At 61.0% G+C, this 109,131-nt stretch carries 85 protein-coding genes; 38 read left to right on the forward strand and 47 right to left on the reverse strand.

Features of this window, described 5'->3' with window-relative positions:
* Positions 1–634: IS5 family transposase (locus E0486_RS09340; RefSeq protein ID WP_131851900.1), on the reverse strand; the 634-nt coding region annotated here is incomplete at its 3' end.
* A 344-nt stretch (positions 635–978) separates the two neighbouring features.
* On the opposite strand from E0486_RS09340, the gene gcvT reads away from it, so the two are divergent.
* Together gcvT and E0486_RS09350 are read left to right on the forward strand one after the other, a co-directional pair.
* A complete protein-coding gene (gene gcvT, locus E0486_RS09345) occupies positions 979–2,082 on the forward strand; it encodes a glycine cleavage system aminomethyltransferase GcvT (protein ID WP_131851901.1) in 1,104 nt (367 codons plus the stop codon).
* Between the two features lie 94 nt (positions 2,083–2,176).
* Positions 2,177–2,932: a 2-phosphosulfolactate phosphatase gene (locus E0486_RS09350; RefSeq protein WP_131851902.1), complete on the forward strand. Its 756-nt coding sequence runs from the start codon at positions 2,177–2,179 to the stop codon at positions 2,930–2,932.
* A 174-nt stretch (positions 2,933–3,106) separates the two neighbouring features.
* Here the strand turns inward: E0486_RS09350 and E0486_RS09355 are convergent, their stop codons facing one another.
* From E0486_RS09355 to E0486_RS09370, 4 genes are all read right to left on the reverse strand, one after another.
* Positions 3,107–3,646 (reverse strand): hypothetical protein, encoded by a 540-nt coding sequence (locus tag E0486_RS09355; RefSeq protein ID WP_131851903.1) that lies wholly within the window; start codon positions 3,644–3,646, stop codon positions 3,107–3,109.
* A 3-nt stretch (positions 3,647–3,649) separates the two neighbouring features.
* Positions 3,650–3,925 (reverse strand): hypothetical protein, encoded by a 276-nt coding sequence (locus E0486_RS09360; protein ID WP_131851904.1) that lies wholly within the window; start codon positions 3,923–3,925, stop codon positions 3,650–3,652.
* 130 nt (positions 3,926–4,055) lie between these two features.
* On the reverse strand, positions 4,056–4,616 hold the full coding sequence (locus E0486_RS09365; RefSeq protein ID WP_243697411.1) for an RNA polymerase sigma factor: 561 nt from the start codon (positions 4,614–4,616) through the stop codon (positions 4,056–4,058).
* A 162-nt stretch (positions 4,617–4,778) separates the two neighbouring features.
* Positions 4,779–5,576, reverse strand: coding sequence for a hypothetical protein (locus E0486_RS09370; RefSeq protein ID WP_131851906.1), 798 nt, complete (start codon positions 5,574–5,576; stop codon positions 4,779–4,781).
* Between the two features lie 167 nt (positions 5,577–5,743).
* On the opposite strand from E0486_RS09370, the gene E0486_RS09375 reads away from it, so the two are divergent.
* On the forward strand, positions 5,744–7,339 hold the full coding sequence (locus E0486_RS09375; RefSeq protein ID WP_131851907.1) for an ABC-F family ATP-binding cassette domain-containing protein: 1,596 nt from the start codon (positions 5,744–5,746) through the stop codon (positions 7,337–7,339).
* Positions 7,340–7,602: 263 nt separating this feature from the next.
* Entirely contained in the window at positions 7,603–11,355 is a 3,753-nt protein-coding gene (locus tag E0486_RS09380) for a DEAD/DEAH box helicase (RefSeq protein WP_131851908.1), read from the forward strand.
* A gap of 185 nt (positions 11,356–11,540) precedes the next feature.
* On the opposite strand, the gene tnpA is transcribed toward E0486_RS09380, so the two are convergent.
* The 9 genes from tnpA to E0486_RS09425 form a co-directional block, all read right to left on the reverse strand.
* The gene (gene tnpA / locus E0486_RS09385) at positions 11,541–12,002 is read right to left on the reverse strand and encodes an IS200/IS605 family transposase (protein WP_131851909.1); all 462 of its coding nucleotides are present in this window, start codon (positions 12,000–12,002) and stop codon (positions 11,541–11,543) included.
* 361 nt (positions 12,003–12,363) lie between these two features.
* Positions 12,364–13,260 carry a hypothetical protein gene (locus tag E0486_RS09390; protein WP_131851910.1) on the reverse strand — a complete coding sequence of 299 codons (897 nt, stop codon included), beginning with the start codon at positions 13,258–13,260 and terminating at the stop codon, positions 12,364–12,366.
* 102 nt (positions 13,261–13,362) lie between these two features.
* The gene (locus E0486_RS09395; RefSeq protein WP_131851911.1) at positions 13,363–13,983 is read right to left on the reverse strand and encodes a PRC-barrel domain-containing protein; all 621 of its coding nucleotides are present in this window, start codon (positions 13,981–13,983) and stop codon (positions 13,363–13,365) included.
* 71 nt (positions 13,984–14,054) lie between these two features.
* Positions 14,055–14,246, reverse strand: a complete 192-nt coding sequence (locus tag E0486_RS09400) for a hypothetical protein (RefSeq protein WP_131851912.1) — start codon at positions 14,244–14,246, stop codon at positions 14,055–14,057.
* Between the two features lie 54 nt (positions 14,247–14,300).
* Positions 14,301–15,551, reverse strand: a complete 1,251-nt coding sequence (locus E0486_RS09405; RefSeq protein ID WP_131851913.1) for a S41 family peptidase — start codon at positions 15,549–15,551, stop codon at positions 14,301–14,303.
* Between the two features lie 79 nt (positions 15,552–15,630).
* The gene (locus tag E0486_RS09410; RefSeq protein WP_131851914.1) at positions 15,631–16,398 is read right to left on the reverse strand and encodes a hypothetical protein; all 768 of its coding nucleotides are present in this window, start codon (positions 16,396–16,398) and stop codon (positions 15,631–15,633) included.
* A 163-nt stretch (positions 16,399–16,561) separates the two neighbouring features.
* On the reverse strand, positions 16,562–19,126 hold the full coding sequence (locus E0486_RS09415; protein WP_131851915.1) for a M43 family zinc metalloprotease: 2,565 nt from the start codon (positions 19,124–19,126) through the stop codon (positions 16,562–16,564).
* 161 nt (positions 19,127–19,287) lie between these two features.
* Entirely contained in the window at positions 19,288–20,211 is a 924-nt protein-coding gene (locus E0486_RS09420; protein WP_131851916.1) for a DUF3078 domain-containing protein, read from the reverse strand.
* Between the two features lie 75 nt (positions 20,212–20,286).
* The gene (locus tag E0486_RS09425) at positions 20,287–20,796 is read right to left on the reverse strand and encodes an ankyrin repeat domain-containing protein (protein ID WP_131851917.1); all 510 of its coding nucleotides are present in this window, start codon (positions 20,794–20,796) and stop codon (positions 20,287–20,289) included.
* A 312-nt stretch (positions 20,797–21,108) separates the two neighbouring features.
* On the opposite strand from E0486_RS09425, the gene E0486_RS09430 reads away from it, so the two are divergent.
* Entirely contained in the window at positions 21,109–24,006 is a 2,898-nt protein-coding gene (locus tag E0486_RS09430) for an outer membrane beta-barrel family protein (protein WP_131851918.1), read from the forward strand.
* Positions 24,007–24,142: 136 nt separating this feature from the next.
* Here the strand turns inward: E0486_RS09430 and E0486_RS18830 are convergent, their stop codons facing one another.
* Complete coding sequence (locus tag E0486_RS18830; protein ID WP_165917265.1) at positions 24,143–24,301, reverse strand: hypothetical protein; 159 nt, start codon at positions 24,299–24,301, stop codon at positions 24,143–24,145.
* Between the two features lie 111 nt (positions 24,302–24,412).
* Here E0486_RS18830 and E0486_RS09435 point away from each other — a divergent pair, with 111 nt between their 5' ends.
* A complete protein-coding gene (locus E0486_RS09435; RefSeq protein ID WP_131851919.1) occupies positions 24,413–24,988 on the forward strand; it encodes a hypothetical protein in 576 nt (191 codons plus the stop codon).
* A gap of 103 nt (positions 24,989–25,091) precedes the next feature.
* Here E0486_RS09435 and E0486_RS09440 read toward each other — a convergent pair whose 3' ends face one another.
* The gene (locus E0486_RS09440; protein WP_131851920.1) at positions 25,092–25,913 is read right to left on the reverse strand and encodes a GLPGLI family protein; all 822 of its coding nucleotides are present in this window, start codon (positions 25,911–25,913) and stop codon (positions 25,092–25,094) included.
* Between the two features lie 170 nt (positions 25,914–26,083).
* Between E0486_RS09440 and E0486_RS09445 the strand changes: the two genes are divergently transcribed.
* From E0486_RS09445 to nagA, 4 genes are all read left to right on the forward strand, one after another.
* Complete coding sequence (locus E0486_RS09445) at positions 26,084–27,556, forward strand: sensor histidine kinase (protein WP_131851921.1); 1,473 nt, start codon at positions 26,084–26,086, stop codon at positions 27,554–27,556.
* Positions 27,553–28,233 (forward strand): response regulator transcription factor, encoded by a 681-nt coding sequence (locus E0486_RS09450; protein WP_131851922.1) that lies wholly within the window; start codon positions 27,553–27,555, stop codon positions 28,231–28,233. Before E0486_RS09445 ends, E0486_RS09450 begins: the two co-directional genes overlap by 4 nt.
* A gap of 539 nt (positions 28,234–28,772) precedes the next feature.
* Positions 28,773–30,443, forward strand: coding sequence for a hypothetical protein (locus E0486_RS09455; RefSeq protein WP_131851923.1), 1,671 nt, complete (start codon positions 28,773–28,775; stop codon positions 30,441–30,443).
* A 63-nt stretch (positions 30,444–30,506) separates the two neighbouring features.
* The gene (gene nagA, locus E0486_RS09460; RefSeq protein WP_131851924.1) at positions 30,507–31,643 is read left to right on the forward strand and encodes an N-acetylglucosamine-6-phosphate deacetylase; all 1,137 of its coding nucleotides are present in this window, start codon (positions 30,507–30,509) and stop codon (positions 31,641–31,643) included.
* Here the strand turns inward: nagA and E0486_RS09465 are convergent.
* The 3 genes from E0486_RS09465 to E0486_RS09475 form a co-directional block, all read right to left on the reverse strand.
* Complete coding sequence (locus E0486_RS09465; RefSeq protein WP_207906231.1) at positions 31,588–31,923, reverse strand: hypothetical protein; 336 nt, start codon at positions 31,921–31,923, stop codon at positions 31,588–31,590. The genes nagA and E0486_RS09465 overlap by 56 nt on opposite strands.
* A gap of 424 nt (positions 31,924–32,347) precedes the next feature.
* Complete coding sequence (locus E0486_RS19070) at positions 32,348–32,641, reverse strand: hypothetical protein (RefSeq protein ID WP_207906232.1); 294 nt, start codon at positions 32,639–32,641, stop codon at positions 32,348–32,350.
* Positions 32,642–32,821: 180 nt separating this feature from the next.
* The gene (locus E0486_RS09475; RefSeq protein WP_131851925.1) at positions 32,822–33,340 is read right to left on the reverse strand and encodes a class IV adenylate cyclase; all 519 of its coding nucleotides are present in this window, start codon (positions 33,338–33,340) and stop codon (positions 32,822–32,824) included.
* A gap of 63 nt (positions 33,341–33,403) precedes the next feature.
* Between E0486_RS09475 and E0486_RS09480 the strand changes: the two genes are divergently transcribed.
* Positions 33,404–34,276, forward strand: a complete 873-nt coding sequence (locus E0486_RS09480) for an OmpA/MotB family protein (RefSeq protein ID WP_131851926.1) — start codon at positions 33,404–33,406, stop codon at positions 34,274–34,276.
* Between the two features lie 135 nt (positions 34,277–34,411).
* On the opposite strand, the gene E0486_RS09485 is transcribed toward E0486_RS09480, so the two are convergent.
* The 6 genes from E0486_RS09485 to E0486_RS09510 form a co-directional block, all read right to left on the reverse strand.
* Positions 34,412–35,161 (reverse strand): murein L,D-transpeptidase catalytic domain family protein, encoded by a 750-nt coding sequence (locus E0486_RS09485; RefSeq protein ID WP_207906233.1) that lies wholly within the window; start codon positions 35,159–35,161, stop codon positions 34,412–34,414.
* Positions 35,162–35,337: 176 nt separating this feature from the next.
* Positions 35,338–36,384: an AI-2E family transporter gene (locus tag E0486_RS09490; protein WP_131851927.1), complete on the reverse strand. Its 1,047-nt coding sequence runs from the start codon at positions 36,382–36,384 to the stop codon at positions 35,338–35,340.
* A 175-nt stretch (positions 36,385–36,559) separates the two neighbouring features.
* Positions 36,560–37,984 carry an MATE family efflux transporter gene (locus E0486_RS09495; RefSeq protein WP_207906234.1) on the reverse strand — a complete coding sequence of 475 codons (1,425 nt, stop codon included), beginning with the start codon at positions 37,982–37,984 and terminating at the stop codon, positions 36,560–36,562.
* A gap of 293 nt (positions 37,985–38,277) precedes the next feature.
* Positions 38,278–38,949 carry a uracil-DNA glycosylase family protein gene (locus E0486_RS09500; RefSeq protein WP_131851928.1) on the reverse strand — a complete coding sequence of 224 codons (672 nt, stop codon included), beginning with the start codon at positions 38,947–38,949 and terminating at the stop codon, positions 38,278–38,280.
* A 200-nt stretch (positions 38,950–39,149) separates the two neighbouring features.
* Positions 39,150–40,532 carry an APC family permease gene (locus E0486_RS09505; RefSeq protein ID WP_131851929.1) on the reverse strand — a complete coding sequence of 461 codons (1,383 nt, stop codon included), beginning with the start codon at positions 40,530–40,532 and terminating at the stop codon, positions 39,150–39,152.
* A 272-nt stretch (positions 40,533–40,804) separates the two neighbouring features.
* On the reverse strand, positions 40,805–41,644 hold the full coding sequence (locus tag E0486_RS09510; protein WP_131851930.1) for a DNA/RNA non-specific endonuclease: 840 nt from the start codon (positions 41,642–41,644) through the stop codon (positions 40,805–40,807).
* Between the two features lie 169 nt (positions 41,645–41,813).
* Between E0486_RS09510 and E0486_RS09515 the strand changes: the two genes are divergently transcribed.
* Both E0486_RS09515 and E0486_RS09520 read left to right on the forward strand, forming a co-directional pair.
* Positions 41,814–42,602, forward strand: a complete 789-nt coding sequence (locus E0486_RS09515) for a hypothetical protein (protein WP_131851931.1) — start codon at positions 41,814–41,816, stop codon at positions 42,600–42,602.
* Between the two features lie 99 nt (positions 42,603–42,701).
* On the forward strand, positions 42,702–42,959 hold the full coding sequence (locus tag E0486_RS09520) for a hypothetical protein (protein WP_131851932.1): 258 nt from the start codon (positions 42,702–42,704) through the stop codon (positions 42,957–42,959).
* A gap of 369 nt (positions 42,960–43,328) precedes the next feature.
* Here the strand turns inward: E0486_RS09520 and E0486_RS09525 are convergent, their stop codons facing one another.
* The 4 genes from E0486_RS09525 to E0486_RS09540 all read right to left on the reverse strand — a co-directional run bounded on the left by E0486_RS09525 (position 43,329) and on the right by E0486_RS09540 (position 47,413).
* A complete protein-coding gene (locus E0486_RS09525; protein WP_131851933.1) occupies positions 43,329–44,420 on the reverse strand; it encodes a hypothetical protein in 1,092 nt (363 codons plus the stop codon).
* 100 nt (positions 44,421–44,520) lie between these two features.
* The gene (locus E0486_RS09530) at positions 44,521–45,006 is read right to left on the reverse strand and encodes a hypothetical protein (RefSeq protein WP_131851934.1); all 486 of its coding nucleotides are present in this window, start codon (positions 45,004–45,006) and stop codon (positions 44,521–44,523) included.
* Positions 45,007–45,367: 361 nt separating this feature from the next.
* A complete protein-coding gene (locus E0486_RS09535) occupies positions 45,368–45,868 on the reverse strand; it encodes a hypothetical protein (RefSeq protein WP_131851935.1) in 501 nt (166 codons plus the stop codon).
* A 216-nt stretch (positions 45,869–46,084) separates the two neighbouring features.
* On the reverse strand, positions 46,085–47,413 hold the full coding sequence (locus tag E0486_RS09540; protein WP_131851936.1) for a DEAD/DEAH box helicase: 1,329 nt from the start codon (positions 47,411–47,413) through the stop codon (positions 46,085–46,087).
* Positions 47,414–47,953: 540 nt separating this feature from the next.
* Here E0486_RS09540 and E0486_RS09545 point away from each other — a divergent pair.
* The 3 genes from E0486_RS09545 (at position 47,954) to E0486_RS09555 (ending at position 51,407) form a co-directional block, all read left to right on the forward strand.
* Complete coding sequence (locus E0486_RS09545; protein WP_165917266.1) at positions 47,954–48,421, forward strand: response regulator; 468 nt, start codon at positions 47,954–47,956, stop codon at positions 48,419–48,421.
* A 190-nt stretch (positions 48,422–48,611) separates the two neighbouring features.
* On the forward strand, positions 48,612–49,901 hold the full coding sequence (locus tag E0486_RS09550; protein WP_131851938.1) for a DNA recombination protein RmuC: 1,290 nt from the start codon (positions 48,612–48,614) through the stop codon (positions 49,899–49,901).
* A gap of 87 nt (positions 49,902–49,988) precedes the next feature.
* The gene (locus E0486_RS09555; RefSeq protein WP_131851939.1) at positions 49,989–51,407 is read left to right on the forward strand and encodes a rhomboid family intramembrane serine protease; all 1,419 of its coding nucleotides are present in this window, start codon (positions 49,989–49,991) and stop codon (positions 51,405–51,407) included.
* Between the two features lie 130 nt (positions 51,408–51,537).
* Here E0486_RS09555 and E0486_RS09560 read toward each other — a convergent pair whose 3' ends face one another.
* Together E0486_RS09560 and E0486_RS09565 are read right to left on the reverse strand one after the other, a co-directional pair.
* A complete protein-coding gene (locus tag E0486_RS09560; RefSeq protein ID WP_131851940.1) occupies positions 51,538–52,728 on the reverse strand; it encodes a L,D-transpeptidase family protein in 1,191 nt (396 codons plus the stop codon).
* A gap of 688 nt (positions 52,729–53,416) precedes the next feature.
* Positions 53,417–53,920 (reverse strand): hypothetical protein, encoded by a 504-nt coding sequence (locus tag E0486_RS09565; protein ID WP_131851941.1) that lies wholly within the window; start codon positions 53,918–53,920, stop codon positions 53,417–53,419.
* Positions 53,921–54,192: 272 nt separating this feature from the next.
* Between E0486_RS09565 and E0486_RS19405 the strand changes: the two genes are divergently transcribed.
* Positions 54,193–54,603, forward strand: a complete 411-nt coding sequence (locus E0486_RS19405; protein WP_243697412.1) for a YqaE/Pmp3 family membrane protein — start codon at positions 54,193–54,195, stop codon at positions 54,601–54,603.
* 158 nt (positions 54,604–54,761) lie between these two features.
* On the opposite strand, the gene E0486_RS09575 is transcribed toward E0486_RS19405, so the two are convergent.
* Positions 54,762–55,700, reverse strand: coding sequence for an energy transducer TonB (locus E0486_RS09575; RefSeq protein WP_131851942.1), 939 nt, complete (start codon positions 55,698–55,700; stop codon positions 54,762–54,764).
* A 110-nt stretch (positions 55,701–55,810) separates the two neighbouring features.
* Between E0486_RS09575 and pepE the strand changes: the two genes are divergently transcribed.
* A complete protein-coding gene (gene pepE, locus E0486_RS09580; RefSeq protein ID WP_131851943.1) occupies positions 55,811–56,545 on the forward strand; it encodes a dipeptidase PepE in 735 nt (244 codons plus the stop codon).
* Here the strand turns inward: pepE and E0486_RS09585 are convergent.
* Positions 56,542–56,745 (reverse strand): hypothetical protein, encoded by a 204-nt coding sequence (locus E0486_RS09585; RefSeq protein WP_131851944.1) that lies wholly within the window; start codon positions 56,743–56,745, stop codon positions 56,542–56,544. The two genes, pepE and E0486_RS09585, sit on opposite strands and share 4 nt — an antisense overlap.
* A 353-nt stretch (positions 56,746–57,098) precedes the next feature.
* On the opposite strand from E0486_RS09585, the gene E0486_RS09590 reads away from it, so the two are divergent.
* From E0486_RS09590 to E0486_RS09600, 3 genes are read left to right on the forward strand one after another with little or no spacing between them, the layout of a single operon-like run.
* Positions 57,099–59,849, forward strand: a complete 2,751-nt coding sequence (locus E0486_RS09590; protein WP_165917267.1) for a T9SS type B sorting domain-containing protein — start codon at positions 57,099–57,101, stop codon at positions 59,847–59,849.
* Positions 59,850–59,853: 4 nt separating this feature from the next.
* A complete protein-coding gene (locus E0486_RS09595; protein ID WP_131851946.1) occupies positions 59,854–60,843 on the forward strand; it encodes a PorP/SprF family type IX secretion system membrane protein in 990 nt (329 codons plus the stop codon).
* Between the two features lie 41 nt (positions 60,844–60,884).
* Entirely contained in the window at positions 60,885–62,594 is a 1,710-nt protein-coding gene (locus tag E0486_RS09600; RefSeq protein WP_131851947.1) for an OmpA family protein, read from the forward strand.
* A 124-nt stretch (positions 62,595–62,718) separates the two neighbouring features.
* Here the strand turns inward: E0486_RS09600 and E0486_RS18835 are convergent, their stop codons facing one another.
* Positions 62,719–62,889: a hypothetical protein gene (locus tag E0486_RS18835; protein WP_165917268.1), complete on the reverse strand. Its 171-nt coding sequence runs from the start codon at positions 62,887–62,889 to the stop codon at positions 62,719–62,721.
* A gap of 280 nt (positions 62,890–63,169) precedes the next feature.
* On the opposite strand from E0486_RS18835, the gene E0486_RS09605 reads away from it, so the two are divergent.
* The 4 genes from E0486_RS09605 (at position 63,170) to E0486_RS09620 (ending at position 70,397) form a co-directional block, all read left to right on the forward strand.
* Entirely contained in the window at positions 63,170–64,117 is a 948-nt protein-coding gene (locus tag E0486_RS09605) for a hypothetical protein (protein ID WP_131851948.1), read from the forward strand.
* Positions 64,118–64,228: 111 nt separating this feature from the next.
* Positions 64,229–66,388, forward strand: a complete 2,160-nt coding sequence (locus E0486_RS09610; protein WP_131851949.1) for a S9 family peptidase — start codon at positions 64,229–64,231, stop codon at positions 66,386–66,388.
* 91 nt (positions 66,389–66,479) lie between these two features.
* Positions 66,480–69,875, forward strand: a complete 3,396-nt coding sequence (locus tag E0486_RS09615) for an ATP-binding protein (RefSeq protein ID WP_131851950.1) — start codon at positions 66,480–66,482, stop codon at positions 69,873–69,875.
* A 261-nt stretch (positions 69,876–70,136) separates the two neighbouring features.
* Positions 70,137–70,397 carry a short-chain dehydrogenase gene (locus E0486_RS09620; protein ID WP_131851951.1) on the forward strand — a complete coding sequence of 87 codons (261 nt, stop codon included), beginning with the start codon at positions 70,137–70,139 and terminating at the stop codon, positions 70,395–70,397.
* Positions 70,398–70,544: 147 nt separating this feature from the next.
* Here the strand turns inward: E0486_RS09620 and E0486_RS09625 are convergent, their stop codons facing one another.
* Together E0486_RS09625 and E0486_RS09630 are read right to left on the reverse strand one after the other, a co-directional pair.
* Positions 70,545–72,323: a UvrD-helicase domain-containing protein gene (locus tag E0486_RS09625; RefSeq protein ID WP_131851952.1), complete on the reverse strand. Its 1,779-nt coding sequence runs from the start codon at positions 72,321–72,323 to the stop codon at positions 70,545–70,547.
* The gene (locus E0486_RS09630; RefSeq protein WP_131851953.1) at positions 72,323–72,685 is read right to left on the reverse strand and encodes a hypothetical protein; all 363 of its coding nucleotides are present in this window, start codon (positions 72,683–72,685) and stop codon (positions 72,323–72,325) included. The genes E0486_RS09625 and E0486_RS09630 overlap by 1 nt, the downstream gene beginning before the upstream one ends.
* Positions 72,686–72,974: 289 nt before the next feature.
* Here E0486_RS09630 and E0486_RS09635 point away from each other — a divergent pair, with 289 nt between their 5' ends.
* Entirely contained in the window at positions 72,975–75,392 is a 2,418-nt protein-coding gene (locus E0486_RS09635) for an outer membrane beta-barrel protein (protein ID WP_165917269.1), read from the forward strand.
* A 62-nt stretch (positions 75,393–75,454) separates the two neighbouring features.
* Positions 75,455–75,886: a hypothetical protein gene (locus E0486_RS09640; RefSeq protein ID WP_131851955.1), complete on the forward strand. Its 432-nt coding sequence runs from the start codon at positions 75,455–75,457 to the stop codon at positions 75,884–75,886.
* Positions 75,887–75,975: 89 nt separating this feature from the next.
* Here the strand turns inward: E0486_RS09640 and E0486_RS09645 are convergent, their stop codons facing one another.
* The 7 genes from E0486_RS09645 to E0486_RS09675 form a co-directional block, all read right to left on the reverse strand.
* Positions 75,976–77,445 carry a PAS domain-containing protein gene (locus tag E0486_RS09645; RefSeq protein ID WP_131851956.1) on the reverse strand — a complete coding sequence of 490 codons (1,470 nt, stop codon included), beginning with the start codon at positions 77,443–77,445 and terminating at the stop codon, positions 75,976–75,978.
* 4 nt (positions 77,446–77,449) lie between these two features.
* On the reverse strand, positions 77,450–77,887 hold the full coding sequence (locus tag E0486_RS09650; RefSeq protein WP_131851957.1) for a response regulator: 438 nt from the start codon (positions 77,885–77,887) through the stop codon (positions 77,450–77,452).
* On the reverse strand, positions 77,884–81,009 hold the full coding sequence (locus E0486_RS09655) for a PAS domain S-box protein (RefSeq protein WP_131851958.1): 3,126 nt from the start codon (positions 81,007–81,009) through the stop codon (positions 77,884–77,886). The genes E0486_RS09650 and E0486_RS09655 overlap by 4 nt, the downstream gene beginning before the upstream one ends.
* 275 nt (positions 81,010–81,284) lie before the next feature.
* Positions 81,285–82,661, reverse strand: a complete 1,377-nt coding sequence (locus tag E0486_RS09660; RefSeq protein WP_131851959.1) for a DUF7477 domain-containing protein — start codon at positions 82,659–82,661, stop codon at positions 81,285–81,287.
* A 79-nt stretch (positions 82,662–82,740) separates the two neighbouring features.
* A complete protein-coding gene (locus E0486_RS09665; RefSeq protein WP_131851960.1) occupies positions 82,741–85,401 on the reverse strand; it encodes a sensor histidine kinase in 2,661 nt (886 codons plus the stop codon).
* A gap of 256 nt (positions 85,402–85,657) precedes the next feature.
* Positions 85,658–90,229 carry a CHAT domain-containing protein gene (locus E0486_RS09670; protein WP_131851961.1) on the reverse strand — a complete coding sequence of 1,524 codons (4,572 nt, stop codon included), beginning with the start codon at positions 90,227–90,229 and terminating at the stop codon, positions 85,658–85,660.
* 77 nt (positions 90,230–90,306) lie between these two features.
* Positions 90,307–92,133: a sensor histidine kinase gene (locus E0486_RS09675; RefSeq protein WP_131851962.1), complete on the reverse strand. Its 1,827-nt coding sequence runs from the start codon at positions 92,131–92,133 to the stop codon at positions 90,307–90,309.
* A gap of 236 nt (positions 92,134–92,369) precedes the next feature.
* Between E0486_RS09675 and E0486_RS09680 the strand changes: the two genes are divergently transcribed.
* The 6 genes from E0486_RS09680 to E0486_RS09705 are packed head-to-tail and all read left to right on the forward strand — an operon-like array spanning position 92,370 to position 97,104.
* Positions 92,370–93,236, forward strand: a complete 867-nt coding sequence (locus tag E0486_RS09680; protein WP_131851963.1) for an STAS domain-containing protein — start codon at positions 92,370–92,372, stop codon at positions 93,234–93,236.
* Positions 93,237–93,240: 4 nt separating this feature from the next.
* On the forward strand, positions 93,241–93,642 hold the full coding sequence (locus tag E0486_RS09685; RefSeq protein ID WP_131851964.1) for an STAS domain-containing protein: 402 nt from the start codon (positions 93,241–93,243) through the stop codon (positions 93,640–93,642).
* Between the two features lie 7 nt (positions 93,643–93,649).
* Positions 93,650–94,036, forward strand: coding sequence for an anti-sigma regulatory factor (locus E0486_RS09690; protein WP_243697413.1), 387 nt, complete (start codon positions 93,650–93,652; stop codon positions 94,034–94,036).
* The gene (locus E0486_RS09695) at positions 94,029–95,042 is read left to right on the forward strand and encodes a SpoIIE family protein phosphatase (RefSeq protein WP_131851966.1); all 1,014 of its coding nucleotides are present in this window, start codon (positions 94,029–94,031) and stop codon (positions 95,040–95,042) included. Before E0486_RS09690 ends, E0486_RS09695 begins: the two co-directional genes overlap by 8 nt.
* Before the next feature lie 2 nt (positions 95,043–95,044).
* Entirely contained in the window at positions 95,045–96,682 is a 1,638-nt protein-coding gene (locus E0486_RS09700; protein WP_131851967.1) for a sensor histidine kinase, read from the forward strand.
* 11 nt (positions 96,683–96,693) lie between these two features.
* Positions 96,694–97,104: a response regulator gene (locus tag E0486_RS09705; protein WP_131851968.1), complete on the forward strand. Its 411-nt coding sequence runs from the start codon at positions 96,694–96,696 to the stop codon at positions 97,102–97,104.
* 956 nt (positions 97,105–98,060) lie between these two features.
* Here the strand turns inward: E0486_RS09705 and E0486_RS18840 are convergent.
* Both E0486_RS18840 and E0486_RS09715 read right to left on the reverse strand, forming a co-directional pair.
* Positions 98,061–98,225, reverse strand: a complete 165-nt coding sequence (locus E0486_RS18840; RefSeq protein ID WP_165917271.1) for a DUF1737 domain-containing protein — start codon at positions 98,223–98,225, stop codon at positions 98,061–98,063.
* Between the two features lie 791 nt (positions 98,226–99,016).
* A complete protein-coding gene (locus E0486_RS09715) occupies positions 99,017–99,775 on the reverse strand; it encodes a hypothetical protein (protein ID WP_131851970.1) in 759 nt (252 codons plus the stop codon).
* 284 nt (positions 99,776–100,059) lie between these two features.
* Here E0486_RS09715 and E0486_RS09720 point away from each other — a divergent pair, with 284 nt between their 5' ends.
* Genes E0486_RS09720 through E0486_RS09735 form a run of 4 tightly spaced genes read left to right on the forward strand, consistent with a single transcriptional unit; the run spans position 100,060 to position 104,836 of the window.
* Entirely contained in the window at positions 100,060–100,452 is a 393-nt protein-coding gene (locus E0486_RS09720; protein WP_131851971.1) for a (deoxy)nucleoside triphosphate pyrophosphohydrolase, read from the forward strand.
* Positions 100,449–103,319, forward strand: coding sequence for a DEAD/DEAH box helicase (locus tag E0486_RS09725; protein WP_207906235.1), 2,871 nt, complete (start codon positions 100,449–100,451; stop codon positions 103,317–103,319). Before E0486_RS09720 ends, E0486_RS09725 begins: the two co-directional genes overlap by 4 nt.
* 13 nt (positions 103,320–103,332) lie before the next feature.
* Entirely contained in the window at positions 103,333–104,463 is a 1,131-nt protein-coding gene (locus E0486_RS09730) for an HNH endonuclease domain-containing protein (RefSeq protein ID WP_131851972.1), read from the forward strand.
* The gene (locus E0486_RS09735; RefSeq protein ID WP_131851973.1) at positions 104,438–104,836 is read left to right on the forward strand and encodes an HIT family protein; all 399 of its coding nucleotides are present in this window, start codon (positions 104,438–104,440) and stop codon (positions 104,834–104,836) included. Before E0486_RS09730 ends, E0486_RS09735 begins: the two co-directional genes overlap by 26 nt.
* Positions 104,837–104,843: 7 nt before the next feature.
* Here the strand turns inward: E0486_RS09735 and E0486_RS09740 are convergent, their stop codons facing one another.
* Both E0486_RS09740 and E0486_RS09745 read right to left on the reverse strand, forming a co-directional pair.
* Positions 104,844–104,999 carry a phage holin family protein gene (locus tag E0486_RS09740; RefSeq protein ID WP_131851974.1) on the reverse strand — a complete coding sequence of 52 codons (156 nt, stop codon included), beginning with the start codon at positions 104,997–104,999 and terminating at the stop codon, positions 104,844–104,846.
* 52 nt (positions 105,000–105,051) lie between these two features.
* Complete coding sequence (locus tag E0486_RS09745) at positions 105,052–105,330, reverse strand: GNAT family N-acetyltransferase (protein WP_131851975.1); 279 nt, start codon at positions 105,328–105,330, stop codon at positions 105,052–105,054.
* Between the two features lie 252 nt (positions 105,331–105,582).
* On the opposite strand from E0486_RS09745, the gene E0486_RS09750 reads away from it, so the two are divergent.
* Positions 105,583–107,748 carry a sensor histidine kinase gene (locus tag E0486_RS09750; protein WP_131851976.1) on the forward strand — a complete coding sequence of 722 codons (2,166 nt, stop codon included), beginning with the start codon at positions 105,583–105,585 and terminating at the stop codon, positions 107,746–107,748.
* Positions 107,749–109,131 lie beyond the last annotated feature (1,383 nt).

Raw genomic sequence — 109,131 nt, forward strand, 5'->3', positions numbered from 1 at the left:
TTCTTTCCACCACCCATCTGACAGGAAGGGGGGAGAAGCGGTTGGAGTGTCTGCGCTGAATGAGCACCCACCGGATCCTGCCTCCTGCGGTAAAAGCCGGTGGTCCGTCGTAGCCGCCGTCGGCGACAATAGTGCGCACCGAAGGGCGGTCCTCCACATCATCGCGCAGCACGCGCGCCCCGGTCTTGTCATGAACAAAAGCGGAAGTAACGCCGGCGGCAATGACGGTGCCCTGGGTGTCCACAGCCAGGTGGCGCTTTCTTCCCTTTACCTTTTTGCCCGCATCATAACCCACCTCGTCGCCTGTGCCGGCCACGGTTTTTACCGACTGGGCATCAATGAGCAGCATCGAAGGCTCGCCGCTTCTGCCTTGCCGGCGCCGCAGCTGAATGCCCACCAGGTATAGCGCCCGGTCCAGCAGTCCGTAGCGGGCCCACTTGTTCAGGTAGTACCATACCAGGCGGTAATCGCCGTACTGCGGCGGAAGCGAGCGCCACTTGCAGCCGTTGCTCAAAAGATAAATGATGCCGCTGAAGATCAGTTGAAGGGAATGCTTGCGCCGCCGCACCTTCGGCTCAAATATTGTAGCTACTTTATTCCAAAGGGCGTCAGGCACCTGATACAGAGTTTGCATTGTAACCAATGTTTGTTCACCTCTCTATCAGCAAGCAAGACGCCCTTTTTCCTTTTGGCTCAGCTCAAACCAGACATACTGAAAACCAACTAACTAATTTTAGACAGCCTCTAAGAGACGCACCCTTTACGCCTGACTTACCATAAAAAAACGTCCCGCCTTGGCGGGACGTTTCCTATCATTTAGCGAATACCTTATTCGCTCCTTTTCTTCGCGGTTCAAAACGCTTCTTCAACTTCTCTCGCCTTATTAAACCCGCCCTGCGCAGGCGCCCCGACAAACCGGAAACAGGCAAACCGGAAACCGTAAACGCCCTCTTATCTTTGCCCCCTTAAAACGCTTGCATGAAGAATACGCCTTTTACCGCGAAGCACCAGGAACGCGGCGCCAAGATGGCCGAGTTTGCCGGGTACAATATGCCGATCTCCTACACGGGGATCAATGACGAGCACGCCACGGTGCGCCGCAACGCCGGTGTGTTCGACGTGAGCCACATGGGCGAGTTCATGCTCAAGGGCCCCGGCGCCCTCGACCTCATCCAGCGCGTGACCTCCAACGACGCATCCAAGCTCACCGCCGGCAAAGCGCAGTACAGCTGCCTGCCCAACGACCAGGGCGGCATCATAGACGACCTGCTGGTGTATTGCATCGAAGAGAACAACGTATATATGCTGGTGGTGAATGCCTCCAACATCGAGAAAGACTGGAACTGGATCTCGAAGCACAATGCTCCGGCAGGCGCGGAAGGACAAGCAGTAGAGATGCACAACATCTCGGAGCAGACCGGCCTGCTGGCCGTGCAGGGCCCCAACGCCACCAAGATCCTGCAGCCGCTGACCGACATGGACATCCTCAACCTCAAATACTACACCTTTGTGAAAGGCCGCTTTGCCGGCGTGGACAACGTGCTGGTGAGCGCTACGGGCTATACCGGCGCCGGCGGCGTGGAGATCTATTTCGAAGACAAGGACGGCGCCGGTGAAAAGATCTGGAACGCCATCTTCGAAGCCGGCGAGCCCCAGGGGCTGAAGCCCATCGGCCTCGGCGCCCGCGATACGCTCCGCCTCGAGATGGGCTTCGCCCTTTACGGCAACGACATCGACGACAGCACCTCACCGCTCGAAGCCGGCCTCGGCTGGATCACCAAATTCACGAAGGACTTCACCGCGAAAGAGATCCTCCAGAAACAAAAAGAAGCCGGCATCACCCGCAAGCTCGTGGGCTTCGAGATGGTCGACAAGGGCATCCCGCGCCACGGCTACACCATCGTAACCGAAGGCGGTGAAGCCATCGGCTACGTGACCTCCGGAACGCAAAGCCCTTCCCTCGGCAAGGCCATCGGCATGGGCTATGTGCGCAAGGAACTCGCCGACATCGACAGCAACATCTATATCAAAGTGCGGGATAAGCAACTCCAGGCCAAAGTGGTGAAGATCCCCTTCGAGTGAGAGAAAGAACGCCTGGTTCGACAAGCTCACCATGACAATTGTCAGCCTGAGCGCAGCCGAAGGCCTTCTCAACTACGCCAGACAATTTCAAAGAATGACTAATTCAAAACCGACGCTCTATACTTGTTTGTCCCCCGCACTCCTGCATTTATATGATGTACGGGATTGTGTTGTTGTAGTGATCGACGTGCTGCGCGCCACGAGCACGATGGCGACGGTGCTGTACAACGGCGCCAAGGAGATCATTCCCGTCGACAGCGTGGAGCGCTGCATCCAGCTGGGTCGTGAGCTTGCCTGCATCACCGCCGGTGAGCGCGACGGGCAGGTGGCGCCGGGCCTGCAATACGGCAACTCCTCTTTCGAGTACCCGCGCGAGTTCATCGCCGGCAAAACGCTCGTGCTCACCACCACCAACGGCACCAAGCTGCTCCACATGGCACTGGCCAAAGGCGCTACGGAGATCATCACCGGGGCGTTTCTCAACCTGAGCGCCGTATGCGATCACCTCGTGTCGCTGAAGAAGAACGTGATCCTCGGCTGCGCCGCCTGGAAAGACAAGCCCAACATCGAAGACACCCTCTTCGCCGGTGCCGTCGTGAGCCGCATCAAGGAGCACTTCAGCGTCAACTGCGATGCGTCGCACATGGCCGAGTGCCTCTACGGCCTCGCCAAGGACGACATGTACGAATTCATGAAGCGCAACGACGCCTCGCACTACCACCGCCTCACCAATTTCGGCCTGGAGAAAGACATCCGTCATTGCCTCACCGCCGACCAGGCCAATGTGCTGCCGGAATACGTGGATGGCAAGCTCGTCGCCGGCCCCCTGTCCCCCAAAGGGGGCACTTAGGTGGAAGTTCCAAACGACCATTGATCATTCCTCTGTTTGAAACGGTTTAATGGTTGATGATAAAAAGCCCCGGCGGTTCCGCCGGGGCTTTTGCTTTTTGTAATTTATCGATCTTAGGAGCGATTGAATCTTTAAATCTACTTCGTGCTAAGTGCCCCCCTTTAGGGGACAGGGCTAGGGCCCCGGCGGCGGCCCGTCTTCGGGTGGCCCGTCGTGGGGCGGCTCATCTTCTTTCCGGAAGGGGTCGGGGCTTGGGCGAGGGCCGGGGCGGCCCGCTGCATTCACGATGCGGCGCAGCAGCCGGTCGAATGCTTCCTGCTGCTGTGGGTTGCAAAGCGCACGTACCTGGGCAAAGTGCACGTAGGTCGCGCTGTCCATCTTCGTGTGCAGCGCTGCTATCGACCAGGCGATGCGGTTATCGGGTGCCGCGCCGGACTTTATTCCATCGAAATAGTGATCGCGGGCGTCGCGCATCTGTTTGCGGTAGCCTTGCATCCATTTGAAATGTTCGGCGCGCAACGTGTCGAAGGAGCGGCGCTGCGCGCTGTCGAAGCGGAGCTCGGTGGCCAGCGGGTTTTCGTCGCCGGGACGGGGGCCGGGCGCGGCTACGCGCCCTTCTTTTTTCTGCAGCCAGATGGTGGCCAGCAGCGCGATGTTAAGCAGCACCAGCAGGGTGATGCCGACAACGATCCAGTTGATGCGGCTTTTGTTCATGCTTCAATAGGTTTCCGAAAGGGTGAGTGAATATTCGGAGGCGATCGCCTGCGCGGTGCCTTCGTTGACGGGTGCTTCCTGCCGCCCGGCGCGGAGCGTAGCCACGTTGAGCAGCGCCACCAGCAGCAGCGCCAGGCCGAGGCGCCAGGCCAGCCGCCGCGGCAGCAGGCCATCCTGTAGCCGTGCCCGTACCTTGCTGTAGAAATACGGTCCTGCTTCCGCGCGTTGTGCATCGTCAAGGGAAGCCAGTATGTCGTCTATATCCTTCTCGTGTTTCATAAAAAAGCGTTTATCAATGGAGACGCACATGGTGCGTCTGTACAGGACTCCCTGTTTTTAACATCCCATCCTTCGGCTAGGCTCAGGATGACAAAGCTGCCTTGTCACGCTGAGCGCAGTCGAAGCGCCATCACCCCATCATTCCTGCCAGCTCTTTCCGCAGGTTTTGCTTAGCGCGGTGCAGCAGCGATTCCACCGACGACACCGTGGTGTCGAGCACGGCGGCGATCTCGTCCTGCCGCAGGCCTTCGAGCTTCTGGAGCACGAAGGCGGCGCCCTGCTTTTCGGGCAGCGCGCGGATGGCGCGGAACAGGAGGGCGCTCCGTTCTTTTTGCTCCGCAGCCACGCCGGGGTGGTGGAAGTCGGGCGCTTCGGGCTCCGTTTCGTGGCGGCTGAAGAGCGATACGAGGAAGCCGCCGCGCTTGTGCCGCTGCTGCTTGCGCCGGAAGTCGAGCGCCGCCGTTACGGCGATGCGGTAGATCCAGGTGCCGAGGCCCGCCTCCCGCTTGAACGAGCCGACGCTTTGCCACACCCGCACAAACACCTCCTGCGCCAGGTCCTCCGCATCTTCGGCACGCTGCACCAGGCCCAGCACCGTATTGTAGATGCGGTCCCCGTACTGGGCCACCAGCGCGCGGAAGGCAGGTTCCTCCAGGCGTTGCAGGCCCTCGATGAGGTCGGATTCGGTCAACAGGCAGCTCGTTTGGAGGTTAGACGATGAAAGAGGAAAAATCCTGCGGGCCCGACCCATCCCCTAACCCCTTCCCTAAGGGAAGGGGAATAAAGACACCTAATTTAAATCATTGGGATCTTTCTCCTCCTTCCCCTTGGGAAGGAGGCCGGGAGGATGGGTCTATTCCCCTTCCCTTTGGGAAGGGGCCGGGGGATGGGTCTGAAAGGCCCGCTCCAGCACCGAGATCCCCGCGTTCGTCAGCTGGTAGCGCTGCCAGCCGGCCCGGTGGACGAGACCGGCGCGGATGCCAGCCTGCAATACTTTGTACAGCCCGGTATAGGACAGCCGCGTCGTTTTTTGCAGTTCGGGGTACGCACGGCGTTCATTGCCCGGGCGGCAAAGTGCATTTAGCAGCAGGGGCAGGTTACGTTCCTGCGGCCAGCGCAGGTGGGGCACCGGGCCCGCCCGCAGATGTGCGGCGATGGCCCTCCAGGAAGGAAGGGCCACCGAAAGGCGCGTGAGGCGCTCATTGCGGACAGCTTCCGCCGTAGCTCTTTCGGCTTGTTGCCGGAAAGGTGCAGATAGGAACCCGGAGGCGGTAGTGTCTACGGGGAAGATTGACCCGGAAAGTCCGGGGAATCCATCCAAAATGCCCGGGTTTGTCCCGGTATGCTCCGCTTCCGGGTGAAACAACTGGTTTTTTGACCGGGCCGGCAGGCTGGCCGGGTTCAAAAACTGCTTTGTTGACCCGGCAGGTTCGATGGCCGTAGCAAAACACTCGTTCTTTGTCCCGGCATCGCCAACGGCTGGGTTAAACCCCGGGTTGTTTGTCCCGGCATCGCCGTTCGGGTGGTGCGTATTGCTGCTGCGCATCGCGCGCAGTTCTTCTTCCAGCCGCAGGTTTTTCTCCGCCAGGGCGGATACGACCGCCGTCAGGCGGCGGTTCTCGGCTTGCAGGTGCAGGAGCTCTTGATGCATGGGCGCCGGTTTTGGTTTCCTTAAAATACACAAACTACCGGAAAGTGACCGTACCTTCGCTTCCTCGCTCACCCCAAAAGCATCTATGTAATACCCGCTTTCTTTCCCGGAAACCCAATAGCAGCGCCGCAGGCGGCTGCATTTCTCTTTTCCCAAAGAAAGTACTGATGCTACAGCTCCAACAGCTTACCTACCGGCATGCCGACGGCACGCCGCTGTTCTCCGACCTTAATTTATCGCTCCAGGCCCCCGCGAAAGCCGCACTGGTGGGCCATAACGGCTGCGGCAAGTCGACCCTGCTCCGCCTCCTCGCCGGCGCCGAAGCACCCAGCGGCGGCAGCGCCCGCGTGGACGGATCGCACTGGTACGTGCCCCAGCACCTCGGCTCCTTCGATGGCCAGACCGTGGCGGAAGTGCTCGGCGCCGCCGAAAAGCTCGGGGCCCTGGCCGACGTGCTCGCCGGCCGCAACGTGGAAGAGGCCCTCGTTCGCCTCGACGACGACTGGACGGTAGCGGAGCGCTTCCGCGCCGCCCTCGACCATTGGGGGCTGCCCGGCCTCGCTCCCGGCACCCTCCTCGGCGCCCTCAGCGGCGGGCAAAAAACACGCGTTTTCCTCGCCGGGCTTGCGTTTGCCGACCCAAAAACAGTGTTGCTCGACGAACCAAGCAACCACCTCGACGCCGGTGGACGTGCCCTGCTGTACGATTGGGTGCGCTCCACCCGCTCGCTGCTGCTGGTCGTGAGCCACGACCGCGCCCTCCTCAACGAGTTGCCGCTCACCTACGAGCTCGGGCCGCAGGGCCTGACGGCCTACGGCGGCAACTACGACTTTTACGCGGCGCAAAAAGCCGGCGCCGACGCGGCGCTGGAAGAAGACCTGCTGCACGGCGAAAAGGAGCTGCGCAAGGCAAAAGCTGCGGCCCGCGCCATGGCCGAGCGGCAGGCAAAGCGCGATGCCCGCGCGGAAAAGAGCTCGGGCAAAGCGGGCCTGCCCAGCATCGTGATCAACAACCTCCGCAACGCCGCTCAGAACAGCACCGCCCGCGCACAGGGGGTGCACAGCGGCAAGGTGGATGCCATCCGCCGCGAGGTGGACGCCCTCCGCGCCGCCGTGCCCGACCGCGACCGGATGAAGCTGCGCTTTTCCGATTCGGCCCTGCACCGCGGCAAGACGCTCTTCGTGGCCGAAGACCTGCAATACCGTATCGACGGACGCCCGCTGTGGGCGCCCCTGACCTTCCGCATCGGCTCGGGCGAGCGCCTTGCGATCGAAGGACCCAACGGCTCGGGCAAGACCACGCTGCTGCGCCTGCTGTTGGGCGGACTGGAGCCTTCGGGCGGCCGCCTGCAGCGATCGGTGCAGCGGTCGGTGTACATCGACCAGCACTATTCGCTGCTGGATGAAACGTGTACGGTGCTGGAACAGGCGCAGCGGTTCAATCGCCACGCCCTGCCCGAGCACGAGCTGCGCACCCGGCTCGACTGGTTCCTGTTCGGTGCCGCCGACAGCGGCAAGCGCTGCGCAGCCCTCAGCGGCGGCGAGCGGATGCGGCTGGCCCTCTGCTGCCTCAACATCGCCGACGGCGCCCCCGACCTCATCGTGCTCGACGAGCCCACCAACAACCTCGACCTCCGCAACACCGAGATTCTCGCCGCCGCCGTGCGCGACTACGAAGGCACGCTGATCGTGGTGTCGCACGATGAGCGCTTCCGGGAAGAGGTAGGGGTAGCGGGGACGATCAACGTGAGGCGTGAGACGTGAGGCGTGAGGCGTGAGGTCCCGTTCGCCCGCGAACGAGGCCGCTCTCAAATAAAGGCCTCCGTCCGTCGTGCAAGCGGCGCTTTCGGTTCAACCTGCACCCGCTCACGGCTCACGCTTCACGCCTCACGATTTAACCCGAAAATATCCCTGAAGCTCAGGTAATCCCGTACTTTTTCCTTTACTTTTGCCAATTGCCCAATTTCGAATGCCGGACGTTTCGGCGATGCGAAAAGGGCCGTGCGAATGAACCCTAAATCAGAATTTTGGCATTACCGCATCTACTGAAATACATCTATACGCAGGGAAGTGAAGAGGTGATCCGTAGGGGGAAGAAAATCCATGCGATCGGCTATGTGGACCTGGCAGAACATGATGAACTCTTTGGCTCGGCCACGTTCCGGGTTAAAGACGACAGCTATTCCACCTACTACAAGGTCTTCGTGCAGCAGTACAAGGATCCGAAGGCACTTTCGGTGCGCTGCACCTGCCCCTACAACCTCGGCGATATCTGCCGCCACGAAGTGGCCGCCTTGCTGCGCCTGCAGGAACTGCTCGACAAGGGCCTCCTGCTCAACGGCGACCATGCCTACGACCAGGCGCATACCGTGGCCAAGATGAAGGCGATCGAGGTGAAAACCATCCGCCTGCTCTCTTCGCCCGAAGTGTTCCAGGAAGCCGAGGAATACCTCAAAACCCAAAAGCCCGTCATTGAAAGCGCCGTGGACGAAGTGGTGAAAGCCCAGGTGACCATCGGCGACGAGACCTTCCGCGTGGGCATCCGCCGCAACGAGGAGCGCACCTTCGACACGAGCTCCGATTACGTGGACACCGACCACCCGCTGTGCCTGCCTAAGGTCATCGTGTTTCTCCACCTCCACGCAAAGGGCGGCACCAACTATTTCGATTCCATCCGCAACTGGGATAAGGAAAAGAACAAGCTGCTGGAACTCTATGGCTATTCGCTCAAAGACGACCTTTCGGGCAAATTCGAATTTACCTACAAGGAAGGCAAGCCCTACCTCCGCGTGCTCGACCCGACCATCAAACGCGTGGCGCCACCCGAGCTGGGCGCACCGCGCCGACCCGAGCCGGTGGCTGTAGCGGAACCCGAGCCTGAACGCATTGCCCCCGAAAAGGCGGGCCCCGAAAAAGGCCTGGGCATCGTGTTCAACTCTAATAAAACGAGCTACCCCTGGTTCAGCATCGACCTCGTGGAGGGCGAGTTGGCCGACGGCGCCATCGGCGGCCGCGTGGAGAAGCTCGAGCTGGGCCGCTACATCGACCTCGAGCCCTACAACGAAGCCGACCGCACGCTCATCACCGTAGCCCGCAAGCTGCAGGAGGGCGAGCTCAATAAATACCTCAACCGCAACTCGCCGTTCTCCGGTTTTTGGGAGAACATCGTACACAGCGAGGGCGAGGAGCTGCCCGCGGAAACAAAGGCGCTCATCGATGAATACATGCTGCCGCGCCTCCGCAAGCTGGCGCAGGAGTTTGGCGGCGCCCCCGTATTTCTACTGCCCAAGGGCAAGACCTTCAAGACGGCCAACCTCGAAAAGGTGACCTTTCACGAAGTGCCGCTGGTGCCGCAGTTTGCCGTGGCGCCGCAGGGCAAAGGCTACGAGATCGACTGCTACGTAAAGCCCGAGTCGGTGGCCTTCGGCCTCGCCGACAACGAGGCGCCTACGCCGCTGTTCTTCAGCTACAACGGCGAGCTGTACTTCTGGCTCAACAACGAAGCCGCCGCCGTGGCCCAGCAATTCCTCCCCACCGGTGTCATGCAGGTGAAGAAGGACGCCTGGCCCGTAACGCTCGAAAAGATCGTGCTGCCGCTGGCGCGCGAATACAAGGTGGACTTCGACAACAGCCTCGTAGACCAAGTGAAGGACGGCGAGCCCGACGTGAAATTGTACCTGCAGGAAAAAGGCGACTACCTCGTGTTCAGCCCCGTATTCAACTACAAGGGTTTCGACACGCGCGGCAACGACCGCGACGAGCTCGTGGTGCCGTTTGGCGAGAAGGTAGTAGTGGTGCACCGCAACCGCCCCGCCGAAGGCCGCTTTATGGAAAAGGTGCGCGCGCTCCACTCCAACTTCATCGACTACGACGACGGCGCCGCCCTCGCCCTGCGCGGTACCGAAGTGCTCAAGAACAACTGGTTCTTCCTCTTCGTGGATGCGATGCAGGAAGCCAAGGTGCCCGTGTTCGGCTTCGAGCAGCTAAAGAACTTCCGCTTCAACACCGCCAAGCCGCAAACGCATATCTACATCTCCTCCAACACCGACTGGTTCGACGCCAAGGTGGACATTCTCTTCGGCGACCAGCGCGTGTCGGTAGCGGAAGTAAAGCGGGCGCTCGCCAACAAGCAGCAGTTTGTACAACTGAATGACGGCACGCTCGGCATCCTCCCGGAAGAATGGCTGAAGAAGTATTCGCTGCTGTTCCGCGTAGGCGAAGGCAAGACCAACAGCCTGAAGCTGTCGCGCTACCACCTGAGCGTGATCGACGAGCTCTATGAGAACCGCGATGAAGAAGAACTCGAGATCCAACTGGAAGAAAAGTACGAGCGCATCCGCGAGAACCACCACATCCGCGAGGTGGAGCCGCCGGCGCACCTGAAGCCGATCCTGCGTCCCTACCAGGCGGCGGGCTTCCAGTGGCTCAATTACCTCAACGAAGTGGGCTGGGGCGGCATCCTCGCCGACGACATGGGTCTGGGTAAGACCGTGCAGGCCCTTTCCTTCCTGCATCACTACCACGACCAGAACCCCGACATGCACGCGCTGGTGGTTTGTCCCACCACGCTCATTTATAACTGGGAGAACGAGATCAAGAAGTTCACCCCCGCGCTGACGTACCACATTCACCACGGCCCGCAGCGTCACCGCGACCCCGAGGTACTGAAGCAGTTCAACGTGATCATCACCACCTACGGCACGCTGCGCAGCGACATCAAGACCTTCACGTCCATCGGCTTCGACTACGCCGTGCTCGACGAATCGCAGGCCATCAAGAACCCGCAGAGCAAGGTGGCTAAAGCCGCGGCGCTGCTGCCGGCGAAGCACCGCATCTGCATGAGTGGTACGCCGCTGCAGAACAACACCTTTGATATCTATGCGCAGATGAACTTCCTCAACCCCGGCATGCTGGGCACGATGGAATTCTTCCGCCAGGAGTTTGCTATTCCCATCGACAAGTTCGGTGAGGCCGAGCAAAAGGAGCACCTCAAGAAGATCCTGTATCCCTTCATCCTGCGGCGCACGAAGGAGCAGGTGGCCAAGGACTTGCCGGAGAAGACCGAGCAGGTGCTGTTTTGCGAAATGGAGGACGAGCAGCGCAAGATCTACGATGCTTACCGCAACGACTTCCGTTCCCGCATCCTCGGCACCATCGAGGAGCAGGGCATTCAGAAGTCGCAGTTCACCATCCTGCAGGGCCTCATGAAGCTGCGGCAGATCTGCGATTCGCCGGCGATCCTCAACGAAGAGGAGAAGTTCGAGAACCATTCCATCAAGCTCGATGAGCTGGCCCGCGAGATCGATGAGAACATCGGCCACCACAAGGCACTCGTGTTCTCGCAGTTCCTGGGCATGCTGGCCCTCATCCGCGAAAAGCTCGACAAGCTGGGCATCCGCTACGAATACTTCGACGGCTCTACGTCGGCCACCGACCGCGAGAAGGCGATCCAAAGCTTCCAGAAAGACGACGAGGTGCGCGTGTTTCTCATCTCGCTGAAGGCGGGTGGCGTGGGCCTCAACCTCACCGCCGCCGACTACGTATACATCGTGGATCCGTGGTGGAACCCCGCCGTGGAGCAGCAGGCCATCGACCGGACGCACCGCATCGGGCAGACGAAGAACATTTTCGCCTACCGCATGATCTGTAAGGATACCATTGAAGACAAGATCATGGAGCTGCAGGAGCGCAAGCGCATTCTCGCAAAGGAACTCATTGCCGACGATGCGTCGTTTGTGAAGAGCCTGAGCCGGGAGGATGTGGAATACTTGTTCAGTTAAGGCTCCCGGAAAGCACGGAATACACGGAAAAAATACCAAAGGGCTCGCTATGCGAGCCCTTTGGTATTGGAGCTTAGTTCGAATGGATCACTCGTTGTGGAAAGTGCTTTTTGCACGGGCTCCTTTCCCCTGCCCGGGCGCGTAGCGCCCTTTCCTTTTATTGCCCGGGGCTTTAGCCCCGGGGCTCACAGGGGCTCGTGAAAGCCATATTGCGGATCGAAGTCGACGCCCTGTTCGCGCATCAGCCGCTGGTCCTCGTCGACGAATCGCTCCTGGCCATGATGCTCCGGCTGCCGGCGGATATAACGCGCCACCACCGGCACGCGGTCGGCGGAAATATGAAACCAGCGGTAGCCGCGCTGCCATTCGAAATGCGCGGGCAGCAACTTCTGCCCATTGATCCAATGCGCCGTTTCGCCCTTGATCACCTGCATGATCATGGCCGGCGCCATGTTCATCGATATGGCCATGAGGAGGTGCACGTGATCGGGCATGGCATAAATGGCCATCAGTTGATGGTCCATGCCATCGATCTTGCCGGCCATGTGGCTTTCCACATGCTCCCGGATGGAGGGGAGGAGTAAGGCCTGCCGGTATTTGGGGGCGAAGACGACGTGTACCGCCGATTGCTTCCAGGTGTTGGACATAGGTGTGTTTTGGATAAAGCTACCTGCGCCGGTGCCGGATTTCCATGGGGAAAGCAACAGGATTTACTGCTTTTTTCCCCAGCTGCAAGGCACATCGGGCTAAAGCCCGATGGATAAAGTGGCGGCGCTACGCGCCGCAACTTCCCCGCTTCATCAGTGCGCCTCGGGCTGAAGCCCGAGGCAATAAAAAGCCAGGGCGCTACGCGCCCGGGCTGGACAGCCAGCTTTCAAGTCGATAAAAATGCACTCATATCGGGGCCAGCTTTCAGCATCAATAAACGCCCCTCGCATTGGAGTCGCTTTACCGGGCTGTACGAAAAAGCCCCTCGCTTCGGAGGGGCTTCGCTAAAAGATTCAGGGTTCATTTGCGGAAGTATGCATACAGCGTCGTGCCGTTTTCACGGTAAATGCTGCCCAGGTAACCTTCCGTTCCCTGGCCGTAAAAATCGTAGGCTACCACGGCGGTCTGCTGCCCGTCCACGATGCCCAGCATGCCCAGCAGGGCCGGGTCGGGCGTGGTGTTGTTGAGCAGGAAGTTGGCGGTACGGGTGTAGGTGCGGCGGATCAGCACGGCATTGACAGCCGCAGCGGAGCCGGGGTATTGCAGGGAGCCGCTGCCCACCACCTTAACGCTGCCCGTGTAGGTATTCTTCATCGAAACCGGTGCGGGAAAAGGCAGGAAGGTGGGCGCCGTGACGGTGCCGCTTTCCTGGAGCGCCGAGGTAAAGGTGACCGAGTCGCCGTCGTAGGCCGGCAGCGGGGGCGTAAGCGGCAGCCGGTTGGGTGTATACACGTTGCTCTGCGCATTGAAGGCGATGGTGGCCGTAGCGGGGATGTTGAAGGTCACCGCGGGCAGGGAGCGGCCCAACTCCGTCCAACCGTTGGCCGATACTTCATAAAAAGTGCGGATGCTGATGGGCTGCGTATTGCCGCCCACGCCGAAGTCGACCACCTGCTCGCGCGCATAGGTAGCGCTGGGGAAGGTACTGTTGCCAGCGGCCACCAGGCGCATGGTGTCGTTGATGCCGCCGCTGAGACTGCTGAAGTTCCAGGTCTGCCCGGCGCCGGTTGCCGGTACGATAGCGGCTACATTGCTGGTATAGCGGGCATATACGAGCGAAGATCCGGTGGTGAACTGCTGCGACAGCGAAGCGGCAGTAACGTTGGGGCCGGTGCGGGCGGACGTTTCGTCGTTGTTGTTCTTGGAGCAGGAGGCCAGCAGCGCGAGCGCGGCGGCCAGGGTGAGGGTAATGCGCATCGTTTAAGGGTTTACGCTAGGAAGGTACGAAGGCCACCGCTGGCGGGCACAAAAAAGGTCCCGCCGGCGGCAGGACCCATTTGTATTTCTGGTCAAAGAAGGTCAGAGCAATCCTTTGCGACGGGCTTCTTCTTCGTCGCGGAGATTTTGCTCGTGGCGGCGGCGTATCGCCTCGGCATCATCGCTGCTGAGGTGACTCGCCGGGAGCTCTTCGGCCTCGCGGCGTGCCGGCTGCGGGGCAATGGGTTGTGCCGGCGCACGGTGCAGGCGGCGGTCGTCGAAGTGCTCGTGGTTGTAGAAGCTCTGATCGAGATCTTCGCCACCGACGTTGCTGCCCAGCGACGTGTGCTCGCGGCCGAACACCTGGCTGATGTCGATCTCCGACTTGGGGCCGAGGTGCGTGCGGTCATAGCGGGGCAGGGCCCGAAGCTGGTAAGGCGTTACACCGGTAAGAATTACGCTGTCGTCGGCGGGGTGCAGCTGGGCAAAGCCGATGGGCACCAAAACGGTACGCTTTTCGAGCTGCAGCACCTTGTTGTCGGTGAGGGCCACCACGGCGTAACGCACGCGCTGCGCTACGGTATCGATGATCAGCTCGGTGATTTTACCCAGGCGCTGTCCATCGCTGCTGATGACCTGCCAGCCGTGGATGTCGGGCTGGCCTTTTACCATTTCAAAACCGGAGCCCCGGAATTCCTGGAGGCGCTTTTTATCTGTAGCCATGATGCTGTGATTTGAAGTTTATTGTTTGTGGTCGGCGTGCGACGCTGCTCACGGCTCACGCGTCACGTTTCTCACGGGTTGCGGTTCGCGCCGTTGTCGGGCGCTTGCTGCGTCGTGGTTGTGTTGTTGGGCGCCGGCGTCGTGTCCGACGATACGTGCTGATTGCGCCATACGAGCCAACCGATGAGGGCGGCGACCAGCAGGAGCAGGATCACCCAGGGTAATACCGAGCGCTTCTTCCGTTGTACCAATAGTTCTGCCATAACAATGCGTTTATTCCCGGTATCCGTTATAAAATCTGTGCCAGAGAAAAGTGCTCAACGCGCACTGCGGGTCAGGAAACGAACCGCGGCGCTGAGGCCGCCGTCGAAGCCGGGGCGGCTGTCGGGCACGGGACGTATGTCGTGGAATAGCTCCCGTCGTGTGCCGTTGATGTGGTACAACCGCTCGGCGGAAACGCTGTAACCGATGCCGCTGTTGGGCAACCGGAAAGAATAGATGGCGCCGTTGAGTCCTGCCATCGCGTGGCCGAAAAGCACCGCCCGGTGCAGGCCGTGCAGCCCGATGGCGATGCCTTCGCCCATGCTGCCTGTCCACGCGCCTACCAGCAGCACCACGGGTTGGGTGTATGCTTTTCCGCGCGGCACCACAATTTCCACCCAGCTCCGCTTCACACCCCAGCGGCCGCTGTCGGCGGGGAGCTCGTGGCGCTGGTAGTAACCTTCGCGCTGCAGCAGGCGCCCCATGATGGCGCGGGCCACGGTGCTGGTGCTGCCGCTTGGCGTTTCGCGCAGGTCGATGATGAGGGCACGGGTGTTCATCAGCCCGTTCAGCACAGAGTCGAAGGCGGGGATGAGGGCTTCGTCGCCGAGGCTGTTGTGCAGCCCGATGTAACCTACATTTCCTTCCAGGATGCGGTGCTCCAAAAGTCCGTCATAGCCGAGCGTATCGATGTTGACGAGGCTGTCGGGCCGCAGGCCCCGGTGCAGCGCGTGTCCATCGCTCAGTGTCAGTGAGCGTGGGTCGCGGTGGATGCCTGCGGCCAGCAGCTGCAGCGCATAGAGCCGGGCGGCGCTGTCGGGGGCGCTGAGGCATTGGGGAAGCAACGGGCTTATTGCATCTCCCGGCGACCGGCCGTTCACGCCCATGAGTTCCATGCCCGCCCGGACGCCGGCCTTTTCGGCGCCGCTGCGCGGGCGCACTTCCGACACAAAGGCGCGGTCGCCGCTCAGGCGGAGGGCGATGTCGGCGCCAGTGGGCACGAGGCGGTACGAGGCAGCCGTGTTGGTGTTGAGACTCATGTGCTGGTCGGTAAGCTCGCGCAGCACGCTTTCCAGGAAGAGCGTGAAGGCATACCTGCTGCGTATTGTATCGAGCTGCGGGCGGTAGCGTTCGCGTACACAATTCCAGTCGGTCTTTTTTTCGGGCCAGTAGGCGTATTGTTCCTGCACGGTCGTCCACAACGCATCGAAGTCTTCGCGATACTGTGCCGGCGTGAGCGTTTGCTGGGCAACGGCGGCTGCGGCGAGCTGAAGGAAAGCGAGCAGGAGGACAAAGCGCTGTTTCATGATCTTTAAAGGTAGGAAGCAAAAAGCCCCCGCAAAAGCAGGGGCCGTCCTTCTGTCCTATGAGAAAAAAATGTCGTGCTTATTGGTATTCAAACGTAGTGGTTACCGAGCCCCTTGTAGCCGTTGTGGGATAGCCGGCGGCATTGAAGGTGTAGGTGGTCGTTTCGGTGCGGTCGAGCGCCGTGCCGGGGAAGTCGTAGGCGGTGCTGAGCAGCTCATGGCGGGTATAAAAGAGAAGCGAGAAGCCGGCCTGGTCGAGTATCCAGGGGGAGATGGAGGGGAACGCCGATTTGTGCGTGCCGTAAGTAAAGTTGGCCTTGTAGAAGCCCTGTCCGTCGCGCGCTTCAGCCAGCTCGCCGTCGGCATTGTAGGTGAGGTTGAAGTCGGCTTCATCGCCATCCTGGAGCATTTCGAGGTGGATGGCCGACACGCGGTTGTTCGTCACCGTGTAGGTCAGCACATCGTCTTCGAACAGCTGGTCGGGCTGACCGGCCGCACGCTGCCAGCTCTTGAAGGTGGCGGTGGCGGGCTTGCCGTTGGCATAGGTGTAAGTATACACGTTGAAGAAGTTCGGTTCGGTCTCCTCCACTTTAACGAGGTTGCCGGCCGCATCGTAAGTGAACGCGGTGGTCTCGCTGTTGTCGGCGTTCTTGAAATTCAGCAGGCGGTGCTGGTTGTCGTAGGTCAGGGTGAAGACTGTGGCCACGCCGTTCTGGGTTTCGGTAAACTTCTTGAGGTACTGCTGCGCCGGCGTACCACCACCGGTTGTTTCGTTGTCCTTGTCTTTCTTGCAAGCTGTGAGGCTGAGGGCTGCCAGCGCGGTGGCGGCAAAGAGGGTGCGTTTCATGGTTATTCCTGGTTTTGTTGCACAATATTCGACCGACCGGTGCGAGCGGTAACGACCATCTCTCACGAGTTGCGATAAGTGCCGGGTGAATTGCGCCGATCGATGGGCAAAAAGAAAGGGCCGCCCGAAAGGGCGGCCCTGGTATATGGTTGCTTTGAAAAAATCAGAGGCGAACGAACTTCAGCGTCGTGGTCTTGCCCTTGTTGGTGTCGCCCACCAGCTGGTAGGAACCTGTGGCTAGGCCGTTGCCGTCGAAGTTGATGGTGCTTTCGCCGGCAGGAGCCTGCTGGGTAAAGCGCTTCACGATGCGGCCGGCGGCGTCGATCACTTTCCACTCGATTTTGGTGGCTCGGGCAACGGTAACGCGGAGCTTGGCGGTGTTGCGGACGGCGTTCGGCATCAGCACGATGTTCTGAACGTCGGCGTTGACGCTGCTCACGGCCGTTCCGCCGCAGGCGCCGCCCGTGTTTACGATCAGCAGGGCGTCGTTGGAGCGCACCGTTTCGTCACAGGCGTTGCGCACCACCACGTAGTACGAGCCCGCGTCGGCGGCCGTTGCTGCGTTGATTGTGTAGGTGGCGCTCGTGGCGTTGGCGATGGCATTCGCGCCTTTGAACCACTGGTAAGTGAGGCTGGCGTTGCCGGCAGCGGTTACCGAGAAGGTCACCGGTGCGTTGGCGCAAACGGCCTGCGAGCTGGCGGGCTGTGCCGTGAAGGTGGTTACGCGGCAGGCGCTGCGGATGTTGATGTTGTCGAGGTACAGGTTGTTGGCGTAGTCGGTCTTATTCTGCAGCGCTACTTCCACGGTTCCGGTAGCAAAGGTGCCGGCTACCGCGAGGCGGGTGCGGCGCCACTGCGCCGCGGTGGGGATGAAGTACGTATCGTCGCCGGGAGCAGTGATCAGGGAAGCGCCGGCATACTGGGCGACGCGGGTGAAGCTCGTGCCGCAATTGTTGCTCACCAGCACGTTCAGGGTGTCGGAAAACTCATCACCGGAGGTGGCGTCCACATAGGTCTTGTACGCGGCGTCGTAAGAGATCACCAGCGAGTCGGCGCCGGGCACCAGCGTTGTGGGTACGAAGCGCAGTTCGTCGGTAGTGCCGCTGTTGGAGTTCTCGAAGTTGTTGATCATCACCGAAGCGTTGCTGCCGCCGGCACCAACGTTGGCCTTGCGCCAGGTGGTGTCGCCGTGCAGGTTCACGATGTTGAACTTGTCGGAGGGGAACGAAGCGCCCTGGAAGTCTTCCACGAGCGGTGCCGCTACCGTGCCGAGGTTCAGCGTGGTGCTCATGGCATCGTTGGCGGTGGCGCCGTCGGTGCTGCCGTTGGGGCTGGAGGTCGTCACCTTGATCACGTTGGTGCCATTAACGAGGGTAACGGTGGGGAGCGTGACCACGGTGCTGTTGCCGTAGGTCAGGTTGAGGCCGTTGACCGTCATCGACTGGGGCGTGCCGCTGTTCACCTGCACACTGACCGTAAGCGAGGTGATGGTGCTGTTGCCGCGGTTGCTGATTTCCACGCGGGGAGTCAGCGGGCCGGCGCAAACCGGAACGGAGAAGCCCGAAGCGCTGCAGGCGGTGTTGTCGAACAGGATGCCGTTGGGGTTGATGAAGCGGGCGGGGGCAATGTCGAGGGCAGGCGTACCAGCCGGGGCGAGGGCACCGTCGGAGGTGAGGTAGCCGGCACGGCGGTTTTCGAGCACCCACTCCATGCGGGCCACCTGGTTGGTGGTGAACATCGAGTAGCAGGCGTCGTTGGTGTAGTCCATGTAGTTCTGGTACATACGGCCAGGCGGGTTGGGCGCCTGGGCCAGCGTGCAGCCTTGCGACGACTGGTTGCCGGTGGGGCAGCCCGAGGTCTCATTCACCTGGCCGGGGGTGTCGTCGGCGGAAGCGCCGAAAAGGTTCGCCGGCAGCGTGCCGTTGCTGATCTGCCCGAAGTCGGCGCCGGCGGCGCAACCCGAGAAGATGTGGAACAGGCCGAAGTTGTGACCGATCTCGTGGGTGGCCGTACGGCCCTTGTTGAAGCTGCTGTTGGAGAAGCAGCCGTTCGAGAATACGGTGTAGTCGATGCACACGCCGTCGATGCCGACGGAGCTGAACTGCGTCTCGGTCTGGTTGCCGGGTCCGATCGTGGGGGCGATGCCCAGCAGGTCGGGGGAGGAGCCTACCCAGATGTTGTAGTACTTGGTCACATCCCAGGGGTCGAGGCCGCCGTAGCTGGCGTGCTTGATGGGCTGGAACGTCTGGGTGAGGATCTCGATGTTGCCGGCCTTGCGCTCAAGGCCGGTGGTGAAGCCGCCCGTGGGTGTGCGGCGGGCACGGGCAAAGCGGATCTGCGAGTGGCCACGCCTGGAATAGAAGTTCGAACCGTTCGCGCTATCGGGGTTCAGGCCCGAGAAGTCGAGGTTCAGCTGCGCCAGGAGGGCATCCACCTGCGCTTCGGTGATGATGTAGGGGTTGGACAGCACCACGTGCACCACTACAGGGATGGTTACCGGGCCGCTGAGGGTGGACGTGCGGGCTGTGCCGGCAGGGGCGGCCTCGAGCTGGTGGGCCTCATAGGCGGCGCGGAAGGCAGGGTCCTGAAGTTGCTTCTGCAACACAACCTCGGTACCGCAACGTATTACACTGGGGTTCTTGGTTTCTGTTGCACGCGTACGCTGTGCCTGCGCGCCGAGCGATCCCAGCAGAAGCAGGCCCAGAAAGAAGTGAGTAAACTTTTTCAAAGCAGAGAGTGTTTGGAACGTTAAAAAATATAGGCTTTAAAATTAATGAATACCGGGTAATCGGGTGGCAAAAGGGTGGTAAACGGCCCCCTTCTGCCGTTAAATAAGGTTAATGACGCCGATAAATAAGGTTAATGACCCCGACGAAGGGGCGCGTCCATTCAGAATTTTACCTGCAGGCCGATCCCCAGCAGCGACTTCAATTGCAGCGCCGGGCGGTTCTTTTCAGCACCGAACACGCGGGCGTCGTCGTCGTAAATAAGATCCAGGTTCCAGGTGGCCGCCAGCACCTTCCAGAGCTTTACCGAAAACTGGTTGGTGAAATACACATCCACGTTCTCCGGGTTGTGGCGGTAGTTGCTGTACAGGTCAAGGCGGCCCTTGTAATTGAGGTGCGTCGTCAGGTCTTTCCAGTAGTTGACGGTGGCGAAGGCGCCCACTTCCACGCTTCCATGCCGCCCCGGCGCCACGCCGTACAGGCCTTTGGCCGACAGCGTATCGTCTTTCACGATCACCCAGCGCACCGTGCTCGGCGACACGAAGATCGACAGGTGCTTTGTGGGTTTGTAGTCGAGGCCCACCGAGCTGAGCACGTAGGCCGGCGACAGGAACGTGGACGACAAGCTCCGCTCGTCGCCGCTGTAGCTGTAGCCCCGCAGTAATTGGGAACGGAAGTTGAACAGCATGGCCAGGTTGAGGTGCGGGTTCATTACGAAGCCGTATTTCGACAGGAAGTCGAGGCGGTCGTCGTTCTTGCGGCTGCCCAGCGAGGAGCTGCGTACGAAGCCGAAACTGAAGTCGAGGGTATTGTCCCAGGCGTGGCGCGGGCTCTTGTAAAAGGAAAACAGGTTGAGCGACGTGGTGATCGCGAGCGAAAAGTCGTCGCCGCCGGCCGCCCAGTTGTTGAGGGTGCCCTGGGTGAAATTGAGGTGGTAGAGGCCGCCGCGCTTCCAGGTACGCGTGCTGTCGGTGGTAAAGGGTGCTGATTTCTGAACTTCGTTCTGTAACTGCAGCACGATCTTGTCCTGCGCCCCGGCGGCGGTGGCGGCCAGCAGGGCTCCCAGGACCGGGAGGCGGTGTTTCATGGCTGCAAAAGTAAGCGCGGCGGTTTCCTTATTGTGCCCAAAGTGCCCTGGTTTTTCGGCCGGCATCTACTCTGGTCAGGGAGCCGGCTCTTCCTCTTTGGGCAGGTAGCGCACCAGCAGCTCCACCATCGGTTCGTTTTCCTGGATGATCGCGTGGTCGATGGGGTTCTTACCACGGGCGTCGGGCACCAGCACGGAGGCGCCGCGTTGCAGCAGGGCCTCGGCGAAGCCGATGTGGCCGAAGGTGGCGGCGAAGGTGAGGGCGGTGGCGCCGTTGCTGTTGCGCAGGTGTACGTTGGCGCCGGCACCGAGCAGGTCGTGAAAGAGGGCGGGGTAACCTTTAAAGCAAACGCCCATGAGGGCCGTGTTGCCCGCGGCATCGGTGGCGTCCACGTCGGCGCCGCGCTCCAGCAGGAGGGCCGTCACGTCGGGGGCATCGTTGTACACGGCGAGGATCAGCGGGGTAAAGCCGCGCCCGTCGGGGGCGTTGAGCAGCCCGGCGTCTTCGGCAAGCAGGAGCTCGGCGGCCCCGCGGTCGTTGCGGCGGCAGGCATCGAAAAAGGCGGCCTGGAGCGGTGGATTCATGGCGAAGGGTTTAGAGGTAAGGTACGGCAAATCCTGAGCCGCGGGGCGAGAAGTGACCGGTAGCCGGTTTCCGGTTTCCCGTTGCGGGCGCCAGCGACGGCCAGCGGCCGTCATCGCGGGTGAAACGAAGCAAACTCCTCCGTTACGCAGGACCATACGCACAGCAGCGCCCACCCCTGCAGGAGGCCTCCCGGCACCGCTTTCGTCGCTCCAATCCCGGCGTTCCTACCATTCATCCGCGCCTTAACCTTATTTAACACGTACCGATCAAACGTGCGAATAACTTCGTAGAACCAAAAACCGGACTGACGCATGAAGAAGTTCTTATCCATTCTGATGCTCCTCGTTTCTGTGGCCGCCTACGCCCAGAAGAACGGAACCGTAAAAGGTTTCCTGCTCGATGGCACCGCCGCCACCCGCACCGCACTTGATGAAGCCACCGTATCGGTGATGCAAGCCTCCGATTCCACGCTGGTGTCGTTCAACCTCACCTCCAACACGGGCTTTTTCGAGATCAAGAACCTGTCGTTCGGCAGCTACTACCTCCTCGTTTCGTACCAGGGTTTCTCCACCCTGAAGCAGTCTTTCACCCTTTCCGCCGCGCAGCCCCTGGCCGACCTCGGCGACGTAAAGATGACCACGCAGTACAAGACCCTCGACGAGGTGGTGGTAAAAGACGTAGCCCCGATCCGCATCAAGGGCGACACGGTGGAATACAACGCCGGCGCCTTCAAAACGAAGCCCAACGCCAACGTGGAAGACCTGCTCAAAAAGCTCCCCGGCGTGCAGGTGGAAAAAGACGGCACCGTGAAAGCGCAGGGCGAGAACGTGCAGAAAGTATACGTGGACGGCAAGGAGTTCTTCGGCACCGATCCGAAGCTGGCCACCAAGAACCTCGCTGCCGACATGGTAGAGAGCGTGCAGGTATACGACGACATGAGCGACCAGGCGAAGTTCAACAAGATCGACGACGGTAGCCGCGCCAAGGCCATCAACATCAAGCTGAAAAAAGACAAGAAACACGGCTTCTTTGGCAAGGCCACGGCCGGCTACGGCAGCAACGACCGCTACGACGCTTCGTTAAGCTTCAACCGCTTCAACGGGAACCGCCAGATCTCGGTGATCGGCGCCGCCAACAATGTCAACAAGCAGGGCTTTGCCTTCAATGATATCGTGAGCGCCATGGGCGGTTTCGGCGGCATGATGCGCGGCGGCGGCGACGGCGGTCTCCTGGGTAGTGGCGGCATGACCGTCAGCGGACGCGGCCTTCCCGGCATGGGCGGCGGCACGGCGGCCACAGGCATCGCCCGCTCGCTTTCGGGCGGCCTCAACTACCGCGACTCCTGGAGCCCCCGTATCGAAGCCAACGGCTCGCTGTTCTGGAGCAATACCCGCAACAACGGCTATACCCTCACGCACCGCGAAGACAAGCCCTTCCCCGGCATCGACTCCACCAACTTCACCGACACGCGCTCGCAGTCGCTGCGCCAGAACAGCAACCTGCGCTTCAACTTCCGCGTCGAGTGGCGCATCGATTCAATGAACAGCCTGCTTTACACACCGGGCTTTACGCTGCAGCATTCCACCACCGATGCCTCCGATACGTCGGTGCAAAACGCCATCGTGAACGGCGGCCCGCTGAAGCCGACACTGTCCGCGCAAAACGTCAACAGCAGCGAACGCGACGGGCAGAACATCAACCAGAACCTGTTGTGGCGCCACAAAACGCGCCGCGCCGGACGCACCCTCACCGTGGGCCTCAACAGCAGCATCAACAAAAGCGACGGCAACGGCTCCATCTACGCACCCACCACGTATTACCGCGACGGCCTCGCGCCCTTCGCCATCGTGCAGGACCAGCAATCGTCGCAGAAGACGCGCTCCTTCAACAACACGGCGAGCGCTTCGTACACCGAGCCCCTCAGCCGCAACAAGATCCTCGAGCTGAACTACGCCTATACGCGCAATTACTCCGAGTCGGACCGCCAGACCTGGCTGTTCAACCCCGGCACCGGCAAGCACGACATCGTGAGCGCGCCGCAAACGAATGCTTTCTCCAACACCTTCGTGGCTAACCGCGCCGGCGCCAACTTCCGCGTGCAGCAGCGCAAATACAACTTCCAGGTAGGTGTGGGCGTGCAGCTCAGCGAGCTGAGTACGCACAGCTACAAAGCGCAGGGAAATAAAGACACGACCTATCGCCAGTCGTACACCAACCTGTTTCCGACGGCCAACTTCCAGTACAATTTTTCGCGCAACAAAAACCTGCGCTTCAACTACCGCGGCCGCACCAACCAGCCGGGCATCTCGCAGCTGCAGGACGCGCCCGATTACAGCAACCCACTGCAGGTGACCACGGGCAACCCGTCGCTGGGCCAGGAGTTTGTGAATACGTTCAACTTGAACTACAACATGTTCCAGTTCACGTCCTTCAAATACTACTCGGTGAACCTGAGCGTCACGCAGACGAGCAACAAGATCGTGAACAGCATCGACAGCCTGAAGATCAACCCCGCCGACCTCGTGCCCCGTCAGCTGATCCGCCCGGTGAACATCAGCGGCGCCTACAACGCCATGCTGTTCTTCGTATACGGCGCGCCGCTGAAGAAGATCAAAGGCCTCAACCTGAACTTCAACACGATGGGAATGTACAACCGCGACGTAAGCCTGCTGTACAAGGTGCGCAACTTCAACCATACGCTGATGGCCAACCAGAGCCTGGGCTTCAACTACAACTACAAAGACAAGCTCGACTTCGGTCTCACCGGCGCGCTGGCCTACAACAAGGTGTCTTATGAAAGCAATCCCGCGCTGAACAACGACTACTTCACGCAAACATATTCCTTCGATTTCAGCTACACGTTCAAGAAGAACTTCATCGTGGCCACGGACTTTGATTACTATGTAAACAGCGGCCGTGCCGCAGGCTACAACCAGAGCATCCCGATGTGGAATGCATCGGTGGCCAAGCAGTTCCTCAAGAGCAAGCAGGCCGAGATCCGCTTCTCGGTCAACGACATCCTGAATCAGAACCAGAGCATCACGCGCAACACCGGCGCCAACTACGTGGAAGACGTGCAGACCAACGTGCTGCGCCGCTTCTTCATGCTGTCGCTCACCTACAACCTCAATAAGATGGCGGGCAAGAACATGTTCAGCATGCCCCGACCGATGCAGCGCAGCATGAACAACATGCGGATCGGGATGTAAAGTCGGAAGTCGGAAGTGGGAAGTCGGAAGTAACGCCGCCGAAGAACCGGCGTTACCGCTAAACCAATAGACCAATAAACAAAAGGGCCGCTCGGAAGAGCGGCCCTTAATTCTTTGGCAATCGTTATACGCTGGCTTACTTGCGGCGGCGGAGCGAGGGCGCTACCGTCGTTTGTCCGAAAAGCAACACGCCCATAATAGAGCGCAGCGTAAGAAATACGTTGAGGGAAGGTTTATAATGCGCTTCGTAAACCCTGATCTCCGTACGCACGTCGGCAATCTGCTTGTTTTTCATGTAGGACGATTTAAGGTGAAAACTGTAAGATTCGGAAGATACGGAAGTTTTGTGGATAAAAACGGAAAAAATGTGAATTTCGGCTGTACTTTGGTGGAAATATCCCTGCTTATGAAGTACCGTTCCCTGCGCACCCTGTTGGGTGCCAGCCTGTTCGCCCTGACCACCCATGCCCAGCCCAACATCCCCGGCAATTCTGTGTTCCGCGCCGATATCCAGAAGGTGGTAGCCGATTTCCCCCACGATTTTTCGGCCCTGCGCGGCCGCACCATCGACCGCAGCCCCCAGTCGGTTGAATATGCGTCGAGCGTGAAGCCCGAAGGCGCCACGGAGAGCAGCATCACCGAATACAGCAGCGGCGGAAAGGCCATCTTCAGCTGGCAGACCGTGCTGCTGCGCACCGAGGATTTCGACGCCGCGGCTAAAAAATACAAGTGGGCCTTCGGCCAGCTCAAAGGCATGAACGTTCGCTACGTGGTAGACCAATATACCCTCGAAGGCCGCTACGACGCCCCCGACGAGGGCCGCTCCTTCGCCACCAGCGACCTGTCGGTAGCCCGCCCGCCCGAAAAGCTCCAGAAGCTCCGCGTGCGCGTGCAGCTGCAGCTCGAAGACAATGAATGGAAGGTGAGCCTCTCGGTGTTCGAAAAAGAACGCGAGGACGACGAGATGGCCAGCTCCGATTGATCTCAGATTTCGGATTTCAAATTTTTGATTCGATGGCGTCATGAAAAAGCCGCTCCCACGGGAGCGGCTTTTTCATAAATCTGAAATCCGAGATCTGAAATCCTTACTGTTGGATGCGTATGTTGGCGCCCGGGGGCAAATTGGCGCGCATTTCTTCCATCAGCCGATCGGATTCCTTCCGGAACTCGGCGGGCGTCACGCGCTTGCCGCCCTTGGGCTCCTTGATCGTGCCGGCCACTTTCGGACTGATCTCCACGGCGCGGTATACCCGGCGGCCACTGTTTACGTCCACTTCGAGTACGAGGCCCGGGAGCTGTCCCTGGAAGTCTTCCGGACCGACACTTACAGGGATGTCGGTCGTGTACCAGGCCACGATCGACGAGGTGTCGGTAACGGGCGTGCGCTTCATCTGGCCGTTCTCCATGGAGATTGACATGCGCTGGCCGATACGCTGTGCGGTGGCCTTGCGCACCGTGTGCCCAAGCAGCACCTTCGTTTCGTCGCCGAGCTTCCAGGCCAGGCGGGCGATGGTATCCATGACGATGAATTCGTTGTCGAACAGCTCGCGCCGGTCGATGCGCTGGCCTTTGCTGAAATTGAAATAAGCTTCTTCGTTATTCGGGCCCTGGCGCACGAAGAAGTTGCCGTTGCCGGTGCTGACCGACTGGTCGCCGCCGTCGGCGGTTGGAGCGGAGCGCCACAGCGACTGGTCGCCGTTGAACAGCAGCTCGAACACGTCGGTGCGCTCTTTCGGGAAGCGGGCCGCTACCTCGTCGGGGAGATTGGCGGGGCGGCGCATCTGCGACACGCGCTCATACGTTACCGTGCCTTCGCGCCGGGCGGGCACTTCCGACTTTGCGCCCTGCTGCTGGGCCTGCGCCCAGCCGGCAAGAAGCAGGCACCAGGGTAAAAACAGTTTTTTCATACGTCCGGTTTTTGGTTTTTTTCAGAGGCGGCGCCTCGTTAGTAATACGAAAACTTTCGTCAAATATAAAACGACCCGTCTTCGCAATGCTGTTAACGAGCATTGGAACTACGTTAAATAAGGTTAAGTAAACAAAGCGCGGCACCACTCTGGAAGCTACATTTGTTACCATGCAGCGTCTTTTTCAAAATACGCGTTGGATGCCCCTGCTGATGCTCCTGGCGATCGCGGGAATCGCCGCCTTCCAGTATTACTGGCTGAGCGAGGCTTTTCAGCGCGAGAGCCGCTCGCTCACCCGCGGCAGCAACTTCATCTTCCGCGAAAGCGTGCGCCAGCTGCAGGCTTCCAAGATCCGCCTCGACCGCGTGGACCGCTCGGGGCCGGACAGTGCCGCAGGTCATGGCAACAAGGTGGTCGTACGCTCCTATGCCGGCCCCCACGGGTTAGCCCTCAGCACCGACTCCAATTTCGTGGGGATGGTGCAGATGCTCAACGAGCGCCTCGTGCACGAGCGCTTCGCCGACTCCTCGCGCATCGGCCGCGCCCTGGTGCTCCCCGACGAACGGCCCCGCTCCGACAGCCTCGATCAGGAGCGCCGCCGCCGCTTTCGTGAGCGCGACCGCCTGTTCCAGGTGATGTTCGATACCGAGGCGCCCGGCGACTCGATCCGCCTGCGCGAGGTGGACAGCCTCTTTGGCCGCCGCATGCGCCAGCAGAACCTATCGGTGCCCTTCACCGTTACCCGCATTCCGCCCAGCGCCCGCGACACGCTGCCCAACCGCGTTACGGTGGGCCTGCGCAACCCCGTGACCTACCAGCTCGAGCTCGGCCACACGCTGCCCTACCTGCTGCAAAAGATCTCCGGCGCCATCATCCTGTCGGTATTCCTCGTACTGTTCTGCGCCCTTTCCTTCTGGGTGCTGTACCGCAACCTGGCCCGCCAGCGCCGCCTCGCCGACATCAAGAATGAATTCATTTCCAACATTACCCACGAGCTTAAAACGCCCATCGCCACCGTCAGCGTGGCCATCGAGGCGCTGCGCAGCTTCAATGCCTCCATGGACCCGTCGAAGTCAAAAGAGTACCTCGATATTTCCGCCAACGAGCTGCAGCGCCTGTCGCTGCTGGTAGACAAAGTACTGAAGCTGTCGATGTTCGAGAAGCGCTCCATAGAGCTCAAGTATGAAGACCTCGACCTGCAGGCCCTCGTGCAGGAAGTGACCGACTCGATGCGGCTCCAGTTCGAGCGCCGTCATGCTACGGTGAACGTGGAAGCGGTGGGCGACACGCGTCTGCAGGGCGACCGCCTCAACCTCGTGAGCGTGCTGTTCAACCTGGTAGACAATGCCCTCAAATACAGCGATGGCACGCCCAATATCCTCATTGCACTACGCGAGGCCGGCAACAAGGTGCAGCTCAGCGTCACCGACAACGGCATCGGCGTGCCGGAGGAATACCGGGGACGCATTTTCGAAAAATTCTTCCGCGTGCCCACCGGCAACATTCACAATGCCAAAGGCTACGGCCTCGGCCTCAGCTACGTGTCGCACGTGGTAGACCGACACAAGGGTACGATTCGCGTGGAGCCCAACGGCCCCAGCGGCAGCCGCTTTATCATTACCCTCCCTAAAAACCCAGCATGAAGACACCGAAGATCCTCTACGTGGAAGACGAGATTTTCCTGGCCAAGATCGTAAGCGAAACCCTCCAGGGGCGCGGCTTTGAAGTAGTGCTGGAAAGCGATGGCGGGCAGGCGCTGCAGCGCTTCGACGAAACGCAGCCCGACGTGTGCCTGCTCGACGTGATGCTGCCCAACAAAGACGGCTTCGACATCGCCGATGGCATCCGCGACCGCAACACCGAAGTGCCCATCATCTTTCTCAGTGCCAAGAGCGAAGCCACCGACGTGGTCAATGGATTTAAGATCGGGGGCAACGACTACATCCGTAAGCCCTTTTCGATGGAAGAGCTCATCGTACGCATCGAAAACGTGCTGCGGCACCCGCTGGCCGCCGTTGAGCAGGACGACGTGAAGCTCGCTGCCTACGTGTTTAACGCCAAGCGACAAACGCTCGTCCATCCGCAGGAAACGCGCAAGCTGTCGTACCGCGAGAGTGAGCTGCTGCGCCTGCTGTACCAGAACCGCAACGACGTGGTGGAGCGCCGCGATATCCTCAACCTGCTCTGGGGCTCCGATTCCTTCTTCAACAGCCGCAACCTCGACGTGTACATCACCAAGCTGCGCAATTACCTCAAACTCGACCCGGGCATCGAGATCATCACGATCAAGGGAATCGGCTACCGGTTTGTGCTGGGATGACCTCACCCGACCTTTACCCCGGCCCCTCTCCGGGTGGAGCGGGGTGCCTCTGTGGAGGAGTTCCTATTGTTGGTCGATGTACGATAGGCGTACATCGTAATTACAAATCCCCGCTCTGCACCGGAGCGGGGTTACGGGTAAGGTACGGCACCGAAACAGCCTCTTACCCGGCGCTTCTGTCACCTTACCGACTGCTTTTGTTAGTTGACAGGTCGGAAAAATACTGTTACGGGCTGATTGGGACAATTGACATAGTGCAACAATGCTGTTACCGACTGATTCAGTCCCTTTACATGTCGGAAAAATCCCTTTACGGGCTGATTACGACATCTTACCTGCTGCTATGGCAGATTTACACGGCGCTTTTGTCAGTTTACAGCGTGTTTCTGCTTGTTACGCGTTTGTTTTCATCACGCCTCTTCCATTCGAAAACAGCCACGAAAAAAAGAACTATCCCGCGGGGCACCCCTCTCCACCCGGAGAGGGCCCGGGGGGAGGTCGGGATGGACCTGGGAACGATCTTTTTAGCGGTTGCCCTTATGCGCCTTTCCAAACGTAAACGCTGGCTCCTCGGCGGCCTCTCCGCATTTGCGCTCCTGCTACTGGCCTTTGCGGTTGCCGCCGAGCGCTACGTGGAGCCCATTCTCCGAAAACGCATCGGCGTCCTCATCGTCCAGGGATCCGACAGCCTCTACACCTGGCGGCTGGATAAGCTCGAAGCCTCCCTCTTCGGGGGGCACGTGGAGATCAACGGGCTGCACGTGGCGGTGGACAGCAACCGCTACCGGCAACTACTGGCCGAAAAGCGGCTGCCGCCGCTGACGCTGCAGGTAGACATGCCCCACGCGCACCTGCGCGGCGTAGACGTGTTCAACCTGCTGCTGGCGCGCAACGTGAGCATCGGCGAGCTGTTGACGCAGGACGCCCGCATCGAGGTATGGCGCAATGGGCGCGAGGAACGCAAAAACTGGGACCGGCCGCCGCTCTGGAAAATGATCCGCCCCAACATCAACACGATCGTGCTGAAAAAGCTGCAGCTCGACGGCGTGCGCTTCGCCTACCGCCATGCCGACGACACCGGCGACGTCCAACTGAAGTTCGACACCTGCACCGCCCTCATCCGCGACATCCGCATCGACAGCGCCGCCGCCGCTGACCCCGAGCGCATCGGCTTTTGCCGTTACGTGCGCCTCCACTTTTTCGACCTCAAATACCGCTCGGCCGACTCGGCCACCAAGCTCAAGGCCCGCACCATCGACTACAACTCCGAAGAACGCCTGCTGAGCATTACCGACTTCAAGCTGCAGCCCACCCGGAAAGACAAGGAAAGCTTTTACAGCGCTACCGACAAGCAGCAGCAGATGACCACCATCGAGTTCGCCCGCCTCGACCTGACGCAATTCCGCGTGGAGGAATTCGTGCGCAACAACGCCATCGTAGCCGACAGCCTGCTGATCGATACGCCGTCGATCCGTATTTATACAGATAAGACGCTGCCGCCCACCCTCGAGGGAAAAATGGGCCGCTACCCGCAACAGCTGCTGGTAAACGCCAGCACCGACGTGCGCATAAAAGGCATGGCGCTGCGCGGCGCTTCTGTATCCTATACCGAACGCTCGGAGAAGAGCGGTGAAGAAGGAACGCTTTCGCTCGGTCGCCTCAACATCGTGGCGGCCAACCTCACCAACATACCTGCCGACATCCTTCGCGACAGCACCTGCCGCGTGCGGGCTACGGGCAACATCCTCGGCGGCTCGCCCCTGGATGTGGGCTTTACCTTTTTCCTCGCCGCTCCCGAAGGACGCTTTGCCGTGGAAGGCAACATCCGCAACGTGCGGGCCTCGCAACTCAACGGGCTTGCCGAGCCGCTGGCCGGCATCCGCCTTCAGTCGCTCGACCTGCAGGAGCTGCGCTTCCGCCTCGAAGGCAACGAATACACCGCCCGCGGCGAAGTGGGCATGCGCTACCGCAACCTCTACCTCATCCTGCAAAAGGAAGACAAGGAGACAGGCCTGCTCAAAACAAAAAAGCTGCTGACGAAGCTGGTGAACAAGTACACGCTGCTGCACGACAACCCGGCCCCCGACGGGCACGAGGCGGTGGCCCGCAACGTAGAGCGCAGCCGCCTGATGACGCAAACCTTTTTCGGACTCGTGTGGCAGGCCATCTTCAGCGGCATGCAAACGATCATGACCAATACGGCGGATTAAAGAATCCATTAACCGGTTAATGGATCAACCGGTCAACTGATCTACCGCTTTTATCTTTAAGCGATGTATTACACGGCAGCACGGATATTCGATGGGTCGGACTGGCGCACGGGTGCGATCGAAACGCGGGAGGGAGCGGTGACGGGTTTGGTGCCGAAGGCGACTTTCGCGGAAGGACCCGGTCACCGGCATTTCGGGGAGTGTGTCCTCGTGCCCGCCTTTGTGGATGCGCAGGTATACGGCGCCGGTGGGCGCTTGTTTTCGGCGTACCCGGACAGCGAGTCGCTCCGCGTGCTGGCCGACCATTCCTGGCAGGGCGGCGCGGCGCTGGTGCAGCCCACCGTGGCCACCAACAGCCCGGAAGTGATGCGCGCCTGCATCGATGCCGTGCGCAATTATTGGAAGGAAGGCGGCGAGGGGATCGGCGGCCTGCACCTCGAAGGGCCCTGGATCAGCCCGGCGCGCCGCGGCGCACACCCGGTTGCCTTCATTCACCCGCCAACTGTCGAAGAGGCATCGGAGCTGCTGGCCTACGGTAAAGGAATCATCCGCACCATCACGCTGGCGCCCGAACAGTGCGGCGACGACGTGCTGCGCCTGCTGCTCGATGCGGGCATCGTCCTTTCCGCCGGCCACAGCGACGGCAGCTTCGCACAGTCGATGCGCGCGTTTGATTCCGGGTTCAGTACCGTAACACACCTCTATAATGCGATGAGCCCCCTGCACCACCGCGCGCCGGGGCTGCTGGGCGCGAGCTTGCTGCACCCTGGTGTTTGTGCCTCGATCATTCCCGACGGGCACCACGTGGATTTTGCCGCGCTGCAGATCGCGCAGCGGGCAATGGGCGGACGCCTGTTCGCCATCACGGATGCGGTGACGGAATCCGGTAGCGGCCTCTACCGGCACCGTTATGCAGCGGAGGGCTATTTTACCAGCGAAGGCACCCTGAGCGGATCGGCCATCACGATGAACGACGCGTTTCAGAACCTCTATCGAAAGGTGGGCATTGCGGCAACAGAGGTGGTACGTATGTGCAGCACGATCCCGGCCCGCGTCTTTGGCTGGAGCGCCTTCGGAACGATCGGGCCGGGAACGGCAGCGAATTTTCTGGTCTTTGATAAAGACTGGAAGCTTATCGAGCGGATCAGCGAACCGGGTAGTAGGACACCTGCGCTTTGCGGCGCCGCGCATACTGGATGAACCAGCTGATCGTAAACGTCGGGATGAAGTCGGTACCGGGCAGCAATTCTTCCAGGAAGGCGAAGGCGCCCCCCAGGATGCCGATCTTACCGCCGAACATCCGGTAATAGATGGAAGCCGAGATCGGCGCCCAGATGAGGTCTACCACCTCACCAAGAACAGGGATGCCAAAGGAGGCCATGCCCAGCAGGTCCATGACAATACAGGCGGCCAGTGAGGGCAAGGGCCGCTCTACTTGGGTAACCTGCGTTTTCCGGGGCTTGAAGAGCAAACGTTTCATGAGCAGGAAACTGCAGTTTTTTCCGCAGTCCACGCCTAACTGCAAAGCTGAATCCAGATGGCCTTGCGGCCCGATTCTTTAGCAAAGGCTTCACCAAACGGCGCCAAAAAGGCTCCCTATCGGCACCTCAGGCGGGAGTTACAAGCACGGGTGGGCGCTCATCCGGCCCGGGGTGTCAAAGCGGCGGACGGGCTCCGCTTTTTTGCAGGTCAGTTTGACAGCGCCGGGGTCAGCCGATGCGGTTTAAAAAGATTCTGGAGGGGACGGGAGGGTTTTCGCGATCCGCTTCGCAAAGACGGCCAACGTTGGCAGGTTGCTGTTACCAATCAACCAATCAACCAATAAACAAACGCCGGCAAAAGCCGGCGTTCAACAGGGTCGGGAAGAAAAAACGGGTACACAGGTGTGGGTGCGGTTTTAGCGATCAAAGGTCGTCTTCATCCTCGTCTTCGTCGTCGTTGGCATCCAGCAGGAGGTCGTCGTCGTCGAGGTCTTCATCGATGTCGTCGTCGATCTCCACGTCGGCCACTTCTTCGAGGTCGGCGTCGTCGAGCTCGTCTTCATCACCGAGGATGAGGTCATCGCTTTCGTCGTCGTCTTCGTCGAGATCGTCGTCATCGTCTGCCGGCGCCAAAGCCCGGGGAGCCGGGTGCGTATCGCCGGGATAAGTTTTGCCGTTGCGCAGCGGCCGGAAGTTGATGGGGGCAACTTGTTTCATATCGGGCTTTTTGAAGGGGGGTAAAAAACACATGCCATAAAAACGTCTTTTTCGAAGTCGTTCAGCAGCAAGGCGCCCGGTTTTTTAGGGCCTCCTAAGCCCGGCTATCGATGGGGAAAGAAGGGGGCAAAGGGGAGATCCCCGGCGCTTGCGCCGGGAGCCGGCGTTTCCGAACCTTCTTTACTTCTGCTTCTGCATCAAAAGGTCGCTGTACGACTCCGACATATAGTCGCTGTCCTGGATGCCGAAGAAAGCCGCGTATTCGCGGCATTGCTCCTGCAGCTTTTCGACGCCGATGGAGCCGTCGAGGTCGATGGCTTCCACTTCCACGAAGGTGCCGAGGCCGGCCACGCGGTCGAAGTGAAGCTTCACGTTGTCGACGAAGTAGATGCGGCGGCGCTTGTCAACCACCACCTTTACACCGAGGGCCGCCGTGAGCGCCGCTTTGAGGCGCGCGTCGGGCTCGTGGGTATACAGGATGACGTCACTCTGCTTGGCGCCGGCGGTATTGTGGCGCACGTAGTGGATGAGCGCGTTCTCGATGTTGCCCTCGCGCAGCTTCATCCGGCCATTGGGAACGTGGAAGTAAGTGTCGGTCTGGGCGTCTTCACCCACAAAGCGCGGGCTTCTGGACTGTAGTTTCGCTTCGAGTTCGTCGGGGTGGGCGCAGCGCGCTTTAAATTCAAAATTCAGGTGCATGAATAAAAGGAAAGCCCGGGAGCGGGGCATTGTTTTTTTGTAGGTCAGGAAAACACAAAGATCATGAATAGCAAGCTTACCGCGATCGGCATAGCGGCCCTGGTTACGCTGGGGTCCTGCGTGTCGTCGCGCAAGTACAAGGACGCCCTGGCGCGCGAGCAAAGCCTTACCGAGTCGAATGCGCGCCTGACGTCGAACGTCAACGACCTCACGGCCCAGGTAACGGGTCTTACGGGCCAGCTGGCAACGGCCAATACGCGCATCACCGAGATCCAGAACGAGAACAGCCGCCTCATCGGGCAGGCAGATGCCGCCGGGCAGAATGCCGCCGAGCAGGGCCGCCGTGCCAACATGACGCAGCAGCAGCTCGCCGAGGAGCGTGCCCGCTTGCAGCGCATGCAACAGCTGCTCGACCAGCAGCGCCAGGCCGTGGAAAGGCTGCGCCAGAAGATGAGTAATGCGCTCGTTAACTTCAAGCCCGAAGAGCTGACGGTATCGGTGCGCAACGGCAAGGTATACGTGAGCCTACAGGAAAGCCTGCTCTTTCCTTCCGGCTCGGCCGAGGTGAATCCCCGCGGTAAGGAAGCCCTCGGCAAGCTCGCCCAGGCGCTCAACGTGAACCCCGACATTGCCGTGCTTATCGAAGGACATACCGACTCCATTCCCATCCGCGGTCGCTACGAGGACAACTGGGCGCTCAGCACGGCCCGCGCCACGGCCATCGTGCGCGTACTCGCCGACACCTACAAGGTGCAGCCGACGCGCCTCACCGCTTCGGGCCGCAGCTATTACGAGCCGGTGGAAAGTAACAGCACGCCCGAGGGCCGCGCCCGCAACCGCCGCACGGAGATCATCCTCGCCCCACGCCTCGACGAGCTGATGAAGCTGCTCGAAGCGCCGGTGCCGGCGGGGACCACGGGTGCCGGAGGGCAGTGAAAAAAATAAGTTGTTGGAAAGAACAGGAGCCTCGCAATGACGGGCATCCGCCCGCCGGATCCTATCTAAAACAAAAGCCCCCGACACAAGTCGGGGGCTTTTCTATAAAGCTTTACTCATTACTGATTACTCCTCTTACCCGTTGATGATCTTGGAGCTCTCCAGGTACTTCTGGGTGGGATGGTACACGAAGAGAGCGGTGCCGTCTTTGATCAGGTTGATCACCTTGGAGGCTTGTGCCTGCGGAACGGCGGGGCAGCCCCAGCTGCGGCCCATGTAGGCGGCGTCGGCGCGGCCCGAGCCAATGTACTCGGCGCCATGCATCACTACGGCGCGGGCTTCGGCATTGCTGTTCCAGCCGTCTTCCAGGCCGCTGAGGCGCAGCGACAGGCCGTGCTTGCCGATGTAGGTGCCTTTCGTTACATAAAAGCCGAGGCTGCTCTGCAGCGATTCGTTGTTGTTGGAAAACTTCTCGGCGTAGTTAAGACCCGAATTGCGGCCGTGGGCTACGTAGGTGTTGAAAAGCACCTCGCCGGTGGCCATATCCAGGATATACATGCGCTTCTGGGAAGAAGGCTGCGAAAAGTCGACGATCGTCAGCACCTGCTCATTGAGCGTGCCGTTGTTCACCAGCTGCTGGAAGCCTTTGTACGCGTATTGGAACGCCGACTCCGACAGACCCATGGCTTCGAGACCAAACTGGCGGTAGAGGCGCGCGCTGGCGGCGAGGCCGGCATCCACTACAGCCGCGCTCGAATCGGCCGGGAGGGCAGTCGAAATGGCTGCCGCTACCGTAGCGCCGTTGCGGTTACCAGCTTTCAGGATCGGCAGGAGGCCCAGCGACACGGCGAGGCACAGGATGATGGGGAGGATGGTTTTTTTCATGGGTTTTCCAGGACGGGTTTTTCGTGGTTAGGAACGTTGGGACAGCAAATATAGTATGCCCGGGTGGCTTGCGGAAACAATCCGGGAGGATTAGCTGGGACTTAACATCCAAGTTAAAGTGCTGAAAAACAATCGTTCCTGTTCCAAAAATGGCATGCCCGGCCGTAGCAAATTTTTTATCGGATTGCCCGCATTTCGCGGCGCTTGAGCAGAAATTCGTTGCCGTAGATCCTCAACAATACAATGAACATACTGATGAGCAGGGGGCCAAATATGAGGCCAATAAACCCGAACAGGGACACCCCCACGATGACCCCGAAGATGGTGATCAACGGGTGGATATCGCCCAGCTTCTTGTTCAGGAACAGGCGCACCACGTTGTCCACCAGCCCGATGAACAGCAGGCCCCACACCGCCATGGCGATCCCCTTGCCGGTGTCGCCCTTGGCAAACAGCATCACCGCCAGCGGCACATAAACCACGGCCGAGCCCACTACGGGCAGCATCGCCGTGATGCAGGTGGCGGCAAACCAGAGCCAGGGCTCATCGATGCCGATGATGAGGTAGCCCACCAGGCCTACCAGGCCCTGGATAAAAGCAATGAGCGGGATCCCGATGGTATTGGCCACCACCATCGTGCGCAGCTCCTTGCCCAGCAGCTCCACGTTGCCGTCTTTGAGCGGGATGTATTCATAAAGCGATTCCTCCATCTGCCGCCCGTAGAGGAGCATATAATAGAGAATAAAGTAGAGGGTGGACGTAAGCGCCAGCGTGTCGGCGGTGATGCCGAGGAGCTTGGGGAGGAGGCGCGTCAGCCAGGGGCCGATCTGGTTGATGGCGTCGGATTTGACGAGGTCGTAGCCGATCTGCTTGCTGATCCGCGCCGCGGTGACCTTCAGGGTGGCCATGAGCTCGGAGCTGTGCGTAACTAGGTACGAAACCTTGGCGTAAAGAATGTTGCCGAGAATGCCGATAGGCACCAGGATCACGAAAAACGAAAGCAGCATCAGCACCCAGGCCGCCCGTGCGGGCTTCCAGCCCCGCTTTTCCACCAGGAAAAACATCCGGCCCCGCATCAGCACATAAAACGTAATAGCCCCCAGCAGGGCCGGGAAAAAGAACCAGAGCTCGCGCGCCAGCACGATCCCGAGAAACAGGATGAGCAGGATAAAGGCGATCTGCCGGATGAGATTGGTGTCGAGCGGTGCGTTTGGGGTGGTCATGGTCCCGGCACGTATAAAAATCTAATGCCGGGGTAGAGAACGAACGCAGGCGCCGCAAGCGGCACACGCAGATTGGTTACGATTTATTATGATTTGCTGACGCACACTATTTATATCTGCGCCAGTCTTAATCATCATAAAAATCCGCGTTCTTTTTCTCCCGTCGCTTGGGGGGCTAGACCACAACCTGCTTCCACTTCCCCTTCTTAAAAAAATAAAAGCTCGCCAGCGTGATCAGGGTTTCCGACACCGGTATCGCTACGAACACACCGGTGGGACCCAGGTCGAAGCCCTTAGCCAGCAGCCAGGCCAGCGGGATCTGGAAGAGCCAGAAGCCGAACACGTTGATCCAGGTGGGCGTGCGGGTGTCGCCGGCGCCGTTGAGCGCGTTGGTGAACACCATCCCGGCACCGTAGAAGAGGTAGGCCGCGCTCACGATCCGCAGGGCTCGCACACCCACTTCGATCACGGCAGGGTCCTGCGCGAAAAAGCCGATGAGCGGGCGGGCGGCCAGCTCGAAGAGCAGCGTCACGCCGAGCATGAACACGGCGTTGTATTGCACCGTCTTCCATACCGCCGCCTCGGCGCGGGCCGGGTTTTGGGCGCCCAGGTTCTGGCCCACGAGCGTCGCCGCAGCATTGGAGATGCCCCAGGCCGGCAGGATGAAAAACACCAGCAGCCGGATGGCCGTCATATACCCCGCCGAGGCGGTGCTGCCGCCGGTTTCGGCCACGAGGCGCGCCAGGAAGATCCAGCTGCAGGAGCCGATCAGGAACTGCAGCGCCGCCGGCCAGGCCACCGAAAGGAGGTTGCGGATCAGACTCCATTCGGCTACCACCGCCGCTTTGCTGAGGCGGATCACACCCTTGCCGCGAAAGAGGTGCGCCAGCTGGTACAACACCCCGATGGAGCGCCCGATGGTCGTCGCCAGCGCCGCCCCGAAGAGGCCCTGCGCCGGGATCGGTCCCCAGCCGAGGATGAGGATGGGGCAGAGAATGATGTTGCAGACGTTGGCCAGCGTGAGGCTTTTCATCGCCAGCGAGGCGTCGCCGGCGCCGCGGAAGATGCCGTTGATGAGAAACAGCAGGATGATGGCCGTGCTGCTCGCCATCATGGTGCGGGTGTAAGCCGTGCCCATAGCGATGGTTTCGGGCTCGGCCTTCAGCAGGTGCAGGATGTCGGGGGCGAAGATGATCCCGGTGATGCTCATCACCAGGCTCAGGAGGAGGCCTGCCAGGATGGCCTGCATGGCGGTGTTGGCGGCGGCCTTCGGGTTTTTTTCACCCACGCGGCGCGCCACCAGCGCGGTGGCCGCCATAGAGCCGCCCATGCCCAGCGAATACACCAGCGTGAGCACCGACTCGGTAAGACCCACGGTGCTCACGGCATGCTTGCCAAGCTTGCTGACAAAGAACAGGTCCACGAGGGCGAAGATGCTTTCCATGATCATCTCGATGATCATCGGGATGGCCAGCAGCACCACGGCGCGGCGCAGGCTGCCTTGCGTAAAATCCTGCTGCTCGCCTTTAAGCACGGCGCGGCGGATGATGGTAAATGTGGAGGCGCGGGAAGTATCGGGAGGAGCCATTTGCGTCGTCATGACAGCGAAGTTTTAAGGTAGGTAAATGCGGCAGCCGCGGCGGTGCCGGTGGGGGAGAACGATCGGTAGACGTAGGCGCGTTGCGCCATCCGGCGCCTAAGGCTTTGGCCGGCGGCGCCCTGCATTAAAACTTCATAGACGATGATTGTAACGGAACCAAAACTAGGCGTTCTGGCGGGAGCGGCAAAGCGCGGCCGCGGGATCGCTGCCCCCAAGGAGGAAAGCGGGCGTTGAAGCGGGAAGACCGCCAGCGCCTTTGCGTCTTTGCGTGAAACCCTCGCGTGCGAAGGCCCCTACCGCGCCAGCACCTCCAGGTACTGGTCAATAAACCGCGCCTTTTCCTTCCGCTTGTATTGCATGATAAAGCGCGGGTGCGGCACGGGCACCAGCTGTTCGAACCAGCCGAAGCGCGCATTGAGCTTTTGCAGGTATTTGAAATTCTTTTCCCCGCCAATGACGGCGCAGACGGTGCGGTCTACCGGGAGGCGCAGCTGTTCTTCGATGCTCCCGATGATAAAAGGCTCCACGGCGGCCAGCAGGTCTTTGTCGTCGTAGTAGTTGATGTTCTTGCCCCCCTGCACGAAGCCCAACGGGCATACCGACCCGATAAAGTGGCGGCCGTAAAAGGCTTCCGGTCCGCCATAGGCGGCGATCATTTCATAAATGAATTCCGCCGAAAGCTCCGACTGCATTTTGAAAGGATGGGCGATGCCGAGCGCGTCGGTGAGCTGCCGCGCGGCGGTGAAGTTGACGCCCGTCACGCCCGCGCCGAAGCGGCCGGGATTGATGCCCAGCAGCAGGCGCCGCTCGTGGCGGTCGTTGTAGTATTTGTCGAGAAAGGCCTTCACCACGTTGCGCACCTCGGGCCGCTCCTGCGGAAAGAGCCACGCCACCCCGTTCGGCAACGCCCGCGGCGGATCGAAGTGGGTGTAAAAATGATACAGGTGTTGGGCCCAGGTCTTCATCGCCGTAAAAGTACCATCGGGAGGAAGTTTGTAGTTTGGGGTTTGTAGTTTGTAGTTGGCTTCGAGCCGGCTCCCCAGATCTGGTATGTACCCAACCGGTGCAGCAAAAGGCGGTTTCCTGATTGGAAAAGTACCCAGCTGACGTTGCGTCGTTGCGCCGTAGTGTCGTTGCGCACAAGGCCGCTTGCGGCCGCCGATCGTTACTCGTCGGGTTCAGAATGCCCCAGGCTTTCCACCTGCTTCCGGAGCTGCTCCCGGGCTGCGTGCTTTTTTCCTATTGTATGCTTCACCACCTGGTACATTACCTCCGCCGATGCGAGGGCGATGAAGGCAAAGAGCAGCGGCTTCAGCGAGCCGCCCTCGTCGCGGAAGGCGGCCGTGAGCGCTACGGCATATACGGTAAAGGGCAGCAGCGCCATGGCGATCAGCCCCGCCCCCCGGAGCGGGATGCGGAAGGGGCGCGGCAGGTGAGGCATCTTTACCCGGAAGTAAATGAGCGTCACGTATTCGAGCAGCAGGGCCGCGCCATAGAGGGTGATGTCGATCACGATCAGCTCGCCGAAATCCCAGAAGATCATCCCGCTCACCACCAGCGAGCAGCACAGCACCGACAACCAGGGCGACTCCCAGCGCGGGTGCAGCTCGTGCAGCTTTGCGGGCAGCAGGCCATCGGCCGCCATGGCCTTCGGGATGCGCGACACCGACAGCAGCACCGCCGAATACAGGCCCATCGTGGAGGCGAGGCCGCCGGCGGCGATGAGGTTGCCGAGCCAACGCCCGCCCACCAGCTCGCCGAGTGCGGGAAAGCCCTTCGCCTCGAGTTCCGCGCCGTTCATGCCGGCGTTGAGCGCAATGAGCACCGCGATGGCGTAGATGGCCACCACGGCCACGAAGGCGATGGCGATGGACACGAGGTAGGCCTTCACGGGGCGCCGCACTTCGTCGGCATAGGTGGTCACATTGTCCCAGCCGATGAAGTTCCACATGATGGTATAGAGGCCGAGGCCCAGCGCGGTGAAAGGCGTATGTCGCAGCGTTGGCTCCGGCACGTGCAGGTGGCCGCCGCTGCGGTAGAGGGCGTAGCCGAACAGCACGAAGAAGGTGGCCAGCACGGCGCCGCTGAGAAAGATCGAGAAGCGCCCCACGGGCACGATGCCGCGGATGTTGATGGCTGCCGACAGCCAGATGATGGCGAGGCAGATGGGGATCTTGTAGTGGTCGATGTCGGGGAAAAACCAGCCGAGGTAAAACACGAACAGCACGGGGTAGATGGCGAGGTCGGCGAAGGTGTAGAGCCAGCTCCACCAGCCCTCGTAAAAGCCGAAGCGCAGGCCGAGGGCGCGCTTCACCCATTGGTAATAGCCGCCGTTCTCGGGAAAGAGGCTGTTCAGCTCCAGCACCGTCAGGATCGTCGGCACGTCCCAAAGGATCGGCGTGATAAGCAGCAGCAGGAGCGCCGCGCCCTCGCCCGCCTGCCCCAGCAGCGGCTCCAGGCCATAGGGCCCGCCCGATACCGTCAGGAAGATCACGGCGGCAAGCTGCAGGGGTTTGAGTTTGTGTCGGGTGGCAACGGTTTGGGACATGGCGGTCAAATGTAAAGATCCGGCACCTCCGCCTGGCTATGGCCTGCAGCGGCAATGGATCCCGTTCGCTTGCGAACGGGATGACGCTTGGGGTGTCTGAAGAAAAAGTGGGGCCCCGCGAGCGCATTGCCCTGAAGTGGGATGTGCTGCCTGCGGGGCCCTTTATTTTCCCTTCTCACTTGCTCGTCATTCCGTTCGCTTGCGAACGGGATCTCAAGCGCGTATGCGCATTGTGTATGCCCGAGACATGCGCGTTGCCTGCAGTGTGCTCCTCAGAAATCTTTCGGGTTCTTCCGCGTCCACCGCCACTCCTTCTCTCTGACCTTCCCTTCCACCCGTATTTCCGTTTCATCCGGCAGTTGCGGGAAAAGATCGAGGCCGGTGACACTTTCCACCGAGTCGATGGGGACGGCGAAGCTTTTGAGCGTAGCCGCGGAGGGTTCGTTGCGGAGCAGGAAGGCGATGCCTTCGGTGCCGTTGTGGCCGTAGCGGAGTACGGCTTTGTAGTAATACCGGGGCACGGCCACGTGGTGCGGACCGATCACGGGGAGGCCGGGCTCCAGCACCGGGCCGCTCACGATGTAGATGCTGTCGTAGGCGGTGGCCCAAAAGCGCACGAGCTCTTCGAGGCGGCGCCATACGCCGCGGTTAAAGGCCGGCACCTGCGGGCTCATGTTGCTGTAATAAAACGACTGGCTCATCGAGCGGCGGCTGTAGGAAAGGTCTTCGGCGGAGGCGAGGTGGCCACGGTCGTAGCCCGAGCCTTCGTAGTCGCTGTTGTCGGCGGTGCCGCCGGGCACGGCGGGGTCGGGGCGGAAGTTGTTGGTCCGTGGCTCATGGGCGGCCGCCACCTCCTGCGCCGTGAGCAGGTAGGCCACCCAGGCGGCCTGGCGGGCGTCGCTGCGGTAGCCGAGGGCGTAGCCCTCGTGCGGCACGGGCGTATCGCTGTTGCGCCGGGCCGGGATCTCCAGCCCCGTAACGGCCACCGGCGGCGGACCGCTGCGCTGCTGCCGCTGCCGGCACACAAAGAGCACGGCCACCAGCACGAGCACGAGCAGGATCATCAGCAGGAGCAAGCCGTTGACGGAGCGGGCGGGAGCGGGTCGGGACATGGCGAAAGGGGTTCTGCGTATAAAAGTAAGATTCTGCCCGTCTGCGTGCGGCGGTATCGGATTAAGCCGTAAATTACGAGTACCGCCCGGGGAGAAAACGATGGCGCAACAGGTTGGCGGCCCCTTTCGGCATAGTAGATTTTATCACACGCACTATAAAACGCACACTATGAACCGTACTTTTTACCTGCTCGGGGCTGCCCTGCTCAGCGGCGGCCTTTTTTCCTGCCAGCAACAGCAAACGCCCAAGGCCCTCGCCACCGAATTCGTGCAACAGCTCTACGCCCTCGACTTCGATGAGGCGGGCAAGCTGGCCACCGCCGACGCGCAGCCCCTGCTGCAGCAAAGCCGCCAGCAGCTCGAAAGCCGCGTGAAGATCGACGAGGAGCGCGCCCGCCGCAGCGGCACAACCGCCGAAACCTTGTTCGACACCCAGACCTTTATCGAGTCGGGCTCCGGCGACGACGTCGTGGTGCAGAACAACCAGCTCCGCATCAACCTCCACAAGCAGGACGGTGCCTGGAAGGTGGCTGCCGCCGCCGACCTCGTGGATGCGGTGGTCAACTATCCCGTTTATACCGAAGCGGTGCGCAGCGCCTGGACGAACCTGCAGGCGGAGTGCGACAAGCGCACGCGTCTGGTGCAGGATTACCTCACTCTGGTAGCCAACCGGGGCGATAACAATCCGGAGCTCGCCGGCCTCCAGGCCGCGGCGCGCGACTGTGCCGCCGCTAAAGCCGGTACCGCCGCCGAGCGTGCCGACTATATTGCCCGGCAGGACCGGCTCGAAGCCCTGCTCGACAAGGGCCTGTCGCCGGCCCTCAACGCCAGCGCCGATTTCACGCTCAATTACATCGTGCAGCTGAGCGACGTCAAGAAGTCGATCACCGGTCTTCGCCGCCAATATGCCACCGCCGCCGTGCGGGCGCATGGTAAGGACTTCCCCGTGCTCCCCTGAGCTTTCCGAAAAGATTAACGACTATGCCCCGCCCCATCTCCGGCGGGGCATAGTTTTTTCATACGTGGGCGGGGCCCCCACCAGGCCTCCAGTACACTCATGAGCCGAAACATCTACTTTTCACGGATCATCAAGGCAGGCGACCGCCAGCGCGAGTTCAACTTCCGCCGCCTGCCGGTAGGCGACGAACTACGCTACGAGGTTGACGTACCCGACGACCGCGGGCAACGCATCTGTTTTGTCATGCAGCGCGGCCCCGAAGGCCACTGGCATACCGACGCGCCCCAATTGCCCAACTGGGTCATCGACGCCGAAAGCAAGCTCGATGGGGCGATCCGGGAACACCTCGAACACTAGGCCGGCATTTATCTTCTGTCATTTTACCCACCGCTTCCTGGCATCTTCAACCCGATCGCGCAAACGCGCCCGGGGCTGAGGACCGCATCCGCATGCGGTTCGGCAACCGCCAAATGCCCCTCCTGAAGCACTGCTTCCGGTCGTCGCCCGAATTAGAGGCCGCGGCGCTGAAGTTGCTGCCCCGCTAACGGATTCCGTCGATCATCATCAACCTGCCTGTCCTCGGCCACAGGCGGCCTCCGTGCGCAAAGACGCGACGGCACGACGGCCCTACGTCAGGAAATGAAAAGGAGCCGAAACGTCCGCAAACGTATCGTTGCGCCGTCGTGCCGTGCTGCCGTCGCGAACAAGGGCGCCTGCGCCCCGCCGCTAAGGCGTATACCGGATGCGGATGACGGCATTGCGCTGCAGGTCGGTGCTGGCGGTGAGGCGGTAGCGCTCGTCGCCGGCTTCCACCACGATCGAGGCGGTGTTGGGCGGGATGGAGCCTACGTTGTGGGCGATGAGCGTGATGTCGTGCACGGGGTCGCCTTCATCGAGTTGCACGGTAAAGGAAAAGGATTGCACGGCCACGAGCTTGTGGTCGAACACAACCTCGTTGTTGTGCAGGATGCTCACCGTGTCGCCATCGGGAACGCCGTTGTCGAACACGCGGATGGTGATGCTGCGCACGGAAGTGCTGATTTCCTGCACTACGTTGTTGCTGCGGCCGGTCTTGAGGCGCAGCAGGCTATTGGCGGGAACCGGGCGTGCCGGTGCGGGCAGGGCGGGCGTCTTCGGCGGTGCTTTGCGGATCGTGACGAGCGAATCGCCGCGGCGCGGCGCCGGCGGTACGGTGCGCTTCGGTGCAGCTGGCCTGGGCGTGGCCGGCCGGGGCCGAACGGTAGTCACGGGAGGCGTCGTGCGCGGCCTGGCGGCGGGTGGCTTCGCCGCGACCGCCGGCGTTTTTGCAGGCGGCTGGGCGGTGGGTGGCGCGCTGCGCGGAACTACCGTTACCGGTGGGGGTGGAAGATAGCGGCGCATGTAGGCGGTCGTGTCCACCGTGCGGCTTACGCGCCGTAGTTCTACGGGTCCTTCGTCGAAGTCGAGAAAGCCGAAGAGCGGTTTGGGATTTCCTTTGGTGCGCTCGGTGCCGCTGAGGCGGTCGCCGTTGCGGCCGGAGAAGAAGGTGAGCTCGTAGGTGCACTGCACGTGGCTGCCTCTTTTGGCGATCATGCCATCGCCGAAACCGTGCAGCTCTTTCGGGCCGGCGTTGAACGAGCCGCGGAAGTTGGCGCGGCACCAGCCGCCCCCGGGGTCGGTGTCGTAGGTGTAGCCCACGTATTGGTTGCCCACCTTTACGATCACAAGCTTCATGTAATTGCCTTCCTCGGTCCCTTCCCAGGTACCAGTGAGGTCTTGCGAAAATGCGTGGGCCGTTGCAGCACACAGGCCAAGCAGCATCAGGATCGGGCGGCGCATCGGTTGTCGTTTGCCTAAAGTTACGAAGGGGCGCACCGCGATCGGCGGCCACAAAAAAAGGCAGACCCTGGGGCCTGCCTTTCGCAAAAAGATGTTCACTTTATCCCTTCAGCCGGACGCCGAAGCTGAGCGAGCCGCCGTGGGTGTAGGTGGGGTCGAAGCCTTTCACCTTGAAGCCGTACATGGAGTACTGGGCGCCTACGTAAAACGTGCGGCCCAGGTTGTAGCGGGCGCCGGCGCCGAGGTAGAGGTTGCCGTTAGTGCGTACGCCCTTTACAGTGCGGCCATAGAGCACTTGTCCGCCGTCGATGTGGGCGCTCCACTGCGGGGTGAAGTCGTAGCCCACGGTGAGGTAAGCCGGCACGGCCACGTCGTCCATATTTTCAAAGTAGAGCACTTCGGCACCGGTGCCGACGTTGAGGTTTTTGATGGAGAAGGTCACCACGGCTTCACCGCCGTAGGCCATATCGACGCCCTTGCCGGAGGCCGCCTGGAAAGCGGAGGCTTTGGCGCCGGCGCGGAGGCCGTTCTGCGCGGAAGCCGCCAGGGTAAAGAGGAGGGCGCAAGCAGTCAGAATGCGTTTCATAGCTTTTGTTTTGGGGTGCTAAGGTAGCGGTTCCGGCGCATACCGCCACCATGCTCCCGGGGCGCGCACCCCTTTTCGAAACCCCTCTTACCCCTCTCGAAACCCCGTCAGCCGGTCTTTTAACTGCGCGGTCCCCTCTTTTAGCTGCGCGGTCCCATTACCAGAGGGGGCGGGCCCCCCTTTCCGTTCCGGCGCCCCTCTTCCGAAGGTCCCTCTGGGTACGACGCACCAGGGGCTGCGCCCCTTCCGGGAGGGGGGTAGGGGGTGCCCGGAGGGGGGCGGGGCATAAAAAAGCAGCGCGGGCGCGCTGCTAATAGAGGTAACCGGAGTGCGGACGTGGGGCTGCCCGCTTCGGAGGAGCTTAGCCCAACTGGTTGCCGTCCATCTCCTCGGGCTCGCCGTCGCTGGCTTGCTGAAAGCGCTCAGCCAGCTTGTCGGCGAGGGCCTTGGCTCCGGCTACGCCTGCTTTCGCCGCCGCCTGCGCCATCCGGTACACCGCCAGGGCACTTACGTAAGCTTCGGACCCGGCAAGCAAACCGGTATCCATTACCTTTTCGTGCAACTGGCCGGTGAGCATCCCGATCTCCTTCATCTGCAGGTGCAACTGCTCGTCGGTGCGCATGGCGTCGGCATTGAAATAAGCCGGGAACAGGTCCGGGTTGTGCTCCGCTACCAGTTGTGCGTCCTGCATGAACATCAGGTTGGCCTTGTACATTTTGGGCAGCTTCCTGCGCTCGTCTTTGGTAAGGCCGATCAGTTTAGGACCCATGATGCGGTTGATGGCTGTAAAGTGCTGCTTGATCTCGTCGATCTCGGTCTGCGTAAAAGTGTGGTTGACGCGGTTGGCAGTAAGGTTACTCATACACTCGGTTGGTTTTGGTAAATAGATGCGTTAACGATGAGTAAGGTAAAAAGCATTTTTTAGAAAAACGAACGATCCGCGCACTTTTTATTAGATGAAAAAGCAGCAATTCTGCGTAGATCAAAATAAAAAAGGACGCACTATAGTGCGTCCTTTTTCGTTAGGGGTGAGGTCCAACACCTCCTTCCCTTTGGGAAGGAGGCCGGGAGGATGGGTCTACGCCTGCTGCGCCTGGCTCCGCTGCCCGCCGCCGCCACGCTGCGCGCGGCCTTCACCGCTGCGCGGGCGATGTCCGCCGCTTCCGCCACCGCGGTTGCCACCACCACGGTTGCCGCCACCGCCGCCGCGGTTACGGTTGCCACCGCCACCACGGCCGCCCTGCGCTTTCGGGGCCGCATCGGTAACGGGGTTGTGGTCGGTAAAGGGGTGCTCGGCCACGGGGATCTGCTTGTTGATCAGTTTCTGGATGTCTTTCAGGTACGCACGTTCTTCGCCGTTTACAAACGAGAAGGCGATGCCGCTGGCACCCGCGCGGCCGGTGCGGCCAATGCGGTGCACATAGCTTTCGGGGATGTTGGGCAGGTCGTAGTTGATCACGTGCGTCAGCGCGTCCACGTCGATGCCGCGGGCGGCGATGTCGGTGGCCACCAGCACTTTCAGCTTGCCGTCCTTGAAGGAAGACAGTGCATTCTGGCGGGCGCCCTGGCTCTTGTCGCCGTGGATGGCGTCGGCACGGATGCCGGCCTTCTTCAGGTTCTTGGCCAGTTTGTCGGCGCCGTGCTTCGTGCGGGCGAAGACGAGCGTGCGCTGGATCTTGTGCTCCTGCAGCAGGTGCACGAGCAGGTCGATCTTGTCTTTGCCGTTCACGTAGTAGATGGACTGGTCCACCGTTTCGGCGGTCGACGATACGGGGGCCACTTCCACGCGCTCGGGCTTGTAGAGGATCGACTCGGCGAGGGCGCTTACTTCCTTGGGCATGGTGGCCGAGAAGAAGAGCGTCTGGCGGTCAACGGGCAGTACCTTGATCACTTTTTTCACGTCGTGGATAAAGCCCATGTCGAGCATGCGGTCGGCTTCATCGAGCACGAAGATCTCGAGGTAGTCGAGGTGCACGTAGCCCTGGTTCATGAGGTCGAGCAGTCGGCCGGGTGTGGCAATGAGCACGTCGGTGCCGATGCGCAGGCTTTGCACCTGGGGCACCTGGCTTACACCGCCGAAGATCACTTCGTGCTTGAGGCCCGTGTGGCGGCCGTAGGCGGCGAAGGAATCGCCGATCTGCGAGGCGAGCTCACGCGTGGGGGTGAGGATGAGGGTGCGGATGTGTTTGTAGCCGCGGGTGTTTTTGTCGTCTTCGTGCAGGATGTCGAGGATCGGCAGGGCGAAGGCAGCGGTCTTGCCGGTGCCGGTCTGCGCGAGGCCGATGAGGTCGTAGCCTTTGAGGACGATGGGAATGGATTGTTCCTGGATGGGAGTAGGCGTTGTGTAGCCTTCGGTCTTCAGGGCACGGAGAATCGGCTCGGAAAGACCCAGTTGTTCAAATGTCATGTTCAATTCAGCTTAAAGCTTCTGTTGCCTGTGGGCACTCTCTGCTCCGGGCGTCGGGCGGCATCCTGTTTTATGGGCCGGTAGCGACGGTACAATTCCTGGAGTCAGGCTGTGGGGCCGTAAGGCGGGTTTAAATAAGGCCAGACCGCAGCGGCAACTCCACATGGGTCGCTGCATTACCTTACCTGCTTTCGGAGATCAGAGGCGGGGAGCCTCTTTAGTCCTTCCAGGCTGTCATGCTGAGCGTAGCAGAAATGCGGGGTGCATTTGTCAGGCTGAGCGTAGCCGAAGCCGGCGGACGAAGGATCATAAGAGCGAGCGGGCGATCCGGAAATACGTGTTAAAGGTAGGCCTTTCCGTGTGAATAACTTGGTAAAGAGCAGGCCTTTGCGCGCCGGTGCCCCGTTTACGCCCTGTGGATTCCGCTAGGGCCGTGCTTTATATGAAAAAAAATCTATGCAGCGCATCTGTTATATTAGCTAAATTTGAAATGCAAAGGCCCCGGCCCATTGATCACCCCTGACCCCTGAATCACCAATGATGCACCCTAACCTGGTACACCAACACCTCCTCCTGGTGGACGACGACACCGACGCCTGCCTGTTATTCGAGCGGGCGCTGCACAAGATCGATCCGCTCCTTCCCTTTACCGCGCTTTTCAGCGGCGAGTCGCTGCTCATCGAATGGAGTTCGCTGAAGCCCGGCATCCTGTTTCTCGATCTCACGCTGCCCGGCAAAAGCGGTCTCGAATGCCTCGCCGCCCTGCGCGCCGACAGCCGCAACGACCGCATTCCCGTGATCGTGTACAGCAACTCCGTGCGCATGACCGACATCGCAAAAGCCTACGAGCGCGGCGCCAACCTCTTCATCGTAAAACCCTTCAGCCAGCAGCACCTCGTCAACGCCCTCGAGCACGTGCTGCAGATGGACTGGACGCAGGACTGCCGTGACCGTTACTTCATCAACAACCAGTTCGTGCCCTTTACGGCGGGCGGCTGCGTCGCGTAACGTGAGGCGTCAAGCGTCAGGCGTGAGTGCTGACGCCAGTAACGAAGAACGGATGCCCTTGGCATCCGTTCTTTATTTACCGCGCATCGCGACGTCACGCCTCACGCCTGACGCCTCACGGCTCACGCCTCACGAACCCCTGCTCTCATATGTGGCCGAAAGCTAATATCTTGCAGGCCAATTCCCGCCTATGTTTGCCCTGCTGATCCTTTGCTGTGCGCTCAGCCTCTTGTCGGCGCTGCTGGTATTCCTCTTCCGCCCCCGCGTCCAAAGCTTCACGGCTGAATTCGATCGCCTCAACGCCAGCCTGCGGGCCGACTTCAAAGCGGCCCGCGAAGAAGCCGCCACCCTCGCGGCGCAAAACCGGCAGGAGCTCCTCGGCGCCCTGCAGCAATTCCGCACCGAGCTCTCCGGCACCCTCAACCACCTCACCGAGCAGCAGCGCAGCGCCCTCGACCGCTCGCTCCGCAACTTCGCCGAGCGCTTCACCGAAAGCGTGGAAGGCATGAAAGAGCTCCAGCGCGTGAAGCTCGAAGAGCTCCGGCACAAGCAGCAGCAACTCCTCGAAAGCACCGAAAAGAAACTCGACCAGATGCGCGAAACGGTGGAGGAAAAATTGCAGAAGACGCTCAACGAGCGCCTCGGCCACTCCTTCGAGCTGGTGAGCAAGCAGCTCGAAAGCGTTCAGAAAGGACTGGGCGAAATGCAAACGCTGGCGCAGGACGTGGGCGGCCTGAAGAAAGTGCTGAGCAACGTGAAGATGCGCGGCGGTTTCGGGGAAGTGCAATTGCAGATGCTCCTCGAAAACATTCTCGCTCCCGAGCAATACGAAGCCAACGTGGCCACGAAAAAAGGCTCCGCCGAGCGCGTGGAATTCGCCGTCAAGTTTCCCAACCGCGAGGCCGACCGCGAGTACGTGTGGCTGCCCATTGACGCCAAGTTTCCGAAAGACGCCTACGAGCACCTGCAGCACGCCTACGACGCCGGCGACCACGTTGCGATCGAGGCGGCCCAAAAGAACCTGGAGACCGTCATCAAGCGGATGGCCAAAGACATCTGCGACAAATACCTCGACGCGCCCAACACCACCAACTTCGGCATCCTCTTCCTGCCCTTCGAAGGCCTCTTTGCCGAAGTAGTGCGCAAGGCCTCCTTACTGGAAGAACTGCAGCGCGACTGCCACGTGGTGGTCACCGGTCCTACCACGCTCGCCGTCATCCTCAACTCCCTGCAAATGGGCTTCCGCACCCTCGCCATCCAGAAGCGCTCCTCGGAAGTATGGCAGGTGCTCGGCGCCGTGAAGAAAGAATTCAACCTCTTCGGCACCCTGCTCGAAAAAGCGCAGCACAACATCCAGACCGGCCTCAACCAGCTCGACGACGTCGTGGGCAAACGCACCCGCGCCATCCAGCGCAAGCTCAAGGGCGTGGAAGTGCTCAACAGCGACGAGCAGCTGCTCGATGCCCCCGAGGAGGAGTAGCCCCCGATAAAAATCATAAAGAGCGCAGCCTGCCCCGCAGAAGGCGGGGTTCTTTTTCTTCCTGCGATCTGCCTTACTTTCACGGGCATGAGCACACTGGCCCGTACCGATAGCGAACCCTCCGGATCCGAAGACCTGGCCCTGGCCTACGGCGCTTTCCTGCGCCTCGGCTGGACACCGCAATGGAGCTTTCCGCAACGCCTTGCCGGCACCTCGCGGATGGAGCGGAAAGGTGCTACCGATCTCATCATCGTAGATGCTTTCGCGGAGGGGTTGCGCTTTACCTGCGCCCTGCCCGACGGCAAGGAAGGCACCGCCGGGATGCAGCGCGATAAAGAAGCGGCCTTCCTGCCGGTGCTGGCGGAGCTGCGCGCGTCGGCCAGCAGCGAGGAGCGGGCCACCTGGCACACCGCGCTGGAACAGCTGGAAGCCGACACCCGCGCGGAGCTGGCGCGTCAGGAAGCCGAGCAATCGGCCCTCGGCGAAGCGATGCGCTACCGCCACCAGGGTTATTGGGTCACCTACGGACTCATTGCGCTGAACGTGCTGGTGTTCATCGCCATGGTCATTGCCGGCGCCGGCATCTTCGAGCCCAAGGGCGCGGCGCTGCTGGCCTGGGGTGCCAACTTTGCGCCCTATACGCTCGGCGGCCAGCCCTGGCGCTTGCTCAGCGCCTGTTTCGTGCATATCGGCATCCTGCACCTGGCGCTCAACATGTACGGGCTTTACCAATTGGGTACCTTCCTCGAGCCCATTCTCGGACGATTACGCTTCGTGCTGGCCTACCTGGCCACCGGCCTGCTCTCCAGCCTCGCCAGCCTTTGGTGGCACCAGGGCGAGCCCGTGGTGAGCGCGGGGGCTTCGGGCGCCATCTTTGGGCTCTTCGGGCTTTTTCTCGCCCTGCTTACCACCGACCTGTTGCCCAAGAACACGCGCGAGCAATTGCTGAAAAGCGTGGGCCTCGTGATCGTGATCAACCTGGCCTATGGCCTCAAAGGCGGCATCGACAACTCGGCGCACATCGGCGGCCTCGTGTCGGGCTTTGCCGCAGGCTATGCCCTGCTGCCTTCGCTGCGGCGCAAGACGCCCGGCACCGGCGTGGCGGCCGGCCTGCTCGTTATCGCCCTTGTTTTTTGCGCCGCCTTCGTGGCCTCGCACCCCGACAACCGCCTGCGCTGGGAAGAGCAGGAAGCACGCCTGGTGGATTTCGAAAAACGCGGAATGGCGCCCCTGCAGCCGGGCCCCGCCGGGGGCATGCTGCGCCTCCCCAACGCGGCCCAGGCCTGGGACAGTGCCCGCGCCGAGCTCAGCGCCGCCAGTTACCCGCTGCCGCCCGACTACAGCCGCCGCCGCGACCTGATGCGGCAGTATGTGGAATTACGGTCGCGTGAGAACGGCCTGCTGCAGCGGCAATTCCGCGGCGGGCCCGGTACGATGGATTCCGTCCAGGCGATCGGGACAGCCATCGACAGCGTGTTGCAACAACTCAATACAAAACAGGAGTAAACCTCACACGCCCATCCCCTGACCCCTTCCCGAGGGGGAAGGGGGAATGAAAAGCCCCGACACTACAGTCGGGGCTTTTCATTCAGGCACATTATTGATCGATCTGTGTGCCCCCTTTGGGGGATAGGGGCTAATCCAGCTTATAAATATCTTCCCTGAAGTTCAGCGCCCCGTCGTCGTCCACCCAGGCGGTGAGATAGGTGAGCGACACGGGTACCTTGCCCGGCAGGTCCACGCGCTGCTCGCGGCCCGAGTTCATGGCGCTCTTGATTTTCGCGGGCGTCCATTCGGGGTTGTTGCGCAGCAGGTATTCGGCCAGCTTCTGCGGCTCGGCGAGGCGGATGCAGCCGTGGCTGAAGGCGCGCTTGCGCAGGCTGAACAGCGACTTGGCCGGCGTGTCGTGGAAGTAGATATTGTTTTCGTTGGGGAACACGAACTTGACGCGGCCCAGCGAGTTGCCGGCGCCGGGCAGCTGGCGGATCTTGGGCAGGCCGCCCTCTTCGCCTTCCATCACGTAGTTGTTGCGCCAGAGGTAGTCGTGCGAGCCGCGCATTCTGGGCAGGATCTCGTTCTTCACGATGCTCGGCGGCACGTTCCAGGAGGGGCTGAACACGAGGTAGGTCATCTCGTCGTTGAAGAGCACCGTCTTGTTCGACTCCGAGCCCACCACTACGGCCATATCGAACACATGGCGGTCGCCTTCGTATACGTGGAGTTTGTATTCGGGGATGTTGGCCACGAGGCGGGTGCCGGGCGCGGGCTCGGGCAGCTTCTGCACGCGGGCCAGGTTGGCCTCGAGTTGGGCGATGCGCTTGCGCAGCGGCACGTTGAGCTCCTTGAGCAGGGCCGCGTCCACCACGCCGTTTTCGGGGAACCCGAAGTGTTTCTGCACCCGCTTCACGGCGGCCGTCAGCTCCTCGGTGAATGCGCTGCTGGTATCGTCCGACGGGAAGTCGCCGGAGGCGCGCAGCCGCTCTTTGAGCTGCGTCACGGCGGGGTCGGAAACGCCTTCCTGGTAAAATTTGCGCGTGCCTTTGATGGCCGTCCAGCCCCCGCTGCCGGCGATGGCGCGGTAGCGGTCGAGGGCGGTCTGCAGCTTCGGCACCTGCGGGTGCACGGGGGCGCCGCCGGGCTCGTCCTGCTCGGCGGGGCTGCTGCTTACGGTAGGCAGGGGTGCGCCGATGGCCAGGCCGGCGATGAGCAGGAACAGGATGAGGAACAGCCAGCCGACGTGCCGGCGGGGCACGATGCGGCTGCGCCGGCCGGGGCTGCCTTCGCTAAAGCTTCGGCGCCCGGGGAGGGGAACATTCGTTGTTTTCATACCACACAGTTTCACGGACCGCACAACGGGGATCCGGAGGGGGTAGGGCAAGATTGGGGCCGGAACAGGGGGTGTTGCTAAGAGAATTGGCAAAAAAGGGCGATAAAATACCGTATAAATACGGTTGCCGGGACCGGGAAAATGGTTTTTCTTTGTTCCATCGGAAACATTGAAGGCCGTTGACCTGGGGTCGCGCCGAAACCAACTGAACGCTATCTTAAACCAAGCCAACCGTTTTTAGGAGCAAGGCAGCCGCAAGGCTGCTTTTTTATTTCGGGCGCTGCACGCGCGCAGTTCTGTACTGCGGCAGCGCAGTTCCGGGCTCCGCGCGCGCACTGCCCGGCCGGGCGCTCCCGGTTCCGAACCCCGCCGGCCGACCTTTTACGTCGGCCCCGGTTGCCTTTTTCCCCGCTCGCCGGAGTGGAAAACCCGGGCGAGCGGGTTCGGGAGGCGCGCCGGCCAGCCCCCGGGCTCGGGGAGTCGGGCTTCGAACTGCGCCGCGGGGCCGGAAAAGCGGCGCCGCCGACCGAAAGGGGTGCGCCGGCGCAGCTACGAAGCGGGTGCCGGGGCGCCGGAAGTGGGGGGAGGCGGTTCCGAACGGGGGCGGGGTAGTTGCCGGCCGGGCCGGCACGGCAAAGGGCGGCGTAAAAACGCCGCCCCGGTCAAAACCACTTAAATGAATGGAGAATCAGGAAGCCGTCGCTTCTGCCGCAGGTGCTTCGGCGAGGTCGTTGCCCGCAATATCGAAGCGCTGGCGAAGCGATTTGTAAAGGGTTTGCATGCCTTGCTCGCCGCTGGCGGCCGAGGCGCCCACGTAGCGGTAAGCCAGCAGGGCGCTGATGTAGCTTTCCGAGCCGGCGAGCATCATCGTGTCGGACAACTTTTCGTACAGGGCCTGTACGTTCAGTGTATGGGCTTTCAACTGGTTGTACAGCGTGTAGTCGTTTTGCATGTGCTGCACGTTGTAGCTGCGGGGAAAGGCCTCCGGTGCCTGCTGCACCGCCGTGAGCGCGTCTTTGACGAAGAGGTCGTTGGCCCTGTTGATCTTGGGAATGGTTTGCCGCTCCCTGGGTGTGAGCGAGCGGTACACGTCTCTGAGCGCCTCGTTAATGAGGGCAATGCCGTCCTTGATCTTTTGTTCCTGCTCGGCCGTCAGCACCGTGTTGATGCGGTTTTGTGTCGCATTGGTCATAAGCGTTTGGTTTTAAGGAATGAAGTAAAAGAACTGTGTACCCTCAAGGTACGGCGCCGGGGCGGGCATTTCCAACAGGCCGGTGCGGCTGTGGAAAAGTCGATCGAAATGCCGGAAACGTGTGTATAACATTTGCCGTATTTCTACGATCGTTTGCGTGTGTGCGAAGGGTGTTCCATTGTGACAGGGTCACTGCTGTTGAAGATGAGCGTACTGATCTTACCGCCCCGTTTGGCCCAATTCTTTTACGATGAGGGACAAACGCTTTCACCATGAAATATATCTTTACCCGTATGCTCCTGCTGGTTCTCAGCTGTAGCCTCCTCCTGTCCGAAACCTCCGCTTCGGTGCCGCTGCCCACACCCGTTTCGGGCGATCCCGATCCGGCCAAGGTAACCGCCGCGCTGAAAGAGTTCAGCTCCCTCAGTGGCAAAGAGCGCCGCCAGCGCTTCCGTGCCGTGAAGTCGGCCGTAAAGCAGTTTAAAGCCGAAAAGCGCGCCGGCCGTGAGCCGCTCGCGAGCACCGTGGTGCAGGTGATCGTGGCCATCCTGCTGCCGCCGCTGGGCGTGTACCTGCACGAAGGCACTATCAACAGCCGCTTCTGGATCTCGCTGCTGCTGACCCTGTTGTTTTACCTGCCGGGCCTCATCTATGCCCTCGTGATCATCCTGGGCGATAACTAGTAACGTGAGGCGTGAGGCGTGAGCCGTGAACGCTGACGCCGGTAACGAAAATGTCCCGCACCAGGTGCGGGACATTTTTATTCAGACGCGCCTGTAAAGCTCACGCCTCACGCCTCACGCTTCACGCCTCACGCCTCACGCCTCACCTCTCACGTCCCTCACTCGCTGATCATAAAGCTTACGGGCTGGGTGAGGTAGGCCTTTACGTAGCGGCCGAACTGCACGGCGGGCACCCATTTGGGGGAGGCTTTCATGAGGCGGAGCACCTCGTTGTCGAACAGCGGGCCCTGGCTCGTAACAATGTCGAAGTCGGACAGCGTCCCGTCTTTGTTGACCACGAAGCGGCAACGCACGGTGTAGAGGCCGGGGCGGGCGTCGTTGGGCGCCCGCAGCTGGCGCATCAGGTACTGGGCCCAGCCACTGTGTCCGCCGGGGAAGGCCGCTTCGCGCTCGATGCAAAGGGCCGGGTCGCCGGGAGCGCCCCCGGGGGTGAAGTTGCGGCAGGCCGTGGGCTTGTTATCGGTAAAATCCACCTCCGCCTGCAACTGCCCGTTGTCGTGGTAAAACAGCCAGCGCCCGTCGCGGGCAGTGTCGCGCACGTAGCGGCCGGTGGCCGACAGCATCCCCGAAGGGTAGCGGCGCACGACCCGCCCGTTGCCGCTGCCGTCGAACCAGGAGGAGTCGGTCAGGTAGCCATCGTCGTTCCAGCGCAGGCCCAGGCCCATTCGCCAGCCACCGGCGAAGTTGGCCGAGTCGATGAGCTCACCTTTAATATTATAGCGGAGAAAAACGCCTTGTTCCTTGCCGGCCGCGTAATGCTCCACGCGCTCCAGCAGGCGGTTGCTGCCGTACCAGAGGTGCTCGCCGTCGGGAAGGGTGGCCTCCGCGTCGAGGAAGTCGCCTTGCATGGCCTGGCTGCGCTCGGGCAGGTAGTACAATTCGCGGTGCCAGCGGTCGCCCTTCTTTTCCATGATGGAATAGTAGCGGGGCGCTTTTTGAGTGGGTTTCAGTTTGTAATCGAGGGTCTGCTCGATCTTCTGGGCTGCCGCCGGCAGGGCCAGCAGCGCCAGGTACAAGAGGTTCAGGTGGCGTTTCATACGCCGAAAATAGGTTTCACGGATGGGAAAAAACACAGGATTTGCTGGTGTTTTTCCCATGGACGCTGAAAACGGCGCCGCTACCTTTGGGCGCAACAAAAACCTACCGTATGATCCATCAGATCCTGGCCCTGAGCTCGTCCCGCGTTGGCGGGGGCGCCTACCTCGAGGCCGCCCGACCCCTGATCGAGGAAGTGCTGGGCACCGAGCGGCTGCGCATTGCCTTCCTGCCCTTTGCCGCCGTCGGCATCAGCGACGACGAATATGCCGACCGCGTGCGCGCCGCCCTCGAGGGTTTGCCGTATGAAATAGAAGTGTGCACTGCCGAAAACGCCGGCAACCTGTTGTCGCGCTGCGGTGCCATCATGGTGGGCGGCGGCAATACTTTCAAGCTCATGGCCGACCTGTATCGCTACCAGCTCATCGAGCCCATCCGCAACCGCGTGCTGCAGGGTATCCCCTACGTGGGCTGGAGCGCCGGTTCCAACGTCATCGGGCGGAGCATCTGCACCACCAACGATATGCCCATCGTGCAGCCCGAATCCTTCCTGGGGCTGCGCCTCATCAATTTCCAGATCAACCCGCATTATTATAATGTGCAGATCCCGGGTTTCCACGGCGAGACCCGCGACGACCGGCTGACGGAGTTCTGCCAGCTCAACCCGCACATACCGGTGCTGGCGCTGCCCGAGGGCACGGCGCTGTACCTGAAAGGGGAGACCCTGCAATACCGTGGCGGGACGCCGGGGGTGCTGTTCACCGGCGGGCCGGGGCGCAACGAAGTGCGGCGCGAGGTTGTGGCGCCGGGTACCGACCTGGGTCCGCGGATCTGGGGCGAAGATTAATTGGGCAGCACGGGGCCGTAGAAGCCGTCGTTGGGCTTGCGCCTTCCGGGATAGAGAATGTCGGGAGCTGTTTCGTAGCCTTCCTCGGCGATGGCCGTCTGCATCCGCGCAATGCGGCGGCGGCGCAGCCCGCGGCTGAGCAACACGGTGGTAGCCGCTACTGCCAGCAGGCTCAGAGTGATTGTTGTTGCACGTTTCATCACGAAAGAAAATGCAAAAGACAAGCCATGAAACGGGTGGAAAAGAAAAAAGGTTGAACGTTGGTTCAACCTCTTTCTGAATGTAAATGTACCCAGTCGATTCTATTTAGGGCTCGATGCCGGAATTTGACCGCCTCGTTATCCGAGTTCCTGAATTTTCAGGAGGGGCCAGCGACATGGCGAGGAATCGCGTCCGTTCTTACCTATCCGAAATGCGTGCCAAAATCGGCTGTGGGACCCGGTTTGAAGCGGGCCCAAAGGCGCGCGGGGCTTGTATTACATTAAAAAATAATAATCAAATCCCGGCTGTAAGTCCGGAAAGCGGGATATTTGTTCCCCCATTCCGAACTAACATGCTTAAAGCTCTCCTCTCGCTAGCCTTGCTCGCCGGTTCTTTTGCTGCCGGTGCCCAGACACTTCCCGGACTTGTGCTCAATGAATTATCCCAGGGACAGACCAGCAGCCAGAAAGAATATTTTGAATTTGTGGTGGCCGGTACCCGTACCTGCACCGACAGTACCCTGGACCTGCGTGGCTGGATCTTCGACGACAACAACGGCTGGATCGCAACGGGTTCCGGTACCGGGATCGCTGCCGGCGCGATGCGTTTTGCCAACGTGGCCAACTGGGCGGCGGTTCCTTACGGCTCCGTCATCTTGATTTACAGCGACATCGAAAAGAACAACAGCATCACGCTACCCGACGACCCGACGGATGCCAACCACGATTACGTGTACGTGCTGAAGGCGAATTCCACCCTGCTGCAGAAAAACACCACCGATCCGTCGGCCCCTTCGTCGGCTTCGTTCACCTATTCCACCACCGGCTGGTCGAACGGCGGAGACTGGGCCACGGTGGCCCTGGCCAATGGCGGCGACGGCGTGGTGATCGTTAAGCCCACTACCCTCAACAACGAATACTTTTCCTTCGGCTTCGTTATCGGCAGCGCCTCGACGGCAACGGTATGGGTGCCGGATATGCCCGGTGGTAAAAACTATTTTCTGACCAATGCCAATTTCTCCCAGGCAGCCTCCTGGCAGCAGGGTGATGCGGGCCTCAACGAAACGCCCGGCGCACCCAACGGCGGCGCCAATACGACCTGGATCAACAGCATGCGTGTGCAGGCTACAGGCGTAACGGTAGCGGCGGTCAGCAGCAGCAACGGCAACGTCCTCTGCGTCGGCTCCACGACAACCCTGAGCAGCACCACGCCCGGCGGCACCTGGAGCAGCGCCACTCCCGGCGTGGTATCGGTCAACAGCAGCACCGGCGTTGCCACGGCAGTCGCTGCCGGCGGCCCCGTTACCATTACCTATACCGTTACCAGTGGCGGTTGCACCGGCACTGCTACGTATGATATTACCTCGGTGTCGGCCGCCAACGCCGGAACGGTTAGCGGCGCGGCCAACCTTTGCGTAGGCGCTACCAGCACCTTTACCAGCAACGGCACCCCCGGCGGCACCTGGTCGAGCAGCAATGCTGCCGTGGCCACGGTCAACCCCGCTACCGGCGTTGTGACCGGCGTTACCGGCGGCGGGCCCGTCAATATTATTTACTCGGTGGGCTCGGGCGCCTGCGCCGCCACGGCCAGCGCCCCCATCACGGTAACCGCCGCGCCGGTGCTGCAGCCCACTACGGGCCCGGCCACGCTCTGCGTCGGCACCACCGCCCAGTTTACCAACCCCTTCCAGCCCAATGGCGCCGGGACCTGGACGGCCACGCCGGCCGGCCTCGTAACGGTGTCGCCCACGCTTCCCGCCGGCGGCCCCAGCATCGTGAATGTGACGGCCGTAGCCCCGGGAGCCGTAACCCTCAACTTTACAGCCGGCACAGCCGGTTGCACCAGCACGATGCCCTTCGCGCTGCTCGTGGTGGCCACCCCCGTGGTGCCCGCCAGCACCGGCGCTTCGAATGTATGCGTCGGCGGCACCACCCCGCTGAGCAACAGTGCCCCCGGCGGTACCTGGAGCAGCGCCGACGGAACCATTGCTACCGTGAACCCCGCAACCGGGGTCGTAACCGGCGTGGCCACCGGCACGGCCAACATCATTTATACCGTGACCAATGCCGCTGGTTGCACCGGCACGAGCCAGGCGACCATTACCGTTACCAGCACGCCGGCGCCCGGGCCGATCACCGGCAACACGACACTTTGCGTGGGCGGCACCAGCACCCTGGCTAACACGCTTGCCGGCGGCACCTGGAGCAGCGGCAACACGGCGCTCGCTACCATTAACGCCACTACCGGTGTGGTAACCGGCATCGCCCCCGGCACCAGCATCCCGATCACGTATACGGTGACCAACAACGGCTGCACCGGCACCGCCAATACCACGGTGACCGTCAACGCCGCCCCGGTGCTGGCGCCGATCGCCGCCCAGGCACTTTGCGCCGGTAGCACGGCCACGCTCACACCCAGCATCGCAGGTGGTGCGTGGACCAGCAGCAACCCGGCCGCGGCCACCATCAGCAACACCGGTGTGCTCACGGGCGTGGCCGCCGGCAACACGCAGCTGACCTACACGGTCACCAGCGGCGGCTGTACGGCCTCGCAGGTGGTAAACGTAACCGTCAACAGCGCGGCGGTACAGCTGACCGCCAGCGCCACCACGATCAACGCCGGCCAGAGCGTGACGCTCACACCGGTGTGGACGGGCACGGCGCCCTTTACGGTAACGGCCTGGGCACCCCCGGCGCTCCTGCCGAACCAAACGGCCGCCACGCAGACGCTGACACCGCCCGCAACCACCACCTTCAGTGTTACCGGCAACGACGCCAACGGCTGCACGGCCACGGGCTCCGTGACCGTAACGGTGAACGTACCGGTGACCGACGACCTTTTCGTACCGAACTATTTTACCCCGAACAACGACGGCCGCAACGACGTGCTGTATTTCTACGGATCCTCGGTAACGGCCCTCGACTTCCGCATCTTCAACCAGTGGGGCGAACAGGTGTTCGCCAGCACCGACAAAGCCCGCGGCTGGGACGGCAGCGCCTCCGGCAAGCAACAACCCGTAGGCGTGTATATGTACGTGGCGAAAGTCACCCTCGCCAACGGGCAGACGCGCACCCTCAAAGGATCCATTAACCTGATTCGCTAACACTATGAGAAAGCTTTTCTTCGTATTCTGCACCGGCGCCGCCCTTTCGGCGAACGCCCAGGCCGACCCGCACTTTTCGCAGTACTACGTGTACCCGATGTGGCTCAACCCCGCGCTGGCCGGCCAGAGCGAGGGTGGCATCCGTGCCTCGGCCCTCTACCGCAACCAGTGGCGCAACGTGAGCACGCCCTATTCCACCATCGGCGTTTCGGGCGATATGCGCACCAACAGCAACCTCAATTTCGGGATCAACGTGCTGAGCCAAACCGCCGGCACAGGGGGCTACCGCTATACCAACGCGCAGCTGACCATCGCCTACAGCGGCGTGCGCTGGGGTGCCGACAACCGCCACACGCTGGCCTTCGGGCTGCAGGGCGGTGTGCTCGCGCGCCGCTTCGACCCGAGTAAGTTTCAGGGCGGCGACCAGTGGGTGCCGGGCATCGGCTACAACCCCAATATCGCCACCAACGACCCGCTGTCGAACACCTCCGTGGGCGACTTCGACCTCGGCGCCGGCGTGGCCTACTTCAACGGCGCCACCGATGTGAAGGTGAATCCCTTCTTCGGCTTCTCGGCCGGCCACCTGACGCGCCCCATCGACCCGTTTACGGGACAGGGCTCCGCCGAGCGCCTGCCGGTGCGGCTGACGGTGCACGGCGGCGCACGCGTGCAGCTCAACGACAATACCGACCTGGTGCCCAACGCGCTCTACATGCGCCAGGGCACGGCCCAGGAGATCATGGCCGGTGCCTACATCCAGCGTAAGGTGAGCGAAAGCGCCGACCTCATGCTGGGCGCCAACTACCGCGTGAACGACGCCGTATCGCCCTTTGTGGGTGTCCTGTTTGACAAGCTGATGATCGGAGCGAGCTACGACGTCAACACGTCGCGCCTGGGCAAGATGGCCAGCGGCGCCAACAGCTTCGAGATCAGCCTGACCTTCTTCGGCAAGCGCAACGAAGAGCCTTCCTATTTCAAGTGCCCGCGTTTCTGACGCACGTGTTCAACCGAAATCTTTCGCACCAAAACCAGACTATGATCCGTTTTCCGAAGCTTGTGCTTTTCCTGCTCGCCGCCCAGCTGGCCTCCGCCCAGGGCGCCGACCACCTGCGGCAGGCCGAGCGTTACTACGCCTCCGGCGATTACTACAATGCGGCCGTGCAATACGAGCAGTACCTCGGCATCCGCAAATCCAACAGCGCCGGCTTTACGCCCTATGCCCCCCAGCGTACCGGCAGCCGCAGCGCCGCCAGCGCCGGCGACAAAGCCTATGAGCGTCTCGCCGAATGTTATTTCCAGCTGCACGACTACGCCCAGGCAGCCCAATACTACGGCAAGCTGAACAGCGCTTCACCCGACGGCGCCGTGAACTACGTGCGCAGCCTGCGCGCGGCGGGGCAGAAAGATTCCGCCTTCAAAGCCCTCCAGGCTGCCCGGCTGCGCCCGCTGACACCCGCGCAGCAGCAAACGCTGGCGTTGGAAGAGGCCGCCCTCCGCTTCGACAGCCGCCCCGACCCGCTGGTGACGGTAACCAAAGCCGCCGGCGATCTCAATACGGGCCACGGCAACTACGCCGCGGTGGAATGGGGTGGAACCGTATTCTTTACCTCGAGCCGCACCGACAGCAGTCAGCAGGGCAAAGGCCCCAACCGCAACCACCTCTACCGCGTTGTCGGCACCGACGCCCTCAATGCCGACCCCCTGCCCGGGCAGGCCATCGACCAGGGGCTTTGTTCCTTTACCCCCGATGGCAAGCGGATGTACTTCTCGGCCTGGACCCGCGAGGCCGGCCGGAACCTGTCCCGTATTTATACCGTCACCCGTGAAGACGGCGGCTGGACGACGCCGGTGTTGCTGAATGAAAAGGTCAACGCGCCGGGCAGCAGCAACGCGCAGCCTTTTTATGTAGAAAAAGACGGCACCCGCTACCTGCTGTTCAGCTCCGACCGCGCCGGCGGCCGGGGCGGCTACGACCTGTGGCTCGTGGTGTTGAATGAAGATGTTTCGATCGAGCCCCAGAACCTGGGTTCCGGCGTCAACACCGCCGGTGACGAGCAAGCGCCTTTTTACCACGGTACCGCGCAAACGCTCGTGTTTGCGTCCAACGGCCGCCCCGGCCTCGGCGGCTTCGACCTTTTTGCCAGCAAGGGCACGCTGCAAGGCTTGGGTCCCGCCGAAAACCTGGGCGCACCCTATAACTCGGTAAAAGACGACAGCTACTTTTTCTCGGTCTCCGCCGACAGCAGCCTCTTTCGCAGGGCTTACCTGAGTTCTGACCGGGCCTCCGACTGCTGCCTGGAGATCTATACGATCGCGAGACAGGATCCGCCGCCGCCCGTGGAAATTCCGCCGGCGCCGATGCCGAAAGACACGGCCGGAATCGTGGAAGCACCCGTTTATACACTGCCCGTGCTGCTGTTCGACTTCGACAAAGCGGAACTGACCACGGAAGCACGGCAACAGCTTGATACCGTATTTCTACAAATGAGCGCCAACCCCGCCCGTCGCCTCCGTATCGGCGGCTATACCGACGGCAAGGGCCGCGACTCCTATAACAACCGCCTCAGCGACCGTCGTGCCCGCGCTGTACGGGCTTACCTGTACGAAAAGGGCGTTGCCTCGGAACGCTTGTGGATCAAGGGTTTCGGCGAGTGCTGCCCGCTGGAGCCGGAGGTGCAGGACGGACAGGACAATGCCGCCGCCCGCGCCCGCAACCGGCGTGTGGAGCTTAGCTGGGAACAGTAGGAATCGTGAGTCGTGAGGCGTGAACCGTGAACGCGCAATGCGCGGTAAAAAGAACGTCCCGCATTGCGGGACGTTCTTTTTTTATAGGCGTCAGCGCTGACGGCTGACGGTTCACGCTTCACGATTAACGTCCGCGGAAGCTGGGCTTCATAGCGGCCGAATTCATCGCCGGGCAGCCTTCGCTGGAGCGGTACGAACTACGGAAGCAAGAGGAGAAAGTGGTGAGCGATACGATCAGGAGCCAGGTGAGGGGCTGACGGAAAATGTTTCCCGTGCTGTTTTTTGTCGGTTTCATGGTTAGAAGTATGATAGGTTAACAACTGTTGACATCCTGTGTATATCCACTGGCGTGCCAAACTGTTAGGAGGGGGTTAAAAAATCTCCAGATCGTTCTCCGACAATTTTCTATGAATATGGGAAATCAATAATACGTGTGGGCCTGCTTCTTGAAAAAGTTCAGCTTCCGCACGAACTGTTACCATCCTGCGAAAGAATTCCTCAATTGCCGTTAAACTTTGGATCTTTCACCCGGTCTTTGTCTCTGAACTTATCACCGTCTACAAAAACAAAACGCTATGAAACTGCGCATTCTTGCCTTTACTGCCCTCGCTTTGCTAGGCATCACGGCCTGTAAGAAAGATTCCAGCAACGACGACGACAATGAAACGGTCGTCACCGAACAACTGACCCAACATTCCGACGACCAGAGCCGCGTGTCCACGGACCTGGAGGCGGTCGACAACGACATTAACGCCGCCGTCGAATCGGATCCCGCCTTCGGTCGCGTCAACAACACCGCGCGCACGCTGGTTCTTCCGCCTTGTGACGCCACGGTAACCTTCGATTCCACCAGCACGCAGCGCGTGATGATCATCACCTTCAACGGCGCACCCTGCGATTCGTTCCGCACCCGCACCGGTACGATCTACGTAATGCAGCCGCGCGCCCAGCGCTGGGGCCAGCCCGGCGCCACGCTCCGCGACTCTATCGTGAATCTTAAGATCACGCGCCGCAGCGACAATAAGAGCATCACCATCAACGGCACGCGCACCCATACCAACGTAAGCGGCGGCCGCCTCGGCAACATGCCGGTAGGCGGAACCATCGTGCACACGGTAGACGCCGCCATGTCGATCACCTTCGACAACGGCAGCCAGCGTCAGTGGCAGGCCGCCCGCAAGCGCACCTACACGCATCCCGCACCGACCGTACTTAACATCGCCATCTCGGGCAACCACAGCGACGGCGGCGTGAACGACATCGCCGAGTGGGGCACCAACCGTTTCGGCAATGCCTTCCGCACCCGCATCACCAGCCCGCTGGTCTTCAGAAGCGAGTGTCGCTTCCGCCTCGGTGCTGGCAACGTGCTGCATACCGGCCTCGCCCACAGCCTCGAAGTCACCTACGGCCTCAACATCCAGGGCCAGCCCACCGGTTGCCCGGGCAACAACCCGTACTACTTCAAAGCGGTATGGACGCGCGCCAATGGCAACGCCATGACCGTGATCCGTCCCTATTATTGATCGATCCGTACGCTCTTTTTTTAGCCGTGAGGTTTCCCGTTGTGCTGCAGCGGGGGCCTCGCGGCTTTTTTGTGGCCCCTTTGCTTAACTTGCCCGGATTCAACCCCACGCATGAACAAACATCTTTTCGGCGCCGCCATGCTGCTGCTCGGCTTCGGCGCCGGCGCCCAGGAAAAGCTGCTTACGATCGAGGAAGCCTTCGCGCAGAAGAATGTAACGCCGCCCCAGAACCTGCGGCAGCTCCAGTTTCGCTACAACAGCGATAACTACGTATACCTGAAAAAAGCAGACAGCGCGGATGTGTGGATGCAGGGCTCCTTCCGTGATAAATCGGAAACCCCGCTGCTGACGCTGTCGACGCTCAACGCATCGCTGCGCAAGAGCGGCTACGATACGCTGACCAGCATGCCCACGATCCAGTTCAACAAGGGCCGCGACTGGTACTTCAACATCCCGAAGGGTCGCGTGGCGTATTCGGCTGATGCCGGTACCGCACGCCTGACTATTCCGCGGGAGCTGCTCAACAAGGAGCGTATGGAAGAAAGCAGCGCCGGCTACATCGCCTACGTGGACAACGACAACCTCTATGTGGCCGACGGCAACAGCAACCGCGCCATCACTGCCGACGGCAGCCGCAGCATCGTTTATGCTTCCACCGTGCACCGCGAAGAATTCGGCATCACCAAAGGTACCTTCTGGAGCCCCGACGGTAAACGCCTGGCCTTTTACCGCATGGACCAAAGCATGGTGACCGATTACCCCATCATCGACTGGACGGCGACGCCGGCCAAAGCCGAACTTATCAAGTACCCGATGGCCGGCGACAAGAGTCACCAGGTAACGGTGGGCGTATACAACGCCGAAGAGGGGAAGCTCGTGTTCCTGCAAACCGGCGGGCCGGTGGAGCAGTACCTCACCAACATCGCCTGGAGCCCCGACAGCCGGTACATATACATCGCCGTGCTCAACCGCGGGCAAAACCACATGCGCCTCAATCAATACGACGGCGCCACGGGCGCATTCATCAAAACCCTCTTCGAGGAGCGCGATGAAAAGTACGTGGAGCCGCTGCTGCCGATGCTTTTTGTTACGAAGAACAACGGGCAATTCATCTGGCAGAGCAACCGCGACGGATACAACCACCTGTATTTATACGATACGAGCGGCCGCCTGCTGAAGCAGCTGACGCGCGGCCCCTGGGAAGTGACCGACGTAAAGGGGTTCGACGACAAAGGAGAGCACGTATACTACCTGAGCACCGAGTTGTCCCCGCTAACGCGTACTCCCTGCCGACTCAGCCTGCGCACCGGCGCGGTGCAAAACCTGTCGGCAACGGGTGAGCCCTCGGTGCACAGCATCCAGGTGAGCGGCACCGGCCACTACATCCTCGACATATACAGCAACCAGCAGCACCCGCGCAGCATACGCCTCGTAGACGCAACGGCACCCACAAAAACCCGCACGGTCTTCGACGCGCCCGACCCGCTGGCCGGCTACGCGAAAGGCACGATCCGTATTTCTACAATACCCGGCGGCGATGGCACGCCCGTGTACACACGCCTGTTTCTGCCGCCCGGCTTCGACAGCACGAAGAAATACCCCGTGGTAGTGTACTGGTACGGTGGCCCGCACGTGCAGCTGATCACGGCCGGCTACAACGGCGGCGCCGGCGACTACTGGTTCCAGTACATGGCCGAGCGCGGCTACCTTGTGTTCAGCATCGATCCGCGCGGCTCCGACAACCGCGGCCGCGCCTTCGAGCAGGCGGTCTTCCGCAAGGCCGGCGAGCCGCAGCTCGAAGATCTGCGCAAAGGCGTGGACTGGCTGCGCAGCCTGCCCTACGCAGACACGAATCGAATGGGCCTCTTCGGCTGGAGCTACGGCGGGTTCATGACGATCGACTTCGTGCTGCGCTTTCCGGGTGTGTTCAAAGCGGCTGTGGCCGGCGGTCCGGTTACCGACTGGCGCTATTATGAAGTGATGTACGGCGAACGTTATATGGATATGCCCCAGGAAAACCCGCAGGGCTATGCCGCCACCGACCTGACAAAGCAGGCCGGCAACCTGAAAGACCACCTGCTGCTCATTCACGGACTACAGGACGATGTGGTGGTGCAGCAGCACTCCGTGCGTTTCGTGCGCGCCGCCATCGACAAGGGCGTGCAGGTAGATTATATGATCTACCCCGGCCACGCGCACAACGTGGGCGGCAAGGACCGTGCGCACCTCTACCATAAAGTGACCGATTACCTGGATCAGTACCTGAAGTAAAGCGCCGGACGCATGCTGGTAAAACATAGTGCCCGGAAGACAACGTCCGGGCACTATCTTTATTGATCATCTTACTGACCCTTAACCTCATATGACCTCTACGGAAGGAATCAAATCCATACCCGATTTTTTGCAGGGAGGCGGTGAGCTCGGCGAGCGCATTCGTGCGCACGGCTGGGCAGATACGCCGCTTGGCCCGGTCAATTCCTGGCCGCAAAGCCTCCGGACCTGTGTTCGCATCATGCTCGCATCGCGGCAGCCGATCTGGATCGGCTGGGGCCGCGAACTCATTAAGCTCTACAACGATCCCTATAAAGCCATCGTGGGGGGCAAGCACCCCTGGGCGCTCGGACAACCGGCGTCGGTGGTGTGGCAGGACATCTGGCGCGACATCGAGCCGATGCTCGAAACCGTCATGGAGCACGACCAGGGCACGTACGTGGAGTCGCAGCTCCTCATTATGGAGCGCAATGGCTACCCCGAAGAAACCTATTACACGTTTTCCTACACGCCCGTGCCCGGCGACGACGGCCGGCCGGCCGGCATGATCTGTTTCAATACCGACGACACCGACCGCATCATCAGCGAACGCCAGCTGCGCACGCTCACCCGTCTCGGCAAGCTCCTCACCGATCCCCGGAACAACGAGGAGGTGGTGGAAAAAACCCTCGAGGCGCTGGTAGATAACCCGCACGATTTTTCCTTCGCCGTGTACTACCACTGGTCGGAGGGCCTCGCCCGCCTGGCGGGTGCGGCCATGGAGGGCGTGCAGTTGCCGGCGCAGGTAGATCCCAAGGCGACGGGTCTCCTGGCAGAAGCGTTCGCGGCCGCCCTCGGCAGCCGCTCCCTGCAAGTGCTCAACGCGACGCAGGTCAGCAGCGCCGCGCTGCCGGCCGGCGCCTGGGGCGTTCCGCCAACATCCGTTGCCATCCTGCCCATATATTCTTCGGGAAAAGAACCGTACGGCTTCCTACTGTTCGGGATGAATCCATACCGCCTGGTGGATGAAAAATACGCGGGCTTCTTCTCGCTCGTGGCCGACCAGGTGGCTACCAGCTTTGCCGACGTGCACCTGCTGGAAGAAGAACGAAAGCGCGCCGAAGCCCTCGCCGAGATCGACCGGGCGAAGACGACCTTTTTCTCCAACATCAGCCACGAATTCCGCACCCCGCTCACGCTCCTGCTGGGACCTGTCGAAGACGCGCTCAACGATCCGAATACCATCCCGGCCAACCGGCCACGGATGGACGTGGCCTACCGCAACGCCCTGCGCCTGCAGAAGCTTGTCAACACGCTGCTCGAATTCTCGCGCATCGAAGCGGGCCGCCTCGAGGGCAGTTTTGCCCGCGTGGACGTGGTGACCCTTACCCGCGACCTGGCCAGCACCTTTCGCTCGGCCATTGAAAAGGCGGGTATGCAATTGTATTTCGACATGTCGCCGGTAGCCGGCGAGGTATATGTCGATCCTGAGATGTGGGAGCGTATCATCCTGAACCTCGTCAGCAACGCATTCAAATACAGCGAGGCGGGCTCCATCACCGTGGGCGTGCGCCAGGATGGGAGCGATCTTGCGGTGTTCGTTGCCGACACGGGTATCGGCATTCCCGAAGACCAGTTGTCGAAGGTGTTCAACCGCTTTCACCGCATAGAGGCCCGCGGCGGCCGGAGCCAGGAAGGCACTGGTATCGGTCTGGCAATGGTGCGCGAGCTTGTGCGCCTGCACGGCGGACGCATCGATGTGGAAAGCCGCCCCGGCGAAGGATCGCGCTTTACCATTTACCTGCCCCTGGGGCGGCAACACCTGCCGCAGGACCGCATCGTGGCCGCGGCGGCTACTATGTCGGGCCATTCCGACATCTTTTTGCAGGAAGCCCTCAAGTGGATCCCCGAAGCGCAGGACGCGGAGCGCGGCCTCACCGACGAAGAGCCGGTGGCCCGCGAGGGATGCCCCACGGTGCTCCTGGCCGATGACAATACCGACATGCGCGATTACGTGCGGCGCCTGCTGAGCGGGAACTTCCGCGTACTCACCGCCCGCGACGGCGAGGAGGCTGTGCGCCTGCTGGAAACTGAGCGCCCCGACCTGTTGCTGTCCGACGTGATGATGCCCCGCCTCGATGGCTTCGGCCTGCTGCAGCATGTGCGGGCCCACCCGGAGCTCAAGCACACTCCGGTGATCTTCCTGTCGGCCCGCGCGGGCGACGAAGCCAAAGTGGAAGGGCTTGACGCCGGCGCCGACGACTACCTCGTAAAACCGTTCTCCGCCCGCGAGCTGCTGGCCCGCGTGGAAGGCAATATCAAGATCGCCGAAAGCCGGCGCCATGCCGAGCACAACCTGCGCCGCGTGATCCACCAGGCGCCGGTGGCCATGACCATCCTGCGCGGCCATGACCTCGTGATCGACATGGCCAACGACCGGGCGCTCGAGGTTTGGGGCAAAGCGGCCAGTGAAGTGCTGCACAAACCGGCCTTCGAAGCCTTCCCCGAACTGGCCAGCCAGGGGTTCGAAACTATTTTGGAAGAGGTTTACCGGGAAGGGAAACCTTTTGTGGCCCATGAAATGCCGGTAGAGCTGGTCCGCCACGGACGCACCGAAACGATCTTCATCAACTTCATTTACGAACCCCTGCGTGACCTGCGGGGGAAGGTGGATGGCGTCGTAGGCGTGGGGGTGGAGGTGACCGACTCCGTGCGCGCGCGCCTGCGGATGCAGGAGAACGAGCAATACCTGGAAGCCGAAGTGGCCCGGCGCACGCTGGAACTGAAGACGCTTAACGCCGACCTGCACCAGTCCAACCAGGACCTGCAACAGTTTGCCCACGTGGCTTCCCATGACCTGAAGGAGCCCCTACGTAAGGTGAAGACCTTCATCAGCCGCCTGACCGAAGACCCGGAGACGCGCTTTTCGGAGCGGGGGCACGGCTTCCTGCAAAAGGTCAACTCGGCTGCCGACCGTATGTACGCCATGATCGAAGGAGTGCTCAAGTATTCGATGCTGAACGCCGCCGGCCAGCCGACCGAGCAGGTGGACCTGCAGCAGGTGATGCGCCAGATCGAGCAGGATCTGGAGCTGCCCATTACCCAAAAGAAGGCATTGGTGCAGTACAGCCAGCTGCCGGTGCTGGAAGGAGCCTCGGTGCTGCTGTACCAGCTTTTTTACAACCTCATGAACAATGCGCTGAAGTTTGCGCGCCCCGGCGGCGTTCCCGAGATCAGCATCAAGGCGCAGCCCGTGGAACCCGATTCGGTAGAGATCCGCTTTACCGACAACGGCATCGGCTTCAGCCAGGAGCAGTCCGACCGCATCTTCGACCCCTTTACGCGGCTGCACTCCAAAGACAAGTTCGAAGGCACCGGCCTCGGCCTGTCGCTTTGCCGACGGATCGTGCACCGCCACGGCGGGACCATCCGGGCCCTCGGCCGCGAGGGCGTTGGGGCCGAATTCGTCATCCGCTTGCCGCGCAAGCAAACGCAGGGGCTTTTATAGGAGTTCCGAAAAATCGCTGAAAAGGCTGCCATCTGGCGGCCTTTTCCGTTTCAACCGCCCTGTTAAAGGGTTTTAACACGGGCGGGCACCGCAAAAAGCGTAGCTTTACGGCCCTCCCCGGCACTGTGCGCCATAGTTTTTTCGACGGCGCGCCCTGTTCCCGAACTTCACTGTTGGCGGACCCGCCTCAAAAACGGTCGGCCCGGAGGCAGAACCGCGGTAGCCCTCCGCGTATTCCCGCATCTTTCGTAAATTGTAACAATGACCACAGAAGAAATTCAAACATTCCTGACCCGCCACCCGGCAGACTCCCCGATCAAGATCTCCTTCAAGAAGCGCGATGCCATCCAGGGCATGTTCATCAAGGACCGCGACTACAGTGATCTGAGCTCCAAAAACTTCTGGCGCATCGTGACCAAGACCAACCTCGACGCCTACAAGAAGTCGAAGGACATGAACCTCTCCCGCATTTTCCACGGCTCCGACTTCCAGAAGCTGAGCGTGGTGAAAGAAGAAGTGTAAGCTTTACCCATCAGACCGATCGCGAATTCATTCGCTTCCCGATACTAAGGAGAGACGCCATTGCTGCGTCTCTTTTTTTATGCCCTGCCTTTCGCCGCTTCTTATTCGAAATGCGCAACGCTTCGCAAGCGGCAGCTTCCGTTCCGATCATCCCTCTTCGCCCAGGCTTCCGAGCTTGCGCAGCCGCGACAGGATCACTCCTTTGCTGCGGCCGAAGTGCCCCGACAGGTCGGTGAGCGAGCGGCCCTGGTGAAACATCCGGCGCAGCTCGGCGTCGGTTTCGGGCGTCCAGGGCTCATGGGCATTCTTGCTTTGGAGGCGGCTTTCGAGGAAAGTGCGCTTGCCGGCGCCCGCTTTTTTCACATAGGGTCCGTTGCGGCTTTCGATATCGCGCTGGAGCTCGGTCAGCGCCGATTCCGGGGTTTTAATGACGTTGATATCAGCGGAGGCTTTAAAGTCTTTCGGGAGCAGCGCCTCGGGCAGGTGCAGGTGGCGCCGCGCGCGGGTGAGCGCCACGTACAGGAGGTTGATCTCCTCGAAGGTGCGCACACGATTGAGGGTCTCCTTTTTCGCAGCCAGCCGCTCCAGCTTCGTTTCCGTTACAAAGTCGGCGGCGAGGTGAACCGTGTCGTACTCCATGCCTTTGGCCCGGTGCACGGTAGAAAAGATCATTTCAGCCTTGTGGCGCTCGGCATCGCCCACGTGGCGCGCTTTGAGGGCGCGCAGCAGGTCGAAGATCTCGTTGCCGTATTCGCGCACGATCTCGAGCAACGTGGCCAGGCCGGCTTCTTCCGTTTTTTCGATGTATTCTTCCAGGCCTTCCAGCGAGCCGAGCTCGCGCAGCAGCGGGTCGCGCACTTTGTCGGGTTGCCCGTTATAGAGGTACAGCACGTCATAAAGCGAGGCGCCTTCTTCGGCGTACGTATAGGAGTTGATATTTCCTTCGAAATAAATGTGCTGCACCGAGCGGTTGTCGGTGATGTAGCGGATGGCGGCGAGCAGCAGGCCCAGGTTGCTGCGGGCGATGGTGGCCGCCGTGCCGCCGCCTTCGGCCGTGCCCTTTCCTTTGATGTCGATGAGCGGCATGTCGCCGAAGTAACCCTTCCAGGAAAGTACCTGCGTGGCCAGCCGGGCAATATCGGCACCGAAGCGGAAAGAGGCCGTCAGGCCATAGGCGGGAAAGTCCACGCCTTCGAGTGCGTTGACGGCGCCGCGCCAGCTGTAGATCTGCTGGTGCATATCGCCCACGATCAGCTTTATGGCGGGCTGCTGCAGGAATACGTCGAGCATCGCCGGCGACGCATCCTGGCCCTCGTCGAAGAGGATATAGTCGAAGGGAAGCACGGGCCGCGACAGCTGGAACTTCTTGAGGTAAAAATCATGTGTGCACTCGATCTCGCCCTTGTCCATCTGCGACAGCAGCAGGCGCGTGCCGCGCTCGATGGCTGCATAGTGGTTGCTGACAAAAGTCCTGGCCTTATCGTCCTGCACCAGCGCGCTGTAATTGATGTCGGTAACGCGCGCCTCGGCACTGTTGCAGAAATGCGCTACGAACTTGCCGATATGGTTGGCAAGGATATAGGCGCCGTGCTTTTCGCCGCTGATCTGCAGGCCGAGGAGGCCGGCAATTTCGCGGGTGTTGTAGCCCGAGGAGCGCACCCGGTAACCCTGTCGCGCCACCACTTGGCGGAAGGCAAGGGAGTGCGCCGTTTCCACGCGCACGCCGTTCATGCCGAGGGCGGCGAAGCGGGCGGCAGCCTCGTTGCGGACGGTGCGGTTGAAGGCCAGGTATAGGATCCGGCTGCCGGCGGGGCGGGTGGCGGCATACTGGATCAGCGTGGTGGTCTTGCCCGAGCCTGCTACTGCATTGATCTTGAGGGGCCCTTGCGCGGCGAGGATGGCGTTTTGTTCGGCGGTTAGCTGCATCAGAAGGGGCAAAGGTACCGATCGTTGTCACTATTTCCCGCGTCCAGCAGGGCTTCCCAGCGCCGGCTGACAGCACGGCGGAACAGGCCGCCGATACAGTGGCTGAGGGTGAGTGCATCAAGGTGAAGAAAATGCTGGGCGTTGTCCACGATATCCGACTCGGGCAGGAAGAGCGGCTCGCTGCCGGCGCAGATAAACCCGAGAAAGTAGAAGCGCTCGGCGCCATTGCGGAAGCGGAGCTGCACATCGACCCAATCGGGCGATTGCCGCAGCAGAACCGAGCGCAGGCTTTTGCGGAGCTGGCGGCCCCAGCGCCGCTTCAGCGCGGGGTATAACTCCAGGGCATCAATAGGTGGGGGCATGGTCAGACTTTTTTGCGAAGCTATCCGGTTGCGGAGGGCCTTTCCAAGGGATTTCAAACAGGATTCGCTGGGAATTTTCACACGCACTCCTGTTGTTTTCCGCAACAGAAAAAAGGATGGAAGTTGTGCAATGGAGGAGAAGAATAGAAAGGTCGGAAGAGTAGCTGTACGAGAAGCCTGCGGGCGTCTCTTTTTCGCTCATGTAAAAAACGGACGGGCAATCCGGGGTCCCGCGACCGGCCAACGAAAGAACCGCCGCTCCGCGGCGCTTTTGCGCAACTTTGCCTGGATGCTTCTGAAAAAACACTACTTCCTGTATACCCTGGCCGCGGCGCCCTTGTGCGCCGTCGCCCAGGAGTCCGGCCAGGCCTCGGTTACCGTGCGCCACGGCGCGCAGGCGCTTCCCGCTGCGACCGTAGAACTACGGAAGCTGCCCGACTCTGCCCTCGTCAAGATCGGCGCCACCGACGCCTCGGGCGCGGCCCAATTCGGCGGCCTGCGCCCCGGCACCTACTTCTTCCGGGTGTCGCATGCCGGTTACGAGCGGGCCGCCACCGCCTCCTTCCAGCTTAACCCTTCTTCCGCGGCGTCCGCTTTGCAGGTGGACCTCCAGCCTGCCGGCACCCTCGCCGGCGTAACGGTCACGGCGCGCCGGCCCTTTATCGAGCAAAAAACCGGCAAGACGGTAGTGAACCTCGAAAGCTCCATTACCTCGGTAGGAAGCACCGTTGCCGAAGCCCTCGAGCGCCTTCCCGGCGTCAGCCTCGACAAGGACGGCAACCTCGCCCTCAAGGGACGCTCCGGCGTCAACGTATACATCGACGGAAAGCCGAGCAACCTGTCGGGCGCCGAGCTGGCTACGCTGCTGCAGGGCATGAGCGCAAGCAACATCAGCCAGATCGAACTGCTTGACCAGCCGCCGGCGCGTTACGAAGCGGCAGGCGGCGCTGGCGTCATCAACATCATCACGAAGCGTACGCGGCAGAAGGGATTCAACGGATCCCTGTCCACCGGGATTACGCAGGGTCGCTACACCAAGACCAACAACAGCCTCACCCTCGCCTGGCGCCGCGACCGCTGGAGCATCAACACGGGTTACAGCCTCAACGCGGGCCGCGGCTTTACCCACATCGACGCGCTGCGCACTTATTACAATGCTGCCGGTGCACCCGTATCGCTGGTAGAGCAGCCTTCGCAGATGAACGGCAACAACTACACGCACAACCTGCGGGCCAACGCCGACTTCGCCGCTTCGTCCAGGACGAGTCTTTACTTCGCTGCCAACGGCCTGCTGCTGAAACGTACCAGCGACGGCAACAACAGCGCCGAATGGAAGCAGCCCGGCGGTGCCATCGATTCGATCCTGCGCACCGAAAGCAACACGGCCACCAGGTGGCGCAATGGCGGTCTTGGCCTTGGCCTGCGCCACGCCTTCAGCAGCGCCCGCAACCTGTCGATTGACCTCGACGGGCAGTGGTACCGCATGCAGGGCGACCAGTACTTCGCCAACGGTGTGGTGCTGGGAACGGGCAGTACGCAGGCCTATCGTTCCGATGCACCGGGCGCGCTGCGCATCCTCTCGGCCCGCGCCGACTACAGTGCGCGGTTGAAGGCCTGGAGCTTCGAAACGGGCACCCGCTGGGCCGTCATCCGCACCGATAATGAAGTGCGGTACGAGGCCGACGAAGGGGCCGGCTGGCGCAGCGACGCGGGCCGCAGCAACCACTTCCTGTACGAAGAGCGCATCGGCGCCGGCTACGGGTCGGCCGAATGGAAAGGCCGGAAATGGACGCTGCAGGGCGGCCTGCGCTTCGAGGCCACGAGCTACGATGCGCGCCAGCTGGGCAACGCGATCGTAAAAGACTCCGCCTTCTCGCGCAGCTATTCCTCGCTGTTTCCCACGATGCTGCTTTCCTTCGAGGCCGACAGCAACCACAGCTGGTCGCTCAGCGCCGGCCGACGCATTGACCGGCCGCCCTTTCAAAAGTTGAATCCCTTCAGCTTCTTTATCAACAAATACACCGTGCAGCGCGGCAACCCGTACTTCCGACCGCAATACAGCTGGAACCTCGAGCTGACGCACAACTACCGCGGCTGGTTGCTCACGGGCATCGGGTACAGTATTACTACGGATTATTTCGCGCAGTTGTTCCCGGTGGAGGCCGGCGGCATCGTGGTATATACCGAAGGCAACCTCGGCCAGCTGCGGGTGTTGAGCCTCACGGTTGGCGTGCAACGCGCGCCGGTAAAGTGGTGGAACCTGTCGGCCAGCCTGCTGCTGCAGCACAAGTGGCAGGAAGGATTCGTGGAGCAGGCCTACACCGCGCAGATCACGCAGGGTACGCTCAACGTCAGCAATACGTTCCGCTTCGGCAAGGGCTGGTCGGCGGAGCTGTCGGGCCTTTACGTGAGCCGGAGCCAGAACGACATCCAGGAGATCGTAGACCCGGCCGGGCAATTGTCGGTGGGCGTTTCCAAAACGATCCTGAAGGGTGCGGGCACGCTGCGCCTCGCCGGCCGCGACCTGCTGTATACGCAGTGGATGAAGGGCAACACCGAGTTTCGCGGCGTCAGCGAATGGTTCAAGATGGTGCGCGACACGCGGGTAGTGGCGCTCAACTTCAGCTGGCGCTTCGGGAAGGCCTTCAAGCAGACGAAACGCAGCGGCAGCGCCGGCGAGGAAGTGCAGCGCGTGGGCAATGGGTAAAAAAAGGCGGGAACGGGCGCGGGGATTCAGTTTCACTGGAAAGAAGCACGTACATTCGCGCCATGGCACAAGCAATTCCCCAACTGCAATTGAAAGCCCTGGAAGTACTCCACGCGGCTGTGAGCGTTCCGCAGGAACCCAACGTGAACATCGGCAATTTTCATTTCAACATCAACCTCGATACGAAGGCCGATGCACCCAATAAATTACTGGTCCTGATCGTACAGGTAGAGATCAAAAACGAAGACCAGCAGCACATGCTGGGCTCCCTGGTGCTGAGCAACATCTTCGAGATCGCCAACTTCGAGCAGGTGATCACCGTGGAGTACGGCGGCAACCTCAACGTGCCCCCGCAGCTCACCGAGATGCTGGCCAACCAGGCCATCGCTACGGCCCGCGGCGCCATGTTCGGACTCTTCAAGGGTACCTTCCTGCACAACGCCGTGCTGCCCCTGATCGACATGCGCCCGCAAGAGCAGCAGCAGGGACAGTAAGCCGGTCAGCGCGTGCGTTGAGCCCCGACAGACAAATACGTTCGCATGGTAAAAGCAGCCCTTGGGCTGCTTTCTTTTTTCACAGCGGTCTACTGCTCACCATTCACCAGCTCGCCCGGCATGGTCTTTCCCGGCAACGGTATTTCTACGGTAAGCGTGCAGCCAAGGCCCGGTGCCGCATCGATCGTCAGCCCGCCGCCATGGAGCTGTGCGCGGTTGCGGATGTTGCGAAGGCCGATCCCGCTCTTTTTTACTGAAGGATCGAAGCCGGCGCCGTTGTCGGACACCTCGAGCCGCACCGACGCATCGCTTATGCTCAGTGCCACGGTGGCCTCGGCAGCGGCGGCGTACTTCTGGATGTTGTGGAGCTGCTCCTGCACGATGCGGTACAGCACAAGCCGGATCGCGGGCTCGATCCGGGCCGCGTCGCCGTTGACGCAGAGCCGGATGTGCGTGCCGCCAATGCCGTCGGTGCTTTCAATGAGCGCACGCAGGCCTTCGTCGAGGCCTACTTCGTCGAACGGCGGCGGCACCAGCTCGCGCGAGAGTTTCCGGATCTCCTCAATGGCGGTGTTCAGATGGTTGACGGTGCGTGGCAACAGTGTTTCGCGGAGGTGCTGCTCGCGCAGGGCCATTTCGGTCATCAGCTTACAGGAGGCGAGGATCTGGTTGATGTTGTCGTGGAGCTCGCGGCCGATGCCGGCGCGCTCCTGCTCCTGGGCGCGGATGGTGGTTTCGGTGATCCCGCGCTGGTAGCGCACCTGCTCGCTGGTGATGCGTTCCTGCAGCTCTTTGAGGTGCGTGATGTCCTGCATAGAGCCGATCATGCGGAACGGCTTGTTCTGCTCGTCGTAAAGTGTATAGCCGCGGTCGAGAATGCGGGCGTAGGTGCCGTCGGCCCTGCGGAAGCGGTATTCTTCTTCCCAGTGTTGCCGTCCTTCGTTGATGGCGTTGTGAATGCTCGTCAGCACGCGGTCATGATCGTCGGGGTGAAGCCGGTCCAGCCAGTCGTTGATGCTGCTCTGCAAAGCGTCCTGCGCATAGCCGAACTGCAACTCGAAATTTTCATTGAACCAGTTTTCGTTCGTCACCAGGTCCCAGTCCCACACCACGTCGGAAGTAGCCTTGGCTACCAGGTGGTAGCGGTCGATGCTGGCCTGCAGCTTAAGGCGGATCGCGTGACGCTCGATGCTGTATTGGATCACTTTCGCCAGGAGGCGCTCGTCGTAGTCGCCTTTTACGATATAATCCTGTGCGCCTTGCTGGATGGTGTTGATGGCCGTGTGTGCGTCGGTGAGGCCCGAGAACACCACGATCGGCACTTCGGGCGCCTGCTCGAAAAGGTGCTGGAACGTATCGGTGCCGTTGCTGTCGGGCAGGAACAGGTCGAGGAGAATGAGGTCGGGTTTTGCCGCCTCGATCTGCCGGCCGGCTTCGGCCAGCGTGGCAGCTTCGCGGACCGCCGAGAAGGCCACCGGCAGCAGGCGCAGGTGCTCTTTCAGCAAGAGCAGGTCGCCGGGATTGTCTTCAACGATCAGCAGGGAAAGGGGAGCGGACATACATTCAGTTTCGATAGGAAGGCAGTTTTACGATCGACAGCCAGAAGGCCTCGATCTTTTGCACGATCGACATGAACTTGTCCAGGTCGACGGGTTTGGTGATGTAGCAGTTGGCGTGGTTGGCGTAGGATTCGTGGACGTCTTTCTCCGACGACGAGGTGGTGAGCATCACCACCGGGATGACCTTCAGGCCGGGGTCCTGCTTGATCGTGGCGAGCACTTCCTTACCGTCGATGCGCGGCAGGTTGATGTCGAGCAGCACGAGGTCGGGTGTGGCCGCTTCTTCGTGGGGCGGCTCGCGGCGCAGGAAGCGAAGGGCGTCTTCGCCGTTGCGCGCCACCGAGAGCTGGTGGAGCAGATTTCCTTCCTGCAGGGCTTCGCGGGCGAGCATGATGTCGCCTTCGTTGTCTTCCACCAGCAGTATGTGAACAGGTTGGTTCATGAGGTTTTCGGGGTTTTGGGGAGCGTGAAATAAAACGTGCTGCCGGCGCCGGGAGACGAGTCTACCCAGATGCGGCCGCCGTGCTGGTCTACGATCTTTTTGGCCACGGCGAGGCCGATGCCGGTGCCGGGGTATTCGCTGTGGGTATGCAGTTGCTGAAAGATGACGAAGATCTTTTCAAAGTAGCGCGGCTCGATGCCGATGCCGTTGTCGCGGATGAAGAAGGTATAGCTGCCCTCGTCTTCGGTATAGCCGATGTGAATGCTGGGCGTGTCGCTCCGGTTGTACTTGAGGGCGTTGCCCAGGAGGTTCTGCCACAACTGGCGCAGCTGGCTTTGGTGGCCCCACACAACGGGCAGGGGCATGCTCTCCACGCGCGCGCCTTTTTCTTCGATACTGAATACGAACTCCTGGCGCAGTTCCGCAAGCAGCCGGTCGAGGTCTACGGCCTCGCGCGCGCCGGCGTTGGTGCCGATGCGGGAGAATTCGAGCAGGTCGAGGATGAGGCGTTTCATGCGCTCGGCGCCGTCGACGGCGAAATGAATGTATTGCCGCGCCGTGTCGTCGAGCTGCGCCGCGTAGCGCTTCGTCAGCAGCCCCATGAAGCTGCTCACCATGCGAAGCGGCTCCTGCAGGTCGTGGGAGGCCACGTAGGCGAAGCGCTCCAGCTCGCGGTTGGAAGCCTCGAGTTCGGCGGCGCGCAGCTTCAGCTGTTTGTTCAGCTCGCGCATTTCGATCTCGTTGAGCCGCTGCGCCGTTACGTCGTGGGTAACGCCGGTCATGCGGTAGGGATGGCCGTCGGCCTCGCGCGACACACGTACGCGGGCTTCCACATACATATACGAGCCGTCTTTGCGTTGCACGCGGTGCACCGGGAAGCGGGTGAACGTATCGTTGCTGTGCACGAACTGGTGCGCGGCGAAGCGGATGATGTCGCGGTCATCGGGGTGCAGCAGCGTACCGAAAAAGTCGTTGATGCCGGTCACGTCGTCGGGGCCGTAGCCGAGCAGCTCGTAAAAGGGTTCGTTGAAGTACAGGCCGCCGGTGCGCAGGTCGGCTTCCCAGATCACGTCGTAGGAGGCTTCGGAGGCGCGCTGGAAGCGGTCGTTGCTTTCGCGCAGCTGCTGCTCCATGAGGTAGCGCCCGGTGATGTCTTTCGACACGCCGATCATGCGCAGGGGGACGCCGTCTTCACCGCGCAGGAGGAAGGCATTGGCCTCTACGTAGACGGTGCTGCCGTCGGCTTTGAGCAGGCGGTGCACGGGGTAGGAGAGGTGCGTGTCGGTGCCTTGCAGGAACTCCGAAACAAGCGTTGCCAGCCAGCCGCGGTCGTCGGGGTGCGGGAAACTGGCAAATACCGCGTCGGGGTCTTGCAGCTCCTGGGCACTGTAGCCATAAAAGGTGGTGAAGGTGTCGTTGTAGTAAAAGCTGTCGGAGATGAAGTCGCGCTCCCAGATGAGGTCGTAGCTCGCATGGGCCGCCAGCTCGAAGCGCTCTTTGCTTTTGCGCAGTTCCTGCTCCATGGCATGGCGCCAGCTGATGTCGCGGGCGGAGCCGATGCGCTTCACCGGCCGGCCGTCTTCGTTGCGCACGATGAGCGAGATGAGCTCCGTATATACCAGGGTGCCGTCTTTTTTGAGCAGGCGGAGCAGCGGCACCTGGAGCAGGTTGTTGTGCCCGGCTTCCGCCGCCTCCAGGGCTTGCCGCAGCAGGACCCGGTCTTCGGGGTGTATCAGTTTCCCGTTGTTCTGAACCGAATTCAGTTCGCCCGGCCCGAAGCCGTAGAAGGAAGTGATCACGTCATTGTAGATGACGGCACCGGTTTCAAGGTCCACTTCATACACCAGGTCGAACGACGCGCGCGCGGCCAGCTCGTAGCGCTGGTTGCTTTCGCGGAGTTCGCGCTCCATCAGGTACTGCTTTGTAATGTCGCGGGTAACGCCGGTAAGCCGGTAGGCTTTGCCTGCTTCGTCGCGCGAGGCAATGGCGTTGGCTTCTACATAAATGAAGCCACCGCCTTTTTTCAAAAGGCGATGCACCGGGTAATGCAAATGCGTATCGTGGCCTGCAATAAAAGCAAGGCCGATGGAGCGAACGAGGGCGCGGTCGTCGGGGTGCACGATGCGGATTATATATTCTTCCGAATCCAGTTCCGTGGCGCCTTTGTAGCCGAGCAGGCGACTGAAGTTTTCGGTCAGTGTCAGCCGGTCTGCCAGGAGGTCCTGTTCCCAGATAATATCGTAGGAGGCGGCGGCGGCACGCTCGAAGCGCTCGTTGCTCAGGCGCAGTGCCTCCTGTGCCTGGAATTTCCGGGTGATGTCCTTGGAGTTGAGAATGATCCCGATCACGACGCCCTCCTGGAACAGCGGCCGCATGATCGTCAGGAAAACGCGGATGCTGCCGTCGGGCAGGTGGTGCTTGCGGCGCACTTCGTGTTGTTTGCCGGCCAGTACCGACTGGAAAAGCGTTTGCAGTTGCACCACGTCGGAGGGGCCGAGCAGCGAGAGGATGTTTTCCCCGCTGTGCATGCTGGCGCCATGAATGGTGCGGAAGGACGTTTCCGCGGCTTTGTTGAACGTAATGAACCGGTACTGCGTGTCCATGAGCACCAGGCCCTCGTCGGAGTTGTCGAGCACGAGCTGCAGGTTGTAGTCGAGCTGGCGCGCGTTGTGCTCGATGCGCTTCTGGTCGCTGAGGTCGGTGAAAGCGACGGAGATGAGGGGCTCGCCGCCGGGGCCGGTAAAGCGGCTCGACTGCCAGCGCAGGGGGAATCGCGTGCCGTCTTTGCGCAGCCCCGTTACCTCGGCCCGCACGTTGCCGGTGTTCTCGCGTTCGTTCAGGGCACGCGTCATGGCTTCGTCGGGCAGGATGAGTTCGTTGCGTGTCACCGACAGCAGCTCGCCCGGGGCATAGCCAAACAATTCGCTGGCTCCGAGGCTTGCCTCCAGGATCTCGCCCGACGGTGTAGCCAGCAGCAGTGCCGCCATACTGGCGCGGATGCACGACCGGAATACGTCGTCCGGTTCCGCCGTTTTGCTTATTCTTTCCTCTGAGCCATTCATTATAGAATCCACGATTGTCGGAACACGGGAAAGCCAGGTGAACTTTCCCTTCATTTTCATTGCAGTTGATTCAACAAAACCAATTTAAATGAAGCGCTGTCAACGGCACATTAGAATTTGTGAGTGGTAAGCACCCTGCGAAAACGGGCGCAAATGGCCGGATAAGTAAAAGTGCGGAGCCGTACTAATGTTCTCCTTTAAGGAAGGAGCGGAAATGTCTGCTAAACGGTGTACGCGCCTGCTGGTTGGGAACCAATTATTTTCTAATACAAAAGGCAGCGCGGGGCTGCCTTTTGTATGAGCGGATCGCATTTCGCGACTAACGATTCCTATTCTCATTTGTCCATCACCACCGCCCAGTGCTTGCCGTCGAAGGCGGCGCTGCGCAGCAGGAATCCTTCGCCTTCGTTTTTAAGCAGCACGTCGAGCGGGAAGGAGTCGCTGCGGTTCCAGCGTTGGCGCACCGAGGTGCTGCCGCGGTATTTCGTCATCACCAGGATCCATTCGTTGTTGAGGAACTTGAGCACGTTGATGCGGTAGCCTTCGTCCCAGAGCGTGCGGATCTTCTCTTCCGGGAACTCGGTGCTGCTGTGGTACTGCTGGTCTTCATAGCCGATGGAGGCCTTGTCGTTGAACAGCAGCACGTACTCGCCGTCGCCGTAGGTGACCTCGCTGATGTAGTAGCCTTCGTTCCAGGCCTGGCGGATCTCGTCGGCGGGCCAGTAGCTGCGGCGGCGCCAGCGCTGGTCGGGGTTGCCGGTCTGCTCGCTCATGACGAGCACCCACTGGTTATTGTAGAAGTCGAGGCGCGTTACGTTGCGGCCCTGTTGCCAGAGGCTGCGGATTTCGTCGGCGGGAAAGGCATTGCGCAGGCGGAGGGCCTGGTTCTTCGTATCGCGGCTGCGCTTGAGGAAGGCATACCAGCGGCCGTCGGCCCACACGGCGTCGCTCAATTGGTAGCCGGCTTGCCAGGCGGGGCCCAGCGTTGGAAAGTCGGCGCTGCTGATGATGTTGTGGCGATCCAGCTCGCTGTGCACCGCGGGTGCTTCGCTGTTGGCGGGGCGGGTGGCCGGCAGTGCCGGGGCGGCGGGTGTGGAGGCGGGCGTTTCCACGCCAGCGGCGCGGTCGTAGCCGGCTTTGATGGCCGCCAGGCGACGCCAGCGCGCGGGGTGGTCGCTGCGGGTTTCGTCTTCGGGCTCGGGCAGGGCCTGCATCGCGGCCTGTGCTTCGGCGAGCGTGGCCCCGAGCTTCTGGAGCACGAAGCCCGAAAACTCGTCGGCCTCCAGCTCCTGGCGGCGGCGCTGGGTGAGCGATCCGCCACCGGCGGTGGTGTGGCCCTGCAGGTGGTGCCCTACCTCGTGGGCCAGGATGGCGGTATGGCTCCAGCCGGTCTGCGCGCGGTTGGCGATCGCGTTCATAAAGTTGCGGTCGTAAACGATGTAGCGGAAGCCGTCGTCGAGGGTGACGGCGGCGCAGTTCTCGATGTTGTCGCAGGGCACCAGCACGAAGTTGGGTGCGAGGCCGATGGGCCGCAGGATGTTGCGGATGGCGTCGGCGGCATCGGCGGCCGGCGTAGAGCTGAACGAGCGCATCCGCATGCACAGCGCGTCGGCGCGGGCGTCGGTGCCATAGAAGCAGGCGAAGCGGAAGGACTGCGCGCCGGCGAGCACCGGGAGCAGCAGGACGAGGAAGGGAAGGAAAAACTTTTTCATACTACCAGGGTTTGATTCCACCAAGGTAGCCGGGCACGCAGGCCCCTTCCTATACTCAAAAAGCGGTATTTATCCTTCCTTACGACTCGGCGCGCACCTTTAGCGGGATGCTCACGCGGAGCGTGCAGCCGGTGCCGGGGGCGGTTTCAAGGTCCATCTCGCCGTTGTGCAGCTGCACGCGGCTGCGGATGTTGCGGAGGCCGATACCGTCTTTGCGTTGGGCCGGGTCAAAGCCGATGCCGTCGTCGCACACTTCTAGTTGCACGTCTTCGTTTCCGACGGCCAGGCGGATGTGGATGCTGGAGGCCTGTGCGTATTTCTGGCTGTTGTGCACGCTTTCCTGGGCGATGCGGAACAGCATCAGCGCCAGCCCGTCGTCGACGGTGGCGGGGTCGCCTTCCAGTTCCAGCGAGCAGCCGGCGCCGCCGGCGAGGGTTTCCTTGTCGGCGAGCTCGGCGAGGGCGCCTTCGAGGCCGATCTCGCTCAGCGCCGGCGGCACCAGCGAGTGCGAGAGGTTGCGGATCTCGTCGATGGCCATCGCCAGCTGGTTGTAGGTGCGTTCGAGCAGCTGCTCGCGCATGCGCTCTTCGCGCAGCGCCATCTCGGTCATCAGCTTGCAGGAGGCGAGGATCTGGTTGATGTTGTCGTGGAGCTCGCGGCCCAGCATCGAGCGCTCCTGCTCCTGCGAGCGGATCGTGACCTCGGTGATGTGCCGCTGGTAGCGCAGCTGCTTTTGCAGCATTTCTTCTTCGAGCTGGCGCAGGTGCGTGATGTCCTGCATCGAGCCGATCATCCGCAGGGGCTTGCCCGATTCGTCGTGCAGCGTGTAGCCGCGGTCGAGGATGTAGGCCCAGCTGTTGTCGGCGCGGCGAAAGCGGTAGCGGCCTTCCCAGTTGGGGCGTCCTTCGCGGATGGCTTTCTGCACGTTGGCGATCACGGCCTCGCGCTCCTCGGGGTGCAGGCGGTCTTCCCAGGCGTGTATGTCGCGGGCGGCTTCGGGAGGATAACCGAAAAGGTGCTGAAAGTTTTCGTTGAACCAGTTTTCGTTGGTCACCAGGTTCCAGTCCCACACCACGTCGGAGGTGGCCTTGGCCACGAGGTCGTAGCGGTCGATGCTGTGGCGCAGCTCGTCGGCCTGGATCTTCAGCTGGCGGTTGAGCGTTTTGAGCTCGAGTTCTTTGAGTAGTTGCTCGGTCACGTCGCGGGTAACGCCGGTGAGGAGGATGGGCGCGCCCTGTTCGTCGCGCGTCATGCGCACGCGGGCTTCGGCGTAGATGTAGGTGCCGTCTTTTTTGCGCATGCGGTGCACCGGGAAGGTGGTGAAGCTTTCCTGCGAATGGTAGAAGGTTTCGTTGGCCTGCCGCATGATCTCGGCGTCGTCGGGGTGCACGAGGGTGCTGAAGAAGTCTTCGCCCACGCGGATCTCATCGCGCCCATAGCCCATATGCGTATGAAAGCGGTCGCTGCTGTGGATGACGCCGGTGCGGAGGTCGGCTTCCCAGATCATATCGAAGGAGGCTTCCGCGGCCCGCTCGAAGCGCTTGCGGCTTTCTTCCAGGCTTTGCTCGAGGGCGTGGCGCCAGGTGATGTCGCGTGCCGAGCCGATGCGTTTGATGAGTTGGCCCTGGGCGTTGAGCACCAGCAAGGCCTTTATTTCGGTATAGACGATCTCGCCGTTCTTTTTCAGCAGGCGCAGTACGGGCACGTGCACGTGCGCCTGGCCCTTATCGAGGGCTTGCCGGGTCGCGGCCTCATAGAGGGCGCGATCGTCGGGGTGAATCAGGCGGTTGGCTTTCCCGGCCACCGACAGCTCGCCGGCGGCGAACCCGTATACGGAGGTGATGATGTGGTTGTGAATGAGCTTGCCGGTCTGGAAGTCGGCTTCGAACACGAGGTCGGTGGAAGCGTGGGCGGCCAGCTCGTAGCGGCGGTGGCTTTCGCGGAGCTTGCGCTCCATCAGGTATTGCTGCGTCACGTCGCGGGTGACGCCGGTGAGCAGGTAGGGCTTGCCGTGCCCGTTGCGCGATACGATCGCCTGGGCTTCTACGTAGATGTATTCGCCGTTGCTTTTGCGCAGCCGGTGAATGGGGTAAAACAGGTTCGTGCGCTCCGATTTGAGGAAGGCATTGACTTTCTTGCGGAGGTCGGCCGACTCGTCGGGGTGAAGGATGTACTGGCTGAAGCTGGCGGCGTCGATCTCGGTTTCGGTGTACCCCAGCTGGATGCAGTATTGGTCGCTGAGGGAGATGCGGCCCGTGCGGAGGTCGTGCTCCCAGATCATGTCGTAGGAGGCGTTCGCGGCGCGGCGGAAGCGCTCGTTGCTTTCGCGGAGGGCGGTTTCGGCGGCCACCTGCCCGGTGATGTCGCGCGAATGCACCAGCACGCCTTCGATGGCGCCCTGGCGAAGAAAGGGGCGCATCAGGTTGCGGTATACGCGCTCCCGCCCATTTTCGAGGCGGTGGCTGCGCTGGATCTCGCGGGTCTGGCCGCTGAGCACTTGCGCAAACAGGTGGCGGAGCGCACCCACGTCGGCGGGGCGTACGAGGTCGAGGAGGTAGCCACCCACTACCAGTTCGTTGCCGTGCAGTTCCCGGAAGGCATCGGCGGCCGCCGGGTTGAAGGCGGCGAAGCGCAGGTCGCGGTCCACAATGGCGATCGACTCATCGAGGCTGAACAGCAGGTCGTCCAGGGAAAATCCGGGCCCGCTTTGTTGTTGGTATGGAGTGTCAGACGTGTTCATGGGACGCACAGCTGGTGTAGAAAGATCCGTTTTGCCCGCACCTGTTCCGTTTGCGGGCGTACCGAATATACGGTACCCGGACCGATTGGCGAAACCGCTTTCGGCAAATTGGCGCCCCCGGGCGGCGAAAGCGAGAAAGGACCCCGCAATGCTGCAGGGCAGGCTGCTGATCCTGCAAGCGGGTTGCGCGGACCGGTTATGATTCGTAATGATTTGCAACCGCGCATCGCGTATTCACGATGTACGATTCACGCGCTCATTCCCCCAGCAGGAGGAAGGCCGCCCATTTGTGCGGATCGTGGTATTTGTCTTTCAGCTGCTGCTGTGCGACGCGGAAGGCTTCGTAGGGCCGCCGGCCGGCTGCGAGGCCGCTGTAAAAGGCGGTCATGAGTTCGGCGGTTTCGGCATCGGGCACCTCCCAGAGCGAGATGATCATGTCGGGCACGCCGGCCATGCGGAAGGCGCGCTGCAGGCCGTATACGCCCTGGGTGTTGTTGATGTCGCCCAGCGCGGTCTGGCAGGCAGACAGCACCACGAGCTGCACCTCTGAGAAGTCAAGGCCGGCGATCTCCTGGGCGGTGAGGATGCCGTCTTCGGTACCGGGGGGCGCGCTGCTGTTCCAGTAGCGGTTGACACCGGAGAGCACGAGCCCGCTGCGGAGCAGGGGCTGGTCGCTTTGACGGAAGCGCTCGCCGGTAGACTGCGGCGCTTCTTTGCCGCCTTGTTGTTGCGGGAAATAAAATCCGTGCGTGGCGATGTGCAGCACGCCGGGTGCGGCATTGCCCGATTGCCGCTTGAAATTGCCTTCAGAAGCGGCAGTGCCGACAAACAGCCGGCTGCGGCCCGCCAGCAGGCTGTCGATGCGGAGCACTTCGCGGCGGGTGCCTTCGAGGTAGCGAAAGCGCGCATCGCCCGCCGCGCGGCTCGCCTTGCCGGGGAGGTAGCGGGCCGTCGCCTCCGTGCTGTCGGGTCCCGGCGCCCCGCCTGCCGTGCTGCTGCTGTCGTACAGCGCCCCGCCGAAGAGGCTGACGCGGTTGAAGGCGTCGCCCGTAGGACTTCGGGATTCGAGGTCGCGGATGTTGAGGATCGTGTGCAGTTCGTAGCGGTCGATGAGGAAGGAGTCGCGCGGGCCGATGAGGGCGCTGAAGGAGAGCTTGTTGAGCAGGCCGCCGGGGAGCAGGTACACGCGTTTGGCACCCTGCAGGTACGGTTCGAGGGGTTGCCACACCAGTTGGTAGAGCCGCTTTTGCAGGCTGTCCATGTTGATGCTGTCGGCGCGGTTGCGTACGCCGATGCCGCGGTCGCCCTTGTTGTAGTAAAAGCGGAGCGCCTGCTGCAGCGGCGCCTGCTCGAATACGTTGAGAAACTGCGGGGCGCTGCTGCCGGGGCGAAGGATGAAGGCGCCGTAGAAGACGCTGTCGGTAGCGCCGCGTTCCGGCGTATACCAGCGGTAGGGCACCCAGTTGACCAGTACTTCGCCTGGCTGCAGGCTGCGCGCCACGCGGGTGGTGCTGATGGTATCCTGTTGAAAAACTTTCGCAAAGGAGGGTGCGGCCTGGAGCAGGGTTTTCTGTGCATCGTCGGTGGCCTGCTCGAGCGAGTCGAGAAGGGCTACGTCGCCGCCCTGTTGCAGGGCGATGGTCAATTCTTCGGAGCGTGTGCGCCACTCCTGGTACCTGCGCAGCACGCTGCTGTCCCTTTGCCGGAGTGCCCAGCCGGAGAGCAGCGATTGCCCCTGCAATACGAGCCCGTTGTAACCGGCGATGGTGTGGAACAGCGTATTGCGGAACTCGCTATCGCCGGGAAACCATTGTTGCTGCGCCGACAGGGCGATCTCCTGTGGACCGCTAAATTCGGCGAGCATCTTTTCCTGCTCGCGGGCGCTGAAGGAGCCAAGCTGGCGGCGCAGGTAGGCGTACCACTGGCGTAGCCCTTGCAACAGGTAGCCGCGGGCTTCTTCTTGCCGCCCCGAACGGAAATGCAGGTAGGCGAGGCTGTTGATGCCGTCGATGTAACCGCGCGCGTTGATGCCGATCACTTTTTTCCGGATGGCTTGTAGTTCTTTCTGGACCCGGATGGCTTCGGGAAAGTTTTTTTCGTCGCGAAACAGGTTGATCTGGTGGCTCAGGCACACCGTGTAGTCCTGGCTTTCCTTCCCGGTTCGGTTTAGGATGATGGCCGATGCCCGGGTGAATGCTTCACGGGCTTTGGAGTACTGGCCCTGCCGGCGGTACAGGTCGCCGAGCCCGTTGAGCACATGGGCGAGGCGTTTCGATTCCCGTTGCGCTGTAAGGATGCGCACCGCCTCTTCGTACGCCGCGAGTGCTTCGCCGTATTTGCGGCGGTATTTTAACTGGGCGGCCAGGTCCGACAGGTAGCCGGCGTATTTGGGATCCCCTTTGCCTTTGATCCGCAGCACGATGGCCAGTGCCTCGCGGATGCACTGCTCGGCCTTCTTCAGGTCGCCCATTTGGTCGTAAGCACTACCCAGGTTGTTGAGGGTAGTGGCATAGTCGATCACTTTTCCAAAAAGGCGCAGGGTAATGGCCAGCGACTCTTCATACAGGGGAATGGCGCGTGCAAATTCGCCCATCGCGCTGTAGGTGTTTGCGAGGTCATCGGTGAGAACGCTAACGTCTTCGCTCCCGGGTTTCGTTTTGCGGAAGATCTGCAGGGCCGCCTGGTAAAAGTGGCGTGCGTCGAGCAGCCGCCCCTGGCCATAGTAAGCCGCGCCCACAGCCTTCAGGGCCAGCGCATATTCCCCGGAGCTGCTACCCTTCCAGTCGGCAACGACGTTGGCCCGTTCCAGCGCCAGCGCGATCATCTCGGTATAGCGTCCCAGGCTGCCATACAGTTCCAGCAGCTCGTCGCAGGCGTCGGCATACGACTCGCTGCGCACGCCTTCGCCGCGCTTCCAGAGGGCCAGTGCTTCCCGGTACAGCGGCAGCGCCTGCTCCAGCGAATCCATCTCCTGGTAGCAGTAGGCCAGGTTGCGGAACTCCTGCGCGCACTCGGGATTGCTGCGCCCGGAGGTGCGGATGCGCAGGGCCAGCACCTGGCTGTAGAGGGGCAGCGCCTGGCCGTAATCCTCCTCCTTGTCGTACAGCACCGCCAGGCTGTTCAACCACGACAGGTAATTTTCCGATAACGTGTCTTCCACCATGCGGCACAAGACGATCAGCTTTTTGTAGGTGTCGATGGCCTGGCTGTTGTCCTCCAGTGCTTCGTAGGTTTCCGCCAGCCCGACCACTGCTTTCCGGTAGCCCGGGTGGCGTTCGCCGAACAGTTCCCGGCGTCCTGCTGCGAGCTCCCGGTAGAGGGGCAGCGCCCGCGCCGGCTGCCCGGTTTTGTTGAAATAAGCCGCCAGGTTGTACAGGCTGACGAGGTAGTTGGCGTTTTTTCGCCCATAGATCGCTTCGTCTATTTGCAGGGATTGCCGGTACAGTGCCTCTGCTTTTCCGCGTAAGCGTTTTTGGTCGGCGTACACATTGGCCAGGTCGTTGAGGGTAGCCGCATAGTCGGGGTGCTGGCGTCCATATACCTGTTCGCCCAGCCGCAGGGCCTCCTGGTAGCAGCGGGCGGCTTCCGCGTACCGGTACTGGTCGTAGTAGAAGGCGCCGAGGGCACGCAGCTTCCGGATATACCCGATGCTAAGGGTGCCGGCAGACTGCCGGTAGATGTCTGCAACCTGCCGGAGATAGGCGCGTGCCGCCGCGGTATTGCGGCCCGTCTTACGCAAAAAGCCCGCATAGCCGGCCAAGGCATCGGCATACGCCGTGCCTGTACCGGCCTTCCGCTCCGTCAGGCGGATCCATTCGCGGTAGATGGCATCGGCCGAGTCGGGGCGTCCCCCATCGGCAAAACAGTCGGCGAGGTCGGCCAGGACGTTGCGATAGGCCGCCTCATTCGCCGCCGTGGCGGCGATCAGCGAGCGGGCTTGCCGGTAGCACTGCAGGGCGCTGTCGTAGCGGGCGCGGCGCTGGTACAGGCGGCCGACGCGGATCAGCACGTCGGGGTAATTGTTGCCGGAGGGATCAAGTTCCTGCAGGGTGCTTGTGTAGAGTGCTTCGGCGCGTTCGGGCGCTCCCTGGTCGAGGTAGATACCGGCCAGCTGGCCGAGGGCGAGCGGGTAATAGGGGTGGCCATTGCCCTGCACCCGGCGGCGGATGGCAAGCGCTTCCTCCAGCAGCAGGATGGCCGTATCGAGCCGGCCGGTGCTCCGGTAGGCGGAGGCCAGGTTGGCGAGGGAGGTGGCGTAATCGGGGTGCTCTTTGCCGGACAAGGAATCTTTCACCTGCAACGAACGGCGCAGCAGGCCGATGGCGGCTGCCGGGTTGCCCAGCGCATCCTGCACCAGCGCCCAGTCGTTGAGCAACGAGGAATACGTAGAGTCGTGGGGCCAGGGGTAGGCCGCGGCCAGGCGGTAGTAGCGATCGGCCCGCCGGTAGTCGGATTTGCTGTAGCAGAAAAGGGCGTAGTGGTAGTGGCCGGCGGCTGCCGTTGGGCCGCCCCTGGCAACCGACAGGGCGAGCTCGTCGTGGTAGAGCGGCGCGGCCTTCCGGAAGCGCTCCAGCTTGCGGTATACTTCTGCAGCGGTATACAGGCTTTTGCGGTAGTTGCTGTCGTTGCGCGCAAACCGGCGCGCCAACAGAAGTACCGTGTCGGCGTAAGGGGCCGCCTTGTTGTAGTCGCCGCGCTCCAGCAGCGCATGGGTGCTGTCGCGGGCCGACTGCCAGCGGCTGCGCCAGGCTGCCGGCTCCTGTGCCCGGAGGCGCTGCGCCCCGGTCAACAGGCCTAAGAGAAGCAGTATGCGCAATGGTCGACGCATGGCCGTGCAGTTTTAGCAGTCTACTAATATACGAAACGGACCCTCCAGGGAAAGCCCCTGGAAGCCGCGTTCTTTCTCTATTGCGGCAGGCGCACGGTGAGGGCGCAGCCTCTTCCCGGCGCGCTTTCCACCTGCACCGTGCCGCCGAGGCCTTCGGCGCGGCTGCGGATGTTGCTGAGGCCGGTGCCGGGATAGTGTGCCGAGGGGGTGAAGCCACGGCCGTTGTCGCGCACGGTCAGGCGAAGGCCCTCGTTGCTGCGGGTAAAGGCGATGTGCACTTCGCTGGCGCCGGCGTGCTTGAGCACGTTGGTGAGCTGCTCCTGCAGGATGCGGTAGAGGGCGATGTGGGCCTCGCGCGGGCAGTCGTAGTCGGCGATGGCGCACGTGTCGAGCGACACCCGCAGCTTGTTGGTGGCACTGATGGCGTCGGCGAGCTCGCGCACCGACTCGTGCAGCCGGATCTTGCCCAGCGAGGGGGCCGACAGGCGTTTGGAGATGGAGCGGATCTCGTTGATCGATTCCTGCAGCAGGTGCATCGATTTGCGGGCGAGCTCCGCGCGGTCGCCAAAGCCGGAGAGCGCGAGCTCCTGGTACAGCTTCACGGTGGTCAGCACCTGGTTGACGTTGTCGTGCAGTTCCTGGCTCATGTCGGAGCGCTCTTTTTCCTGGGCGGCGATGACGGCGGCGGTCATCTGCTGGCGTTGTTGTTCGAGCTGCTGTTCCAGGCGTTTGCGCTCGGTGATGTCTTTGCGGATGGAGAAGTATTCGAGCACGTTGCCGTCGGTGTCGAGCACGGGCTGGATGGAGATGAGCGACCAGAAGGGCGCGCCGTCCTTGCGGTAGTTGAGCGCCTCGAGGGTGAAGGGTTTTTTACGTCGGTATTCGGCGTCCACGCGCTCCAGGAGGGCCGGGTCGAGGCCGGGGCCTTCGAGCACGGCGGCGGGGCGGCGGCCGAGCATGTCGTCGAGGCTGTAGCCGGTGAGGCGGGTAAAGGCGGCGTTGACCCAGGTGGTTTCCTTTTGTGCGTTGGTGACCACGATGGCGTCTTCGGTTTGTTCGGTAATGAGGGAGAGCTTGCGCAGCTCGGTCTCGCGCAGCTTGCGATCGCTGATGTCTTCGATGCGGCCCACCATGCGGGTGGCCTTGCCGGCCTGGTCGCGGAGGATGTGGCCGCGCTCCTGCACGAAGCTCCAGGAGCCGTCGGGGCGGCGCAGCTGGTATTCCGCTTCCCAGTAGCCGGCGGCGGGGTTGCCGAGGGTGGCGTCGAGGCTGGCGAGAAGGGCCGCGGACTCCGCCGGGTGGAGGGCGGCGATCCACTGCTCCATTTGCAGTTCCGCTTCCTGGTAGCCGAAGATGGCATAGAGGCCTTCGCCCCAATGGAGCTTGTGGCTGGAGAGGTCCCAGTCGTAGATGGCGTCGGTGCGGGCAGCGAGGCGGAAGCGTTCGTTGGAACGGCGCAGCTCTTCTTCGATCTCCTGCTGGCGGAGGAGGAGGGCTTCCTGCTGCAGCAGCACGAGGGAGCGGAAGGCGTTGCGGTCGCCGGCGGGGCGGCCGATGGCGTAGAGGGTGCCCGAAGCATCGCGGCGTACCGACCACAGCACCGGCGCAAAGGAGCCGTCGGCGCAGCGCTGGCGCGCTTCGAAGCTGGTGCCGGGGGCGCCGCCCTGCAGGCTGTCGACGGCCCTGCGGGCCGCGGTGGCATCGGCGGCGTGAACGCCGTCGAAGAGGTGGCGTCCGAGGAGGTCTTCGGGCGCATAGCCCCAGAGCGCGCGGCAGGCGGCGCTGACGGCCGTAAAGCGGTACCCGGGGTCGAGCACGCACAGGGCGTCGGGGGAAGCATCGAAAAGCTGGCGCAGCTCCGCCGGGGTCGGGTAGGCGGGCGCGGTGCGGGTAGGGCCGGTCATGATTTGTTTCGGGGAGGATGAAGGTACGCCGTCCGGGCTTCGGCTGCGCTCAGCCTGACAAAAAGCTATCCCAATTTCACCAACTACTTGATGATACCCATGCCCTCCTGTCACCCTGAGCCCGTCCGACCCGGCCGGGCGGACGCAGCCGAAGGGGACAGGGGTCGTACCCCCTCCGGTAATATTCCCGCCCGGGCAGCGGAATCCGGTTACCTTCAGCGCCAAACAACGCCTCTATGAAGCCCGATATCGCCAAGTTGCTGCAAAAGAAAAGGAAGCAAATTTTCGAAACCTGGATCAACAGCCAGCTCGCCGACGTCTCCCTCCGGGAAGACCTGATGAGCAACGAGGACCTGCGCGAGCAGTCCACCGAGCTGCTCGACACCCTGCTCAACACGCTCAGCGACCGCAACCTCACCCAGGCCGACTCCTCCGACTTCGAGCCGGTGCACGAGATCCTCGCCGGTATCTCGGTGTCGCGCGCACGCCAGGGCTTTACGCCCCGCGAAACGGGCGTGTTCGTATTCAGCCTGAAAGAGGCCCTGCTCAGCACGCTGCAAACCGAGTTCAAAGATCAGCCGGAGGTGCTCGTAGACGCGCTGATGAAGGTGAACCGCCTCATGGACGCCTTCGGCGTGGTGACCTTCGAAACCTTTATCAAGGGCCGCGAGGAGGTGATCCTGCGCCAGACCGACGAGATCTCCGAGATCTCGACACCCGTCATCCGCCTGTGGGACGGCATCCTGGCCCTCCCCATCATCGGCACCCTCGACAGCGCCCGCACGCAGGTGGTGATGGAAAGCCTGCTGCAGCAGATTGTAGACACGTCCAGCACCATCGCCATCCTCGACATCTCGGGCGTGCCCGCGGTCGACTCGCTGGTGGCGCAACACCTGATCAAGACCGTGTCGGCCACGCGCCTCATGGGCGCCGAATGCATCATCAGCGGCATCCGCCCCGAGATCGCCCAAACGATCGTGCACCTCGGCATCGACCTGTCGAACATCGTTACGAAAGCCACGCTTGCCTCCGCGCTGAAGTACGCCTTCGCGCTGCTCAAGCTCGACGTGAAACGCATTCAGAAAGAAAAGCCCGCCCTGTAACCCTATGGACCGCATTCCTATTCTCCGCATGGGCAATTTCCTGCTCGTGACCATCCAGATCGACCTCTACGACCGGCTGGCGACGAACCTCGAATCGGACCTCGTGCAAATGGTAAACAAAACGGGCGCGCGCGGCGTGCTCATCGATATTTCGGCGCTCTCGATCGTTGACTCGTTCATGGGCCGCATTCTCGGAAACATCGGCTCCATGTCGAAGATCATGGACGCGGAAACGGTGGTGGTGGGCATGCAGCCCGCCGTGGCCATCACGCTGATCGAGCTCGGACTGGAGCTGCGCGGCGTGCACACCGCGCTCAATGTAGAAAAAGGTATGGAGCTCCTGCAGGAAAAGATCGGCACAGACTTGGACGCAGAAAGCGACGACGATGAAACTGGTTCTGAATAAGGATTCCATGAAGATCGAAAAGGAGCAGGACGTCGTGCCCTTTCGCAACCGCGTGAAGGAGTTCGCCGTCAAGATCGGCATGGGCCTGGTGAACCAGACAAAGCTCATCACCGCTGCTTCCGAGCTGGTGCGCAACATGCTCAAGTACGGCGGCGGCGGCCTCGCCGTCATCGAGGTGATCAGCGAAGGCCGCGACACCGGCATCCGCCTCCTGTTCCAGGACAAGGGCCCCGGCATCCCCGATGTGGCCCTGGCCATGAAAGACGGGTATACCACCGGCAAAAGCCTCGGCCTCGGCCTCCCCGGCACCAAGCGCCTCGTCAACGAATTCATCATCAAGAGCACGGTCGGTGAAGGCACCACTGTGACCATCGTTAAGTGGAAAAATGGATGACCTGTGCCACGCGGCCCTTCGCGCCGACGACCGCTCGTACTTCTCGCTGCTGAAGAAGGAAGTACACACCCGCGCCCTCGCCGCGGGCTTCAGTGAGCGCCGTACCGGCGAAGTAGACATCGTGGTGGCCGAGTTGCTCAGCAACCTCGCCAAGCACGCCGACGGCGGCCAGCTGCTGGTGAAAACCATCCACGACGGCAACCGGCCCGGCATTGAGCTCATTGCCGTGGACAACGGCCCCGGCATGGCCGACGTGGGGCGCATGATGGCCGACGGCATGTCGACCAAGAACACCCTCGGCCACGGCCTCGGCTCCATGAAGCGCCTCTCCGACCTGCTGCAGGTGTATTCGCAGAAAGACTGGGGCACCCTGACGCTGGCGCGCCTCTTCGACGAAAAGCCGACCACCCTTCCCGCGCAGCCCGTAGAAATACGGGCGCTGGTGCTGCCCAAGCCCGGCGAAACGGAATGCGGCGACGGCTTTTTCTGCCGCCAGGACGAAGACTTCATCCGCCTCTTTCTCGGCGACGGCCTCGGCCACGGCCCCGAGGCCGCCGCGGCGGTGCAGGCCGCCGGCGCCGCCTTCCTGGACTGCGCCAGCAACGACCCCGTAGCGATCATCCGCCACCTCCATACCGAGGTGCGCAAAACCCGCGGTCTCGTGGGCACGGCAGCGCTCTTTGACCGGCGGAAGAAAACATGGCAGCTGTGCGGCGTGGGCAACATCGCCACGCGCCTGCTCAGCGGCGGCGTGAGCAAGAACTATATGTCGTACAACGGCATCATCGGCCACAACCTCCCGCGCACGCTCAACGCCCACGCGGTGCCCGGCGAAAAAGGACAGCACCTCGTGCTGTGCAGCGACGGCATCCGCAGCCGCTGGGACCTCCTGCGCCACCCCACGCTGCTGCGCTACGACGGCTCGCTGCTGGCGGCCGCCCTTTATAAAGACTATGGACGCATGACCGACGACATGTCGGTGCTGTGTTGCCGACTAAACTCCTGACCATGCACGAACTGGCACGCGTACGCCTCGAAAACGAGATGGATCTCATCCTGGCCCACCGGAGGGCGATGAAGCTGGCCGAGCTGGCCGGCCTCAGCCTCTCGGCACAAACCACCTTTGCCACGGCCGTATCGGAAGTGGTGCGCGACAGCTGCGAAAGCGGCCGCTGCGGCACCCTCACGCTCGGCGTGGAAACCGGCAGCCGCCACGAGCGCGCCATCGTGGCCACGCTGCAGCAGGAAGACGCCTGGGAATCCCTGCAGGCCGGCCTCGCCAATGCCCGCCGCCTCGTGAGCCGCGTGGACGCACAGCGCCGCGGCGCCGACAGCCGCGTGGACCTCTTTTACAGCATCGCCCCCGCCTACCGCATCGACCTGGGCAAGATCGACGAGTGGCGCCAGACCTTCCGCAACGAGCCGCCCGTGTCGCCCTACGACGAGCTGAAGCGCCGCAACGAGCAGCTGCAGGAACTGTCGGACCGCGTGCAGAAAAGCGAAACCCAGTACAAGACCCTCACCAACGCGCTGCCCCTCATCATCTTTTCGCTCAACGCCGACGGCGAGCTGCTGTACGCCAACCAGTGGCTGCACACCTACACCGGCCGCGACGCCGAAAGCCTCAACCGGAGCCGCTGGGCCGACACCGTGCACCCCGACGACTACCCCGTGCTGAGCGGCCTGCTGCACGGCGGCCTGCATACCGAACAGCCCGCCACCGTGCGCCTGGAGTTGCGCCTGCGCCAGGACGGCACCGGCGCCTGGCTGTGGCACCAGGTAACGCTGACGCCCTTTCCCGGCGAGGCGGCCGACACGCGCCACTGGATCGGCTACATGGCCGACATCAACGCCCAGAAGATCGTGGAGGAAACCCTCAAAGACAACATCGAGCTCAAAAAAGCGCAGGAGCGCCTCAGCGAGCAGCAGGCGGCGCTGGAGCAGACCATCCGCGAGCTGAACCGCAGCAACCACGAGCTGCAGCAGTTTGCCTACGTGGCCTCGCACGACCTGCAGGAGCCCGTGCGCAAAATGATGTACTACAGCGACTACCTCATTGACCAATACGGCCCGCAACTGGCCGGCCGCGGCCGCGACTACCTCAAAAGCATGCAGTCGGCCGCCCACCGCATGCGCTCCCTCATCCACGACATCCTGGCCCTCTCGCAGATCGGCGCCGACAGCGGCGACTTTGTGCCCGTAGACCTCAACGCCGTAGCCGCCGACGCCCTGCAGGACCTCGAGATCGCCATCCAGGAAAAGGACGCCGACGTGCAGGTGGGGCCCCTCCCCACGCTGCCCGCCGACGCGGCGATGATGCGGCAGCTGTTTGTAAACCTGGTGGGCAACGCCCTCAAGTACGCCCAGCCGGGGCGGCGCCCGGTGATCCGCGTGGAGCAGGTGTTCTCCACCGAGGGCGACGTACGCCTGCGCTTTGCCGACAACGGCATCGGCTTCGACGAGAAGTACCTGCCGCGCCTCTTCGGTCTTTTTCAGCGCCTGCAGCATGAGAAACACTACGAGGGCACGGGCATCGGCCTGGCCATCTGCAAAAAGATCATGGACGTGCACGGCGGCCGCATCTGGGCCGAGGGCCGCGCCGGCGAAGGCGCTACCTTCTACGTTTCCTTTCCCGCAACGGCGTAAATTCGCTCCCGATGGCTCAATGGAAGATCCTGCTGGCTGACGACGACCCCGAAGACCGCGGCATTTTGGCCGACAGCTTCGAGCAACTGGGTGCGCGCGGCCTGCTGGATTTTGCCGTAGACGGCGAAGACGCCCTGCGGCGCCTGGAGACCGGCTGGGCCGAGGGGCACCTGCCCTGCCTGGTGGTGCTCGACCTCAACATGCCCCGCCTCAACGGCGGCCAGACCCTGGCGGCCCTCAAGCGTGACGAGCGCTTCCGCCACCTGCCGGTGGTGATCTACAGCACCTCCATCAACCCGCTGGAACGCGAAAAATGCCTGCAGCTGGGGGCGCACTCCTACCGCGTAAAGCCCGTGACGTACAAGGAAACGCTCGACGTAGCGAAAGGGTTCCTGTCGTTTTGCGAGGGCGCAGAGCGGTAGCACGCGGAAAACGCAGAAAACGCTGAAAGAGGTTCCTGTGGGGCAGTACTACGGATACGCAGCTGTTTCCTGTGCTGCATTCCTTTGGTGGAAGTTGCGCTAGAAAAAAGGAAACAGCCTGCAGTCTGACGTTTCCGGTAAAAGCGCGGAAAGAGGCCTATAGGTGGGCGCACTCCATACATGGGAAAATTCCATACACATACGGCCTCCTTGGCTTTCTCTTTCCGCGTATTTAACGGGAGCCGCCATAGAAAGCGGGTCTCATTTTTAGAAGGCGGTGGGGTTACGTTCGCAGGCGGGATACGTTTGTAAAGGAGGCCTTTTCGTGCTGGGGTCCCGGCTGCATTAGAGTCACGTTTAAGAGCAAGGCCTGTGCGCGATGAGGTCCCGGCTGCATTGGAGTTGCGTTCAGGAGCGAAGCCTGTTTGCGTTGAGTTCCTGTTCGAGTTGAGTTCCCGTTCGCAAGCGAACGGGATGACGATGCTTTGCGCTGCGCGCATTGGCCCCATACGGGCTGCTTCGTAAACAAATACATTCGGGTGATGGGGGCCCAGGGGCTTGGGGAGGGCCTGATGAAGTTGGCGGCCTGCGGGCAAAGCAGGCGGGGCCCCATCGGCCTGTTGCCCCCGGCCACACGAATGTTGCTATGGGGTTTACGGGATGACGGTGCGCGGACCGTCATCCCGTTCGCTTGCGAACGGGACCTCGTTGGCGAACGGACCTACCAAGAGGTGCATCCAGCCAAGTGCAGAAGAGAAACGCAGAAACACTCCTACAGGCCTTCTCCTTCCGCGTATTTACACGAAGCTGCCCACAGAAAGCTGTTTCCGGGTTTTTGCAAACACCGCAGCCCACACGTGTTCAAGCGACGTACGGCCGCGATGGTCGTAAGGAAGCCACCACCCTAATAAGTTTCCGCGTTTTCCGCGTTTTCCGCGTGCCCAAACCCGTGGGGATCAGTTCCCCACCATCGCCTGAGCGTACCGCACCTTGCCTTCCTGCACATACACGGCAACGCCGCCGGTGACCTGCCAGTTTTCGAGCATGGCCGTGTGGACGTCGTTGACCAGCTTTTGGAGGTCGGCGCCGTAGATGACGCGGTAGTTTTTGGGAGGCGCCACCGCGGCAGACGCATCTCCCGACCCATCCCCCGACCCCTTCCCAAGGGGAAGGGGAGCAGACCCATCCTCCCGACCTCCTTCCCTAAGGGAAGGAGGGGTAGACCTCACCCCCGACCCCTCTCCAGAGGAGAGGGGAGTAGCGGCGGCTGTCTTATCGTGTGCGTTTGTAAAGGGCGACCAGAAGAGTAAGGCGCCGAGGAGGGCGGCGGCGGGAAGAAGCCATACTTTTTGTTTCATATCATTTGTGTTAAGGGTGCTTAAAGCTAGGGAGAGAACAAGAGAAAGAGAACGAGAGAATGAGAGAAAGAGAGAACGAGAGAACGGGAGAACGGGAGAACGAGAGGAGGGGAGCGGGGTGGAGGGGGGAAAGAGGGCGGGATTTGGATAACTGGTTGGTTTACAGGGGCGAGGGTATGGGCCAGCAGGGGCGTGCGTACGGGTGGGGTGGAAGCTGCGGGTGGGAGAGGTGGCACGTGCGCATGGCCGGGGAGGGTTGTGCAGGTGCGCGGGTAGTACCGTGCCGGTGCGGCGGCAGGTACGCGCGGGCGGGGCAGCTGCTCCGTGCATAGGGGACAGCAGGATGGCGCCGCTGGGCGGGGTGAATGCTGCGGCCGAGCCGGGTGCGGTATGCATATGGCCGGGATGGCTGCTGTTGCCGGCCCGGGTGCCTGCTGCGGTGGGTACGGCCCTGTGCCGCGGTTGTTTCGGGCGGAACAAAAGGTCGCTTGCGGGGAGCACACAAAAAGTCCCGGCACGGGCCGGGACGAAAAGGGTGCACGGGACGGGTAAAATCAGGCTTCGGCCAGGCGTTCGTTGCGCAGGGTCCGTACGCTGAGGCCGTTGAGGCGTTTGCGCTCCGCCGAGTCGGCACCGAAAGCCGATACGTAGTAGGCGCGGATGGCTTCCATGCGGGCTACCAGGCCGGTTTCGGCGTGGTATAACAAACGATCACGCTCCACCAGTGCGCCGCTATATACGGCAGCGGTTTCCTGGACTTTCAGATTGCTGTTATGGAGCTTCTCCGAGCGGCTTTCGATGGCCGGAAGGTTCACGTCGTCTTCGTTGGGCGTGTAAAAGGTGTGGTGGTGCCGGCACAGCTCCACCAGCTTGCGGAAGTTGGCTTCGCGGCCGTCATAGGATTTTTGCGATACCGAGATCTGGTTCTGGATGTCGCCGGCAGGTGCGTCAGAGGACGCCGGCTCGGGCTTTCCTACCCGTTCGCCGCGTAGCTTGCCCACGTATGCGCGGGCCGTATCCACCGCGTGGGCAGGGGCGCCGCAGGCCTCCAGCGTGTTCACAATACGGGTGCCGTACTTTTCAATGCCTTCGAAGGCATCCTGGCGCGTGCTGGTGGCCGTTTCGAAGTCGAGTTCGCCTCCGTGTACGCGCGTCAGCACGGCATCGCAGCCGTCGCAGTAGGCCAGCAGCTCGTCGTTCCGGATAAAAGACTTTACCGGTTTGTAGCGGTCGGCGCCGAGACTGAGGTTGATCGTGCGGGCGTTGCGCACGGCAGCGATGTTGCGGCTGTGGGAATTTTCGTGTTGGGACATTCTTTGACAGTTTAGATTTCGGTAAATGGGTTTACAATTCCGAATCTAGGGTCTGAGATGGCCTATGCGCAATACGGTATTTATACGGAGCCTGCCACCGTGGAACTACGGTAGGCCTGATTTTCAACGCGTTGGGGGGGCTGGCGGGCGTAACAAAATATAAGGGAGAACGGGCATTCAAAAAAGAGGGGAAGTGCGCGAGTTTTTGCGGGAATTACGGGGGTGGAAAGACCTTAACGGACCAATGGATTTATCAAATTATATTGAGTGCGAAAACTGCATGAATGAAGCACTATCAAGTTGTAGCTGGTATTATTAAACATGACCAACAGATTCTTTGCGTCCAGCGAGGAAAGGGGAAGTACGATTATATTTCCTATAAATACGAGTTTCCTGGAGGGAAGATTGAAAACGGTGAAACAAAAGAAGATGCCTTAGTTCGTGAAATCAAAGAAGAACTCGAACTTGATATCTACGGTTTGGAAGAGCTAATAGAAATTAACCACACCTATCCTGATTTCAGCCTTACGATGTATTGCTTTATGGCACAAACACATAGTCAAATGCCCGTCTTAAAAGAGCACCTAGCCTTCAAATGGCTTCCTATTGATGATCTTCAGCAGCTTGACTGGGCAGCTGCCGACATTCCAGCAGTAAAAAAGTTGACCGGATCATGATGAAGGATTTTCAAAAAGAATTACACCTAAGCCTGCAAACTGGTTTTATTGATCGAAGCCTTCCTTCACTAAAGAATTACCAGCCGCAACTTCTTTATAACAGTAAGGAGGAAGGAGTCAAGATATTAGCCACGCTTCATCATGAATTAAGACGATGTGATGAGTTTTGGTTTTCTGTAGCTTTTGTAACAAAAGATGGCGTAGCCACAGTATTAGAGCTCTTAAAAGAGCTTGAGTTTCGAAAGGTTCGCGGCCAAGTACTTGTTTCACAATACCTAAATTTTACACAGCCTGAAGCATTAAAGGCGCTGCTTCAATTCAAAAACATTGAGCTGAGAATTGTTCAATTAGGCGGTTTTCATGCTAAAGGTTATATTTTTCGTTCGGGAAGTGAATTCAGTTTAATTATCGGAAGCAGTAACCTAACCGCCTCCGCTTTGTGCGTTAATAAAGAGTGGAATTTAAAGGTGTCCGCTTCTTTCGAAAGTTCCATTGTTACAAGCACATTTGCAGAATTCAACAGGGAGTTTTCAAGAGCGGCCATTGTAGACCAACAGTTTATTGATAGCTATACTAGCGTTTATCAAGAATACAGAAAGGTGCTGCAGGCACAAGTTGCGGAGATGATGCCTGATCGCATTTTGCCCAACAAGATGCAAGTTGAAGCCCTGAAAAACCTTGAAGATTTAAGGGCCCGTGGCGCCAGTAAAGCATTGCTTATATCCGCGACCGGAACGGGCAAAACTTACTTGTCGGCTTTTGACGTACGCGCTTTTCAGCCTAGAAAGGTTCTTTTCATTGTACATCGGGAGAACATCGCGCGAGCTTCCCTAAGAAGTTATCAGCGAATTTTAGGACCCCATAATACGATGGGTCTATTTACTGGAGGGAAGAAAGAGGTGGATTGTGATTTCTTGTTTTGTACAGTTCAAACTTTGTCCTTAGACAAAAACCTGGAACTCTTTTCAAAAGAAGAATTCGATTATATAGTCATTGACGAAACACACCGATCTGGGGCACAATCTTATCAGAAGATATTAAATTATTTCAGGCCTGTTTTTCTTCTCGGAATGACAGCAACTCCGGAGCGAACGGACGGCCTGGATATATTCAGACAGTTTGACTATAATATCGCTTACGAGATTCGGTTACAAAAGGCTTTAGAGGAAGATATCTTGTGCAACTTCCACTACTTCGGTGTAGCTGACATTTTTGTGGATGGAGATAAGAAAGATGATCGGGCGGTTTTTAATAAACTGGTGGCCGATAATCGAGTAGAGCATATCATTGAAAAAGCTCGCTTTTATGGATGCGACAATGGGATTGTTCGCGGACTAATTTTTTGCAGTTCGGTTGAGGAATCTCGTGAGTTAGCTCAAAAGTTAGGTGTTCGGGGTATTAAAGCGATTGCGCTAACCGGTGAGTCATCTGAAAACGAACGCGAGCTCGCAATTCGTAGATTGGAATCAGATGGATCGGATAAGATTGATTACATCTTGACACGCGACATTTTTAACGAGGGAGTCGATATTCCTAAAGTCAATCAGGTAATTCTTTTGCGGCCTACTGAGTCCGCAATTGTTTTCGTTCAACAGCTAGGCCGTGGCCTTAGAAAAGCGGACGATAAAGAATATTTAACGGTGATTGATTTCATCGGCAACTACCGAAACAACTATTTAGTACCCGTCGCATTATTCGGTGACACTTCCTATAACAAGGATCGACTTAGAAAATTGTTGGCTAGTGGTAGCGGACTCATACCCGGTGCGTCAACGGTAAACTTCGACGCAGTTGCTAAACGCCGGATTTATGAAGCCATAAATTCAGCCAATATGAGCCTTAGTCGCGACCTTGACCGTGATTTTGACTTGTTGAAATATCAGTTGGGACGAGTGCCCAAAATGATGGACTTCATTGAGCATGAGAGTCGTGATCCTTATCTCTATGTCAAAAGCGCTGGATCTTATTATAACTATCTACTTCGGAAGGAAAAAATTGATTCGACTATCGATAGTGTCGGGATCAACGTTTTAGAGGCATTTTCCAAAAGCGTTGCTAACGGCAAACGTGCAGAGGATGTCGCATTGCTGAAAAAGCTTTTAGATAAACCTACGGTTTCGCGAGCAGAAATTATTGACGCAATACAGAAAGCGTACGGATACACCCCATCTTCTGATACGCTGACGTCTTGCGGATGGTCTATCAACCTAGAGTTTATTAAGAAAAAAGTAGACCTGATCATTGATGATGGCGTCCAGTTTTCCCGCACACGTCTATTTGACTCTCTTTTAGAACAAGAACCTTTTTTTGAATCTCTCGCTGACCTCTTACGTGCTTCCGAGGCCGTATTTAATAAGCACTTCAAGAAAGGCAAGTTTGATAACGGCTTCATCTTTTACGAGAAATACTCAAGAGAGGATGCTTTGCGCATATTGAATTGGCAAGAGAACCCAGTGGCACAAAACGTTGGGGGTTACATTACTCATTCGAGTCAAAGCTGCTTTGTAGTGTTTGTTACCTATAAGAAAAGCCTTGAAGAAGGGACATTAATCGATTATGAAGATCGATTCTTAAATCGCGAGCTTTTTGAGATGATCTCTAAGAATAACCGTTCATTGAAAAGCCCTGAGATGGTGCTATTGAGAAATGCCGTCGATTTGAGAATTCCATTCTTTATTAAAAAAAGCGATGACGAGGGGACTGGATTCTATTACCTTGGAAATATGAGGCCTTCCAAAACTAATGGTGCATTCGAAGAAGATTTGCGAGGTAAGAACAAAGACATCAAGGTTGTAAAAGTTCGCTTCCAACTAGACGTTGCGGTTCCTGAAGAACTTTATGAATATTTGGTTGACCAAGTTATTTAAATTCTAATGGTGTATGGAGATTGATCACTCATTCTTCGATTCGAAGCTTCCTGAGTCAACCCATCTGCGAATAGATCGCCTTACCGCCGTCTTCCGCAACACTACCAACGCGTATAAGTTCTATTGGTTTCGTTCCATCCTGTCGCTTATTCGCGAAGGGGCAGGGCCCTTCCTGAGCCAACAGGAGCTCACGGGCCGCATGTTCGAACAGGTCTGGTATCCAATCGACTATTACAAGCTTTCATTTGGAAAGCTGGATAGCTTTGTCGGCATCGCGCAATTTGTGCGGAGCCTTCCAAAGGGCGTTGAATTAAACAATGCGCCGGGTAAGCCTTCTGTATTGCTACAGGTTCAAGAGCTGTTCACCGCGCAGGAAAAGCGGTTGGTTCAGTTGCAATTGAATAAGCTGTATCAATATGTTCCGTTTCGGTTTATTCGCCCCTTCCTGGAAAAAGAGACGGAAGGATTAAAGGACAGTCAGGTAGACCGGCGCATCCAGGAAGAGGCGAAGCGCTATGCTGAAGCCAACCCATCCCATTGTCCCTATTACTTTGTAAGTGGAGGCATACAGATCAATAGTGTATGGTTTGACTACTTCCGCACGCACCTGTCTATCCTGGAAGCGTTCACCAACTGGAACCTCGTACAATACCTTCAGCGCAACAACCCGAATATTTCCGGGATATCGGTGAAAATATTCAAGCCTGAAGAGCGGCAGCTCAATGCGGTGCGTCAGGCATGGGATGTGTATCGGAACGTAAAAGGTGCACTGCCCTGTATCTATTCGGACGAATTACTGACGGATGCGTTCACGTTGGATCATTTTATACCCTGGTCTTTCGTGGCTCATGACCTCAACTGGAACCTGGTCCCGGTGAGTCGGGAAATCAATTCCAGGAAAAACGATCGATTGCCTCGTTTACAATACTTGTCCAAATTGGCAGCCTTGCAGTATGATTTTGTGCATACGCTGGCCGAAAGGAATGGAGTGGGTAAAGTATTGGAAGATTACACGTTGCTTTTCCGCGAGGAGCTCGCAGCCATCAAATCCATGCCTCTGGCGCACTTCGAGCAGAAGTTTAAAGACACCATCACACCCATGTATCAAATCGCAAAGAATGCAGGATTCAGAGATTGGAACTAAGCGCGATGGTTGCCCTTTTTGTTCCGTAAGTGACCGCCTCATCTTAGCGGAGAATGAGTCCGCACTTGCCTTTTATGACGGATACCCTGTGTCCGAAGGGCACGCATTGGTCATTTCCAGGCGGCATGCAGCACATTACTTCGAATTGACCACTAAAGAGAAGCATCGTATGTGGGACCTCGTAGATGAAGTGGTGTCGCACTTACAGGAAAAGCATCATCCGGACGGATTCAATATCGGGTTCAATGTTCAGGAGGCCGGAGGGCAAACGGTATTTCACACGCATATTCACATCATTCCGAGATACGAGGGAGATGTGCCCGACCCTCGTGGCGGCATCCGGCATGTGATCCAAGACAAAGGGTGTTACTAATTGATCCTCAAAACACCCACTGCACCAAGCTCCCCAGCACCGCCAGCACCAGCGCCATCAACAACGCCGTCCGGAAGCCCCGCACATCGAACCCGCTGATCAGCGAGTCCGCTACTTTGATCATCAGGGCCGTGACGCTCACGGCCCACGCTTCACGCCTCACGCCTCACGGCTCACGGCTCACGCCTCACGCCTCACGCTTCACGCCTCACGCCTCACGCTCCCAGCACCACCTGCTCCTTCCGCTCGGGGTGCCGCTCCAGCCAGGTCTTTACATAGGGGCAATACACCACTACCGGCAGGTCTTCTTCCTTCGCATAGTCAAACGCGTAGGTGGCCAGCGCGCCGGCGATACCGCGGCCCTCGAGCGGCGCGGGCACCCAGGTGTGCATCAGCATGATCTTGCCGTCGTGGAGCCGGTACTCCAGGTAGGCTTCCTCGCCTTCCACCCCGGTTTCGAAGCGGAGGTTGGTTGTGTTGTTATGGATTTCCATAGAAAGCAAGGTAGCGCAAAGTCGGGTTTAGGCGTCCTGCCTTTGGCGGGATGCTATCCCTAAACGCCTGCGCCTTCCCCCTTCTCGTTCTCTCGTTCTCTCGTTCTCTCGTTCTCTCGTTCTCTTGTTCTCTCCTTCTCTCGTTCTCCCCGCCCTCGTTCTTTTTTCCGCCTCATCCGTTCGTTCCACCATTCTCCTGTCGTACCTTAAGCGTGTCCCCCGGTCTTTATTCGCCAAACACCCGCTTACCTCATGAAGCACCAAAAGACCGCTACTGCACTGCCGGGATTCCTGGCTGAGGGCGGCGACATGGGACGCGCCATCGCCGCCAAGGACTGGTCCAAGACCGCCCTCGGACCCATCGATGCCTGGCCGCAAGCCCTGCGCCACCACCTCGGCCTCCTGTTGCTCTCCAACGAGCCCCTGGCCCTGGCCTGGGGCCCCCACCACATCCTGTTGTATAACGATTCCTACCGCATGCTGTGCGGCGACCGGCACCCGCGGGTGCTGGGCCACGACTTCCGCCGCTGCAAGCCGCCGGGCTGGCCGGGGCTCGACGCCGCCTTCGAGCGCGCCGCCGCCGGCGAGGCTTCCTGCGTGGAAAACCAACGCCTCTTTTTCGACCACCACGGCTACCCGGAGGAGACCTTCTTCACCTTTTCGTTCAGCCCCGTGCCGGATGAAGAAACGCGCCGCGTAGCCGGTGTGTTCATCACCGTGAGCAGCCAGACCGCCAAGGTGCTGTACATCCGCCGCCGCCGCGCCCTGCGGGCCCTCGCCAGCCGCAACGGCGAAGCCCATACCGTGGAAAGCGGCCTTCAGCTCGCCGCCACCACCCTCGCCCCCTTCGACCTCGACCTGCCCTTCCTGCTGCTGTACCGGACCCGCGAAGGAAGCACCCAACTGGTGGCGCACGCCGGCTTCAACGACGACCACCTGGGCCACAACGTGCCGCCCCCCGTGGCCGAAGGCGCCATCTGGCCCTTTGAAAGCACGGCGGGCAGCAGCGCCCCCTTCGAGGTGCTGATCGGCGACCGGCTCGGCACCGTGTCGGTAGGGCCCTACCCCGAGCTGCCACAGCGGGCCTTCATCCTGCCCATCACCCCGCCCGGCTACAGCGGGCCGGCGGCCTTTGCAGTGGCCGGCGTGTCGCCACGGCTGACGCTCAACGACTCCTACCTCGGCTTTTACGAGCTCCTCGGCGTCGGCCTCACCGCCTTCCTCGCCTACACCGAAGACCGCGAGGCGGAAGAAGCCCGCGCCAAGGCGAAGCTCGAAGCCTACTGGGAACACTTCCGCCAGATGGCCGCCGTGGTGCAAAAAAGCGAAGAACTCTTCCGCACCCTCGCCGACCAGGTGCCGGTGATGGTGTTCATGACCGCACCCGACAACGCCACCTACTGGAACAAATTCTGGCTCGAATACACCGGGCTGACCGAAACCGAGTCGCACGACAAGGGCTGGCGGGTGGCGGCCCACCCCGAAGACGTGGACGAGGCCATCGCCGTGTATAACGCCGCGGTGACGCGCCGCCAAACCGCCACCCACGAGTTCCGCCTGCGGCGGCACGACGGCGTCTACCGCTGGTTCCAGTTTACGGTGGCGCCGCGATATGCGAGCAACGGCTCCTACTCGGGGTATTCGGGCATCGCCATCGACGTTACCGAGCGGCGCGAAACGGCCACGCTGCTGGAATCGCTGGTGCGCGAGCGGACGGCCGAACTGCAGCAGTCCAACGAAGACCTGCAGCAGTTTGCCCACGTCACCTCCCACGACCTGAAGGAGCCGGTGCGCAAGGTGAAGACCTTCGCCGGCATGCTCCACGACGACCCCGGCAACAAGCTTACGGAGCGCAGCCAGACCTACCTGAAACGGATCCGCAATGCCACCGACCGCATGCTGACGATGATCAACGGGGTGTTGTCGTACTCCACGCTCTCGTCGTCGGAGCCCGAGTGGCAGCCGGTGCCGCTCGAAGAGCTGCTGGCTTCCATCCGCGAAGACCTCGAGGTGCCCATCCGGCAAAAAGGCGCCACCGTGGTGAGCGGCCGCCTGCCGGTGCTGCAGGGGTCGCCGGTGCTGCTGTACCAGCTTTTTTTCAACCTGGTCAACAATGCGCTCAAGTTCACCCACGAGGGCGTGGCGCCCCGCATCAGCATTACGAGCCACCACGACCGGCTCCCGGGCTGGACGCGCATCGAGGTGCGCGACAACGGCATCGGCTTCGAGCCCGGCTACGCCGAGCACATCTTCGAAACCTTTACGCGCCTGCATTCGAAAGACAAATACGAAGGCACCGGCCTCGGCCTCGCCCTCTGCCGCAAGATCGTGCAGCGCCACGGCGGGCATATCTCCGCGCAGGGCGTCCCGGGCGAAGGCGCCGTGTTCGTGATCGTGCTGCCGCTGAAGGAGGCGTGATGGGGAAGGCGAGGTTCCGTTTGCAGGAGGCGGCATTCGCACGCGAGGCCCTTTCGTGCGGAGGTCCCGGCTGCATTACAGTTGCGTTCAGGGGCGAGGCCTAGCGCGATGAGGTCCCGTTCGCAGGCGAACGGGATGACGACCCTTTGCGCGGCGCGCATTGGCCCCATACGGGCTGCTTCGTAAACAAATACATTCGGGTGATGGGGGCCCAAGGGCTTGAGGAGGGTCTGATGAAGCCAGCTACCTGCGGGCAAAGCAGGCGGGATACGTTCGTAGACGAGGCCCTTTCGTGCGGAGGTCCCGGCTGCATTACAGTTGCGTTCAGGGGCGAGGCCTAGCGCGATGAGGTCCCGTTCGCAGGCGAACGGGATGACGACCCTTTGCGCGGCGCGCATTGGCCCCATACGGGCTGCTTCGTAAACAAATACATTCGGGTGATGGGGGCCCAAGGGCTTGAGGAGGGTCTGATGAAGCCAGCTACCTGCGGGCAAAGCAGGCGGGATACGTTCGTAGACGAGGCCCTTTCGTGCGGAGGTCCCGGCTGCATTACAGTTGCGTTCAGGGGCGAGGCCTAGCGCGATGAGGTCCCGTTCGCAGGCGAACGGGATGACGACCCTTTGCGCGGCGCGCATTGGCCCCATACGGGCTGCTTCGTAAACAAATACATTCGGGTGATGGGGGCCCAAGGGCTTGAGGAGGGTCTGATGAAGCCAGCTACCTGCGGGCAAAGCAGGCGGGATACGTTCGTAGACGAGGCCCTTTCGTGCGGAGGTCCCGGCTGCATTACAGTTGCGTTCAGGGGCGAGGCCTAGCGCGATGAGGTCCCGTTCGCAGGCGAACGGGATGACGACCCTTTGCGCGGCGCGCATTGGCCCCATACGGGCTGCTTCGTAAACAAATACATTCGGGTGATGGGGGCCCAAGGGCTTGAGGAGGGTCTGATGAAGCCAGCTACCTGCGGGCAAAGCAGGCGGGATACGTTCGTAGACGAGGCCCTTTCGTGCGGAGGTCCCGGCTGCATTACAGTTGCGTTCAGGGGCGAGGCCTAGCGCGATGAGGTCCCGTTCGCAGGCGAACGGGATGACGACCCTTTGCGCGGCGCGCATTGGCCCCATACGGGCTGCTTCGTAAACAAATACATTCGGGTGATGGGGGCCCAAGGGCTTGAGGAGGGTCTGATGAAGCCAGCTACCTGCGGGCAAAGCAGGCGGGATACGTTCGTAGACGAGGCCCTTTCGTGCGGAGGTCCCGGCTGCATTACAGTTGCGTTCAGGGGCGAGGCCTAGCGCGATGAGGTCCCGTTCGCAGGCGAACGGGATGACGACCCTTTGCGCGGCGCGCATTGGCCCCATACGGGCTGCTTCGTAAACAAATACATTC

The organism is Flaviaesturariibacter aridisoli (assembly GCF_004343705.1).
In the GTDB taxonomy this organism is placed as follows: Bacteria; Bacteroidota; Bacteroidia; order Chitinophagales; family Chitinophagaceae; genus Flavisolibacter; species Flavisolibacter aridisoli.

Bases quoted from the DNA above. Each gene is read 5' to 3' on its own strand.
- gcvT (WP_131851901.1), top strand. From the start codon at position 979: ATGAAGAATACGCCTTTTACCGCGAAGCACCAGGAACGCGGCGCCAAG.
- E0486_RS09350 (WP_131851902.1), top strand. From the start codon at position 2,177: ATGACTAATTCAAAACCGACGCTCTATACTTGTTTGTCCCCCGCACTC.
- E0486_RS09355 (WP_131851903.1), bottom strand. From the start codon at position 3,646: ATGAACAAAAGCCGCATCAACTGGATCGTTGTCGGCATCACCCTGCTG.
- E0486_RS09360 (WP_131851904.1), bottom strand. From the start codon at position 3,925: ATGAAACACGAGAAGGATATAGACGACATACTGGCTTCCCTTGACGAT.
- E0486_RS09370 (WP_131851906.1), bottom strand. From the start codon at position 5,576: ATGCATCAAGAGCTCCTGCACCTGCAAGCCGAGAACCGCCGCCTGACG.
- E0486_RS09375 (WP_131851907.1), top strand. From the start codon at position 5,744: ATGCTACAGCTCCAACAGCTTACCTACCGGCATGCCGACGGCACGCCG.
- tnpA (WP_131851909.1), bottom strand. From the start codon at position 12,002: ATGTCCAACACCTGGAAGCAATCGGCGGTACACGTCGTCTTCGCCCCC.
- E0486_RS09390 (WP_131851910.1), bottom strand. From the start codon at position 13,260: ATGCGCATTACCCTCACCCTGGCCGCCGCGCTCGCGCTGCTGGCCTCC.
- E0486_RS09395 (WP_131851911.1), bottom strand. From the start codon at position 13,983: ATGGCTACAGATAAAAAGCGCCTCCAGGAATTCCGGGGCTCCGGTTTT.
- E0486_RS09400 (WP_131851912.1), bottom strand. From the start codon at position 14,246: ATGGCAGAACTATTGGTACAACGGAAGAAGCGCTCGGTATTACCCTGG.
- E0486_RS09405 (WP_131851913.1), bottom strand. From the start codon at position 15,551: ATGAAACAGCGCTTTGTCCTCCTGCTCGCTTTCCTTCAGCTCGCCGCA.
- E0486_RS09410 (WP_131851914.1), bottom strand. From the start codon at position 16,398: ATGAAACGCACCCTCTTTGCCGCCACCGCGCTGGCAGCCCTCAGCCTC.
- E0486_RS09420 (WP_131851916.1), bottom strand. From the start codon at position 20,211: ATGAAACACCGCCTCCCGGTCCTGGGAGCCCTGCTGGCCGCCACCGCC.
- E0486_RS09425 (WP_131851917.1), bottom strand. From the start codon at position 20,796: ATGAATCCACCGCTCCAGGCCGCCTTTTTCGATGCCTGCCGCCGCAAC.
- E0486_RS09430 (WP_131851918.1), top strand. From the start codon at position 21,109: ATGAAGAAGTTCTTATCCATTCTGATGCTCCTCGTTTCTGTGGCCGCC.
- E0486_RS18830 (WP_165917265.1), bottom strand. From the start codon at position 24,301: ATGAAAAACAAGCAGATTGCCGACGTGCGTACGGAGATCAGGGTTTAC.
- E0486_RS09435 (WP_131851919.1), top strand. From the start codon at position 24,413: ATGAAGTACCGTTCCCTGCGCACCCTGTTGGGTGCCAGCCTGTTCGCC.
- E0486_RS09440 (WP_131851920.1), bottom strand. From the start codon at position 25,913: ATGAAAAAACTGTTTTTACCCTGGTGCCTGCTTCTTGCCGGCTGGGCG.
- E0486_RS09445 (WP_131851921.1), top strand. From the start codon at position 26,084: ATGCAGCGTCTTTTTCAAAATACGCGTTGGATGCCCCTGCTGATGCTC.
- E0486_RS09450 (WP_131851922.1), top strand. From the start codon at position 27,553: ATGAAGACACCGAAGATCCTCTACGTGGAAGACGAGATTTTCCTGGCC.
- E0486_RS09455 (WP_131851923.1), top strand. From the start codon at position 28,773: ATGCGCCTTTCCAAACGTAAACGCTGGCTCCTCGGCGGCCTCTCCGCA.
- nagA (WP_131851924.1), top strand. From the start codon at position 30,507: ATGTATTACACGGCAGCACGGATATTCGATGGGTCGGACTGGCGCACG.
- E0486_RS09465 (WP_207906231.1), bottom strand. From the start codon at position 31,923: ATGAAACGTTTGCTCTTCAAGCCCCGGAAAACGCAGGTTACCCAAGTA.
- E0486_RS19070 (WP_207906232.1), bottom strand. From the start codon at position 32,641: ATGAAACAAGTTGCCCCCATCAACTTCCGGCCGCTGCGCAACGGCAAA.
- E0486_RS09475 (WP_131851925.1), bottom strand. From the start codon at position 33,340: ATGCACCTGAATTTTGAATTTAAAGCGCGCTGCGCCCACCCCGACGAA.
- E0486_RS09480 (WP_131851926.1), top strand. From the start codon at position 33,404: ATGAATAGCAAGCTTACCGCGATCGGCATAGCGGCCCTGGTTACGCTG.
- E0486_RS09485 (WP_207906233.1), bottom strand. From the start codon at position 35,161: ATGAAAAAAACCATCCTCCCCATCATCCTGTGCCTCGCCGTGTCGCTG.
- E0486_RS09490 (WP_131851927.1), bottom strand. From the start codon at position 36,384: ATGACCACCCCAAACGCACCGCTCGACACCAATCTCATCCGGCAGATC.
- E0486_RS09495 (WP_207906234.1), bottom strand. From the start codon at position 37,984: ATGACGACGCAAATGGCTCCTCCCGATACTTCCCGCGCCTCCACATTT.
- E0486_RS09500 (WP_131851928.1), bottom strand. From the start codon at position 38,949: ATGAAGACCTGGGCCCAACACCTGTATCATTTTTACACCCACTTCGAT.
- E0486_RS09505 (WP_131851929.1), bottom strand. From the start codon at position 40,532: ATGTCCCAAACCGTTGCCACCCGACACAAACTCAAACCCCTGCAGCTT.
- E0486_RS09510 (WP_131851930.1), bottom strand. From the start codon at position 41,644: ATGTCCCGACCCGCTCCCGCCCGCTCCGTCAACGGCTTGCTCCTGCTG.
- E0486_RS09515 (WP_131851931.1), top strand. From the start codon at position 41,814: ATGAACCGTACTTTTTACCTGCTCGGGGCTGCCCTGCTCAGCGGCGGC.
- E0486_RS09520 (WP_131851932.1), top strand. From the start codon at position 42,702: ATGAGCCGAAACATCTACTTTTCACGGATCATCAAGGCAGGCGACCGC.
- E0486_RS09525 (WP_131851933.1), bottom strand. From the start codon at position 44,420: ATGCGCCGCCCGATCCTGATGCTGCTTGGCCTGTGTGCTGCAACGGCC.
- E0486_RS09530 (WP_131851934.1), bottom strand. From the start codon at position 45,006: ATGAAACGCATTCTGACTGCTTGCGCCCTCCTCTTTACCCTGGCGGCT.
- E0486_RS09535 (WP_131851935.1), bottom strand. From the start codon at position 45,868: ATGAGTAACCTTACTGCCAACCGCGTCAACCACACTTTTACGCAGACC.
- E0486_RS09540 (WP_131851936.1), bottom strand. From the start codon at position 47,413: ATGACATTTGAACAACTGGGTCTTTCCGAGCCGATTCTCCGTGCCCTG.
- E0486_RS09545 (WP_165917266.1), top strand. From the start codon at position 47,954: ATGCACCCTAACCTGGTACACCAACACCTCCTCCTGGTGGACGACGAC.
- E0486_RS09550 (WP_131851938.1), top strand. From the start codon at position 48,612: ATGTTTGCCCTGCTGATCCTTTGCTGTGCGCTCAGCCTCTTGTCGGCG.
- E0486_RS09555 (WP_131851939.1), top strand. From the start codon at position 49,989: ATGAGCACACTGGCCCGTACCGATAGCGAACCCTCCGGATCCGAAGAC.
- E0486_RS09560 (WP_131851940.1), bottom strand. From the start codon at position 52,728: ATGAAAACAACGAATGTTCCCCTCCCCGGGCGCCGAAGCTTTAGCGAA.
- E0486_RS09565 (WP_131851941.1), bottom strand. From the start codon at position 53,920: ATGACCAATGCGACACAAAACCGCATCAACACGGTGCTGACGGCCGAG.
- E0486_RS19405 (WP_243697412.1), top strand. From the start codon at position 54,193: ATGAAATATATCTTTACCCGTATGCTCCTGCTGGTTCTCAGCTGTAGC.
- E0486_RS09575 (WP_131851942.1), bottom strand. From the start codon at position 55,700: ATGAAACGCCACCTGAACCTCTTGTACCTGGCGCTGCTGGCCCTGCCG.
- pepE (WP_131851943.1), top strand. From the start codon at position 55,811: ATGATCCATCAGATCCTGGCCCTGAGCTCGTCCCGCGTTGGCGGGGGC.
- E0486_RS09585 (WP_131851944.1), bottom strand. From the start codon at position 56,745: ATGAAACGTGCAACAACAATCACTCTGAGCCTGCTGGCAGTAGCGGCT.
- E0486_RS09590 (WP_165917267.1), top strand. From the start codon at position 57,099: ATGCTTAAAGCTCTCCTCTCGCTAGCCTTGCTCGCCGGTTCTTTTGCT.
- E0486_RS09595 (WP_131851946.1), top strand. From the start codon at position 59,854: ATGAGAAAGCTTTTCTTCGTATTCTGCACCGGCGCCGCCCTTTCGGCG.
- E0486_RS09600 (WP_131851947.1), top strand. From the start codon at position 60,885: ATGATCCGTTTTCCGAAGCTTGTGCTTTTCCTGCTCGCCGCCCAGCTG.
- E0486_RS18835 (WP_165917268.1), bottom strand. From the start codon at position 62,889: ATGAAACCGACAAAAAACAGCACGGGAAACATTTTCCGTCAGCCCCTC.
- E0486_RS09605 (WP_131851948.1), top strand. From the start codon at position 63,170: ATGAAACTGCGCATTCTTGCCTTTACTGCCCTCGCTTTGCTAGGCATC.
- E0486_RS09610 (WP_131851949.1), top strand. From the start codon at position 64,229: ATGAACAAACATCTTTTCGGCGCCGCCATGCTGCTGCTCGGCTTCGGC.
- E0486_RS09615 (WP_131851950.1), top strand. From the start codon at position 66,480: ATGACCTCTACGGAAGGAATCAAATCCATACCCGATTTTTTGCAGGGA.
- E0486_RS09620 (WP_131851951.1), top strand. From the start codon at position 70,137: ATGACCACAGAAGAAATTCAAACATTCCTGACCCGCCACCCGGCAGAC.
- E0486_RS09625 (WP_131851952.1), bottom strand. From the start codon at position 72,323: ATGCAGCTAACCGCCGAACAAAACGCCATCCTCGCCGCGCAAGGGCCC.
- E0486_RS09630 (WP_131851953.1), bottom strand. From the start codon at position 72,685: ATGCCCCCACCTATTGATGCCCTGGAGTTATACCCCGCGCTGAAGCGG.
- E0486_RS09635 (WP_165917269.1), top strand. From the start codon at position 72,975: ATGCTTCTGAAAAAACACTACTTCCTGTATACCCTGGCCGCGGCGCCC.
- E0486_RS09640 (WP_131851955.1), top strand. From the start codon at position 75,455: ATGGCACAAGCAATTCCCCAACTGCAATTGAAAGCCCTGGAAGTACTC.
- E0486_RS09645 (WP_131851956.1), bottom strand. From the start codon at position 77,445: ATGTCCGCTCCCCTTTCCCTGCTGATCGTTGAAGACAATCCCGGCGAC.
- E0486_RS09650 (WP_131851957.1), bottom strand. From the start codon at position 77,887: ATGAACCAACCTGTTCACATACTGCTGGTGGAAGACAACGAAGGCGAC.
- E0486_RS09655 (WP_131851958.1), bottom strand. From the start codon at position 81,009: ATGAAAATGAAGGGAAAGTTCACCTGGCTTTCCCGTGTTCCGACAATC.
- E0486_RS09660 (WP_131851959.1), bottom strand. From the start codon at position 82,661: ATGAAAAAGTTTTTCCTTCCCTTCCTCGTCCTGCTGCTCCCGGTGCTC.
- E0486_RS09665 (WP_131851960.1), bottom strand. From the start codon at position 85,401: ATGAACACGTCTGACACTCCATACCAACAACAAAGCGGGCCCGGATTT.
- E0486_RS09670 (WP_131851961.1), bottom strand. From the start codon at position 90,229: ATGCGTCGACCATTGCGCATACTGCTTCTCTTAGGCCTGTTGACCGGG.
- E0486_RS09675 (WP_131851962.1), bottom strand. From the start codon at position 92,133: ATGACCGGCCCTACCCGCACCGCGCCCGCCTACCCGACCCCGGCGGAG.
- E0486_RS09680 (WP_131851963.1), top strand. From the start codon at position 92,370: ATGAAGCCCGATATCGCCAAGTTGCTGCAAAAGAAAAGGAAGCAAATT.
- E0486_RS09685 (WP_131851964.1), top strand. From the start codon at position 93,241: ATGGACCGCATTCCTATTCTCCGCATGGGCAATTTCCTGCTCGTGACC.
- E0486_RS09690 (WP_243697413.1), top strand. From the start codon at position 93,650: ATGAAGATCGAAAAGGAGCAGGACGTCGTGCCCTTTCGCAACCGCGTG.
- E0486_RS09695 (WP_131851966.1), top strand. From the start codon at position 94,029: ATGGATGACCTGTGCCACGCGGCCCTTCGCGCCGACGACCGCTCGTAC.
- E0486_RS09700 (WP_131851967.1), top strand. From the start codon at position 95,045: ATGCACGAACTGGCACGCGTACGCCTCGAAAACGAGATGGATCTCATC.
- E0486_RS09705 (WP_131851968.1), top strand. From the start codon at position 96,694: ATGGCTCAATGGAAGATCCTGCTGGCTGACGACGACCCCGAAGACCGC.
- E0486_RS09715 (WP_131851970.1), bottom strand. From the start codon at position 99,775: ATGTCCCAACACGAAAATTCCCACAGCCGCAACATCGCTGCCGTGCGC.
- E0486_RS09720 (WP_131851971.1), top strand. From the start codon at position 100,060: ATGAAGCACTATCAAGTTGTAGCTGGTATTATTAAACATGACCAACAG.
- E0486_RS09725 (WP_207906235.1), top strand. From the start codon at position 100,449: ATGATGAAGGATTTTCAAAAAGAATTACACCTAAGCCTGCAAACTGGT.
- E0486_RS09730 (WP_131851972.1), top strand. From the start codon at position 103,333: ATGGAGATTGATCACTCATTCTTCGATTCGAAGCTTCCTGAGTCAACC.
- E0486_RS09735 (WP_131851973.1), top strand. From the start codon at position 104,438: ATGCAGGATTCAGAGATTGGAACTAAGCGCGATGGTTGCCCTTTTTGT.
- E0486_RS09745 (WP_131851975.1), bottom strand. From the start codon at position 105,330: ATGGAAATCCATAACAACACAACCAACCTCCGCTTCGAAACCGGGGTG.
- E0486_RS09750 (WP_131851976.1), top strand. From the start codon at position 105,583: ATGAAGCACCAAAAGACCGCTACTGCACTGCCGGGATTCCTGGCTGAG.